General features: G+C 73.4%; 94 protein-coding genes and 4 pseudogenes (1 of these 98 running past the window's edge). 35 read left to right on the forward strand and 63 right to left on the reverse strand.

Annotated features, from left to right (window positions below):
- The 9 genes from O7618_RS17595 to O7618_RS17635 all read right to left on the reverse strand — a co-directional run.
- Positions 1 to 1,016, reverse strand: the 5' portion of a protein-coding gene (locus O7618_RS17595; protein ID WP_278107184.1) for a phosphatidate cytidylyltransferase. It extends 247 nt beyond the left edge of the window; the window shows 1,016 of its 1,263 coding nt (coding positions 1–1,016); the start codon lies at positions 1,014 to 1,016; the stop codon falls past the left edge of the window.
- A 259-nt stretch (positions 1,017 to 1,275) separates the two neighbouring features.
- Positions 1,276 to 1,833: a ribosome recycling factor gene (gene frr, locus O7618_RS17600; protein WP_278107185.1), complete on the reverse strand. Its 558-nt coding sequence runs from the start codon at positions 1,831 to 1,833 to the stop codon at positions 1,276 to 1,278.
- Positions 1,834 to 1,918: 85 nt separating this feature from the next.
- Positions 1,919 to 2,686: a UMP kinase gene (gene pyrH / locus O7618_RS17605; RefSeq protein ID WP_091064271.1), complete on the reverse strand. Its 768-nt coding sequence runs from the start codon at positions 2,684 to 2,686 to the stop codon at positions 1,919 to 1,921.
- A gap of 153 nt (positions 2,687 to 2,839) precedes the next feature.
- The gene (gene tsf, locus O7618_RS17610) at positions 2,840 to 3,667 is read right to left on the reverse strand and encodes a translation elongation factor Ts (RefSeq protein ID WP_278107186.1); all 828 of its coding nucleotides are present in this window, start codon (positions 3,665 to 3,667) and stop codon (positions 2,840 to 2,842) included.
- 126 nt (positions 3,668 to 3,793) lie between these two features.
- Positions 3,794 to 4,663 carry a 30S ribosomal protein S2 gene (gene rpsB / locus O7618_RS17615; protein ID WP_278107188.1) on the reverse strand — a complete coding sequence of 290 codons (870 nt, stop codon included), beginning with the start codon at positions 4,661 to 4,663 and terminating at the stop codon, positions 3,794 to 3,796.
- Between the two features lie 366 nt (positions 4,664 to 5,029).
- Positions 5,030 to 6,040, reverse strand: a complete 1,011-nt coding sequence (locus tag O7618_RS17620) for a hypothetical protein (RefSeq protein WP_347405380.1) — start codon at positions 6,038 to 6,040, stop codon at positions 5,030 to 5,032.
- 1,901 nt (positions 6,041 to 7,941) lie between these two features.
- Positions 7,942 to 8,520, reverse strand: a complete 579-nt coding sequence (locus tag O7618_RS17625) for a hypothetical protein (protein ID WP_278107190.1) — start codon at positions 8,518 to 8,520, stop codon at positions 7,942 to 7,944.
- A gap of 32 nt (positions 8,521 to 8,552) precedes the next feature.
- Positions 8,553 to 15,644 carry an RHS repeat-associated core domain-containing protein gene (locus tag O7618_RS17630; RefSeq protein WP_278107191.1) on the reverse strand — a complete coding sequence of 2,364 codons (7,092 nt, stop codon included), beginning with the start codon at positions 15,642 to 15,644 and terminating at the stop codon, positions 8,553 to 8,555.
- Between the two features lie 136 nt (positions 15,645 to 15,780).
- Positions 15,781 to 19,146, reverse strand: coding sequence for a LamG domain-containing protein (locus O7618_RS17635; RefSeq protein WP_278107192.1), 3,366 nt, complete (start codon positions 19,144 to 19,146; stop codon positions 15,781 to 15,783).
- Positions 19,147 to 19,835: 689 nt separating this feature from the next.
- Here O7618_RS17635 and O7618_RS17640 point away from each other — a divergent pair.
- From O7618_RS17640 to O7618_RS17650, 3 genes are read left to right on the forward strand one after another with little or no spacing between them, the layout of a single operon-like run.
- Entirely contained in the window at positions 19,836 to 20,195 is a 360-nt protein-coding gene (locus tag O7618_RS17640; RefSeq protein WP_278107193.1) for a YraN family protein, read from the forward strand.
- Position 20,196: 1 nt separating this feature from the next.
- Positions 20,197 to 21,717, forward strand: a complete 1,521-nt coding sequence (locus O7618_RS17645; protein WP_278107194.1) for a YifB family Mg chelatase-like AAA ATPase — start codon at positions 20,197 to 20,199, stop codon at positions 21,715 to 21,717.
- A complete protein-coding gene (locus tag O7618_RS17650) occupies positions 21,714 to 22,889 on the forward strand; it encodes a DNA-processing protein DprA (RefSeq protein WP_278107195.1) in 1,176 nt (391 codons plus the stop codon). The genes O7618_RS17645 and O7618_RS17650 overlap by 4 nt, the downstream gene beginning before the upstream one ends.
- Positions 22,890 to 22,927: 38 nt before the next feature.
- Here the strand turns inward: O7618_RS17650 and O7618_RS17655 are convergent, their stop codons facing one another.
- Complete coding sequence (locus tag O7618_RS17655) at positions 22,928 to 23,269, reverse strand: hypothetical protein (RefSeq protein ID WP_278107196.1); 342 nt, start codon at positions 23,267 to 23,269, stop codon at positions 22,928 to 22,930.
- Positions 23,270 to 23,725: 456 nt separating this feature from the next.
- On the opposite strand from O7618_RS17655, the gene O7618_RS17660 reads away from it, so the two are divergent.
- Together O7618_RS17660 and O7618_RS17665 are read left to right on the forward strand one after the other, a co-directional pair.
- On the forward strand, positions 23,726 to 24,679 hold the full coding sequence (locus O7618_RS17660) for a tyrosine recombinase XerC (RefSeq protein ID WP_278110055.1): 954 nt from the start codon (positions 23,726 to 23,728) through the stop codon (positions 24,677 to 24,679).
- Between the two features lie 44 nt (positions 24,680 to 24,723).
- A complete protein-coding gene (locus O7618_RS17665; protein WP_278107197.1) occupies positions 24,724 to 25,905 on the forward strand; it encodes an aminotransferase class V-fold PLP-dependent enzyme in 1,182 nt (393 codons plus the stop codon).
- 95 nt (positions 25,906 to 26,000) lie between these two features.
- Here the strand turns inward: O7618_RS17665 and O7618_RS17670 are convergent, their stop codons facing one another.
- Positions 26,001 to 26,627 (reverse strand): M23 family metallopeptidase, encoded by a 627-nt coding sequence (locus O7618_RS17670; protein ID WP_278107198.1) that lies wholly within the window; start codon positions 26,625 to 26,627, stop codon positions 26,001 to 26,003.
- Positions 26,628 to 26,757: 130 nt separating this feature from the next.
- Between O7618_RS17670 and O7618_RS17675 the strand changes: the two genes are divergently transcribed.
- Positions 26,758 to 27,408, forward strand: coding sequence for a class I SAM-dependent methyltransferase (locus O7618_RS17675; RefSeq protein ID WP_278107199.1), 651 nt, complete (start codon positions 26,758 to 26,760; stop codon positions 27,406 to 27,408).
- Positions 27,405 to 28,511, forward strand: a complete 1,107-nt coding sequence (locus O7618_RS17680; protein ID WP_278107200.1) for a sulfite oxidase — start codon at positions 27,405 to 27,407, stop codon at positions 28,509 to 28,511. Before O7618_RS17675 ends, O7618_RS17680 begins: the two co-directional genes overlap by 4 nt.
- 32 nt (positions 28,512 to 28,543) lie before the next feature.
- Here the strand turns inward: O7618_RS17680 and O7618_RS17685 are convergent, their stop codons facing one another.
- From O7618_RS17685 to O7618_RS17735, 11 genes are all read right to left on the reverse strand, one after another.
- The gene (locus O7618_RS17685) at positions 28,544 to 28,867 is read right to left on the reverse strand and encodes a DUF2469 domain-containing protein (RefSeq protein WP_007075222.1); all 324 of its coding nucleotides are present in this window, start codon (positions 28,865 to 28,867) and stop codon (positions 28,544 to 28,546) included.
- Positions 28,864 to 29,700 carry a ribonuclease HII gene (locus tag O7618_RS17690; RefSeq protein ID WP_278107201.1) on the reverse strand — a complete coding sequence of 279 codons (837 nt, stop codon included), beginning with the start codon at positions 29,698 to 29,700 and terminating at the stop codon, positions 28,864 to 28,866. Before O7618_RS17690 ends, O7618_RS17685 begins: the two co-directional genes overlap by 4 nt.
- Positions 29,694 to 30,161 (reverse strand): NUDIX hydrolase, encoded by a 468-nt coding sequence (locus O7618_RS17695; RefSeq protein ID WP_278107202.1) that lies wholly within the window; start codon positions 30,159 to 30,161, stop codon positions 29,694 to 29,696. Before O7618_RS17695 ends, O7618_RS17690 begins: the two co-directional genes overlap by 7 nt.
- 53 nt (positions 30,162 to 30,214) lie before the next feature.
- Positions 30,215 to 30,847, reverse strand: a complete 633-nt coding sequence (gene lepB, locus O7618_RS17700) for a signal peptidase I (RefSeq protein WP_278107203.1) — start codon at positions 30,845 to 30,847, stop codon at positions 30,215 to 30,217.
- Entirely contained in the window at positions 30,844 to 31,725 is an 882-nt protein-coding gene (gene lepB / locus O7618_RS17705; protein WP_278107204.1) for a signal peptidase I, read from the reverse strand. Before lepB (O7618_RS17705) ends, lepB (O7618_RS17700) begins: the two co-directional genes overlap by 4 nt.
- A 170-nt stretch (positions 31,726 to 31,895) precedes the next feature.
- Entirely contained in the window at positions 31,896 to 32,255 is a 360-nt protein-coding gene (gene rplS / locus O7618_RS17710) for a 50S ribosomal protein L19 (protein WP_278107205.1), read from the reverse strand.
- Between the two features lie 143 nt (positions 32,256 to 32,398).
- Entirely contained in the window at positions 32,399 to 33,187 is a 789-nt protein-coding gene (gene trmD / locus O7618_RS17715) for a tRNA (guanosine(37)-N1)-methyltransferase TrmD (RefSeq protein ID WP_278107206.1), read from the reverse strand.
- Between the two features lie 10 nt (positions 33,188 to 33,197).
- Positions 33,198 to 33,737 carry a ribosome maturation factor RimM gene (gene rimM / locus O7618_RS17720; RefSeq protein ID WP_278107207.1) on the reverse strand — a complete coding sequence of 180 codons (540 nt, stop codon included), beginning with the start codon at positions 33,735 to 33,737 and terminating at the stop codon, positions 33,198 to 33,200.
- A complete protein-coding gene (locus O7618_RS17725) occupies positions 33,737 to 33,970 on the reverse strand; it encodes an RNA-binding protein (RefSeq protein WP_013732101.1) in 234 nt (77 codons plus the stop codon). The genes rimM and O7618_RS17725 overlap by 1 nt, the downstream gene beginning before the upstream one ends.
- A gap of 1 nt (position 33,971) precedes the next feature.
- Positions 33,972 to 34,448: a 30S ribosomal protein S16 gene (rpsP, locus tag O7618_RS17730; protein WP_278107208.1), complete on the reverse strand. Its 477-nt coding sequence runs from the start codon at positions 34,446 to 34,448 to the stop codon at positions 33,972 to 33,974.
- Positions 34,449 to 34,688: 240 nt separating this feature from the next.
- Positions 34,689 to 35,336 carry a DUF402 domain-containing protein gene (locus O7618_RS17735; RefSeq protein WP_278107209.1) on the reverse strand — a complete coding sequence of 216 codons (648 nt, stop codon included), beginning with the start codon at positions 35,334 to 35,336 and terminating at the stop codon, positions 34,689 to 34,691.
- Between the two features lie 161 nt (positions 35,337 to 35,497).
- On the opposite strand from O7618_RS17735, the gene O7618_RS17740 reads away from it, so the two are divergent.
- From O7618_RS17740 to fxsT, 6 genes are all read left to right on the forward strand, one after another.
- Positions 35,498 to 35,845 carry a CU044_2847 family protein gene (locus O7618_RS17740; RefSeq protein ID WP_278107210.1) on the forward strand — a complete coding sequence of 116 codons (348 nt, stop codon included), beginning with the start codon at positions 35,498 to 35,500 and terminating at the stop codon, positions 35,843 to 35,845.
- A gap of 13 nt (positions 35,846 to 35,858) precedes the next feature.
- Positions 35,859 to 37,781 carry a trypsin-like peptidase domain-containing protein gene (locus O7618_RS17745; RefSeq protein WP_278107211.1) on the forward strand — a complete coding sequence of 641 codons (1,923 nt, stop codon included), beginning with the start codon at positions 35,859 to 35,861 and terminating at the stop codon, positions 37,779 to 37,781.
- Positions 37,782 to 37,810: 29 nt separating this feature from the next.
- On the forward strand, positions 37,811 to 38,821 hold the full coding sequence (locus O7618_RS17750) for a MoxR family ATPase (RefSeq protein WP_278107212.1): 1,011 nt from the start codon (positions 37,811 to 37,813) through the stop codon (positions 38,819 to 38,821).
- Positions 38,821 to 42,198 (forward strand): tetratricopeptide repeat protein, encoded by a 3,378-nt coding sequence (locus O7618_RS17755; RefSeq protein ID WP_278107213.1) that lies wholly within the window; start codon positions 38,821 to 38,823, stop codon positions 42,196 to 42,198. Before O7618_RS17750 ends, O7618_RS17755 begins: the two co-directional genes overlap by 1 nt.
- Positions 42,199 to 42,345: 147 nt before the next feature.
- On the forward strand, positions 42,346 to 43,734 hold the full coding sequence (locus O7618_RS17760; RefSeq protein WP_278107214.1) for an FxsB family cyclophane-forming radical SAM/SPASM peptide maturase: 1,389 nt from the start codon (positions 42,346 to 42,348) through the stop codon (positions 43,732 to 43,734).
- 152 nt (positions 43,735 to 43,886) lie between these two features.
- Positions 43,887 to 46,877 (forward strand): FxSxx-COOH system tetratricopeptide repeat protein, encoded by a 2,991-nt coding sequence (gene fxsT / locus O7618_RS17765; protein ID WP_278107215.1) that lies wholly within the window; start codon positions 43,887 to 43,889, stop codon positions 46,875 to 46,877.
- A 16-nt stretch (positions 46,878 to 46,893) separates the two neighbouring features.
- Here fxsT and O7618_RS17770 read toward each other — a convergent pair whose 3' ends face one another.
- Together O7618_RS17770 and proS are read right to left on the reverse strand one after the other, a co-directional pair.
- A complete protein-coding gene (locus O7618_RS17770; protein WP_278107216.1) occupies positions 46,894 to 48,609 on the reverse strand; it encodes a chloride channel protein in 1,716 nt (571 codons plus the stop codon).
- 211 nt (positions 48,610 to 48,820) lie between these two features.
- Positions 48,821 to 50,227 (reverse strand): proline--tRNA ligase, encoded by a 1,407-nt coding sequence (gene proS, locus O7618_RS17775; RefSeq protein WP_278107217.1) that lies wholly within the window; start codon positions 50,225 to 50,227, stop codon positions 48,821 to 48,823.
- Between the two features lie 92 nt (positions 50,228 to 50,319).
- Between proS and O7618_RS17780 the strand changes: the two genes are divergently transcribed.
- The gene (locus O7618_RS17780; RefSeq protein WP_278107218.1) at positions 50,320 to 50,895 is read left to right on the forward strand and encodes a TetR family transcriptional regulator; all 576 of its coding nucleotides are present in this window, start codon (positions 50,320 to 50,322) and stop codon (positions 50,893 to 50,895) included.
- Between the two features lie 31 nt (positions 50,896 to 50,926).
- On the opposite strand, the gene O7618_RS17785 is transcribed toward O7618_RS17780, so the two are convergent.
- The 12 genes from O7618_RS17785 to ftsY form a co-directional block, all read right to left on the reverse strand.
- Complete coding sequence (locus O7618_RS17785; RefSeq protein ID WP_278107219.1) at positions 50,927 to 52,006, reverse strand: amidohydrolase family protein; 1,080 nt, start codon at positions 52,004 to 52,006, stop codon at positions 50,927 to 50,929.
- An 18-nt stretch (positions 52,007 to 52,024) separates the two neighbouring features.
- Complete coding sequence (locus tag O7618_RS17790; RefSeq protein ID WP_278107220.1) at positions 52,025 to 52,606, reverse strand: Uma2 family endonuclease; 582 nt, start codon at positions 52,604 to 52,606, stop codon at positions 52,025 to 52,027.
- A gap of 69 nt (positions 52,607 to 52,675) precedes the next feature.
- Positions 52,676 to 54,229 (reverse strand): signal recognition particle protein, encoded by a 1,554-nt coding sequence (ffh, locus tag O7618_RS17795; protein ID WP_278107221.1) that lies wholly within the window; start codon positions 54,227 to 54,229, stop codon positions 52,676 to 52,678.
- Positions 54,230 to 54,338: 109 nt separating this feature from the next.
- Positions 54,339 to 54,995, reverse strand: coding sequence for a response regulator transcription factor (locus O7618_RS17800; protein WP_278107222.1), 657 nt, complete (start codon positions 54,993 to 54,995; stop codon positions 54,339 to 54,341).
- Positions 54,992 to 56,119, reverse strand: coding sequence for a sensor histidine kinase (locus O7618_RS17805; protein ID WP_278107223.1), 1,128 nt, complete (start codon positions 56,117 to 56,119; stop codon positions 54,992 to 54,994). Before O7618_RS17805 ends, O7618_RS17800 begins: the two co-directional genes overlap by 4 nt.
- A 20-nt stretch (positions 56,120 to 56,139) precedes the next feature.
- Positions 56,140 to 56,961, reverse strand: a complete 822-nt coding sequence (locus O7618_RS17810; RefSeq protein WP_278107224.1) for an ABC transporter permease subunit — start codon at positions 56,959 to 56,961, stop codon at positions 56,140 to 56,142.
- The gene (locus tag O7618_RS17815) at positions 56,951 to 57,853 is read right to left on the reverse strand and encodes an ABC transporter ATP-binding protein (protein ID WP_278107225.1); all 903 of its coding nucleotides are present in this window, start codon (positions 57,851 to 57,853) and stop codon (positions 56,951 to 56,953) included. Before O7618_RS17815 ends, O7618_RS17810 begins: the two co-directional genes overlap by 11 nt.
- A gap of 135 nt (positions 57,854 to 57,988) precedes the next feature.
- Entirely contained in the window at positions 57,989 to 60,253 is a 2,265-nt protein-coding gene (locus tag O7618_RS17820) for a [protein-PII] uridylyltransferase (RefSeq protein WP_278107226.1), read from the reverse strand.
- A gap of 17 nt (positions 60,254 to 60,270) precedes the next feature.
- Positions 60,271 to 60,609: a P-II family nitrogen regulator gene (locus O7618_RS17825; RefSeq protein WP_347405425.1), complete on the reverse strand. Its 339-nt coding sequence runs from the start codon at positions 60,607 to 60,609 to the stop codon at positions 60,271 to 60,273.
- A 25-nt stretch (positions 60,610 to 60,634) separates the two neighbouring features.
- The gene (locus tag O7618_RS17830) at positions 60,635 to 62,041 is read right to left on the reverse strand and encodes an ammonium transporter (RefSeq protein WP_278107228.1); all 1,407 of its coding nucleotides are present in this window, start codon (positions 62,039 to 62,041) and stop codon (positions 60,635 to 60,637) included.
- A gap of 165 nt (positions 62,042 to 62,206) precedes the next feature.
- A complete protein-coding gene (locus O7618_RS17835) occupies positions 62,207 to 63,070 on the reverse strand; it encodes an aminoglycoside phosphotransferase family protein (RefSeq protein WP_278107229.1) in 864 nt (287 codons plus the stop codon).
- Between the two features lie 8 nt (positions 63,071 to 63,078).
- The gene (gene ftsY / locus O7618_RS17840; protein ID WP_278107230.1) at positions 63,079 to 64,260 is read right to left on the reverse strand and encodes a signal recognition particle-docking protein FtsY; all 1,182 of its coding nucleotides are present in this window, start codon (positions 64,258 to 64,260) and stop codon (positions 63,079 to 63,081) included.
- A gap of 148 nt (positions 64,261 to 64,408) precedes the next feature.
- Here ftsY and O7618_RS17845 point away from each other — a divergent pair, with 148 nt between their 5' ends.
- The 9 genes and pseudogenes from O7618_RS17845 (at position 64,409) to O7618_RS17890 (ending at position 75,004) form a co-directional block, all read left to right on the forward strand.
- The gene (locus tag O7618_RS17845; RefSeq protein ID WP_278107231.1) at positions 64,409 to 66,112 is read left to right on the forward strand and encodes an alkaline phosphatase D family protein; all 1,704 of its coding nucleotides are present in this window, start codon (positions 64,409 to 64,411) and stop codon (positions 66,110 to 66,112) included.
- Between the two features lie 13 nt (positions 66,113 to 66,125).
- On the forward strand, positions 66,126 to 66,551 hold the full coding sequence (locus tag O7618_RS17850) for a MarR family transcriptional regulator (protein WP_278107232.1): 426 nt from the start codon (positions 66,126 to 66,128) through the stop codon (positions 66,549 to 66,551).
- 93 nt (positions 66,552 to 66,644) lie between these two features.
- Entirely contained in the window at positions 66,645 to 68,267 is a 1,623-nt protein-coding gene (locus O7618_RS17855) for an MDR family MFS transporter (RefSeq protein WP_278107233.1), read from the forward strand.
- A 131-nt stretch (positions 68,268 to 68,398) separates the two neighbouring features.
- The gene (locus tag O7618_RS17860) at positions 68,399 to 68,929 is read left to right on the forward strand and encodes a DinB family protein (RefSeq protein ID WP_278107234.1); all 531 of its coding nucleotides are present in this window, start codon (positions 68,399 to 68,401) and stop codon (positions 68,927 to 68,929) included.
- Positions 68,930 to 69,131: 202 nt separating this feature from the next.
- Positions 69,132 to 70,613 (forward strand): N,N-dimethylformamidase beta subunit family domain-containing protein, encoded by a 1,482-nt coding sequence (locus O7618_RS17865; protein ID WP_278107235.1) that lies wholly within the window; start codon positions 69,132 to 69,134, stop codon positions 70,611 to 70,613.
- Between the two features lie 68 nt (positions 70,614 to 70,681).
- Positions 70,682 to 71,065 (forward strand): hypothetical protein, encoded by a 384-nt coding sequence (locus O7618_RS17870; RefSeq protein WP_278107236.1) that lies wholly within the window; start codon positions 70,682 to 70,684, stop codon positions 71,063 to 71,065.
- Between the two features lie 58 nt (positions 71,066 to 71,123).
- A pseudogene (locus O7618_RS17875) lies at positions 71,124 to 72,185 on the forward strand (caspase family protein); the annotation flags it as partial.
- 54 nt (positions 72,186 to 72,239) lie between these two features.
- Positions 72,240 to 73,649: a vWA domain-containing protein gene (locus O7618_RS32260; protein ID WP_347405381.1), complete on the forward strand. Its 1,410-nt coding sequence runs from the start codon at positions 72,240 to 72,242 to the stop codon at positions 73,647 to 73,649.
- A gap of 29 nt (positions 73,650 to 73,678) precedes the next feature.
- Positions 73,679 to 75,004 carry an extracellular solute-binding protein gene (locus O7618_RS17890; RefSeq protein WP_278107237.1) on the forward strand — a complete coding sequence of 442 codons (1,326 nt, stop codon included), beginning with the start codon at positions 73,679 to 73,681 and terminating at the stop codon, positions 75,002 to 75,004.
- A 15-nt stretch (positions 75,005 to 75,019) separates the two neighbouring features.
- Here O7618_RS17890 and O7618_RS17895 read toward each other — a convergent pair whose 3' ends face one another.
- From O7618_RS17895 to O7618_RS17905, 3 genes and pseudogenes are all read right to left on the reverse strand, one after another.
- Positions 75,020 to 75,640: an HAD-IA family hydrolase gene (locus O7618_RS17895; RefSeq protein ID WP_278107238.1), complete on the reverse strand. Its 621-nt coding sequence runs from the start codon at positions 75,638 to 75,640 to the stop codon at positions 75,020 to 75,022.
- Positions 75,637 to 79,237: pseudogene (smc, locus tag O7618_RS17900) on the reverse strand (chromosome segregation protein SMC). Before smc ends, O7618_RS17895 begins: the two are co-directional and overlap by 4 nt.
- Before the next feature lie 311 nt (positions 79,238 to 79,548).
- A complete protein-coding gene (locus O7618_RS17905) occupies positions 79,549 to 79,743 on the reverse strand; it encodes a hypothetical protein (protein ID WP_278110057.1) in 195 nt (64 codons plus the stop codon).
- 377 nt (positions 79,744 to 80,120) lie between these two features.
- Here O7618_RS17905 and O7618_RS17910 point away from each other — a divergent pair, with 377 nt between their 5' ends.
- Positions 80,121 to 81,443 carry a CAP domain-containing protein gene (locus O7618_RS17910; RefSeq protein WP_278107239.1) on the forward strand — a complete coding sequence of 441 codons (1,323 nt, stop codon included), beginning with the start codon at positions 80,121 to 80,123 and terminating at the stop codon, positions 81,441 to 81,443.
- Between the two features lie 78 nt (positions 81,444 to 81,521).
- A complete protein-coding gene (locus O7618_RS17915) occupies positions 81,522 to 82,394 on the forward strand; it encodes an endo alpha-1,4 polygalactosaminidase (RefSeq protein ID WP_278107240.1) in 873 nt (290 codons plus the stop codon).
- A 47-nt stretch (positions 82,395 to 82,441) separates the two neighbouring features.
- On the opposite strand, the gene O7618_RS17920 is transcribed toward O7618_RS17915, so the two are convergent.
- The 13 genes and pseudogenes from O7618_RS17920 to O7618_RS17980 all read right to left on the reverse strand — a co-directional run bounded on the left by O7618_RS17920 (position 82,442) and on the right by O7618_RS17980 (position 96,206).
- Positions 82,442 to 83,245: an MFS transporter gene (locus O7618_RS17920; RefSeq protein WP_278107241.1), complete on the reverse strand. Its 804-nt coding sequence runs from the start codon at positions 83,243 to 83,245 to the stop codon at positions 82,442 to 82,444.
- A 91-nt stretch (positions 83,246 to 83,336) separates the two neighbouring features.
- A pseudogene (locus O7618_RS17925) lies at positions 83,337 to 83,948 on the reverse strand (MFS transporter); the annotation flags it as partial.
- Positions 83,949 to 84,385: 437 nt separating this feature from the next.
- Complete coding sequence (locus O7618_RS17930; protein ID WP_278107242.1) at positions 84,386 to 86,611, reverse strand: MMPL family transporter; 2,226 nt, start codon at positions 86,609 to 86,611, stop codon at positions 84,386 to 84,388.
- 236 nt (positions 86,612 to 86,847) lie between these two features.
- On the reverse strand, positions 86,848 to 87,705 hold the full coding sequence (gene mutM, locus O7618_RS17935) for a bifunctional DNA-formamidopyrimidine glycosylase/DNA-(apurinic or apyrimidinic site) lyase (RefSeq protein WP_278107243.1): 858 nt from the start codon (positions 87,703 to 87,705) through the stop codon (positions 86,848 to 86,850).
- Positions 87,698 to 88,495: a ribonuclease III gene (gene rnc, locus O7618_RS17940; RefSeq protein WP_278107244.1), complete on the reverse strand. Its 798-nt coding sequence runs from the start codon at positions 88,493 to 88,495 to the stop codon at positions 87,698 to 87,700. The genes mutM and rnc overlap by 8 nt, the downstream gene beginning before the upstream one ends.
- Positions 88,492 to 89,529 (reverse strand): phosphate acyltransferase PlsX, encoded by a 1,038-nt coding sequence (locus O7618_RS17945; protein WP_278110058.1) that lies wholly within the window; start codon positions 89,527 to 89,529, stop codon positions 88,492 to 88,494. The genes rnc and O7618_RS17945 overlap by 4 nt, the downstream gene beginning before the upstream one ends.
- A gap of 54 nt (positions 89,530 to 89,583) precedes the next feature.
- Entirely contained in the window at positions 89,584 to 89,757 is a 174-nt protein-coding gene (rpmF, locus tag O7618_RS17950) for a 50S ribosomal protein L32 (protein WP_089156974.1), read from the reverse strand.
- Positions 89,758 to 89,762: 5 nt separating this feature from the next.
- The gene (locus O7618_RS17955; RefSeq protein ID WP_278107245.1) at positions 89,763 to 90,326 is read right to left on the reverse strand and encodes a YceD family protein; all 564 of its coding nucleotides are present in this window, start codon (positions 90,324 to 90,326) and stop codon (positions 89,763 to 89,765) included.
- Between the two features lie 127 nt (positions 90,327 to 90,453).
- Positions 90,454 to 90,951 (reverse strand): hypothetical protein, encoded by a 498-nt coding sequence (locus O7618_RS17960; RefSeq protein WP_091064048.1) that lies wholly within the window; start codon positions 90,949 to 90,951, stop codon positions 90,454 to 90,456.
- A gap of 210 nt (positions 90,952 to 91,161) precedes the next feature.
- Positions 91,162 to 91,638, reverse strand: a complete 477-nt coding sequence (gene coaD / locus O7618_RS17965; RefSeq protein ID WP_278107246.1) for a pantetheine-phosphate adenylyltransferase — start codon at positions 91,636 to 91,638, stop codon at positions 91,162 to 91,164.
- Positions 91,635 to 92,198, reverse strand: coding sequence for a 16S rRNA (guanine(966)-N(2))-methyltransferase RsmD (rsmD, locus tag O7618_RS17970; RefSeq protein ID WP_278107247.1), 564 nt, complete (start codon positions 92,196 to 92,198; stop codon positions 91,635 to 91,637). The genes coaD and rsmD overlap by 4 nt, the downstream gene beginning before the upstream one ends.
- A 199-nt stretch (positions 92,199 to 92,397) precedes the next feature.
- The gene (gene recG / locus O7618_RS17975) at positions 92,398 to 94,599 is read right to left on the reverse strand and encodes an ATP-dependent DNA helicase RecG (protein ID WP_278107248.1); all 2,202 of its coding nucleotides are present in this window, start codon (positions 94,597 to 94,599) and stop codon (positions 92,398 to 92,400) included.
- On the reverse strand, positions 94,596 to 96,206 hold the full coding sequence (locus O7618_RS17980; RefSeq protein WP_278107249.1) for a DAK2 domain-containing protein: 1,611 nt from the start codon (positions 96,204 to 96,206) through the stop codon (positions 94,596 to 94,598). The genes recG and O7618_RS17980 overlap by 4 nt, the downstream gene beginning before the upstream one ends.
- A 218-nt stretch (positions 96,207 to 96,424) precedes the next feature.
- Here O7618_RS17980 and rpmB point away from each other — a divergent pair, with 218 nt between their 5' ends.
- Both rpmB and O7618_RS17990 read left to right on the forward strand, forming a co-directional pair.
- A complete protein-coding gene (gene rpmB, locus O7618_RS17985; protein ID WP_091064024.1) occupies positions 96,425 to 96,616 on the forward strand; it encodes a 50S ribosomal protein L28 in 192 nt (63 codons plus the stop codon).
- Positions 96,617 to 96,799: 183 nt separating this feature from the next.
- A complete protein-coding gene (locus O7618_RS17990; RefSeq protein WP_278107250.1) occupies positions 96,800 to 98,056 on the forward strand; it encodes an ATP-grasp domain-containing protein in 1,257 nt (418 codons plus the stop codon).
- A gap of 3 nt (positions 98,057 to 98,059) precedes the next feature.
- Here O7618_RS17990 and O7618_RS17995 read toward each other — a convergent pair whose 3' ends face one another.
- Positions 98,060 to 98,527, reverse strand: coding sequence for a GNAT family N-acetyltransferase (locus tag O7618_RS17995; protein WP_278107251.1), 468 nt, complete (start codon positions 98,525 to 98,527; stop codon positions 98,060 to 98,062).
- Positions 98,528 to 98,603: 76 nt separating this feature from the next.
- Positions 98,604 to 99,542 (reverse strand): thiamine-phosphate kinase, encoded by a 939-nt coding sequence (locus O7618_RS18000; protein ID WP_278107252.1) that lies wholly within the window; start codon positions 99,540 to 99,542, stop codon positions 98,604 to 98,606.
- A 165-nt stretch (positions 99,543 to 99,707) separates the two neighbouring features.
- Here O7618_RS18000 and O7618_RS18005 point away from each other — a divergent pair, with 165 nt between their 5' ends.
- The gene (locus tag O7618_RS18005) at positions 99,708 to 99,941 is read left to right on the forward strand and encodes an Lrp/AsnC ligand binding domain-containing protein (RefSeq protein WP_013284547.1); all 234 of its coding nucleotides are present in this window, start codon (positions 99,708 to 99,710) and stop codon (positions 99,939 to 99,941) included.
- A complete protein-coding gene (locus tag O7618_RS18010) occupies positions 99,942 to 100,529 on the forward strand; it encodes a DUF3515 family protein (RefSeq protein ID WP_278107254.1) in 588 nt (195 codons plus the stop codon).
- A gap of 16 nt (positions 100,530 to 100,545) precedes the next feature.
- On the opposite strand, the gene O7618_RS18015 is transcribed toward O7618_RS18010, so the two are convergent.
- Together O7618_RS18015 and O7618_RS18020 are read right to left on the reverse strand one after the other, a co-directional pair.
- Entirely contained in the window at positions 100,546 to 101,649 is a 1,104-nt protein-coding gene (locus tag O7618_RS18015; protein WP_278107256.1) for a D-alanine--D-alanine ligase family protein, read from the reverse strand.
- 242 nt (positions 101,650 to 101,891) lie between these two features.
- Positions 101,892 to 102,116: a hypothetical protein gene (locus O7618_RS18020; protein WP_278107257.1), complete on the reverse strand. Its 225-nt coding sequence runs from the start codon at positions 102,114 to 102,116 to the stop codon at positions 101,892 to 101,894.
- A gap of 277 nt (positions 102,117 to 102,393) precedes the next feature.
- Between O7618_RS18020 and O7618_RS18025 the strand changes: the two genes are divergently transcribed.
- Positions 102,394 to 103,239 (forward strand): helix-turn-helix transcriptional regulator, encoded by an 846-nt coding sequence (locus O7618_RS18025; RefSeq protein WP_278107258.1) that lies wholly within the window; start codon positions 102,394 to 102,396, stop codon positions 103,237 to 103,239.
- A gap of 4 nt (positions 103,240 to 103,243) precedes the next feature.
- Positions 103,244 to 103,444, forward strand: coding sequence for a DUF397 domain-containing protein (locus O7618_RS18030; RefSeq protein WP_278107259.1), 201 nt, complete (start codon positions 103,244 to 103,246; stop codon positions 103,442 to 103,444).
- A gap of 43 nt (positions 103,445 to 103,487) precedes the next feature.
- Here O7618_RS18030 and O7618_RS18035 read toward each other — a convergent pair whose 3' ends face one another.
- The 5 genes from O7618_RS18035 to O7618_RS18055 form a co-directional block, all read right to left on the reverse strand.
- The gene (locus O7618_RS18035) at positions 103,488 to 104,522 is read right to left on the reverse strand and encodes an ROK family protein (protein WP_278107260.1); all 1,035 of its coding nucleotides are present in this window, start codon (positions 104,520 to 104,522) and stop codon (positions 103,488 to 103,490) included.
- A 68-nt stretch (positions 104,523 to 104,590) separates the two neighbouring features.
- Entirely contained in the window at positions 104,591 to 105,382 is a 792-nt protein-coding gene (locus O7618_RS18040) for a putative protein N(5)-glutamine methyltransferase (RefSeq protein ID WP_278107261.1), read from the reverse strand.
- A 172-nt stretch (positions 105,383 to 105,554) separates the two neighbouring features.
- A complete protein-coding gene (locus O7618_RS18045) occupies positions 105,555 to 106,673 on the reverse strand; it encodes a cystathionine gamma-lyase (RefSeq protein WP_278107262.1) in 1,119 nt (372 codons plus the stop codon).
- Positions 106,670 to 107,677 carry an NAD(P)H-dependent glycerol-3-phosphate dehydrogenase gene (locus O7618_RS18050; RefSeq protein ID WP_278107263.1) on the reverse strand — a complete coding sequence of 336 codons (1,008 nt, stop codon included), beginning with the start codon at positions 107,675 to 107,677 and terminating at the stop codon, positions 106,670 to 106,672. Before O7618_RS18050 ends, O7618_RS18045 begins: the two co-directional genes overlap by 4 nt.
- Positions 107,674 to 108,399 carry a lysophospholipid acyltransferase family protein gene (locus tag O7618_RS18055; protein ID WP_278107264.1) on the reverse strand — a complete coding sequence of 242 codons (726 nt, stop codon included), beginning with the start codon at positions 108,397 to 108,399 and terminating at the stop codon, positions 107,674 to 107,676. The genes O7618_RS18050 and O7618_RS18055 overlap by 4 nt, the downstream gene beginning before the upstream one ends.
- A 94-nt stretch (positions 108,400 to 108,493) precedes the next feature.
- Here O7618_RS18055 and cofC point away from each other — a divergent pair.
- From cofC to O7618_RS18075, 4 genes and pseudogenes are all read left to right on the forward strand, one after another.
- A pseudogene (gene cofC / locus O7618_RS18060) lies at positions 108,494 to 109,093 on the forward strand (2-phospho-L-lactate guanylyltransferase); the annotation flags it as partial.
- Positions 109,094 to 109,141: 48 nt separating this feature from the next.
- The gene (locus O7618_RS18065) at positions 109,142 to 109,339 is read left to right on the forward strand and encodes a cold-shock protein (protein ID WP_278110059.1); all 198 of its coding nucleotides are present in this window, start codon (positions 109,142 to 109,144) and stop codon (positions 109,337 to 109,339) included.
- A gap of 216 nt (positions 109,340 to 109,555) precedes the next feature.
- Positions 109,556 to 111,700, forward strand: coding sequence for an RNA degradosome polyphosphate kinase (locus O7618_RS18070; protein WP_278110060.1), 2,145 nt, complete (start codon positions 109,556 to 109,558; stop codon positions 111,698 to 111,700).
- Between the two features lie 40 nt (positions 111,701 to 111,740).
- Positions 111,741 to 112,622: an NUDIX hydrolase gene (locus O7618_RS18075; protein WP_278107265.1), complete on the forward strand. Its 882-nt coding sequence runs from the start codon at positions 111,741 to 111,743 to the stop codon at positions 112,620 to 112,622.
- Between the two features lie 44 nt (positions 112,623 to 112,666).
- On the opposite strand, the gene O7618_RS18080 is transcribed toward O7618_RS18075, so the two are convergent.
- Both O7618_RS18080 and O7618_RS18085 read right to left on the reverse strand, forming a co-directional pair.
- On the reverse strand, positions 112,667 to 114,553 hold the full coding sequence (locus O7618_RS18080; RefSeq protein ID WP_278107266.1) for an endonuclease/exonuclease/phosphatase family protein: 1,887 nt from the start codon (positions 114,551 to 114,553) through the stop codon (positions 112,667 to 112,669).
- Between the two features lie 133 nt (positions 114,554 to 114,686).
- Positions 114,687 to 115,331, reverse strand: a complete 645-nt coding sequence (locus O7618_RS18085) for an HU family DNA-binding protein (RefSeq protein WP_347405382.1) — start codon at positions 115,329 to 115,331, stop codon at positions 114,687 to 114,689.
- Between the last annotated feature and the right edge of the window lie 12 nt (positions 115,332 to 115,343).

Consider the following 115,343-nt stretch of genomic DNA (forward strand, 5'->3'; position numbering starts at 1 on the left):
CTGCCCGCCGCGGCGGCGGCGACCGAGCCGGCGAAGCCCTCCCAGGACTTCTTCGGACTGATCTTCGGGGCCATCGGCCGCTTCCCGAAGGCCACCCCGGCGGCGTATCCGCCGGTGTCGGAGAGCACCACGGCCACCAGCGTGACCAGCACCCGCAGGTGACCGTCGTCGGGCGCGGCCGCCAGCAGGGCCGCGAATCCGGCGAGGAAGGGCACGTAGACCACGATCAGCGTGGCCGCGGTGAGGTCGCGCTGGTAGTTGCCGGGGCCGTCGCCCAGCCGCCAGATCATCGTGCCTAGCACGGTCACCAGCAGCCCGAGGCAGAGCGCGTCCGGGCCGGCGAACCAGGCCAGCCCGACCATGATCACCCCGCCGGCGACCAGCGGCACCAGCGGCGGGTGAGCGCCGCTGCGGCGGACCGCCCGGGCCATCTCCCAGCTGCCGATCGCCACGGCGGCGGCGAGCACGGCGAGGAACGCCGGCAGGAAGAAGAACAGCGGCACCACGATCGCCGCGCCGAGACCCGCGCCGACGCCGATCGCCGCCGGCAGGTTGCGCCCCGCCTTCGACGCCCGGGGCGCGGTGGTCGGCGGGCGTTCGGCGCTCGCCCGGCGGCGCCCCTTCGACCGGCGACCGGACGGCGGTTCGGGCGCCGGCTCGTCGCGTACCGCCGGGAGGTGGCCGGTCGGCTCGTCCCGCACCGGCGCGATCTGCGCGGTGGGGAACTCGTCCTCGGGCCGGTCGCAGCCGTCGGGGTGGTCGTCGTCGCGACCGCCCGGCGGCGGTCCGTCGTAGGACCGCGGTCCGCCGGGGTGCGGGTCCGCTACCGGGCGGGCGTACGCCCGCCGGTCGGCGGGCCGGGCGTACGCTCCGGCGTCGGCGGGCCAGGCGTCCGGGCCGGGGGCGGGCCGCTGCCACGCGCCGGGCTCCAGGTCGGTCTCCGGCCAGGGCAGGGCCGGGGCCGGACGGTCCCAGCCGCGCGGCTCGGTGCTGCCGTAGGGGTCGGGGTGGGACATCACGCACCGGCAGACGGTACGAAAGCCACCACATGACGCAAGACCAAGACCATCCCCTACCGGCTGAGACTTCCTGTTGACCGACCGACGGCCGGGCGACTCCCGCCGTTAACCCGGTGGTGGTCGCCGAATCGTGCCGAGCCTACTGCACCCGCCGGGCAGGCGAGGGTGGACGCCGGCCGGGCACGACGACGGCACCGGGCCGCCGCCCGGAGGCCGGGCGGCGGCGGCGCGGTGCCGTGCGGAGCACGCGGGCTGCTCAGACCTCGAGCAGCTCGGACTCCTTGTGCTTGATCATCTCGTCCACCGTGGTGACGAAGCGCTGGGTCAGGTCGTCCAGGTCCTTCTCCGCGCGCCGGCCCTCGTCCTCGCCGACCTCGCCGTCCTTGACCAGGCGGTCCAGCTCTTCCTTGGCCTTGCGCCGGATGTTGCGGACGGCGACCTTGGACTCCTCGCCCTTCTGCCGGGCGACCTTGATCATCTCCCGCCGCCGCTCCTCGGTCATCTGCGGCAGCACGATGCGCAACTGGTTGCCCTCGTTGTTCGGGTTGACCCCGAGGTCCGAGTCGCGGATCGCCTTCTCCATCGCATTGGTCTGCGAGTTGTCGTACGGCTTGATGATCACCATGCGCGGCTCGGGCACCGCGATGGACGCCATCTGCGGCAGCGGGGTCGGGCTGCCGTAGTAGTCGATGAGGATCCGGGAGAACATCGCGGCGTTGGCGCGACCGGTGCGGATCCCGCCGAATTCCTCCCTGGCGTGCTCGATGGCACGCTCCATCTTCTCCTCCGCCTCGAGGAGGGTGTCGTCGATCACCGGTCTCCTCGCCTCCTTCTGTCGCTCGTCGTGGGCTGTGCTCTCAGGCTGTGGCAGAGGACCGCTGCCGGTCCGGCGGAACCGGTCAGGCGGTGATCAGCGTGCCGATCTTCTCACCGCCGACGGCCCGGACGATGGTGTCGTCGCCCTGGGCGCCGAAGACCAGCATCGGCAGGCCGTTCTCCATGCAGAGGCTGAACGCGGCGGCGTCGGCCACCCGCAGGTTGCGGCGCAGCACCTCGGAGAAGGTGATCGAGTCGAGCTTGCTCGCCGTCGGGTCGATGCGGGGGTCGGCGGTGTAGACCGCGTCCACGCCGTTCTTGCTCATCAGCACCACGTCCGCGCGGATCTCCAGCGCCCGCTGGGCGGCCACCGTGTCGGTGGAGAAGTAGGGCATCCCGGCGCCCGCGCCGAAGATCACCACACGGCCCTTCTCCAGGTGCCGGATCGCGCGCAGCGGGATGTAGGGCTCGGCGACCTGGGCCATGGTGATGGCGCTCTGTACCCGGGTCTCGATGCCCTCCTTCTCCAGGAAGTCCTGCAACGCCAGGCAGTTCATCACCGTGCCCAGCATGCCCATGTAGTCGGCGCGGGCCCGGTCCATGCCCCGCTTCTGCAGCTCGGCGCCGCGGAAGAAGTTGCCGCCGCCGACCACCACCGAGACCTGCACGCCACGGCGGACCACGGTGGCGATCTGCCGGGCGATGCCCTGCACGACGTCCGGGTCGACGCCGATCGCGCCGCCGCCGAAGACCTCACCGGAGAGCTTCAGCACCACCCGGCGGGACCGACCGGGCGGCGGGGCGGTCGGGTCGTCCTCCGCCAGGCTCCGGTCACTCACAACCTGCGTCATCCGCCCCGCCCCTTCTCCCCGCGCAGCGCGCGGGCATCGCGTAACTGCCCCTGCCGACCCTATGTGACGAGGAGGCCGCGGTGCCTGTCGCGTACACCGGCGGCCTCCTCGTCGACGTTCCCCTGCGCCCGGGCCGGCGGCCCGGACGGCGGCTCAGGCCTGACCGACCTCGAACCGCACGAAGCGGGTCACCTCGATGCCGGCCTCGGCCAGCACCTGCTTGACGGTCTTCTTGTTGTCGGCGACCGCGGCCTGCTCCAGCAGGACGAAGTCCTTGAAGAAGGCGTTGACCCGACCCTCGACGATCTTCGGCAGCGCCGCCTCGGGCTTGTTCTCCTCGCGGGCGGTCTGCTCGGCGATGCGCCGCTCGGACTCGACCGTCTCGGCGGGCACCTCGTCACGGGTGAGGTACTTCGGCCGCATGGCGGCGATCTGCATCGCCACCCCACGCGCGTCCGCGTCGCCGGCCTCGTCGGTCTTGCCGGAGAACTGCACCAGCACGCCGACCGCCGGAGGCAGGTCCTGGCTCTTGCGGTGCAGGTAGACCGCGGTGGTGCCGTCGAGCTTGGCGAAGCGGTTGAGCACCAGCTTCTCGCCGATCTTGGCGGACTGCTCCTGGATCAGGTCGGCCACGCTCTTGCCGTCGATGCTGCTGGCGAGCAGCTCCTCGGCGTTGGTGGCGCCGCTGGTCACGCCGTGCTCGACGAGCTGCTGGGCGAGCGCGATGAAGGCGTCGTTCTTGGCGACGAAGTCGGTCTCGCAGTTGAGCTCGAGCAGCGCCTGGCCGGAGTGGGCGACGAGGCCGTTGGCCGCGGTGCGGCCGGCCCGCTTGCCGACATCCTTGGCACCCTTGACGCGCAGGATCTCCACGGCCTTGTCGAAGTCGCCCTCGGCCTCGGTCAGCGCCTTCTTGGAGTCCATCATGCCGGCGCCGGTGAGGTCCCGGAGCTTCTTGACGTCCGCGGCGGTGAAGTTGGACATGACTCTCTCTTCGGTGTCAGTGAGGTGGTCTGGGGTGCTGGTTACCCGGTTCCGGGCCGGTGCTGCCCGGCGTACCCGTCGCGCCCCACCGCCGGGAACCCGGACGGTGGGGACGCGACGGCGAGATCACTCGGCGGCGGCGGTCGCCGGCTGCTCGGCGGCGGCCGGGGCCGGCTGCTCGGCGGCGGCGGGCTGCTCGTCGGCCTTCTTCGGCTCCTCGAGCAGCTCGCGCTCCCACTCGGCCAGCGGCTCGTCGGCGCCGACCTGACCCGCCTCGGGCTTCTCGTCGCCGCCCCGGTTACGGCCGGAGCGGGCGATCAGACCGTCGGCGACGGCGGCGGCGACGACCTTGGTCAGCAGCTCGGCCGACCGGATGGCGTCGTCGTTGCCCGGGATCGGGAAGTCGACCTCGTCCGGGTCGCAGTTGGTGTCGAGCACGGCGATCACCGGGATGCCCAGCTTGCGGGCCTCGTCGACGGCGATGTGCTCCTTCTTGGTGTCGACGATCCAGACCGCGGCGGGCAGCTTCTGCATGTCCCGCAGGCCGCCCAGGGTGCGGGTCAGCTTGATCTTCTCGCGGGAGAGCTGGAGGGTCTCCTTCTTGGTGTAACCGGCGGCGGTGCCGCTCAGGTCACCCAGGGCCTCGAGCTCCTTCATCCGCTGGAGCCGCTTGTACACGGTCTGGAAGTTGGTCAGCATGCCGCCGAGCCAGCGGTGGTTGACGTACGGCTGGCCGACCCGGGTCGCCTGCTCGGCGATGGCCTCCTGGGCCTGCTTCTTGGTGCCGACGAACAGGATGCTGCCGCCGCCCGCGACGGTGGTGCGGATGAACTCGTACGCCTTCTCGATGTAGTCGAGGGTCTGGCGCAGGTCGATGATGTAGATACCGTTGCGCTCGGTGAAGATGAAGCGCTTCATCTTCGGGTTCCAGCGCCGGGTCTGGTGCCCGAAGTGCACACCGCTCTCCAGCAGCTGACGCATGGTCACGACGGCCATGGTGGGTACTCCTACTTTGTCCCTGGTTGTCCGTCCGGCCGGCGGCCGGACGCCTGGCGCCCGGTCGCCGGCCAGGGTGGGCCCGGGTGAGAGAACCGGGACCAGGGAGGCCGTCGCTCCACGGGAAGACCGTGAAGAGGACACGCGAGGTCGACCGCGCAAGGCGGTCGCCAGTTGACAAGTGTACGCGCCGTCTCCGCACCCCGGCCCTGGGGTGCGCGGTCCCCCTTGATCCACTCCAGGCCCGCCTGGGGGGCGGCTTGATCCACACCAGCTCGGGGAGGTGGCGGCATCACGGCGGCGGGGATGCCGCCACCTCGGCGTACCGGTGTGGATCAAGCGGGCCCGGGCGACCGCCCCGCGCGGTCAGCGGGCCGCGAGCGCGGCGGCGACGAAGAGCACCAGACCGACGGTCAGGTAGGCGGTCGGCGGGCGCAGCCAGCCGCGACTGCCGTCCGCGAGCGCCAACCCGCCGGTGCGCAGCCCGTACAGCCCGGCACCGAAGATCGGCAGCCCGACCACCAGGAACGTGCCCACCACGACGTGCGACGCCGACACCGGATCCCCGACCAGCCCGTGCAGCAACACCCGTAACGCCGGCACCTCCAGCACCACCACCAACGCCGCCAGCAGCACCGCGAGCGCCGGACGCCGGGTGCGGTACACGCCGTCACCGGGCGGCGTCCCCTCCGAGCGGGGCACCACCGCCGGCATCGGGCCGGTCGGCATCTCCAGCGGGTTCACCGGCGCCACCGGGTCCGCCCCGGCGGTCGGCCGCTCCCCCACCGTCAACGGGGTGGCCGCGCCCGGGCCCGTCCGACCGCCGAGGGAGATCTGCGTCCCCCCGGTCGTGGCGGGCTCGGCCGACCGGCCGGTGTCCACGATCGGGTAACCGCCAAGCGGGCCGGGACGAGCCGGATCGGGACTCCCGGCGAGAGCGTCGGCACCCCGCGCCCCCAGCCCGTACGGGTCGGTGCCACCACGGGCGCCCGCGAGCGGATCGGCCACGCCGGCCGACGGGTTCGCCGCCCCGCGCGACGCCGTGCCGAGCGCGTCGACGCCACTGCGGGAAGCCACGTCCTCACCACCGGCCGCCTCGCGGGCCGCCCGGCGGCCGGCGCGGCCCGGCAACTCCCCCGAGACCTCCGGGTCGTCCGGGCGCTGCGACCGCCAACCGCTGGTGTCGTCGACGAGCGGGTCGGCGGCGGAGTACGCGCCGTAGCGGCTCTCACCGGCGCGCTGCTCCGGGGCGCGGTAGTCGTCGTCGCGGTAGCGCGGCTCGCTGGTGGCGCGCCAGTCCGACTCGTAGCCGCGGTCGCCCCACCGCGGTTCCCGCTGATCCTCGGGGTAGCTGCGTCGTCCGTCCACGACCGGCACGTTATGCGACCGCCACCAGCGACGCCATTCGGGCCGGCCGAGCTGTCAACCCAGCTCACGGCAGACCTCGCACATCGCATCTGGTGATGGGTCGAGTGCAGGACGACAAGATGGATCGACACCCGTGTCCGCGCCGCATCAGGAGCCGGCGACGAATCCGGGCTCGGCTCTGACGCAGCTGCCCCGTTCGCAGGGTGAGAAGCGACCGCCCCGGCTGACAATCCAGCCGGGGCGGTCGCCGCAGGCGTGCAAAAGTTGCCGCTCACGCCGAGAGCATTCACGCGAGGGTTGGAGGTCTCACCGCCACCCCTCGGGCGCGGTCATATCAGCCTTGGCCATCGAGGCTGGCCCTCCCGGGAACCGATACAGACAAGGTCGGACGGTGCACGCACAGCCATATCAAGGCCCCGCTCCAGCGTGTCGCCCAGCAACCAGATCAAACCGGAGGAGAAGGCGACCATCCGCCCCGATCCCGATGCAAACACGTAGGAATAGCTTAGCCACCACGCCACAGGAAACACCTCCTCACCTATGACCGACTCGACTTCAGCCGCCTCGGATCGATGGTTTCGCCCCACCCCACCTGGATCGATAGTTAGCGGCTCCGCATTGGTGAAGTTTGGCCCCTCGCTATTAATTGGAGGTATGCGGAGACCGTGCAATGCTTCCAAGAATCCGATGGCCGGTGGATTGATCCGATAGCCCTCCCCGGCCAAGCCCGTGACAACCTCGATTATATCGACCTTTCGACCCCAGAACCAGCCGGATGCCTCAAGGGCGGCGATAACTGCGGACGGAAGTGAGGCGAAGTCAAGCGCCTTACCTTCAATTGACACTGATCACAAGCCCTCTCATCACTCGGGCACAGGCTCCGCATGGACGAGCAAGGTCGCCATGAGCCCCCTTCGCAGTGTCGCTGACGTGCACCACTGTCATTTGGCCTCCACGTACAGCCCCCGGCCCCTCTGCCGCATACGCTTTGGCCAGACATTGCATTTCGGCGCAGCCGAGGTGAGGGTGGTCAAAGCCTGAAAGCTCATCGCGCATTCCATCCGGAACACTGGTTTGAGACTTATTATGCGCACGATACGTAGCTCCACTCGGCGACACATATTCTGCAGCGAAGTCCGCTCCCTTGATCTCTGCTTTATCTGCCTCTTCCAGGAGCCCCTGTGACGGGGTGCAGTTGTGGACGAGCACCGGCGTGCCGCCGGAAACCACATAGTACGTGTGGGATTTTCACCCGGTCACGCAGTGTGACTTACGCGTTCATGGCGTTTCAACTGGCCTTTCGCGTGTGGCGCCTACTCGCCGCATCGACATCTATCAGGCCGACCGCGGCAACTTCGCCCAAGAGCCCGAACTCCTCCGCAGGCCCAGCAACGACGACCGGGCCCCGCAGCCCGCCAAGCGCCCACGCGGCAGCCGCAACCGCGCAGCCAAGCAGTGAGCCAGCCGGATCAAGGCCCTCGACCAAGATCCGACTGGCTCAAAACTGCTCTACAGGATCAAGGCGGCCCGGCGTCCGCCGGGCCGCGCGCACGCGCTACGGCCTACGGCCCCGCACGCCCGAACGAACGCCAAGATCCCCATCCGCGAGCTCAACGTCCAGCCAGAGCCGCGACGATCGCTTCACTGGTCGGCCATCAAGCCGGTTCCGGCGATCGACGCCACGCCGCTACGCGGGCGCAGCACCGAAGCGAGCAACAGCCATCGTCGAGGGGCCGCCGGGCAGCCCGACGCAAAACCCTGCATCCATACCGAAGATATCGATGTGAGCGGATACAACACCCGCACCCGACGGCAACCTTGACGGCAACACAGAGGGTCCACAGCGCCCTGCGATGCACATCGAGGTTCGATCACTACGTTCCGTGACGAGTTCGACTGAAAGCCTTCCGTCACAACTGCCCCTCAATCCCGAGCCAAGCGCGGACTTCCCGACGAATTTTTGGATCCGTCAAGTGATCGGCAATCCATGGCAGCGCGGACAAAATCTTCTCAACCCCCCTTAGCGCCGACGCTTGAGCATCAGGCTCCTGGCTTCCGGACTCGTAAGAAGCCCCGATAGGAGCGAAGAAAGATTCATCGGCGGCTAAGTACTGCCTTCTCCTAGCCTGAGCCGCTACCACTGCCTCGTCTCGCGGCAAGGGAACATGCTCCAGCGCCCAGGCCGCAGACCCGTCAGGCGTTAGCACGACCGGCAACTCACTAACCGGCACGTTGAGACGGACCGCTGCCGCCGCAAGCCTGAGCAACCAGTACGCCCCCAACGATGCATCAATATCGTGGCGTTCGACAGCCAGAATTGCAGCCATAGCACCGAGCTTCAGGTCGGATAAACGTTGAGAGTGATCAACGTTCCTTAGCGGACTCACGGCCGATTCGACCGACTCGAACAGCGCCTGCCACCACTGGGGCGATACCCGTCGGGGGAACCGAGCACGCAGCCACTCACCGAGTGAGTCGAGCGGGATCACCCGAAGTTCCTGCAACTCTGATTGCGTTTCCACTACGGAGCCCTTCCGCCGTAATCTCTAATAGCTCTTAGTGGAATTCGCACACCTGCCGCACCAAAGGCGTCCACGCCCCGCTGAATGAACGCGCCGGCACAGCTAGGACACGGGGTATAGTGCCCCGTCATGTTGTCGAACGATGTCACTGCACCATTCCGGAACGAGATTTGCCCTGCCGCCATAACAGGAGCACCACCCGAGGCCACCGTGTGATGGATGCCGCGCCCCGCAGCAACCATATTCAGATTTCCTCCCTCCCCCACTGTCCAGAGAAAGTCCCCACTTCCCGAGGCCGCGCGCGAGAAGCCAGAAGTACCCGCTGCAACAGGTGAAATACCCGCAAGATCTGCTTCCATCAGCTCCAGCGACAGATCCCCGGGTCGATTGTTTGAAACTGGCCCGCAGTTGTGTACGAGCACTGGCGTGGTGCCGGCCACCACATAGTACGTGTGGATGACGGAGACCGTGAGGTCCCGCATGACCTCGCTGCCGCTGAAGTTGCGAACCTCGACGACGCTCACCGTCGACGCGCTCGCCGACAGCAGCCGCTCGTCGGTCTCCAGCTCACCCGCGCCGACCCACTGCTTCCGGGTGACGCTCCAGAACGGGTGGTGCTGCGTCGTGTCGATCGTGGACTCGACACCCGAGCTGTCCCGCACCACCAGGTCGGTCAGGGCTTCATCCTGGTTGACGTGCAGCTTCTCGACCGTCTGGGCGCTGGTGCCGCCGTGCTCCGGATCGTGGGCGAGAACCTGGTCGCCCTCCCGAACGTCGGCGATCGGCTCGGTCGAGCCGTCGGCCATGAGCACCGGGGTGTCCGGCGCGAAACTGTGTGTCGGGCAGCCACCCTTGGCGGTGGGCGCATCGCTGTTCCCGCCTCCGGTCTTGCCCTTGGCCGGCGGATCGGGCTTCTTCACAGGTGGTGGCGGGGTCTTCGGCGCCGGGGGCTTCGCGCTTTCCCGGATCTCCTTCTTCAGCGCCGCCATCTCCGCGGCCTCGGCCGCCGGGTTGATCGATGGCGCCTTGCCCCACCGAATCCGGGCGACGAGAGCCGTGACCTTGCCCGCCCCCCAGTCGATGGCCCTCTTGCAGAAGCTCCTGATCTTGCAGGCCCAGTCGACTCCGGGAACGCTCGACACACCGGAGAGCGCAGCCTGCCGCCAGTTGCCTTCGGTGGCGTACACGACGGCGTTGACACCGTCGCACCCCGCGCCCAGACCGACGAGGAAGAGGCCGCAGCCTTCGAGGAACTCGTGCGTCTTCTCCCGGCCCGACTTCTTCTTGGGTCCGCCGCTGCCGTCGTACCGGGTGTCACCCTGGCCCTGACCGCTCGTGCCCTCGATGTAGTTCTGGCAGGCGTAGCCGCCGAGGCCCCTGGTGGAACATGACTCCAGCGCCGGATCGGTCTTCGGGTGGAGATACTCGGGGATGATCTCGCCGCTCGGGTCACTGAAGGTGACCGGGTTGTTCGCGCCGTAGGTGTAGGCGGGAAGCTGCTGCGGGTTCCCCGGGTCGTTGATCGGGTCGGGCGAGATGAACCGACCGATGGTCGGGTCGTACTCGCGGGCGCCGAGATGCGTCAGGTCGGTGGGGTCCTGATAGCCGCCGACGAATCCTTGTTTGTTGGGCCAGGTGACCGCAGCGCCGCGGGGGGTGCCGTAGGGAGTCTGGCGGCGTTGGGTGATGGTCTGGTTGGTGTCGTTGGCGATGCTGACCTGCGACGTGCCCTGGTGGTCGCTCGCCAGCCAGGTGATGCCGGTGACGGTGCGCTGGGCCACCGTCTCGCCGTTGAACGAGTAGTAGCGGGTGGCGTTGACCTGCCCGTTGCTCGCGTTCTTGCGGATCTCCTGGTCACCAAGGAACAGGGTGCTCCCGGTGGGGTCGGTCGCGATCAGCCGGTTGCCGCTCGCGTCGTAGATGTAGGAGTTGGTGCCGGTGCTGTCGGTCACCGACGCCAGGTGTCCCTCGACGTCCCAGGTGAGCGACTGTTGTCCCGACTTGCCAGGACGGGTCTTCATGTTGCCGGCCTCGTCGTACGTGTACGAGCCGGTGGTCGTGCCGGTGTTGTCGATCCGGCTCCAGCCGTCCAGCCGGTGCGGCTGTGCCGCGCGGGCCGCCGGGTAGGAGTAGGAGGTGGTGACCGTGCCGGTCGGGGTGCCCCGCTCGGTCTGGGTCAGGCGGTTGCCGACGCGCCCCTGCGGGTGGTCCGGCGCGCCAAACGACCACTGCTGCCAGTAGGGTGCCGGGCCACCCAGCTCCGACTCCGCCTGGGGCTTGGCGGCGCAGTCGAACGAGGCCGGTGTCCACGCGTCGGTGAGCCGGCGCTGGTGGTCGTAGGCGAAGCACTGGGTGTCCCGTGGGCGGGCGCCCGTGTTGTCGTCGATCTTGATGATGTTGCCGCTGGCGTCGTAGTCGTAGAACGTGTTGGCCACGTAGGCCGGCGCGGTCGACCGGGTGACGGAACTGCTGGCGACCCGGCCGGTGCTGTCGTCGTAGGAGTTCTTGCTCTGGACGGACTTCGCGCCCGTCAACGCGGTCGAGCGCGTGATCGTGCTCAGCTCGTGCAGGTTCGTGTAGCCCGAGTCGACGACGTAGTAGGTGGCGTCCAGGTAGTCCGTGGCGAGCCGGTCCAACATCGCGTACGTCGTGTCGTACTTGTAGTTCAGCACCTCCTGGTCGAGGCCGCCCGCGGCCGGGATGGTGAGCGTGTTGGGCGAGCCGTCGGTCAGGAAGCTCGCCTTGGACGTGAAGCTGCAGGTGACCGCGCCGATCCCGCAGAACCCCGCCTGCGACGACGGCAGCGTCAGCTTGCTCTGCGTCGTGTTGTACATCTTGTCGACGGAGACGACCTCCGACCGGTACTCCTCCGAGCCGATCCAGCGCGACGCCGACTTGGTGATGCCCTTGACCGGCGAGTCGTACGTGAGCTCGGTCCGCATCGGCCCGGTCAGGCTCGTCTCGCGGGTGGTGAGCGGTCGCCCGATCTTGTCGTAGGTGAACCAGATGTCGGGGGTGTCCGGCCGGGAGTCGGTGGTCTTCTCCAACTGACCCAGGGTGTTGTACTGCTTGGTCGACGTCCCGGTGTCAGGGTCGCTCGTCGACGTCAGTCGGCCCTGGATGTCGTAGGTGTAGGACCAGGCGTTGCCGGCCGGATCCTGCACCGTGGCCAACTGGCCGGCCGGGTGGTAGGTGTACTTCGTCTCGTCGTAGCCGCCGGTGGCCGTCCGGCCGTGATACTGCCAGAGCTTCTCGGTCCGGCCCTCCGAGTCGGTCCACACCGTGGTGGCCGCCTGCCCCAACGGGGGCTCCACGGTGACATGGTCGCCGTGGTAGGTGGTCGACGTCCTGGTCTTCTCGACCTGAACGCTCGACACCGTGCCGAGGAGCAACGAGTGGATCTGACGGCCTGCGGTGTCGTAGAGCGTCTTCGTCTGACTCGGCACATCCTGGTCCAGCCGGGACTTGATGACCGAGGTGTCGATCGCACCGGAGTCGTAGTAGGCCGAGTTGGCCTTGTAGATCCGGCCGGCCGCGTCGTAGAACGTCTCGGTCATGATCCGGCCGGTGCCGTTGGCCGGCTCCTGCGTCTGCCGCTGCCGACCGAGGGCGTCATAGATCACGTACGACGTGTCGTTGCCGCCGTTGGCGTTGACCGCAGTGGTGGTGACGTACGACGGCGCCGTCTTCGACAACGAGTAGCCGTAGGTGGTCGACGGCGCGGTGGGGTAGGTCACCCGCGCCCGGTTGGGCAGCCACACCTGCGTGGCGCGACCCATCGCGTCGTAGGCGTACTCGGTGACGTAGTTGTTGGTGTCCGTGCTCTTGACCACCAGTCCGGTGGTCGGGTCGAGGTCGACGGTGCTGGTCCACAGCAGCGGGTTCGTGGTCGTCTGCTGGGTCACCGGGCCGCCGGTGGCCGGGACGTAGGCCGTCGTCGACTTCTCCCCGGCGACGTCGGTGGATTCGGTCATCCGACCCCTGGCGTCGTACTTCGCGGTGCCGACCTGCTGGTAGGTGCGGTTACCACCGGTGAAGGACGTGATCCGCTCGGTCCTGGTGAGCAGGCCCTTGCCCGGTGCGGCCCCGTACGCCAGCGAGTCGTAGCTGAACCGGACGTCACCGAGGACCTGCTTGTCGTCGGCGGGACCGGACGAACACTTCCCGACCCACCCGTTGATCCGCTTGACCGGGGTCAGCAGCCAGTCCGCGGTGTTGCGGACGTACTCCGTCTTGGTGCACCGCTCGTTGCCGGCGGTGGAGGTGTCCCTGCTGTCCTCCTGGGTGGTCGGCATGCCGTACTCGTCGAAGTCGGTGGTCGTCGTGCTGCGCCGCCAGCCCGTGTCCGTGGCGATACGCGTCTTCGACGTGCGCACCCGCACGTAGCGGGACTCGGCGACCGGGCTTCCCGCCCGGGTGGCGGTCGGCGGGTCCGATCGCCACATGTCGTGCACGGTGGCGGACAGCACGGTCCCGCCCAACCAGGTGACCGTCTCACGCGCGGAACCGCTGAACTGCTCGTAGTCGTTGACGGCACCGCCCTCCAGGCCCTGGACCTGGGTGGTGCGCGTGCCACCGGCGGCGAGCTTGTCCCCGTACATGCCTCGGTAGTAGAGGGTCTCGGTCTTGGTTCGGGCCGCGCCCTCACCGACGTAGGTCACCACCTTGGGGTAACCACGCCACTGGGACCAGCTACGACGATCGTCCGGGGTGAGCCCGGTGTCGTCGTCGTAGTGCCACAGCGCCTCGTTGTCGTCGTTGAGATAGTCGTAGGCGGTGCGCAGCGGACGTGCCCCACCGGTGGGATCGATCTGCTGGACCTCCTTGACCACGTACTTGTGGAAGAAGTCGGTCACCTTGTCGGTCTCGCCGGGTGGTGTCCACTTGACCGGATAGCAGAGCAGCTTGTTGCTGTCCAACGCACTCGTCGAGGGCATCACGCTGCCCTTGACGCACTGCGCGTCGCTGTACGTAACGAAGATCTGGCCGCCGGTCTCCTGCGTGATCAGGTTGACCCGGTGCCAGTTCAAGGCGAGGGCCCAGTCACTTCCGGCGGCGTCCACCCGGTTCGGCTTCTGGATGCCGGAGAACGTCACCTCCGGCGCGGTGACGGTGCCGCCGTTGAGGCCCCTGTGGGTGATCCCGTCGAGCCACAGGCCGGCGCGGGTGCCGTCACCGGGGTCGAGGAACGCCTGCCGGAACGTCCACGAGTCGGCGTTCTGGTAGGCCGAGGCGGCCGCCTTCCACGCCTTGGTGGTGATCAGCGTGGTGCGCTTGGCGGACCAGAACGTCGGGGAACCGTTGTTGCAGGGCTTCGTGGTCGCGGTGCAGTTCTGGTCCCACGGCGTGTCCGGCCAGGTCGTGGCGTTCTTCGTGGTGCAGTTCGTCAGGCAGCGGTCGACGTTCGTGAACTCGACGCGTCCCGGGGTGTTCTCGACGTACGGCGACGCGGCGGCGTACTCGTTGTTGTCCCGGTTGTCGCTGCCGTAGTCGATGCGGGTCAGGTAGCCGGCCCGGTCGTAGACGACAGGTGTCGAGGCCACCAGGTTCTTGGCGTAGTAGTTGGTCTCCTTGGCCCACCAGTAGGACATGGTGTTGCCGTGGATGTCCTGGACGTAGTCCAGGTTCCACCGCCAGGCCTGCGACTTGCCGTTGCAGTCGGAGGCGGCGAAGGTCGCTGCGTTGCACGGCTCACCGGGGTTGTTGCCGAAGACGGGCACGGTGAGGACCGAGTTGGTCGTCGGCCGACCGGTCGACCAGCCCGGGAGCCGATGACGACCGAACCAGTACTGGGTGCCGTCGGTGGTGGTGACCTTCCAGTACTCGTTGTCGTCGTCGCCGTTCGCGTACGCCGAGGACGTGAGCAGCTCGATCTTGGCGCCATTCTCACTGCGCGGGTGCCACGTGCCGTCGCTGCCCTTCAACAGCTCGACGGTGCTGCCGTTGAGCGACATCACGGCGTTCTCCGGGCCCCAGCACAGGTCCCCGGTCTTGACCGAGTTGTTGGCGTTGCCGCCCATGTCCTCGGCGCACGCCTTGTACCGGCGCTCGATGAAGCCTGGGGAATAGTCGAAGCCCTCCCCGAACAGACCGGGCTGGTTGTTGGTCGCCGCGTGCCGGCCGTCAACGGACTGCGAGGAGTAGCCGAGACCGATGCCCGGCTCCGGTCCCCCGGGACCGGGCGGGGTCCGCATCGGGTAGGACCACTGGAAGCCACCCGTGGCACCGCCGTGGCTCCACGACGACGTGGAAGCGAGGCTGGAAGCGGCGAAGTTGCCGGCCCCGCCGGAGGGACCACTGGTCAGCGCGAAGAGCGTCCCTCCCGCCGCCGCTCCGGCAGCCGTCCGCGCGCCCGGAGCCGCCGGGTCGGCTGCGGACACCGCAACCGCCGCTGACACGGTACGGGTGCGGACGTTGTTGCGAGACGCCAACGACTCCGGCCGGCAGGCCGCGGCCGCCGGGGTGCTCAGGGCGCAGTCGGGCAGCCGCACCAACCGCAGTCGCGAGGCCCAGTCGGCGCCGTACGCGGTCGCGAAGGCGGCGTAGTCGACGCCCACCTCGACCGTACCGGCAGACCGGACCCCGTCGGTCCGGCCGACCCGCACCAGCAGGCCATTGACGCCGGCCGCCTCGGCCGTGGCCTTGGCCAGCACCTCGACGAGGACCTTGCCCGGGCCGGACGCCGCCGTGCGGCCGGACCGCGAAGCGGGAACCGGTCGTACCGTCACGGGCAACGGGCCGGCGCGGCCGGAGGTCACCGCCGTGGTCGCCGCGCCCAGCGTCACCTCGGCGGAGCCCGCCGCCGGCCAGACCGGTGCCGGCCGCCGCACCTTGGCCGCCGCCGCATCGGTGTCGGGGATCCGCTTGCTGGAGGCGGCCTTGTGCAACGGGGTGGACGAGTAGCGCTGCGGGTCGAGGTGTGGAGCCGGCGTCGACCGTTCCGCCCGGGCGGGCAGTTGGCCGCCGATCGTGGCCGCGAGCACCGCGGCCAGCCCGATGGTGAGGCCGCGGCGGGTGATGCGGTTCAGCTTTTCAAATCGCCACCCTCGTCGATAGCGTCTGCTCGATTTGAGGATTCGGACGTTTTCCATCGATCTCCCTCACAGGTAAAGAGCCGAGTTTGACGTTTAGTAGAAAGTGGCAGCTGATGACACTTCGGGCGCGGGCGGTGACGACGCCGAGTCCGACACGGATGGATTGCGGTTCATGCGGAGCACAGGCCAGCCATCAGTCCGTGATCGCAGACACAGCTTGGACCTCGGCGGCGTTCAAAGCCCCCTGCCATACCTGAACTCGATCAATGTCCCCGCTGAAGTAATCGGCCGGTCCTCCCCACTTTCCTCGTCCGACCGCCAGCACGCCGACCCCATGCCACGGCACGAAGGAGAAGGCGCTCTGCTTCACCAGGACTCCATTCACGTACAAACTCATCGCCTTCGTGGTGACGTCCTGCACGGCCACGAGATGTGTCCACTGATTTACCAGACAGTCAGTGCCGATGACATAGAACGCAGAGGAGGAGGTCGCATCTGCGGACCGAGTCATGACCGACCACTTCGACCCCGACGCGTCGGTACGACAGCTGAGGAATGAACTTGAGACGTTCAGCCCGTCCTGCGCGATGACCGTTCGCGCACCGTTACCTCCCGCGAAGCGCACCCATGCCGACACCGTGTATGACTGGTCTGTGCGCAGCACCGGAACGCTCGTCTGCGCGTTGCCCGAGATACCGTCGAAACGCAGGGCCGTTGACCCGTTGAAACTGTCCGGAACCCAGTCCGAAGCCGGCGCGGGCTTAAGGTTCAGCGCATTTCGGTAGTCGGAGGAGTCTCCCGCCTCGCGGGGTTCGTCCTGGTCATCGCCGTCCATCTCCCATTGGCCGACGCGCACTGGCGCGACGATCTCGGCGAGGTCTGTCTCCGGGTCGATGACCCGGTCCCACACTCGAACCTCACTGATCGCCCCGTTGACCCATCCGACGGGCGTGCCGTTGCGCCCCACCCCGATCGACAAGGGCCCCGTCGACGCCCACGCAGGAGCGCTGGTCGAACCGGAGCCTTTACGCACCCCGTTCACGTACAGCGCGAGCTGGCTAGTGGACCCGGCGTCGTAGACACCCGTCAGGTGAACCCACACTCCCACCTGCACAGGATCTGTAGCGCACGCGGGAGACGGCGTGGAAGCCGCGTTGGCCGAATCTGAGACGTAGCTGACGAAGCACCAACGCTGCTTGGTTGGGTAGTACTGGAGCTCGAACGGGCTCTTGTTGGCACCGACCTGCGCCATGACCACGCCACCGACGGCGTCGGCGCGAACCCATGCCGCGAAGGAGAAGCTACGGCTGGTGTTAATGACGGGGCCGGCCGTCACGGCCTGGTCGTTGCCGTCGAACTTGACCGCCCAGTCCTTACCGCTCCTGCGGCTCGTACCCAGGACTCGGGAGTCCGTCCAGGCCGGGGACGGACTCATGGTGGCCACCGCACCACCGGCCACCTTGTTGGTCAGAGTGAGGCCCGAGCCGTCGTCGACCGCCCAGTGCGCGACCGGCGCGGACGGGTCGCTGGCCAAGAACGTGTAGTCGTAGGGAGCGGACGAGTTGCCGGCCTGGTCCCGGCTGCGCACGGTCAGCACGTTCTCCAACCGCGTCGTCGGAGTCACCCAGGCGGTGGCGGGACCTCCGAGCCCGGTGGCACGCACGACCACCTCCGGGCCGCCGTTCACCTGGTAGACGTAGTCGTACACGTCAGAGGCGCCGTTGGCGGCGAAGGTGAAGCTGCCGGAGTAGCCGACCGCACCGTGCGGATCCTGGTTGGCGCCCAGCGGCGGGGACTCCAGATAGAGCCCGTCCGCGGCCGTGACGGTCGGGGTAGAGGCCGGCGCGGAGTAGTCGATGGAGAACTCGCACCACGGTGACGCGGTCACCGACGCCCCACCGAGGGTGTCCTTGGTCTGCACCTGCCACCGGTAGAGCTCGCCGTTGACCGTCTTCGTGGTCAACTGCAACTCCGCCTTGGCCCCGGGCGCGACCCCGGAGTCGGTCCTCGGCCACCCGGACACGTTCGTCCAGGTGCTGCCGGCCAGCTTCTGGAGCGTGAAGACGCCGGAGAGGCTGCCGCCGCCGCTGCCGTCCGGGTCGCTCACCGTCGCCTTCAGCCACGGGAAGTCCGAACGCACCGCGGGTCGGGACGCACCTGTCACGCAGGGCTGAGCCGGCGCGGTGTAGCCGGCGTGGGTCGACAGCTGCGCCGCGGTCGGGGTGTTCGGGTTGGTGTTGTACTCGATCGTCAGCTTGGTCTGCACCGGGTCGAACTTCTTCCACCAGTTGCTCGTCGACTCCGAGGATCCGTCGGACTGCCGGGTCGACAGCGCCAGCGTGTAGATGTCCTGGCCGCGGTTGGCGCTGATGTCGGTGATGACGTTCTGGCTGGAGAACTCCATCGGCTTGTCCGGCTGCGGGTCGTCGGAGCAGCCCGCGCCCCCCGACGGCTTGTGCGCGTGCGCCGACCGTTCCTCCAGCCACTTCGAGAAGCTCGGCCCGGACCAGGTCTGCTTGCCGGTGGTCGCCATGTCGGCCGTACGCCAAAGGTTCACCGGCGTGTTGCCGCAGTCCCACGAGTGCGTCATCTCGGTCAGGAACTTGGCGTCGCGGATCGTCTTGCCGGACAACGAGGTCAGCTTGAACGAGAAGTAGGACCGGTAGGTACCGGATCCCTCAGGGTCCTTCCCGACCCGGGCCACACCGTCGTTGCGGGTCGCGTCGTTGGTGCTCGAGTAGCCCCACCGGGTCTTCTCGATCGTGCTCCACGGGTCGATGACCACCGGGTACACGGTGCTCTTGCCACGCAGCAGCGATCGGTCCGGGCGGATCACCAGATCCTCATCCTGGACCCCGGTCGGGATCTCCGCCTTGCGCGCCCGGTCCGGCACCACCCGCAGTGCCGCACGCCGGTCCTGCACCGCGAAGGCGTTCGCCGCCCGGCCCGTGGCGCCCTTGGCGGGCGCGGCCACCCCGGCCGAGTCCCACATCAGCGCACCCCCGGCGGACAGCACGGACCGTCCGCTGCGGTCGGCGACCTCGAACCCGCCGCCGACACGGGACCGCTTGGTGAGGGAGCCGGTGGTACGCAGCGCGAACCGCAGCTCGTCCAACGCCGGGTTCGCCGCCGCCTGCGCAGACTTCACCACCAGCGCCCAGGTGAACCCGTCACGCAGCGCCCGCAGTCGCAGGTCCACCTCCGGCAGCAACGAGGCGTACACGGCGGTGTCGCCGTCGAGCGTCGGAGCCGGCAGCTCTCCCGGCCAGGACAGCGACACCTGCCCCTCAGCCAGCGGCATCCGGATCGTCGGGCCGCTCCCACCGGAGGTGAACGTCACGTCCGTCAGCGTCGCTACCGGCGCCACCGACCCATCGGCGCGTCGTTCGAGCCGGGTGTCGATCTTCCGCCAGGGGCCGCCGTCGCGACCCCTGGTCCACTGCGGCTCCGCGTACGACTCCAGCACCAGGGTGCCCCGCGGGGTCGCCAACACGCGTGAGTCCTCGGTCTTGAGGCTGGTCACCTCCACCGGTGCCTTGAGCTTTCCGGCCTGCGCCAAGGCATCGACCTCGTTGAGCGCCGGCGCCTCCGGGGCGGCCGTCGGCGGGGCGGCCGCCGGTTCCGCCTCGGCCGGCGACGGCATCGCAGTCGGACCGGCGACGGCCACCAGAGCCAGCGCGACGGCCGACGCGGCGAGGCCGCGACGGCGCCGCTCGGGGACGATTCCAGGTCTTGTCACCAGAGCACTCCTCATTGCGCGTGTGTGTGCACACCGAAAAACCCCGCGGTGCGCGGAGAAAAGTGAGTGAGGATCAATCAGGTACGGCAGGGGCGGAGACGCCCGACACCGAGCCGACGGTCAGGTCTTGTCGACATGCGTGGATCACCACGGCGGAGAGGTGATCAGCAGTCGCACCGCGGGTTCGTCGATGAGGGTGCGGCCGTCGTCGTTCCGGCACCGCACCAATGCGTCGCTAACGCCCTGCGCAGGTTCACCCGAGCCCCCGTTCAGTACCTGTCGGCGACGTGACAGTAAAGAACGTCAACTTCCGGTGTAAAGAGGCGTCACAACTGGTAGCCACAAACCGCCCATGTGGTCCCGAGAGCGGCGGTGCCGTCACCGTCCGCCATCGCACTGGGCGTAGCACATCGGCAGCATGATCGTGTTTCCGTCCACAATCGGCCCTCATCCACAGGCCGATCCCACAGGCCACCCACGATCGCCCCGTGGCTCGCATCCTGACCGGCATGACGAACCGGAACCAGGCCGTCGGCGCGTACGGCGAGCGGTGCGCGCTGCGGCACCTGATCGAGACCGGGCTACGCCCCGTCGCCCGCAACTGGCGCTGTCCCGACGGGGAGATCGACATCATCGCCTGGGAGGGGCCGGTGCTCGCCTTCTGTGAGGTGAAGACCCGGCGCACCGACCGGTACGGCTCCCCCGCCGAGGCCGTGGTCCGGTCGAAGGCCCGCCGGCTGCGCGGCCTGGCCGCCCGGTGGCTCGCCGAGACCGGCACCACCGCCGACGAGGTCCGCTTCGACGTGCTCTCGGTCCGGCTGCCGGCCACCGGCCACGCCCGCGTCGAGCACCTCCGGGGCGCGTTCTGACATGGGATACGCCAAGGTCCTGAGCGTCGGCCTGGCCGGGGTGGCCGGGCACGTGGTCGAGGTCGAGGCCGACCTCGCCCCCGGCCTGCCCGCCGTGGTCATCTCCGGCCTGCCCGACACCGCGCTGCACGAGGCCCGCGACCGGGTCCGCGCGGCCATCGTCAACTCCGGGCAGAAGTGGCCCAACCGGCGGATCACCCTCAACCTGCTTCCGGCCACCCTGCCCAAGTACGGCTCCGCGTTCGACCTCGCCATCGCCGTGGCCGTGCTCGCCGGCTCGGGCGAACTGCCACCGGTGGCCCTCGACGCCACGGTCATCCTGGGCGAACTCGGCCTCGACGGCACCGTCCGGCCGGTCCGCGGCACCCTGCCCATGGTGGCCGCCGCCGCCCGGGCCGGATACCCGCGGGTGGTGGTGCCCGCCGGCAACGCCGCCGAGGCCGCGGTCATCCCCGGCGTACGGGTCCGCGCCGTCGACACCCTGCACCGGCTCGTCGCCCACGTCCGCGACGGCGTACCCCTGCTCGTCCCGCCCGCGCCGTCCCCGGCCGGCGCCCCTACCGGCCCCGACCTCAGCGACGTCGCCGGGCAGCCACTCGGCCGCCGAGCCCTGGAGATCGCCGCCGCCGGTGGCCACCACCTCGCGCTGCTCGGCCCGCCCGGCGCCGGCAAGACGATGCTCGCCGAGCGCCTGCCGTCGATCCTGCCCGAGCTGGACGACGAGGCGGCCCTGGAGGTGACCGCGCTGCACTCGATCGCCGGCCTGCTGCCGCCCGACGGCGGCCTGTTGCGCCGGCCGCCGTTCCAGGCGCCGCACCACACCGCGACGGTGCCGGCGCTGGTCGGTGGCGGTTCCGGGCTGGCCCGCCCCGGCGCGGTGTCGCTGGCCCACCGGGGCGTGCTCTTCCTCGACGAGACGCCCGAGTTCGGCAAGGGCGCGCTGGAGGCGTTGCGCCAGCCGCTGGAGAGCGGCCGGGTCCGGGTCGCCCGGACCCGGGGCGCCACCGAATACCCGGCGCGCAGCCAACTGGTGCTGGCCGCCAACCCGTGCCCCTGCGCGAAGCCGTCCGGCGACGTCGACTGCGAGTGCACCCCGCAGGCCCGGCGGCGCTACCTGGGGCGGCTGTCGGGTCCCCTGCTCGACCGGGTCGACGTGCAGGTGGGTCTGATGCCGGTGCGCGCGGCCGAACTGTTGCAGACGGGCACGCCGCACGAGTCCTCGGCCGCCGTGGCCGCCCGGGTCGTCGAGGCGCGCCGCGCCGCGGCCGACCGCTGGGCCGCCGTCGGGCACCGGGTGAACGCCGACGTCCCCGGCCCGCACCTGCGGCGGCCGCCGTGGCACCTGCCGGCGGGGGTCACCCAGCAGCTACGCCGCCGCCTGGACACCGGGTCGCTGTCGGCGCGGGGATACGACCGGGTCCTCCGGCTCTCCTGGACCATCGCGGACCTGGACGGGCGGGATCGGCCCGACCACGACGACATCGACGAGGCGATCCAGCTCAGGACGGGAGTGGGCACGTGAGCGCCGACGAGAGACTGGCCCGGGTCGCGCTGACCTGGCTCGCCGAGCCGGGCACCCGGTCGGTTCACGAGCTGGTCCGCCGGCTCGGCCCGGTGGCCGCCCTCGACCTGCTCCTGGCCGGGGGCGCACCGGAGCGAACGCTCCGGGCGGCGGTCACCGCCCGCACGGCCGTCGGCGACGCCCGCGCGGTGGCGGCGGAGGCGTTGGCACGGGGGGATAGACTCGGCGCGCGGCTGGTCGTGCCGGGGGACGACGAGTGGCCGCCGCAGGTCGCCCAGCTCCGCAATCTGATGCTGCCCGACGCCGCCCGGCGGGTCGACGTGGAGACCGACCCGCCGCTCTGCTTCTGGGTACGCGGCCCCTGGCCGCTGGGCGAGACACTGGACCGCTCGGTGGCCGTGGTCGGCTCACGGGCGGCCACCCCCTACGGCTCGCACGTCGCCACCGAGCTGGGCTACGGCCTGGCCGACCGGGAGTGGACGGTGGTCTCCGGCGGGGCGTTCGGCATCGACTCGGCGGCGCACCGCGGGGCGTTGACCGCGGGCGGGCGCACCGTCGCGGTGCTGGCGTGTGGCCTGGACCGCCCCTACCCGATGGGCAACGCCGCGCTGTTCGACCGGATCGCGGAGACCGGCCTGCTGGTGAGCGAGTGGATGCCCGGCGCCGAGCCGCTGCGGCCACGGTTCCTGATCCGCAACCGGGTCATCGCCGCGGCGACCAGGGGCACGGTGCTGGTCGAGGCGGCCGCCCGCAGCGGCGCCACCCAGACCCTCAACCGGGCGCTCGGCCTGGCCCGGCCGGCGATGGTGGTGCCCGGCCCGGTGACCTCGGCCATGTCGGTGGGCGGGCACGAGGTGCTCCGGGAGAGGCCGCGCTCCCGGTTGGTCGCCGGCGTCGCGCACGTGCTGGAGGAGGTCGGCCGGATCGGCGCCGACCTGGCGCCGCTCGCGCGGGCGCCGGAGCACCCGCGGGACGGGCTCGACGACGACGCCACCCAGGTGTTGGAGGCGTTGCCCCGCCGCCGACCGATCGACCTGGAGAGCGTCGCGGCACGGGCCGGGCTGGACCTGCGCACCGCGATGCGGAAATTGTCTCTGCTGGAGGAGTTGGCCATGGTGGTGCGCCGGGACGGCGGCTACGCGCTCGCGCCGCCCGCGGGGGGCGACGGATGAGCGCCTCCGGCCGGCAGGTCGGGGCCGACCGGGCCGCGTCAGTCGCCCTCGAACCGCAGCTCCACGTCCCGCCCCTCCCGGCAGCGGTGGGCGAGCCGGGCCAGGCGGCGAATGTGGTCGACCTCCTGCGGCGCCCGGGCCACGTCCAGCAGGCACCGCAGCTCGGTGAGCAGGTGCGGCACCTGTTCGGTGTGCACGGTCAGCTCGCCGAGGGGTGCGACGCGGTCCAGCATCGGCGTGCGTCCGCCGCCCCGCACCCGCGCGAGCAGGTCGAGCAGCACGTCGTGCCGGTCGGCCACGACCTCGATCGACACGTATGACAGCCGGCGACGGTCCGCACCGGCGCGCACCCGCCGGTAGAGGACGGCATCCACTCCCACGCCCGGTCCCTCCTCGCACCGGCGTCACCGTCTCGGCGACTCCGCACCGGGCGAGGCGTCGCCGAGGCCGACGCTCACCTCTTTGCGACACGAGTTTCCCCTGTCCAGGGTGCTTCCTGCCACCCCGCCCGGCGTGCCGGGCGTCGCGGGGACGGCTGCCGGCTCGGGGGCGCCCGTCGGCGTCCGGACGGCGACAGACGCCCTCCGACGCCGGGAAGCCGCCAACGCGTTCCCGAGTCGGCCGCCCACGGTCCGGACGCGGACGGCGGGCGCGGCCGGACGCGGCCACGGTCCGGCAGTGCCCGTCCGACTCGCTCCGCCCGTAGTCTGGATCGGTGTCCGACACCAGTTCCCGCCTCCGTCGACGGCGCCACACGCACCTGACTCGGGCGGAGAAGTCCGGTGGCTGAACGGCGACGTGGCACCCGGGCCGTCCACGAGGAACTGCCGGCGGCGATGCGCGAGGCGGTGGACGACTTCGCCGACCACCTGTCCCGGGTGCGCAACCGCTCCGCGCACACCGTCCGGGCCTACGTCACGGATCTCGTCTCCCTGCTGGACCACGCGGTGCGGATGGGCTGCGCCGATTTGGCCGGGCTGGATCTCGCGGTGTTGCGCAGCTGGTTGGCGAAGCAGCGGACGACGGGGACCGCCCGGACGACCATGGCCCGCCGGGCCGCCGCCGCCCGCACGTTCAGCGCCTGGGCGCACCGGGCCGGGCGGCTCCCCGCCGACGTCGCCGCGCCGCTGGTCAGCCCGCGGGCCCGCCGGGAACTGCCCACGGTCCTGCGCGCCGACCAGGCCGCCACGCTGATGGACGCCCCGGCCCGGCCCACGCCCGACACCGACCGGGCCACGGACGACGACCCGACGACGACACTTCCGGTCGGTGACGAACCGCCCGACGCGGTGCTGCTGCGGGACCGGCTGCTGCTCGAACTGCTCTACGGCACCGGGGTGCGGATCAGCGAGGCGTGTGGGCTGGACGTCGCGGACGTCGACCAGGCCCGTCGGGTGGTACGCGTGCTGGGCAAGGGTGGTCGGGAGCGCGCGGTGCCCTACGGCGTGCCGGCGCAACGGGCGCTCGACGCGTGGCTCGACACCGGCCGGCCGGCCCTGACGGCGCCGGGCTCGGGCCGCGCGCTGCTGCTCGGGGCCCGTGGCGGGCGGCTCAACCCGACCACCGCCCGACGGATCGTGGCCGCCTGGACCGGTGCGGCCGGGGTTCCTCGGGTGACCCCGCACGGGTTGCGCCACTCGGCCGCCACCCACCTGCTCGAAGGTGGGGCGGATTTGCGCGCCGTCCAGGAGCTGCTCGGGCACTCGTCGCTGGCCAGCACCCAGATCTACACGCACGTCTCGGTCGAGCGGCTGCGGGCGGCCTACCGGCAGGCGCATCCACGGGCCTGACCGATGCGTCCAGGTGATGATCCACGACGGGCTAGGATCGATGGATGACGGTCCCGCAGCCGCCCGAGCCGATCCCCGGGGCTCGGCTGCTCTTCTCCCTCGACCCGTCCGTCAGCCACCTCAACCACGGCTCGTTCGGCGCCGCGCCGATCGCCGTGCAGCGCGCCCAGCAGCGCCTGCGCGAGGAGATGGAGTCGAACCCGCTGCGCTTCTTCACCCGGGGCCTGGTCGACCGGATCACCCATGCCCGGCGGCACCTGGCCACCTTCCTCGGCGCCGACCCGGCCGGCACCGCCCTCGTCGGCAACGTCACCGCCGGCGCGGCCGTGGTGCTGCGGTCGCTCGCGCTCCAGCCCGGCGACGAGGTGCTCACCACCGACCACGGTTACGGCGCGGTCGCGCTGTCGGTGGCCCGGGAGTGCGCGCGCACCGGGGCGGTCGCCCGCACCGTGGCCGTGCCGTTGACGGCCACCGACGAGGAGGTGGTCGAGATCGTGCGGGCGGGGCTGCGCCCCGGCAAGACCCGGCTGCTGATCGTCGACCAGCTCACCTCGCCGACCGCTCGGCTGTTTCCGGTGGCGGCGCTGGTGGCGGTGGCCCGGGAGCGGGGGGTGCCGGCTCTGGTGGACGCTGCGCACGCACCGGGCATGCTGCCGGCCTCGGTGGCCTCGGTGGGCGCCGACTTCTGGGTCGGCAACCTGCACAAGTGGGCGTACGCGCCGCGCGGCACGGCCGCGCTGGTGGTGGCGGAGCCGTGGCGGGAGCGGATCCAGCCGCTCGTCGTCTCGTGGGAGCAGGACAGCGGCTTCCCCACCCGGGTCGAGTGGCAGGCCACCCTCGACTACACCGGCTGGCTGGCCGCCCCGGTCGGCCCGTTCACCCTGCGCAGCCTCGGCGTCGACCGGGTCCGCGCGCACAACGCGGCGCTTGCCGCGTACGGCCAACGGGTCGTCGGGGACGCGTTGGGGGTGGCGCCGGAGCGGCTGCCGGAGCCCGGCGGGCCGGCGGTCGCCATGCGGCTCGTGCCGCTGCCGCCCGGGGTCGCGACGACGCTGGAGGCCGCCCGGGCGTTGCGGGCCGAGATCGCGGACCGGCTCGCCGCGGAGGTGTCGGTCGCCGCCTGGAACGGGCGCGGTTACCTGCGGTTGTGCGGCCAGGTCTACAACACCTCCGAGGAGTACGACCGGTTGGCCGTGCGGCTGCCCGCGCTGCTCGGCCGGCGCTGAGCGGCGGCCCGCCGCGCGCCGGTGCACGGACCGGCGAGGACGCGTCGAGGCGCCGGCTCACGGACCGGGCGACGGCGCCGGAGGGACATGACGGCTCACGGACCGGCCGGCGGGGGCGGATCGAGCGGGAGCAGGCGGACCCGGCCCAGCCCGAGCAGGGCGAGAGGGTCCAGGTAGACGTCGCCGCGGCGGAGTCCCCAGTGCAGGCAGGCCGGAGCGGCGCAGCCGGGGTGCCCGGCGAGCAGGTCGCCGACCGGAGTGCCGGCGTCGACGGGGTCACCGACCGCGAGCCGGGGCCGGACCGGTTCGTAGGTGGTGCGCAGTCCGTCGCCGTGGCCGACGGTGACCACCGGCCGGCCGGCCACCGGACCGGCGAAGAGGACGGTTCCGGCGCCCGCGGCACGGATCTCGGCACCCGGCTCCGCCACCAGGTCGACGCCCCGGTGCCCGGCCAGCCAGGGCTCGGGCGGCGGGGCGAACCGCCGGGCGAGCCGGGGCGGGCCCGGCAGCGGCCACCGGAAGCGCGGCGCCGCTGATGTCGGGGACGGCGACGTCGCACCGGCGATCGGACCCACGGACGACGGCGGCACCGCCGACGGCGACGGGGGCGCCGGCCGGACCGCGACGCGCGGCGTGCCGACGGGCGGCGCGACCGGGCCGACGGGCGCGCCTGGCACGAGGAGCAGGGTGAGCAACATGGTCGGGCCGGTCGGGAACCTCATGCGCGCACTCTGCCGGCCCGGTCCGCCCTGGCGCACACCCGGAAGCGCGGCACTGTGGACAGCGGCCGGTTGTGGACGGCCCTCGGAATCGGGACGGCTCTGCTAGGGCCGCGCCGCCTATGCTGGCCGCGTGACGAAAGACTGGCTCGACTGGCACCGCGACTACGACCAGCCCGACTCCGCGCTGTCCCGGCGGCTCGTCGAGGTGCGGCGGCGGATCGCCGAGGCGCTGGACGCGGCGCCGCCCGGCCCGCTGCGCGCGATCAGCCTCTGCGCGGGTCAGGGTCGCGACCTGATCCCCGTGCTCGCCGCTCATCCGCGCGGCGGCGAGGTGACCGCCCGCCTGGTCGAGCTGGATCCGCGCAACACCGAGCTGGCCCGCCGCGCGGTCGCGGAGGCGGGGCTGACCGGCGTGGAGGTGGTGACCGGCGACGCGGCGGTGACCGACCGGTACGCCGACCTGGCGCCGGCGGACCTGGTGCTGGTGTGCGGCGTCTTCGGCAACATCGGCGACGACGACATCCGGTCGACGGTGCGGCACTGCGCGTCGCTCTGCGCCACCGGCGGCACGGTGCTGTGGACCCGGCACCGTCGCCAGCCGGACCTGGTGCCCACCATCTGCGACTGGTTCGCCGAGGAGGGCTTCGTGCCGGTCGCGGTGAGCAGCCCGGCCGACGGGGTGGGAGTCGGCGCGCACCGGTTCACCGGCCCGCCCCGACCGTTGGAGCCGGGCGCGTGGATGTTCGCGTTCATCGGCTACGACGTGCTGGAGCAGCGATGACCACGGTGGACGACGTCAGCCGGCCCTCCCGGGTGGCCGGGCCGGACGAGGCGATCAGCGCCGAGGAGCTCCAACTCGCCGCGCGCAACCACGGCATCCCGTTGGAGGCGTTGCGCTACGACGTGACCCCGGCGGGCCTGCACTACCTGCTCATCCACTACGACATCCCGGACGTCGACCCGGGCGCGCACACGCTCACCGTGTCCGGGGCCGTCACCCGACCGCTCCGGCTGGACCTGCCGGCGTTGCGGGCACGGCCCCGGGTCACCCGTCAGGTCACGTTGGAGTGTGCCGGCAACGGCCGGGCGCTTCTGCACCCGCGCCCGGTCAGCCAGCCCTGGCTGGTGGAGGCGGTGGGCAACGCCGAGTGGACGGGCACTCCGCTGGCCCCGCTGCTGCGCGAGGCCGGGCTGGCCGACGACGCGGTGGACGTCGTCTTCACCGGCGCGGACCACGGGGTGGAGCGCGGTGTCGAGCAGGACTACCAGCGGGCGCTGCCGGTGGCCGACGCGCTGCGCGAGGAGGTGCTGCTGGCGTACGAGATGAACGGCGCTCCGCTGCTGCCGCAGCACGGCGCCCCGCTGCGGCTGATCGTGCCGGGCTGGTACGGCATGGCGCACGTCAAGTGGTTGCGGGACGTGCACGTGACGGCCGAGCCGTTCGACGGCTACCAGAACGCGGTGGCCTACCGGCTGCGGCGCGACGCCGACGATCCGGGTGTGCCGGTGACCCGGATCGAGCCGCGCGCCCTGGTGCGGCCGCCGGGTTTCCCGGACTTCATGTCCCGCTCCCGGGTGCTGCGGCCCGGGCCGGGCACGGTGGACGGTCGGGCCTGGTCCGGCTATGGGCCGGTGACGTCGGTCGAGGTGACCTTCGACGGCGGCGACTCGTGGGTGCCGGCGAGACTGGACGAACCCACCGGGGACGGGTGGGGCTGGCGCCGCTGGTCGGTGACGTGGACGGCGGAGCCGGGGCGGTGGGTGCTGGGGGCCCGGGCGACTGACGCCTCGGGGCGGACCCAGCCGGTCGAGCAGCCGTGGAACCGGGGCGGGTTCGCGAACAACCTGGTGCAGCGCGTCGCGGTGGTGGTGCCGGCGGAGTGATCCGCCGTCGGCGGGCCCGCGGCCCGTCGCGCTCAGCCGCCGAAGCCGGAATCTGCGGGAAGCGAGATGTCGGGCTTTTCGAGCTCTTCCACATTGACGTCCTTGAACGTCATTACTCGGACGTTCTTGACGAAACGGGCGGGACGGTACATGTCCCACACCCAGGCGTCATGCATCTCGACCTCGAAGTAGACTTCGCCGTCCGAGTTGCGAACGTGCAGGTCCACCTGGTTGGCCAGGTAGAACCGGCGCTCGGTCTCCACCACGTAGGAGAACTGGCGGACAATGTCGCGGTACTCCCGGTAGAGCTGCAGCTCCATCTCGGTCTCGTACTTCTCGAGATCTTCCGCGCTCATCGCACTCCGCCTTCCATGACCACATCTTCCCCCACCGACGCCGGAGGTCGCGGCTGCTCGCCCAACGCCACGCCGACGGTACCCCCTGGCGCGGCGGAGTGCTCCATCGGCTCGTCCGGACGCCCGAAGAGCACCGCCTGCGCCTCCCCCGCGGCCGGACGGCGGGCGCGCGGCGGCCGCCCGTCGCGCCCGGAGACGGCGGCCACGTTCACGTACGAGAAGCGGTGTTCCCGGCAGGGCCCCAGCTCGCGCAGCGCGGCGCTGTGCTCGGCGGTGACGTAACCCTTGTGCTCGGCGAAGCCGTAGCCAGGGAACCGCTGGTCCAGGTCCACCATGATGCGGTCCCGGGTGACCTTGGCGAGCACGCTCGCGGCCGCGACGCAGGCGGCCACCCGGTCGCCCTTCCAGACCGCCAGCCCCGGCACGTCGAGCCCGTCCACGCCGAAGCCGTCGGTCAGCACGTAGTCGGGACGGGTGGCGAGCGAGGCGAGCGCCCGGCGCATCGCGGCGAGGTTGCACACGTGCAGCCCGCGCGCGTCGACCTCTTCGGCCGGAATGATCACCACGGCGTACGCCAAGGCGCGGGCCACCACCTCGTCGTGGACCCGCTCCCGGGCCGCCGGGGTGAGCAGCTTGGAGTCGGCCAACTCGGCGATCTCGCCGCGCCGCCCCTCGGGGAGCACCGCGGCGGCGGCCACCAGCGGCCCCGCACACGCCCCCCGGCCGGCCTCGTCGGCGCCCGCCACCTGGCGGAAGCCCCGCCGTTGCAGGGCCCGCTCCAGGGCGTAGAGGCCGCCGTCGCGGCGCACCACGGTGCGCGGCGGGGTCAGCACCCGTCGCTCCCGACCAGCACCCGACCGAGCCGGGCGGGCAGGTCCGGCGGGTAGTACCGCTCGGTGGTCGCCGCCAGGTCACCCACCGTCCACCAGCGGTGCCCGTGCACGCTGGCCCGCTCGACCTGGTCGAAGCCCGCGGTGTCGACCTCCCACGCGGGCACCCGGACCAGGAAGAACTCCTGCTCCTGGCGGTACCAGACGCCGTCGAACGGGAACTCGACGGTCTCGGACCAGATCGGCTCGCCCAGCTCCGCCGGGGTCAGTCGCAGGCCGGTCTCCTCGGTCAGCTCCCGCGCGGCGCCCTCGGCCGGGGTCTCGCCCGGATCGAGCCCGCCGCCCGGGGTGAACCAGTAACGGTGCCCCGGCCGGGCCGGATCACTGCCGTGGAACAGCAGCACCCGGTCGGTCGCGTCGACCAGCAGCACCCGGGCCGCGCGTCGAGGGGTGTAGACGGTCACCGCACCAGCCTGCCAGACGTCACCGACGGACGGCCACGGCGTCCCCGACCCGCTCAGGGATTCGGGATGCCGTCGAACTGCTTGGGCACGGTGAGCCAGGTGGCCCGGTTGAACGGCCAGAAGATGGTGAAGGCCCGGCCGACGACCTCGCCCTCCGGGATGGTCGCCTCGTTGATGTCCTCGCCGGACTGCTGCCAGTGCTCGAGCGAGTCGCCGGACGCCTCCCGGTGGTCGCCCATCACCCACAGCCGACCCTCCGGCACGGTGACGTCGAAGTCCTGGTCGGCCGGCTTGTTGCCGGGGAAGACGAACGGCTCGTCGATCGGCTTGCCGTTGATGATCAGCCGTTCCTGGCCGCCCGCCCGGTCGCAACAGACCACGTGGTCGCCGCCGACGCCGATCACCCGCTTGATGAAGTCCTCGCCGTTGGGGTTCCCGCTCCACTCGGTCGGCGCCTTGAAGACGATCACCTCGCCCCGGTGCGGCGAGCGGAAGTCGTAGACCAGCTTGTTGACCAGCACCCGATCGTCGATCTTGAGGGTGTTCTCCATGGACGGCGACGGGATGAAGAAGGTCTGCAGCACGAAGGCACGAACCAGTACTGCGACCAGGATCGCCACACCCAGGAGGATGGGCAGTTCCTTCCAGAAGGAGCTGCGCGGCTTTTCGGTCTGCTCGTCAATCACGGGAGGAGCCTACGTCCCCGGGTGCGGCGCGGTCGCCCCGAACCCGCGAGAACGGTCAGCGTCGCCGCGACCGGGAGAATCAGGACGACTCCGCCCACCGGGTCGGGGTCGACCGGGGCCGGTCCGGCCGGTGCGGCGTCCGGACGGGGCAGGTCGGTGAAGGTCTTCGGTACCGGGAGGCTGGTCCACCGCTGCGACGGCCAGACGATCATGAAGGCGCGGCCGATGACGTTGTCGATCGGCACCGGCCCCTGGCACCGGGCGTCCTGCGACACCAACCGGTGGTCGCCCATCACGAAGATCTGCCCCGGTGGCACCACCACCTCGGTGAACTGCCGGGACCGGCACTCCTTGGGGTTGGGTGGCAGCTCGACCGGCGAGTCCTCGGAGACGTACGCCTGCTCCTCCAGCGGCGTGCCGTTGACCACGACCCGGCCCTTGTCGCAGCACCAGACCTTGTCGCCGGGCACCCCGATGACCCGCTTGATGAAGTCCTTCTCGCCGGGGCGGCTGACCCCGACCAGGTCACCGAGGGTGCGGCCGACCTTGCCGGCGAGGTTGGTCGGCGGGGCCGGCGCCTCCTGGGCGACCCAGCGATCGGTGCCCCGGAACACCACGACCTCGCCACGGACCGGGTCGCGCATGTCGTAGACGACCTTGTTGACCAGCACCCGGTCGCCGACGAGCAGCGTGTTCTCCATCGACCCGGAGGGGATGAAGAACGCCTGGAGCAGGAACGTGCGGATCAGCACGGCCAGGCAGAACGCCACCACGAGCAGCAGCGGCAACTCCTGCCAGAGCGGCATCTGCCGCCGGGTGCGCCGGGTGCGCCGGCGCCAGGGATCGGCGGTGCCGTCCTCGTCAAGCATCTGCACCATGCCACTCTCCGGTTCGCGGAAACGACACTACCGCCCGGGAGTCTCCTCGCGGAGGCCCCACGGGCGGCAGTGGACCGCTTCGCGCCGTCCGGCTGCGCCCGTACCGGCCAGGGTAATGCGATCCGGTCGATACGACATCCGCGCAGCCCGGGCGGCGTGGCGAACGAAGGTCAGTTGGCCGGCTGCTTCTCCCGCAGCTCCTTGATCTTGGCCTTCTTGCCGCGCAGCTCGCGCAGGTAGTAGAGCTTGGCGCGCCGCACGTCACCGCGGGTCACGATCTCGATCCGGTCGATCGCCGGGCTGTTCAGCGGGTAGGTCCGCTCGACACCGACACCGAAGCTGATCTTGCGGACGGAGAAGGTCTCGCGCAGACCGTCACCCTGGCGACGGATCACGACGCCCTGGAAGATCTGGACCCGGGACCGGTTGCCCTCGACGACCCGCGCGTGCACCTTGACGGTGTCACCGGCGCGGAAGTCGGGCAGGTCGGAGCGCTTCGACTGGGCGTCAAGGGCGTCCAGGATGTTCATCGCGGTGTCCTCGTGAGGCTCACGGCGCACCGTCAGTCGATGCGCGAACGGGTGATTCTGACCCCCGGGTGGAGGCCGGCGACGCCGGCCCCGGTCGAGGGTCCTCGCGGCCACCCACGGCGTGGACGGACGCGGCAACCCCTCTACTTTGCCACACGCTCCGGCGGCGAGGAAAATCCGCCCCGGTCCAGGGCCGCCCGGTCCCGCGCGTCCAGGCTCTCCGGGGGCAGCACGCCGACCAGGTCGGGGCGGCGGGAGGCGGTCCGCAGCAGCGCCTCGTCACGCCGCCAGCGGGCGATCCGGCCGTGGTCGCCGGAGCGCAGCACCTCGGGCACGTCGAACCCGCGCCAGGTCGCCGGCTTGGTGTAGAGCGGAGCCTCCAGCAGCCCGTGCGCGTGCGACTCCTCGTCCAGCGAGCCCGCGTTGCCGAGCACGCCGGGCAGTAGCCGGGTGACCGCCTCCAGGATGACCAGCACGGCCACCTCGCCGCCGAAGAGCACGTAGTCGCCGAGAGAGACCTCGGTCACCGGCATCCGCGTCGCCGCGTGCTCCAGCACCCGCTGGTCGATGCCCTCGTACCGGCCGCAGGCGAAGAGCAGGTGCGACTCGGCGGCCAGCTCGTGCGCCAACGCCTGGGTGAACGGGACACCGGCCGGCGACGGCACGAGCAACCGGGGCAGCGTGTGCCCGTCCGGGCTCAGCTCGTCGGGAGCCAGCGCGTCCAGCGCCTCGCCCCACGGCTCCGGCCGCATGACCATGCCCGGACCGCCCCCGTAGGGCGTGTCGTCGACAGTGCGGTGCACGTCGTGGGTCCAGGTCCGCAGATCGTGTACGGCCAGCCGCAGCAGCCCGTTCGCGTGGGCCTTGCCGATCAGCGACAGGTCCAGCGGGGCGAAGTATTCCGGAAAGATCGACACGATGTCGACGCGCATGCGGTGGCTCCTAGAGGTCGAGCAAACCGCTGGGCGGGTCGACGACGACGCGACCGCCGGCGAGATCCACCTCGGGCACGATCGCCTTGACGAACGGGATGAGCGCGGTGCGCCCCTCGGGACGCCGTACCACCAGCAGGTCGGAGGCGGGAGCGTGCTCGATGCGATCCACCTCGCCCAGCCGCTCCCCGCCGGGGGTGACCACGGCGAGCCCGACCAACTGGTGGTCGTGGAACTCCTCCGGGTCCTCGGGCGCGTCGACGTCGGCGCTGTCCACGCCGACGAGCGTGTTGCGCAGCGCCTCGGCGACGTCGCGACCCGGCACGCCGGCGAACGCGACCAGCAGCCGGCCCTGGTGCCAACGCGCCGACTCCACGGTCAGCGCCGGCGGCACCCGCCAGGCGCCGGGCTCGGTCGGGACCACCCCCGGTTCGGTGACCAGCACCGAACCGGGGGCGAACCGTGCTTCGGGCTCATCGGTGCGCACCTCCACGGTGACCTCACCGCGGATGCCGTGCGGCTTGCCGATCCGGCCGACGACGAGAAGCATCAGTACGAGTCGACGATGTCGACGCGTACCCCACGTCCGCCGATGGAGCCGATCACCTGGCGCAGCGCCTTGGCGGTCCGGCCGGACCGCCCGATCACCGTGCCGAGGTCCTCCGGGTGCACGCGGACCTCGAGCCGCTTGCCCCGGCGGGAATCGACCATCCGCACCCGGACGTCGTCCGGGTGGTCGACGATTCCCTTGACCAGGTGCTCCAGGGCGGGACGCAGCGCCATGTCAGGCCTGCTCACCGGACTCGGCGCCGGTCTGCGCCTCGGCCTTGGGCTCCTCCGCCTTCGGCGCCTCGGCCTCGGCCTTCGGGGCCTCCGCCTTGGCGGCCTTCTTGGCCGGCTTGGCGGGAGTGTCCGCCACGCCCGCGGCGGCCTTCGCCTCGGCCTCGTAGGCCGCCTTGCGGTCGGCCCGCTCCGGGGCGACCTTCAGCGGCGGCGGGGCGGGGAGGCCCTTGAACTTCTGCCAGTCACCGGTCAACTCGAGCAGACGCTGCACGGCCTCGCTCGGCTGCGCGCCGACGGACAGCCAGTACTGGACCCGCTCCGACTTGACCTCGATCACCGAAGGGTCTTCCTTCGGCTGGTACACACCGACGAACTCGATCGCGCGACCGTCACGCTTGGTGCGCGAGTCGGCGATGACGATGCGGTACTGCGGGTTGCGGATCTTGCCCATCCGCAGGAGCCGGATCTTTACGGCCACAGTTGTTTCGCTCCTGTTGCGATCTCACCGGCCCGTCCGGGCGGTGTGGCGGGTGAGCGCCGACCGGCACAGTGGGGTTGGGCCGGAGACTGCTCGGTGAACTGGCGACGCGCCCGGGTTAGAGGGCGCCGGGCGCGTGCCGGATACCAGCGGTCCATTCTGCCAGATCGGGACCGGAACTCCGACACCGGACCCGCACCGCACCCCGCGGTCCGCCCGGAAGGTGACGGACGACACCGGTCACCGGACCGGTGGCCGGTCCCACCCCTGCGGCAATTCGTCCGGTACATCCCATTCCGGCGGCGGGGTGAAGTCCCGCCACGTCCCGTCGAACGGGAACGCGCCCGCCTCGGCGAGCCGGATCACCCGCTCCCCCTCGGCGCGTACCGCCCTGGAGTCGGTCACCCAGTAGTGCTCCGGGAAGGCGAGCCGCTCGGCGAACTCGTCCTCGTCCTTCCACTCCCAGGTCAGGTCCGGGTGGACCACCACGTCGAGATCCTGGTCGACGATGTCGACCCCGGCCACCGCGCCGTCGTCCCACCGGACGCCGGGCTCCTCCAGGTTCACGTACCAGTTCTGGAACCGGCCCTCCTCGTCGGAGAACCACCACACGGAGTGGGCGGCGCCGGTGGGGAGGAACTTCAGCACCGGCGGCCCGTTCCAGGTGCCGCGCCTCACCGCGTACGACGAGGTGATCCACTCGGCGAACGGCACCGCCCGCATGCCGAGCCCGGCGGCGTTCACCTCGTGTCCCACCGGCGCGTTCCGGGCCACCCAGAGCAGCAGCCCGCGCTCGTCGTCGCAGACCACACGGGCCGACCGGACCCACCCGATGCGCCCGTGCCGCACGTTGCGATGCAGGACCAGCCGGCCCGGCTCGAAGGTCATGACCGTCGACCCTAACCGGCCGCCCGCGCGGCCCGGCACCGGCCGCCCCCGGGCACCGGTAGCGCCGTTGTTCCGACACCCGGCGTTTCCGGGCTGTCGATTCCCATCACTGAATCGCTACCGTGTGATGGACGCCCGGCGTCGAGGGAGAGGACGAGAGCGTGCCGCAGGATGTGAGGGTCGAGCTACCGACCGGAGAGCGGATCTGGGTCCGGCTCTCCGAGACCACCGGTCCCGCCGACGTCGGCTGGCAGGACGACCAGGTCCACCGACTGGAGGGCCTGCTGGAGACGGTACGCGGAGTGGCCCGCAGCGTCCGGGCCGGGCTGCACGAGGCCCGACCCGACACGGTGACCGTGGAGTTCGGCGTCACCATGTCGGCGAAGACCGGTCGGGTGCTGAGCGTGCTGGCCGAGGCCGGCGCGGAGGCCAACCTCAAGGTCACGCTGAGCTGGCAGGGGAGCTCGGCCGGCGACGGGCTGTCCGCACCTCCCGCCGCGGCCGGATGAGGAGCGGTTCGCCATGGTGGCGACGCTGATCGCCGACGGGTTCGAAGGACTCGGCGCGGCGCTGCGGGCCACTCTCCTGGAGGTGCCCCGGGGTCCTGGCATCAGGGGTGGGACCGCGTTCTTCGTCGCCCCCGGATACGCGTTGACCTGCGCCCACGTGGTCAACGGACGGGAGGGCGCCGAGCTGCCGGTGCGCTGGGACGGCCGGGAGTTGACCGCCCGGGTCGTGCTCGCCAGGCCGCGGGCGCCCGACGGGCAGTCGATCTGGCCGCTGCCGGACCTCGCGGTGCTGCACGTGCCCGACGCGGCGGCCGACCACCCGTGCGTCTGGCTCGGCGAGCGCCTGCCGGCCGCCGACGCGCCGCTGCAGACGTTCGGCTTCGCCGGCGCGTACGGCACCCCGGCGCTGACCTCGGCCCGGCTGAGCTGCGCCGGACCGCAGGGCCTGGGGAGCGAGACCGCGCTGCGGGTCGTCGGGGACGAGCTGCCCGAGGGCCTCTCCGGCAGCCCCATCCTGGACCTCGCCGTCGGGGAGGTGTGCGCGGTGGTGAAGACCGCGCGCAGCCCCGGGCAACCGCACGGCGGGCTGGCGGTGCCGTTGCGGGAGCTGCGTCGGCTCTCCGTCCCGCTGCTCCGTGAGCTGTGGCGCGGGCACGACCGCTATCACGGGGTGGACCGCGCCTGGGCGCACGCGGCCGACCGGCTGCGGGACCGGAGCGCGGTGGCGGTCGCGGCGGAGGCGGCCGCGCTGCTCGATCCCACCGCCACCCTGCCGGTGCTGCGCGCCGTCGAGGAGGCGAAGCTGCGCGCCGTCCTGGCCGTGCTGCCCGCGGCCGACGACGCACACGTGCTGTACGAGCAGGCGTGCGGAGGGCCGATGTCGGCGCCCCAGCCGGCCGAACCGCTGCTGGACCGCCGAGACGTCATCCGGGCCCTCGACGACGTCACCCGGGCCCGGCGCGGCGAGTTGCACCCGTTGCTGGTCTTCGCCCGCGCGCTGGTCCCCCACTGTCCCCCCGACGAGCAGAGCCGGCTCCAGGACTGGATCACCGATCTGGCGCTGCGGCTGGGTCAGCGCGCCCAACTCGCCCAGGTGCCCGTCCAACGCGCTGTTCGACCCGACTCGTCGGTCCTGGTGGAGGTCACCCCCGCGGGCCACGACCACCAGCGCTTCCTGCTCGCGGTCTGGCTGTTCCGCAGCCGGAACGACGTGCGCTGCATCGCCCGGCACGACACCCCGATGGCGCTGCCCGAGCTGGAGTCGACGCTTCGGACCGAACTACGGGCCGGGCTGCACGAGCTGGGCTGGGGCCGGTCGATTCTGGTCGAGTTGGCGCTGCCGCCGGAGCTGCTCGACCTGCCGGTGGACGAGTGGGTCCTCGCTCCGTACGATGTCGCACCGCTCGGGCTGGTCCGGCCGGTGCTGGTCCGCCTCGCCGACGACAGCGGCTTCGAGGCCGGGGAGCCGGAGGCCGAGGAGCGGTGGCGGGAGCTGCACGCGTCGCCGTCGGGGGTGTCGTTCGCGACGGTCGACTGTGGGGCGCAGATCGGGCCGGCATGGTTCTTCGCCCGTATCACCAGACTCAACCCGGGCGGTGTGCTGCTGCCGGGCCCCCTGACCGACCCGGCCCGGCGCGGGCTGCTGGAGGCCGGGGCGCGGGCCGGCGCACCGGTGGCGCTGTGGAGCCGGGTCCACTGCCCGCGGCACGACGACGACCGCGCCGACGCGGACTGTCGTGGCCGGGCGTTCCTGACCGACCTGGAGGCCCAGTTGCGCCACCGGCCCCTCGGATCGCTGCCGACTGATGTCCGGCGGCTCCGCGCGGCGGCGCTGGAGGCCGACGACGAGCGCCACTGCGGGCACCGGCTGGTCCTGCTCTGGGACAACCCGTTCCGGCGCTTCAGGGACTTCGCGGCACTCGACGCGCAGTGGTGAGAGCAGCCGGCCGACAGGAGGAGAGGACCGTGCAGGACTGGTGGATCTATCGGGGCACCGGGCATCCCCACTCCGGGATACTCCGCCTTCCCGCTCCCCCGCCCTGGCGGGCGTTCGACGGCGCTCCGCTGGTGCCACCCCCGTCGAGCCCGGACTCCGCCGCCGGCCGGCGCCTGGGTGAACTGCACCGGGCGGTGACCTACCAGCCGCGCCAGGACGAGGTGGATCTCGTCAACGCGGCGCTCTATCTGCGTCGGCCACTGCTGATCACCGGCAAGCCCGGGGTGGGCAAGTCCACCCTCGCCTACGCGGTGGCACACGAACTGGCCCTCGGCCCGGTGCTGCGCTGGTCGATCACCAGCCGGGCCGCGCTCGCCACCGGCCTCTACAGCTACGACGCGATCGGCCGGTTGCAGGAGGCCAGCCTGCATCACCAACTGGGCACCTCACCGGATTCGCGCATCGGCCGCTACCTGCGGCTGGGGCCGTTGGGCACCGCTCTCCTGCCCTACGAGCACCCGCGTGTGTTGTTGATCGATGAGATCGACAAGAGCGACGTGGACCTGCCGGACGACCTGCTCAACGTGTTCGAGGAGGGTGAGTACGCCATCCCCGAGCTGCAACGGATCGCGGCCGGGCAGCCGTCGGTCGACGTGCCGATCGAGGGCAGCGACGAGCTGGTCACGGTGCACCGGGGCGTCGTGCGCTGCCACGCGTTCCCGTTGGTGGTCATGACGAGCAACGGCGAACGCGAGTTCTCCCCGGCGTTCCACCGTCGCTGCCTCCGACTGGATCTGGGCCAGCCGAGCGCCGAGCAGCTCAGCGCCATCGTCGCCGCGCACTTCGGCACCGAGCCCACGACGGAGACGGCCGACCTGATCGAGTTGTTCCTCGGCCGGCGGGAGCGGGGCACCCTCGCCACCGACCAGCTTCTCAACGCCGTCTATCTCACGGTCCAGACGGCCGACGGGGAGCGGCCGGAGCGGGACCGCCTCGCGGACCTGGTGCTGCGGCAGCTCGACGCGGGTCCGGACTCCTGATGACCACGGCTCGGCTGGTGACGGCCCTCCGCGACCTCGGCCTCGACCCGACGCCGCGGCAGATCGCCGAGGCGCTGTGGCTCGCCCGGTTCCTGCCGGGCACGCCCCGGACGGCCCCGGACCGCAGGCCGCCAGCGGCCGAGCCGATCGAGCCCCCGCCGGCGGCCGAGTCGTCGACGACCGCGCCGGCCGACCCGGAGCCGGCCGTGCGACCCGGGCCGGAGGTGGCGCTCCACGTGCCGCAGGCACGACGGACCGGCACCGCCGGCGCCCTCCGGATCCGGGTCCCGGCGCCACCGGCACTGGACTTCCGCGCGTTGGTCCGGAGTCTGCGACCGCTGCGCCGACGGGTGCCCGACCCCCGGACGCTCATCGTGGACGAGGAGGCGACCGCTCGCCGGGTGGTCGAGCAGGATCTCTGGGTGCCGGTCCTGCGGCCGGTGCCGCAGCCCTGGTTCGACCTGACCCTCGCCGTGGACTCCGGCGCGTCGATGGCGCTCTGGGCCCCTCAGATCAGCGAGCTGGAACGGGTGTTGACCCGACTGCGGGCGTTCCGCCGGATCGAGCGGGTGCGATTGCCCGCCACCGGTGTGGAGCCGCCCGGGGCGGTTTGGCCCGGCGTCGCGGGCCGCTCGACCCGCGAACTGCTCGACCCGCGTGGACGCCGGCTCATCCTCGTGGTCAGCGACTGCGCCGGGCCGGGCTGGCACGACGGTTCGCTGTTCCGCACGCTCCAGACGTGGGCCCGGCACGAGACGGTGGCGATCCTGCAACCACTGCCGCAGCGGATGTGGCGGCGCAGCGGGTTGGTGCCGGTGCGCGGCCGGTTGTCGGCGGCCGCCGGCGTCAGCACCAACAGCCGGTTGCGATTCACCCCCCGGCAGTGGCGGCCCGACCTGCTCCGGGTGGTGCCGGTGCCGGTGCTGCAACTGCAGCCCGACTGGATGGCCGGCTGGGCACGCCTGACCGGCACCGGCACCGGCACGATCGACGCGGTGATCACTCTTCCGCCGCGACCGGCTCCACCGCCCGCCGAACGCGCCGGCGCCGCCCGGCCCGACGACGCGGTCCGGCGGCTGAGCCGGTTCCGGGCGACCGCGAGTCCGGAGGCGCTCCGGTTGGCCACCCAGTTGGCCGACCTGCCGATCACACTGCCGATCATGCGCCTGGTGCAGCGCGCCTCGGCCCTGCCGCCCCACCCGGCCTACCTGGCCGAGGTGCTGCTCGGTGGCCTGCTCGTGGCCGACCCGGACCGGACGGGCGAGCTGCGGTTCGACTTCCAGCCGGGCGTCCGGCCGCTGCTCCGGGACCTGCTGCTGCGCACCGATCTGCTCCGGCTCCGGCACGAGATCGCCCGCTTCCTGGCCGGGCAGATGGGCATCGGCATGCGGGAGTTCGTGGCGGCCCTGAGCGCCCCGGCGGGGATGGCCGGGGACGCCGCTCTCGGCGCCTCCTTCGGCCGTCTCCCGACCACCGTGCTGGCCCGGCTCGGTGGACGCCACCGCGAGTTGGTCGGCTTCGTCGAGCGGCGCGAGCCCCCGGTCGAGCAGGCGGACCGGGTCAACGGCAACCGCCTGGATTCCGCGGCCACGACGGGCGACCTGTTGCCGGAGGTGGAGCAGGACCAGCGGCTCCTGGCCGGGGCGATCCGTTCGCTGCGCCACGCGACGGCCACCGGTCGTGACCGGCGCGCCCTGGTCGCGCTCGCCCGTGCGCTGCGTACCCGGTTCGCACTCGGCGGGGACGTGACCGACCTGGTCGAGTCGGCGTCCATCCTGGACGACCTGCGCCGGGCAGGCGGCAAGGCCGACGCGGAGCTGACCGCCGACCTCGCCGAGGTGCGGCTGGCCCTGTTCACCGCCCGCGGCACCACGGGTGATCTCAACGATGCGGTCCTGCTGTTCCGGGCGGTCGCGGCCACCGAACCCGCGACGGGACGTGGCCGGGTGGGGCTCGCCCGGGCGCTGGTGGTCCGCGCGGAGCGGCTCGGGGTGGCGGCCGACCTCGACGAGGCGATCACCCTCTACCTGGCGGCGGCCGCCGTCGTCGCCGACGACGACGAGGAGCGCACCGGTCTGCGGCTGCGGGCCGTCGACGCGCTGCTGCAACGGTACGCGCTCACCGGCGACCCGGTCGCGCTGCGCCGAGCGGACGTGGAGAGCGACGAGGTGGCGGACACGCCGGGACGGCGCAGCCGGCGGATCCGGCTGGCCGGCCTGTTGCGCGAGGCGGCCCGGCGCGGCGGCGGCGACCTGGCCCTGCTCCGCCGCGCGGCCGACCTGTACGCCGAGGCGGCCGGCCCGCCCGGTGAACCGGGCGTGCCGCAGGGTTCGCCGCCGGACGCGGACGAGGAGCCGGACGGGCCGCACCGCGTCCGGGTGTTGCGCGGCCTGGCCGAGGTGCGCGCCGACCTGTTCCAGGTCACCGGTGATCCGCGGGAGTTGGACGCAGCCGTCGCGACGGCACGCGACGCGGTGACGGCCAGCGTCCGGGACGACGTGACACACGCGCAGTGCCTGGTCATCCTCGTCCGGGTGCTGCGGCTGCGCCTGCGGCGGGCACCGGACGCCGGCACCCTCGACGAACTGGTCGACACCACCCGCCGGCTGCTCGACGCGGTCCCGGGTTCCCATCCGGACCGGCACCAGCACCTCGCCCTCCTCGGTGACGCCCTGCGAGCCCGGTACGCCGCCGAGGGCGAGGCGGGCGACATCCAGGAGGCATGCGCCCGCTACGAGGAGGCGGTGCGGGTCTGCCCGGCCACCGCACCCCAGCTCGGCGACCACCTCGCCGAGCTCGGCGAGGCGCTGCGCGCGCGGGCCGAGCGCTTCGAGTCGCGCAGCGACCTCGACGCCGCCCGGGAGGCGCTGGAGCGATCGGTGGCCGCCACCGCCGGCGACGATCCCCGACACGCCGATCGGCTGATCCTGCTGGCCGGCGTCCTCGGCGCCCTCGGGGAGCCCGCGCGGGCGGTGCCGCGGTACCGGCAGGCGGTGGAGCTGCGGGGCCGCCGGTACGGCCCGGACGGCGACCCGACGATCGAGGCACGGGTCGCACTGGGCCGGGCGCTGGTCGGGTTGGGCCGTTTCGCCGAGGCCCGACAGGAGCTTCGGGCAGTGGTCGACGTGCTGGCCCAACGGCTCGGTCCCGACCATCGACGCACCCGGACCGCCCGGTATCTGGCCGCCGTCGCGCTGGTCGGCCTGGGCGATCCCGGGCGGGCCGCCGGGGAGCTGCGCGCGATGCTGGCCGGCCCGGGCGACCCGGGCGGGGCCGGCGCGGAGCTGCGCGAGGTGCTGGCCGCCCAGGCCCGCGCCGGAGACCCGGGCGCGGCGGCGACCCGTGAGTTGCTCAGGGAGTTGGCGGCGGAGGAGTGACCGCCGGGGCGGAGCCCGACGCGGCGGCGGGCGAGGCCCCCGCCGACGTGCGCCCGCACGCTATTCTCGGCTGGGGATCGACGCATGTAGCTGGGTCGCTCGTCGCAGCGCGGCCTGCCTCACGTGGCGGGAAGGATGGCCGAGCGGATGAGGGATGCCCAGGTCGGTTGCGCGCCAACGCCCCTGCCGGACGACGTGCTCGACGAGTTGGCCCGCAACGGCACGGACGTGCTCCGACACGCGATCCGCCGGGTACGGAACGAGCAGGCCGCCGCCGCGCCCCGTCTCGCCCGGTTCAACAACCAGGCCGGCGGTGTGCCCACCCTCCGGCAGGTCACCGGTCGGGGAGGGCGGGCCGGATCGGCGCCCCCCGTCGACGGGGCCCGCACGGCGCCGCCCGCCGGGGTGGTGCCGTTCCGGGAGTTCGTGCTCAAGGTGCACAGCCGGTGCAACCTGGCCTGCGACTACTGCTACGTCTACCGGATGGCCGACCAGAGCTGGCGTCGGCGACCACGGGTGATGAGCGCCGACGTGGTGCGGCGCACCGGCGAACGGATCGTCGAGCACCTGCGGTCCCACGGGATCACCGAGGCCGACGTGGTCCTGCACGGTGGCGAGCCGTTGCTCGCCGGAGGTGACCGGTTGGCGAGCCTGGTGACGGAGCTGACCCGGCTGGCCGGCCCGGGGATCACGCTGTCCTTCGCGGTGCAGACCAACGGGACGCTGCTCGACCGGGACATGCTCGAGATGTTCCGACGGCACGACATCCGGGTCGGGGTGAGCGTCGACGGGGACCGGGCGGCCACCGACCGGCACCGTCGCCGGCCGGACGGCGGCAGCAGCCACCCGGCCGCCGTGCGCGCGCTGGACCTGCTCTCCGGGCCGCGCTACCGACCGCTCTTCGCCGGCCTGCTGGCCACGGTGGACCTCGCCACCGACCCGGTGCGCGCCTACGAGACCCTGCTGACGTTCGCCCCACCGATGGTGGACTTCCTGCTACCGCACGGGACCTGGACCGACCCGCCGCCGGGCCGCACCCCGGACACCGCGACCCCGTACGCGGACTGGCTGATCGCGGTCTTCGAGCGCTGGTATGCCGCGCCGCGCCGGGAGACCCGGGTACGGATGCTGGAGGAGATCCTGGTGCTGCTGCTCGGTGGGGAGAGCGGGGCGGAGTCCGTGGGGCTCTCCCCGACGGCCTTCGTGGTCGTGGAGACCGACGGCGAGATCGAGTTGGCGGACACGCTCAAGGCGACCTATGCCGGGGCGGGGGCGACCGGGCTGAGCGTGTGCTCCGACCCGTTCGACGCGGCCCTGGCGCACCCGGTCGCGCGGGCCGCTCAACGGGGCGCCGACCGGCTGTCCGCGCTCTGCCGCCGATGTCCGGTGGGGCGGGTCTGCGGCGGCGGCCTTCATCCGCACCGGTTCCGCGCCGGGCACGGCTTCGACAACCCGTCGGTCTACTGCCCGGACCTCTTCCGGTTGATCGATCACGTGGCCGGGCGGACGGCCGGCTCGGCGGCGACCACGGCGTGACGGCCGGCGTAGCCCGTGAGAGCCCACCCTGTCAGGTTCCCGATAGGACGGACGGCGGGTGACATGATGACCACCGTAACTATGCTCGAAGCGCGGCCGAACCGCGCCACCCGGGCCTGCGCACCCCCGGCCGCGAGCACTTGGGAGGCTCGATGAGCGCTCAGCGCGGCACCGCCGGCGGCCGGCCGCATGTGGTCCTGGCTCACGTGGGCGCCGACCGCCTGTGGGTGGAGTGGCTCGCCGAGCAGCTCGACGACGGCGGCGCCCGTCCCGAGCCGCTGCTGCTGGCCCCGGAGTCCACCGACGACCTCGCCACGCGGCTGCGCGACGCCGCCGGGCCGGCCGGCAACCTGCTGCTGGTGTTCTCCGAGGCGCTGCTGCGCGCCGGGGGACGGTCGGCACCCGCGTGGGCGGAGCCGGTCGTCGCGCTCCGGGCGGAGCTGCCGGGCCGGCTGCGGATGGTCTCCGTCGGCGCCCGCCGCCCGGCGTTTCTCGGCGCCGACGAGTGTCCGGTCCTCGGCGACCTCGACGAGAGCGACGCCCGCGCCGAGGTGCTCGCGCTGTACGGGTTGACCGCGCCCGCCGCCCGGGGGACGGCCCGCACCCCCTGGCCGTTGCGCGAGCCCCGCTACTGGCGGCAGCCCTTTCCGTCCCGCAACCGGCACTTCACCGGTCGGGAGGACGCGCTGGGCGAGCTTCGGGAGCGGCTGTCCGCGGACGTGGCACCGCTGGTGCCCACCGCCGTGCTGGGCACCGCCGGGGTGGGCAAGACCCAACTCGTGATCGAGTATGCCTACCGCTTCGCCGCCTGCTACGACCTGGTGTGGTATGTGCGTAGCCAGCAGCTCGCCACCGCCCGGGCCGACCTGGCCGGGTTGGCCGCCGCGATCGGCCTGCGGATCAGCGATGACCTCGGGGTGACCGCGGACGCGGTGCTCGACGCGTTGCGCCGCGGTGAGCCGGCCCGCAACTGGCTGTTGATCTTCGACAACGCACCCTCGCCTGGGGACCTGGCCCGTCTGCTCCCCAGTGGCCGGGCCCCGCGCGGGCTGTGCCACGTGTTGGTCACCTCGCGCGACGAGGGCTGGCGGGCCAGCGCGGAGGTGCTGGAGCTGGACGTCTACCGGCGGGCGGAGAGCGTCGACTTCCTGCGCCGACGGGCGCCCCGGCTGACCGAACACGATGCCGTCGAGGTGGCCGATCGCTTCGGCGACCTGCCACTCGCCCTCGACGCCACCGCCGGCTACCTGTCGATGTCGCATCTGCCGGTGCGGGACTATCTGGCCGAGAGCGAGCAGCGGATGACCGGGCTGCTCAGCCAGGCCGAGGTGTCCGCCTACGGGCAGCAGGTCGTGATGGCCTGGGTCCTGCCGATGAACCAACTGCGGGAGCGCCGTCGCTCGGCGGCCCAGTTGCTGCGGTTGTGCGCGTTCCTCGGCCCGGAGCCGATCCCGATGTCCCTGCTGCTCGGCCCGCCCGGGGGCGCCCGACCGGCAGTGCCGCTGCCCGAGCCGCTGAGCACCGAGATCACCGACACCGTGTCCCGGGCCCGCATCTTCTCCGAGATCGGCGCGTACGGGCTGGCCAAGGTGGGCGAGCGCGACGGTCGGGAGTCGGTGCAACTGCACCGGGTCTTCCAGCAGTTCCTGCGCGAGCAGCTCACCGACGCCGAGCGGACGACCTGGGTGGAGACGGCCCGTCGTCTGCTCGCCGCCGCCGACCCCGGTCAGCCGGATCAGATCGCCCATCGCGACCGGTACGCGGATCTGCTGGTGCACGCCGAGGCAGCCGACGCGGCGAGCGCCGCCGACGACGCGGCGGTCCGCTCCCTGGTGATCAACCTGTGTCGCTATCTCTTCTCCCGGGGCGAGTACACCGCCGGCCGGCGCCTCGGTCAGCGGGCCCGGACGGCGTGGCACGGGCTGCTGGGCCCGAGCCATCCGGACGTGGTGGCGTTGAGCGTCACCCTGGCCAACACGCTGCGCAGCTCCGGCGACTACCACCAGGCCCGCGTGTTGGACGAGGAGAACCTGGCCCGCGCCCGCGCGGACCTGGGGCCGGCGCACCCCGAGACGCTCGGGGCGGCGAACGGCCTGGCCGCGGACCTGCGCCGGCTCGGCGACTGGCGGGCGGCCTACGAGCTGGACAGGGAGGCCCACGGGCTCGCGCTGGAGGCGCTCGGGCCGGACCACCCGCGCACCCTGCTCACCGGGCACAACCTGGCGGTGTCCCACCGGATGCTCGGTGAGTTCCCGGCCGCGCTCGACCTCGACGAGGAGATCCTGCGTCGCTACCGCGTCCGGTTCGGCGGCCAGGAGAACCGGTCGACCCTGTTCTCCGCCAACAACGTGACCCGGGATCTGCGCGAGTGTGGCGAGTACGCCCGCGCCTGCGAGATGCAGGAGGAGGTCTACCAGCGTTACGTGGTGTTCCTCGGCGCCGATCATCCGGACTCGCTGCGGGCGATGAAGAACCTGGCGGTGAGCCGCCGCAAGGCCGGTCGCTACCTGGATGCCTACCAGCTCGCCAGGGACTGCCTGGCCCGGCACCGGCGCCGGTTCGGCCCGGACTATCCCGAGACCCTCGCCGCGGCCACCAACCTGGCCAACGACCTGCGCTGTCTGGAAGAGACGCCGGGTGCCCGGGCGCGCGCCGAGGAAGCCGTCGCCCGGCTGCGGGCCACCGTCGGCGAGCAGCACCCGTACACCCTGTGCGCGTCGGTCAACCTGGCGGTCTGCCTGCGGCTGACCGGTGAGCCGGAGGAGGCCCGCCGGCTCGGCGAGCGGACCAGGGCGGGCCTGTCGACGACGCTCGGCCCGGAGCATCCGTACACCCTGGCCGGCGCCACCAACCTGGCGAGTGACCTGCGGGCGCTGGGCGAGGTGCGGGCGGCCCGCGAGCTCGGTGAGGAGGTGTGGCGGGCCTCCCGGGCGACACGCGGGGCGACGCATCCCTACACGCTCGCCGGTGCGGTCAACCTCGCTGACGATCGGCGGGCCGACGGCGACCACGAGGGTGCCCGCGAGCTGCTCCTAGAGAGCATCGACGGCTATCGGCAGCGGCTCGGGCCGGACCACCCGGAAACCGAGGCCGCGGCGGCCGGCACCCGGATGGACTGCGACGTCGAGCCCCCGCCGACCTGAGCCGAGCCCGGGCCGGTCACTGCTGCCGGCCGGCGAGCTCCCCGACGTCACCGGTGGGTTTCTTCTGCCGGTCCGGGGGGTCGCCGACCCGGCCACGGGATCCCTCCGTGCCGGCGGCGGGCTCGCCCGCCCGGCCGGCCGGCGCCCCGGCCCCGCCGGTGATCTTCCCCGTCCGGCCGGCGGGTGGGTACAACTGGGCGGTCCAGCGGCGGGGCACCGGGGCCGCCGCGCGCTGGCCGGGACGGATCGAACGGCCCGTCCGACGGCTCCGCTCGCGGGACCGTCCCGGGCGGCCGGGCCGGTCGGCGGGCGGTCCGGAGGCGGGCAGCCGCGGGCCGACCACCGACGGCCCGCTGAGCCCCTCGCCCCGCGCCGGTGACGCCCCGGGCCGCGGCTCGTCCGGATCCGCCGCACGGTCCCGTAGTTGGCTGCGGTAGAGGGTGCGGTCGCCGACCACGAGACAGGCGATGCCGGTGGCCAGCATGGTCGGAAAGAGCAGGCTCAGATTGCCGGTGGTCTCGGCGGACATGACGATCAGCGCGAGGGGTGCGTGGGCGATCGAGCCGAGGCAGGCAGCCATGCCGATGATCACGTAGGGGGCCGGGGAGTCCGGGGCGATGCCGAGCGGCTCCAGCAGCCGCCACACGGCCGCTCCGGCGGTCGCGCCGATCACCAGGCCCGGACCGAAGATCCCGCCGGAGCCGCCGGAGCCCACCGAGAGCGACGTCGATGCGATCTTGACCAGCGGGATCGCCAGCAGTAGCCACACGGAGGTCGACAGCACGGCCTGCGGGTCCAGGGCGCGCTGCGCCGTGCCGTACCCGGTGCCCAGCACGCCGGGCACGACCAGGCCGATCGAACCGACCACCAACCCGGCGAGGGTGGGCCGCAGCACCCGGGGCAGCCGGCGCATCCGGGCCGAGGAGAAGAAGCCGGCCGACGCGTAGAAGACCGACGCGTACAACCGGCCCAACAGGCCGGCGAGCAGGCCGAGAAGGGGAACGACGAGCCACTGCGCCGGATGCTCCCAGCCGGTGCCGGCGACCGTCCCGAACAGCGGGTCGAAACCGTGGATCAGCCCGAAGACCAGGAAGGAGACCGCGGAGGCGAGCAGCGCGGGCACGACCACGCCGGGCGCGACGTCCGCCCGGTAGAGCAGCTCCGCGCCGAGCAGCGCGCCGCCCAACGGGGACCGGAAGATCGCACCCACCCCGGCCGCCAGGCCCATCGCCACCGTGGTCCGGGCCTGCTGGTAGGTGAGCCGGAACCGGCGGGCGACCACGGAGGCCAGTGCGGCGGTGATCTGCGCGGTGGGTCCCTCGCTGCCGCCGGAGCCGCCCGACCCGATCAGCACGGCGGAGGCGACCATCTTCACCGCGGGCACTCGGGCCCGCATCCCGGTCGGATCGAAGTGCGCGGCGTGGATCGCCGCGTCGGTGCCGTGCCCGCTGGTCTCGGGGGCGACCCGGAGCACCAGCGCGGTGGCGACGAACGCGCCGGCCGCGACCAGCAGCGGGACGACGAGCGGGTAGGGGAAACCGCTCGCCTCGCGCGGGCCGCCCTCGCCGACCACACCGGGCACGGCATGCCCGGCGACGCCGCGCAGCAGCAGCTCGTTGGCCAGATGGAGCAGTTCGGCGAACGCGGCGGCCGCTGCCCCGGCCAGGGCCCCGGTAAGCGTCGCCAGCGGAACCCAGAGCCGCAGGCCGCCCGGCCCGCCACTACCGCTCATCGGCAGCTCCATCATCAGGGATGCCCCGGGAGCGCAGCGGCACGCCCCGCCTGAGTTCGGCGACCGGACCCGCACCGAGGGTGACATCTGCCATCGACCGCCACGTGCCAGAAGATGATAGCGGCCGATGCGCTTCGGCGGGTGCCACCCGCCGCGTCGCTCGCACTGTCCAACGGCCGGACGGCGGGCGGGTGACGCGGCGGGCGACGCGTCAGTAGGCGCGGGCCAGGATGGCGACCAGGTCGGGCTCGTCCTCGGTGTCCGGCACGGAGCCGTCGGCGCGCAGCAGGCAGCGCACGGTCACGCCCTGCGCGTTCGCCTCGGCCTCGCCCGGCACGCCGACCGCCGACCACGGCACCATGGCCCAGCCGGTGGCGGACGCCTCGATCGCCTCGGCCAGCGTCGACACCTCGACGGTGCGGGACCGGCGGAACTCCAGCGCCTGGTCGTGCAGCGCCCGCTGGTCGGCGTCCAGCGCGGCCAGCACCGCGCCGACCACGTCGGTCACCGGCGTCGGGGCCTTCGAGCCGTCCGTACGCCGGACCACCACCGCGTTGCCGGCGGCCAGGTCGCGCGGGCCGACCTCGACGCGGACCGGGTAGCCGCGCAGCTCCGCGTCGACGGCGCGGCGGCCGAACGCGGTGTCGGTCCGGTCGTCGAGCGCCACCCGCACCCCGGCGTCGCGCAGCGCGTCGCGCAGCTTGGCCGCCGCCTCGCCGACACCGTCGCCGTCCTTGACGATCATCACGTACGCCTGGACCGGCGCCAGCTTCGGCGGCACCCGCAGCCCGTTGTCGTCGCCGTGGCACATGATCAGACCGCCGAGCATCCGGGTCGAGGTGCCCCAGGAGGTGGTCCAGGCGTGCTCTCGGCCGCCCTCGGCCGAGGAGTAGCTGATGTCGAACGCCTTGGCGAAGTTCTGGCCCAGCTCGTGGCTGGTGCCCATCTGCAGCGCCTTGCCGTCACCCATCATGCCCTCGCACGTGTAGGTGGCGGTGGCGCCGGCGAAGCGCTCCCGGGCGGTCTTCAGGCCGACCACCACCGGGATGCCCAGCACGTTGACCATCAGGTCCTCGTACGCCTCGTGCAGGATCCGTCGGGCGTAGGCGCGGGCGTCGTCCCGGGTGGCGTGCGCGGTGTGCCCCTCCTGCCAGAGGAACTCGCTGGTGCGCAGGAAGATCCGCGGGCGCAGCTCCCAGCGGACCACGTTCGCCCACTGGTTGAGCAGCAGCGGCAGATCCCGGTAGGAGTCGATCCACTTGGCCATGAACTCGCCGATCACCGTCTCGCTGGTGGGGCGGACCACCACCGGCTCGGCGAGCTGCTTGCCACCGCCGTGGGTGACCACGGCCAGCTCCGGCGAGAAGCCCTCCACGTGCTCGGCCTCGCGCTTGAGGTAGCTCTCCGGGATGAACAGCGGGAAGTACGCGTTCTCCGCGCCGGCCGCCTTGATCCGGGCGTCCATCTCGGCCTGCATCCGCTCCCAGATGGCGTAGCCGGCCGGTCGGATGACCATGGTGCCGCGAACCGGGCCGTTGTCGGCCAGCTTCGCCTTGGCGATCAGGTCCTGGTACCAGCGGGGAAAGTCCTCCGCACGGGGAGTGAGCACGCGTGCCATGACCGCACATCCTATGCGCCGCGTGGGCCGCCGCTGCGCCGGGGAGCCGGCCCGCGCCGTGTCGCCCCGGTCGGCCGTAGACTTCGACGGCGATGGGTGAGGCACGGGACGCGATAGTCGAGGCCGCCCGGGCGCAGACGGTGGCCGGTGGTTGGGACGGCGTCCGGATGGGCGCGGTGGCCGAGGCCGCCGGGGTCAGCCGGCAGACGCTCTACAACGAGTTCGGCACCAAGGCGGGCCTGGCCGAGGCGCTCGCCCGGCACGAGGTGGACCGGTTCGTGGGCGAGGTCCGGGCCGCGCTGGCCGAGCACGGCGCCGACGTGCGCGCGGCCGCGTACGCGGCGATCCGCCGAACGCTCGCGTCGGCCGCCGACAATCCGCTGGTCAAAGCGATCCTGACCAGCGCCCGGGGTGGCTCGGACGAACTGCTGCCCTACCTGACCACCCGCGCCGACCTGGTGCTCACCGAGTCGACGGCGGCACTGCTGGCGTGGGCGGGGCGGCACCTGCCCGGCGCCGACCCGGCGGCGCTGGCGTTCGCGGCGGACAGCATCGTCCGCCTGGTGGTGAGCCACATCGTGCTGCCCCAGGCGCCGGTGGACGAGACCGCCGACAAGCTGGCCGACCTGGCCGTGCACCTCTTCCTCGCCGCCGCCACGCCACGCTGAGTCACCGCGCGGCGCGCTCGGCCGCCCCGGGTCAGCGGACCACCCGGCCGCGCAGCACGATCCGGCTGGGCGACCGCACCACCCGCAGGTCGCGGCGCGGGTCCTCGGGATAGACCACCAGGTCGGCGAGGCCGCCCTCGACCAGGCCGGGGAAGCCGAGCCAGTCGCGGGCCCGCCAGGAGGCGGCGGCGAGCACGTCCTCGGCGGACATCCCGGCCTGCTCGTGCAGCAGCAGCATCTCCTCGGCGGCGAGCCCGTGGTCGATGCCGCCGCCGGCGTCGGTGCCGACGTAGATCGGCACGCCCGCCTCGTGGGCGGCCCGGACCACCTCGGGGAAGCGGTCGCGCAGGGCGAGCATGTGGTCGGCGTACCCAGGGAACTTCGCCCGGGCCTGCTCGGCGATGTGGCCGAAGGTCCGAATGTTGATCATGGTGGGAACCAGCGCGGTGCCCTGTCGGGCCATCAGGTCGATCAGGTCGAGGCTCAGCCCGGTGCCGTGCTCGACCGAGTCCACCCCGGCCCGCACCATGATCTCCACGGCCGACTCGGAGAACGTGTGCACCGCGGCACGCACCCCGGCGGCGTGCGCGGCGGCGACCGCCGCGGTCATGGTGTCCGCGTCCCAGGCCGGCGCCAGGTCGCCCACCCCGCGGTCGATCCAGTCGCCGACCAGCTTGACCCAGCCGTTGCCGGCGGCGGCCTGCGCGGCCACCGTCGCGGCCACCTCCGCCGCGCCGACCTCCACGCCGATGTCGCGCAGGTAGCGCTTGGGCGGCGCGACGTGCCGGCCCGCGCGGGCCAGTCGCGGCAGGTCCGGCTCGTCCTCCAGCTCCGGGTACGGGTACGGCGAGCCGGCGTCGCGGATCGCCAGCACGCCGGCGTCCCGGTCGATCCGGGCCAGCTCCCGGGCCTGGTCGAGCGAGGTGATCGGGGCGCCGCCCCGGGCGATGCCGAGGTGGCAGTGCGCGTCGGTCAGGCCGGGCAGCACGAAACCGCCGTCGGCCACCGTCTCGGCGCCCGGCACCGGGGAGAAGGTGACCCGGTCACCGACCAGCCAGACGTCCCGGACCTCGTCGTCGGGGAGGAACACGCCGCGCACATGCAGAGCCATGTGCACAGTCCTACCCGATCACCCGTCCTCGCCGGCCAGCAGGTCGTTGCGACGCGCGGTCAGCGCCGGCAGGTCGACCGAGACCTTCCACGGCCGCTCCGTGACGAACAGGTCCTCGGTGTGGGTCACCTGCTCGTACTCGCGGGTGCCGCCGCCCAGCGTGTACTCGGTGAGCGCGATCCGCTCGTGCTGCGGGTCCACCACCCAGTAGGACTGGACCCCGGCGCGGGCGTAGACCCTCGCCTTGTCGTAGAGGTCGCGGAAGTGCGACGTCGGGGAGACGACCTCCACCGCCAGCAGCGCGTCCTCGACCGGGACCGGCGAGCGGCCGGCGTGCTTGCGCCGGATCACCACCACGTCCGGGCGCGGCTCGTTGCGTCGGTCGACCCGCATGGACAGGTCGATGCTCACCAGGAACTCCGGCGGGCAGTTGGTGCGCAGGGCGAGCAGCAGCTCGACACAGATTTCCTGGTGCAGGGCAGTGGGGGACGGCACGATCAACCTTCCGTTGATCAGTTCGTACGGAAGGTCCTTGGGCAGGTCGCCCAGGTCGTCGACCGTCCACTCGTGCCGCTCCGGCAGGATCGGGGCCGCGGTCATTGACATCTCCTTCCAGGGGGCGACGTCACCCTACGAGAGAACGACGTCGCCCACCGTCACCGACACGCGTCAGCGCGGGCCCTTGTCGCCGCCCTTGCCGAGCTTGTTGAAGTCGATCTTCGGCAGCTTGAAGCCGGGCGGCAGACCCTGGCCGCCGGCCAGGTCGCCCGGGTCCAGGCCCGGCGGGAGCTGCGGCATGCCACCGGGGAAGCCGCCCGCCGCGCCGGCCCCGGTGCGCGGCCGGTTGCCACCCTTGGTGCCCTTGCGCTTGTTCTTCGGCGACTTGGTCGCCTTGCGCCGGCCGCCGCCGGGCAGGCCCATCATGCCGCCCATCTGCTTCATCATCTTCTGCGCGTCGGCGAAGCGGTTGAGCAGTTGGTTGACGTCCATCACGGTGACGCCGGAGCCGCTGGCGATGCGGGCCCGCCGAGAGCCGTTGATGATCTTCGGGGTGGTGCGCTCGGCCGGGGTCATCGACCGGATGATCGCGGTGACCCGGTCGAAGTGCTTGTCGTCCAGCTCGGCGATCTGGTCCTTCATCTGCCCCATGCCGGGCATCATCGCCAGCACGTTGGCGATCGGCCCCATCCGCCGGACCGCGATGAGCTGATCGAGGAAGTCCTCCAGCGTGAAGGTCTCCCCACCCATCAGCTTGGCGGTCATCTTCTCCTTCTGATCCGAGTCGAAGGCCGCCTCGGCCTGCTCGATCAGGGTGAGGACGTCGCCCATGCCGAGGATCCGGCTGGCCATCCGGTCGGGGTGGAAGACGTCGAAGTCCTCCAGCTTCTCGCCGGTGGAGGCGAACAGGATCGGCTGGCCGGTGACCTCCCGGACCGACAGCGCGGCGCCACCGCGCGCGTCGCCGTCGAGCTTGGAGAGGACCACGCCGGTGATGCCGACGCCGTCGCGGAACGCCTCGGCGGTGCGGACCGCGTCCTGACCGACCATCGCGTCGATGACGAAGACGACCTCGTCGGGCTGGACCGCGTCGCGGATGTCCGCGGCCTGCTGCATCATCTCGGCGTCGATGCCGAGGCGGCCGGCGGTGTCCACGATGACGATGTCGCGGGCGGCCCGCTTGGCGTGCTCGATCGAGTCGCGGGCCACCTGCACCGGGTCGCCGACGCCGTTGCCGGGCGCCGGGGCGTACACCTCGACGCCGGCGCGGCCACCGAGCACCTGGAGCTGCCCGACGGCGTTGGGGCGCTGGAGGTCGGCGGCGACCAGCAGCGGCTGGTGCCCCTGGCCCTTGAGCCAGCGGGCCAGCTTGCCGGCGAGGGTGGTCTTGCCGGAACCCTGGAGACCGGCCAGCATGATCACGGTCGGCGGGTTCTTGGCGAACTGGAGCCGCCGCCCCTCGCCGCCGAGGATGTTGATCAGCTCCTCGTTGACGATCTTGACGATCTGCTGGGCCGGGTTGAGCGCCTGGGAGACCTCGGCCCCACGGGCCCGCTCCTTGACGTTCGCGATGAAGCCCTTGACCACCGGCAGGGCGACGTCGGCCTCCAGCAGCGCCATCCGGATCTCGCGCGCGGTGGCGTCGATGTCGGCTTCGGTGAGCCGACCCTTGCCGCGGAGCTTGGTGAAGATCCCGGACAGGCGGTCACTCAAGGTGTCAAACACGCGAACATCCCGTTTGTCGTTTTCGGCGGGCACAGCGGCCGGGCCGGCTGTCCAGCCCACCGTTAGGGTAGCCCGCCGCCCGTAGCCCCGCTCCGACCCGGCCGGAGCCTCAGGAGACGACCAGGCCCGACTGGTACGCGAAGACCACCAGTTGGGCCCGGTCCCGGGCGCCCAGCTTCACCATGGCCCGGCTGACGTGGGTACGCGCGGTCGCCGGACTGACCACCAGCCGCTCGGCGATCTCGGCGTTGCTCAACCCCTCGCCGACCAGCCCCACCACCTCCCGTTCCCGGTCGGTGAGCGCGTCCAGCCGGGGGTGCGGGCGCGGCACCCGGGCCGGCCGGGTGGCGAACTCCCGGACCACCCGGCGGGTCACCGACGGGGACAGCAACGCCTCCCCCTCGGCGACCAGCCGGATCGCCCGCAGCAGCTCGACCGGTCGGGTGTCCTTGGTGAGGAAGCCGCTGGCGCCGTGCCGCAGCGCGTCGAAGACGTACTCGTCCAGCTCGAACGTGGTCAGCACCACCACCCGGGTGTCGGCCAGCGCCGGGTCGCCGACGATGCGACGGGTCGCCTCGATGCCGTCCACACCGGGCATCCGGACGTCCATCAGCACCACGTCCGGGCGTTCCCGGCGGGCCACCGCCACGGCGGCGAGCCCGTCCGCGGCCTCCCCGACGACGGTCAGATCGTCCTCGCTCTCCACCAGCGCCCGCAGCCCGATCCGGACCAGCTCCTGGTCGTCGGCGAGCAGCACCCGGATCATGCGGCCTCCCCGGTGGGCAGCGTGGCGAGCACCCGGAAACCGCCGGACGCGGCCGGGCCGGCGTCGAACGTACCGCCGAGCGCGGTCACCCGCTCGCGCATGCCGGCCAGGCCGGAGCCGGTGGACCGGTCCGCCGGGGCGGGCCGGCCCCGCCCGGTGTCGGTGACCTCCACGGTGACCTCGGCCGGCCGGTAGCCGACGCGGACCTCGGCGGTGGCCGGGCCGGCATGGCGCAGCACGTTGGTCAGCGCCTCCTGCGCCACCCGGTAGGCGGCCAGGTCCACCGCCACCGGCAGCGGGCGCGGCTCGCCGTCGGTGGCGACGGTGACCGGCACCCCGGCGCCGGCCAGCCGTTCCCGCAGGTGCCCGAGCTGCGCCAACCCCGGCACCGGCGCGCGCTCGTCGGTCATCTCCTCGCGACGCACCACGGTGAGCGTGACCCGCAGCTCGTCCAGCGCCTCCTTGCTGGTCCGGCTGATCGCGGTGAGCGCCGCCTCGGCCTGCTCGGGCCGGCGGGTCAACAGGTGCAGCGCCACCTCGGCCTGGAGGTGGATCGCGGCGAGCCCGTGGCCCACCACGTCGTGCACCTCCCGGGCCACCCGGAGCCGCTCCGCGTCGGCCAGCCGGCGTGCCTCGTCGGTCCGGCTCCGGGCGGCGGCCTCCCGGCTCAGCCGCACGGGGACCCCGACCGCGAACGGCACCACCACCCAGGCGGCGACCGGCATCAGACCGGCCACGCCGGGCGGCCGCACGCCGACGAGGACGTACCCGACCAGCGCCGCCGTCGCGACCGCGCCGGCCACCGCCGCGGTCCGCACCGGCCGGTGCGCGGCCACCGTGTAGACCGCGACGAAGAACGACAACAGGATCGGACCGTACGGCTGGCCGAGCATCAGGTACGCGGTGGTCGCCGCGACCACCACCGCCAGGGTGGGCAGCGGCCAGCGCCGGCGTACCGCCAGCGCGAGCGCCGCCACCACCACCGGCGGGTAGGCGACTCCACCGGCGTGCACGCCCTGGTTCTCCCCGGCCGGCGCGGTGCCGGCCAACCCGATCGCCAGCAGCGCGAGCGCGAGCAGGCCGTCGAGCAGCCACCGCCGCCGGTCGTCGCGCCCGCGATCCACGTCCACTCCCCCGCCCCGACTCAGCCGATGTCCCGTCGGCGCAGCAGCGCCGCGCCGACCACCGCGAAACCGACCAGGTACGCGCCCACCACCACCGCCGCCTGCCCGCCGCCGACGGTGGCCGCCACACCCGGGGTGTCCCCGGGCGCGCCCAGCGCCGCCGCCAGCGCCCCGGCGTTCGGGCCGGGCAACCCCTGCTGAGCGGTCGCCACCCAGTCGACGAGTGGGGCGGCGATCGCGGCGAGCAGGTTCTGCACCGCGAGCATCCACACCAGACCCAGACCGACCGGCAACGCCACCGCGCGCAACGCGACCGCGAGCACGGCACCGAGCATCGCCCACATCGTCGCGATGAGCCACCCCGCGCCGACGCCGACCACCAGGTCACCGACGGACGGCCAGCGCACCGACTGGGCCTCGGCGGACGCGATGAGCGTGGCCGCCACCGCGCCGACCGCGAACACGGCGAGCACCACGGCCAGCGCGGCGAGGGCGAGGGCGAGCAGCTTGCCGGCGTACACCTCGATCCGGGTCGGCCCCTGGGTGAGCACGGTCTTCCAGGTGCCCCAGCCGTACTCGCCGCCGACCGTGAGCACGCCGAGGATCAGCAGGATCGCGCCGAGGAAGACCGGCAGGCCGCCGAGCGAGTTGCCGACCAGGTGGTCGGGGAGCATGGCGGGCAGCGCCCGGTCCGTGTTCGGGCCGTCGGTGCCCCCGGCCACCCCGGCGTACGGGAAGAGGTAGGTGAAGATCAGCGACAGCGCCAGCGTGATGGCCAGCAGCAGCCAGGCGGCCGGCCGCCGGACCAGCTTGACCAGTTCGGCGCGGAAACTACGCGACATCGGCCGTACCCCTTTCCACCAGGTCGAAGAAGATCTGCTCCAGGTCCCGCTCCCGGGGCCGCAGCTCGCGCACGGCGAGCCCGGCGCCGACCAGTTCGGCGTTCAGCCAGGCCGCCCGCTCCGGCTCGACCGCCAGTTCCAGCCCGCCGTCGACGACGCGTACCCGGTCCGCGCCGACGAGTTCCCGGGCGCGGCTCGCCGCCTCGTCCAGCGGGTCGGCGAGCAGCCGCAGCCCGGCCGTGCCGCGCAGCTCGTCGACGCTGCCCTCGGCCACCAGCGCGCCGTGGGCGATCACGCCGACCCGGTCGCAGACCTGCTCGACCTCGCCGAGCAGGTGACTGGAGACCAGCACCGTCGATCCGGCCGAGCCGAGCCGCCGGATCAGGGTCCGCATGTCCGCCATGCCGGCCGGGTCGAGGCCGTTCGTGGGCTCGTCCAGGATCAGCAGGCGCGGGTCCTTCAGCAGCGCGGCGGCCACCCCGAGCCGCTGCTTCATGCCCAACGAGTAGCCGGCGTACCGGTCGCCCGCCCGGCCGGCGAGGTCGACCAGGTCCAGCACGGTGTCGACCCGGTCCGCGCCGACCCCGGCGTAGCGGGCCAGCACCCGCAGGTTGTCCCGGCCGGACAGGTAGGGGTAGAACGCCGGTCCTTCGATCAGCGCGCCGACGCCCGTGAGCCGCCCGGCGCCGGGCGTGCGGCCGAGCAGCCGTACCGTCCCGGCGCTGGGCCGGATCAGGCCGAGCAGCATGCGCAGCGTGGTGGTCTTGCCGGCGCCGTTGGGGCCGAGGAAGCCGTACACCTCGCCGGCCCGCACGGTCAGGTCGAGATTCCGTACGGCGGTCAGGCCGCCGTACCGTTTGGTGAGCCCTTCGGTCCGCACTGGCAGGTTCATGCCGTAGAGCGTCCCGCCGCCGGCCACGCCCCGCGTCGACCCGATGACGGCTCCCCGCGTACGTCAGCGGGCGTAGCCCGGGGGTGTTAAGCGGGGGCCCCGCCTATACCGGAAACGTTAAGAGGGGGCCCCGCCTTACACCGCGGCGAGCACGGCGGCCTCGACGCGGGCGCGTTGCTCCGCAGGGGGCCAGCCGCCGACGAGGTAGAACGCGTCGACCACGTCGCCGCCGAGGGTGGAGATCCGGGCAGCCCGCACCTGGGCGCCGGCCTCGTCCAGCGCGCAGGTGACCCGGTAGAGCAGGCCGGCCGCGTCGGCCGCCCGCAACTCCAGCAGCACCGCGTCGGTGGCCGCCTCCCGGTGCCAGACCACCCGGGGGGCCGCGCCCTGGCCCCGGGCCGCCAGGGCCCGGCCGCGCAGGCGCTGGATGACCGAGACGTCGCCGGCGACCGCGCGCCGCAGGTCGGCGCTGAGCGCGATCGGGTCGGGGGCCAGCCCGTAGCGCGGTTGCACCCGGCACTCGACCAGGGCCCGCCCGTCGACCGTGGCGGCGTCCGCGGAGATCACCTCCAGCCGGTGCAGGGCCAGGCAGCCGGCCACCGTGGCGAGCAGCCCCCGCCGGTCGGCGGCGGCCACCGCCACCCGGTCCGCCCCCAGGTGTACGACCGGGAGCGGCCCGGCGACGAGCGCCGGGTCGGGGGCCGGCGGGGCGGGCACCACGCCGGTGTCCAGGGTGGTGCGCACCCGGGCCACCAGTTCGGCGACCAGCCGGCCCTTCCAGCCGGACCAGGCGGCCGGGCCGGTCGCGGCGGCGTCGGCCTGGACGAGGGCGTGCAGCAGCTCCAGGGTGCCGGTGTCGCCGACCCGTTCGGCGACCCCGGCGACGGTCTTCGGGTCGGACAGGTCGCGTCGGGTGGCCACGTCGGGCAGCAGCAGGTGCAGGCGGACCAGCGTGCCGATCAGCGCCGCCTCGGCCGGGGGCAGCCCGATCCGGGCGGCCACCGCCTCGGCCAGCGGGGCCCCGACGGTCGAGTGGTCCCCGGGCAGGCCCTTGCCGATGTCGTGCAGGAACGCGCCGAGCAGCAGCAGGTCCGGTCGTTCCACGTCGCGGGTGTGCCGGCTCGCCTCGTACGCGGTCTGCACCAGGTGCCGGTCGAGGGTGAACCGGTGCACCGGGTTGTGCTGCGGCAGGCTGCGCAGCCGGGTCCACTCGGGCAGCCAGCCGTCGATCAGCCCGTACCGGTCGCAGGTCTCCCACGCCGGCACCAGGCCCGCACCGGCGCCGAGCAGGGTGGTCAGCGCGGCCCGGGCGGCCGGCGGCCAGGGCGCGGGCAGCGGCGGGCAGTAGGCGGCCAGCCACTCGCAGGTGGCCCGGGCGATGGGCAGCCGGGTGGTGGCCGCCGCGGCCGCGATCCGCAGCGACAGGCTCGGGTCGGGGCGGGCCCCGATCGCGGTGCGGGCGAGCACCAGCTCGCCGTCCTGCTCGACGACGTCGCGGGCGACCGGTCGGCGCAGCGGCCGGCCGGGCGCGGCCCGGTGCCGGCCGGAGCGGAGCCGGTCGGCGGCCCGCCAGGCGTCGTCCAGGGCGTGGCTGACGGTACGCGCGTCGCCGGCGACGAGCCGCAGCAGCGCGTCCCCCTCGTCGAGCATGAGCTGCTTGGCCACGCCGTCGCGCTCCTGGGCGAGCAGGCGGTCGACCCGGCGCCGCACCTGTTGGTGCAGGGCGTCGCGGGTGTCCAGCAGTCGTCGGTGCGCGGCGTGCACGGCCGGGCGGAGCGCGTCGGTGACGCCCGCGGTGGCGATGGCGCGCAGGATGCCGACGTCGCGCAGGCCGCCGGCGGCCTCCTTGAGGTCGCCCTCCAGCAGGAACGCCAGCTCGCCGTGGGCCTCCCAGCGAGCGGCGGTGATCTCCCGCAGGCCGGGGAGCTGGCGGATGGCGGTGCGCCGCCAGTGGTCGGTGGCGGTGCGGGCGAGCTGGCCGGTCAGGGCCGGGTCGCCGGCCACGTGCCGGGCGTCGAGCAGGCCGAGCGCGACCTTGACGTCGTCCTGGGCCACCGACAGCGCCTCGGCGACGGTGCGCACCGAGTGGTCGAGCCGCAGCCCGGCGTCCCAGATCGGATACCAGAGCGAGGCGGCCAGTTCGTCGATGCCGGCCACGCCGGCGTGCAGCAGCACCAGGTCGAGGTCGCCGTAGGGGGCGCACTGGCGGCGGCCGAGCCCGCCCACCGCGACGAGCGCGACGCCGGACCGCGCCGGGAAGATCCGACGCAGCCAGGCGTCGAACGCGTCGGCCCGGGCGGACCGGGCCGCGTCACCGACGCCACCCGGTACGCCGACGACCTCGTTGACCACGGGCGCGCCGGACCCGGTGGGGCCGGTGGCCGTGGTCAACGAGGTCACGTCGGCGGGTTCCGTCGTCAGAGGGCGTCGAGCCCGCGCTCGCCGGTACGTACCCGGACGACCTCCTCGACGCCGGTCACCCAGACCTTGCCGTCGCCGATCTTGCCGGTCCGGGCAGCGCTCACGATCGCGTCCACGATCTTGTCGACGTCGATCTCGTCGGTGAGCACCTCGACCCGGATCTTGGGCAGGAACTCGACCGTGTACTCGGCACCCCGGTAGACCTCGGTGTGCCCCTTCTGCCGGCCGTAGCCCTGCACCTCACTGACGGTCAGCCCGGCCACGCCGAGCGCGTGCAGGGCCTCCTTCACCGCGTCCAACTGGTACGGCTTGATGACCGCGGTCACCAGCTTCATGTCCAACCCCTCCATCCCTGGAACGTTAACCGGCGACCTTCTCGCTGACCGGCGCGGACTCGTCCGCCTCGTCGGCGGGCTCGGGGCTCGGCCTGGTGCCGCCGATCCCGGCCATGGCGAACGCGCTCGTGCTGCTGCCCGTGGTGGGCGACAGGTCGTACGCGCTCTCCGCGTGCTCGGCGACGTCGATGCCGTCGACCTCGGCCTCGGCCGACACCCGGAAGCCGATCGTCTTCTGGATCGCGAAGGCGAGCAGCCAGGCCACGCCACCCGACCAGACGGTGACGATCAGACCGGCCAGCGCCTGCCGGCCGAGCTGCGTCAGGCCGCCGCCGTAGAACAGGCCGTCGGAGGCGCCGACCACGTCGCCGATCGCGCTGTTGACGGAGTTGGTGGCGAACAGGCCGAGCCACAGCGAGCCGATCCAGCCGCCGACGAAGTGCACGCCGACCACGTCGAGCGAGTCGTCGTAGCCGAGCTTGTACTTCAGGCTGATGGCGAGCGCGCAGACCGCGCCGGCCACACCGCCGAGCAGGACCGCCGCCCAGGGGGTGATGAAACCGCAGGCCGGGGTGATGGCGACCAGACCGGCCACCGCGCCGGAGGAGGCGCCGACCATGGTCGGGCGACCGTCCTTGATCCGCTCGACCAGCAGCCAGCCGAGCACCGCCGCGGCGGTGGCGAGCTGGGTGTTGAGGAACGCCAGGCCGGCCACCGAGTCGACGGTCAGCTCGGAGCCGGCGTTGAAGCCGAACCAGCCGAACCAGAGCAGACCGGCGCCGAGCGCGACGAGTGGGATGTTGTGCGGCTTCATGCCCTCCCGGGGCCAGCCGACCCGCTTGCCGAGCACCAGCGCCACGCCGAGCGCCGCCGCACCGGCGTTGATGTGCACCGCGGTGCCGCCGGCGAAGTCGAGCGCGTGGAGCTTGGCGCCGATGACGCCACCGCCCCACACCCAGTGCGCGACCGGGAAGTAGACCAGGGTGGCCCAGCCGAACGCGAAGAGCAGCCAGCCGGAGAACTTGGCCCGGTCGGAGATGGCGCCGCTGATCAGCGCGACGGTGATCACCGCGAAGACCATCTGGAACGCCATGAACACGTAGAGCGGGATGCCGATGCCGCTGGGGTTGTCCGCCGTGGCGCCCCAGAGGTCGGTCTCGGCGAGGAACGTCTTGGTGCCGAGGTAGGCGCCCGGGTCGCCCCAGAGCCCGTTGACGTCGCTGCCGAACGCGACGCTGAAACCGTAGAACCACCACAGAACAGAGATGAGCCCGATGGCCGAGAAGCTCATCATCATCATGTTGAGCACGCCCTTGGACCTGTTGAGGCCGCCGTAGAACAGCGCCAGGCCGGGGGTCATGAGCAGCACGAGAGCGGTCGAAACCAGCAGCCAAACGGTGTTGCCGCCGTCGATCGTCGGTGCTTCAGGCACGCTGGCCTCCTAAAGGTGAAGTTCCCTCCTTCGCGGCTTCCGGGGCAGCGTCGCCCGTACGCCGGTTGCGCGGAAGCTTGGTCGGCCGCTGTTTCCTGCACCGACACCGCTCGATTTCCGACACGTGACGGGTTGTTTCCGGCGTGTGAAGAACGCCGATCTTGCTCAGCGCAGCGCGTACTCCAGGTGGTGCCGCTCGTAGTCGAGCAGGCGCAGGTCCCGCATCGGCCGGCGGAGGTGGCCCTTGTGCACGATCCGGACGAACGCCGGCTCGCCGGCGGCGGCCATCCGCCGGATGCCCTCGACGTGGTCGACGATGCGCTTGCGGATGGTGCGGATGAGCCGGTGCCGGTCCCGCGGGATCAGCCCGTACGCGTCGGCGAAGAGCCGCAGCCGGCGCGGCCGGTCGGGGCGCTTCCAGCCGAGCGTGACGGAGTCCCGGTCGGAGAAGATCGGCACCCAGGTCCAGGCCGCGTACGCCACGTCGTAGATCCGGGCGCCGGGCGAGGCGAGGTCGAAGTCGATCAGCCCGAGCGTGCCGTCCGGGCGCCAGATCACGTTGTGCGGCGCCGCGTCGTGGTGGCAGATGACCTCGGTGTCCGGCGGGGGCGGCCCGAACGAGCGCCAGACCGCGCCGGGCGGCGGGGTGAAGCCGTACTGGGCGTCGTGGAACATCCGCAGCATGGTGGCCACGGTGACCAGGGCCTCGTCGGTGACCCAGTGCGGGGCCAGCGGGTATTCCCCGCACTCCCCCTCCAGGTATGACAAGACCTCCCGGTTGCGCTCGTCCATGCCGAGCGCTCGGGGCGCGCCGGTGAAGCCGACGTATTCCAGGTGGCGCAGCAGCGCGTGCACCGAGGGGGTCCACGGGCCGGCGTTGCGCCGGACCGTGTCGCCCACCCGGACCACGGTGCTCACGTTCCCGCCGTGCAGCGGGATCTCCTGCGAAGTCACGTACGGTCTCCCGAGGCGTGGCGCCGGATTGCTGGGGTCGCGCCACCCCGCGTAGGCGCGATCGTCGGTCGTCACGGGAGAGGCTACGCGTCCCGGGCGAGCGGCTCGGTGCCGAGCAACGCGTCGACGAACTGCGCCGGGTCGAACGGGGCCAGGTCGTCCTTGCCCTCGCCGAGGCCGACCAGCTTGACCGGAATGCCCAGCTTGCGCTGCACGGCGATCACGATGCCGCCCTTGGCCGTGCCGTCGAGCTTGGTCAGCACCACGCCGGTCACGTTCACCGCCTCGGTGAACACCCGCGCTTGCTCCAGGCCGTTCTGGCCGGTGGTGGCGTCCAGCACGAGCAGCGTCTCGTCGATCGGGCCGTGCTTCTCCACCACCCGCTTGACCTTGCCCAGCTCGTCCATCAGGCCGACCTTGTTCTGGAGCCGGCCGGCGGTGTCGATGAGCACGGTGTCGACGCCGACGTCGATGCCGCGCTTGACCGCGTCGAACGCGACGCTGGCCGGGTCGGCGGCCTCCGGCCCACGGACCGTCTCCGCGCCCACCCGGCCGCCCCAGGTCTCCAACTGGTCGGCGGCGGCGGCCCGGAACGTGTCGGCCGCGCCGAGCAGCACGGTCCGGCCGTCCGCCACCAGCACCCGGGCGATCTTGCCGCAGGTGGTGGTCTTGCCGGCGCCGTTGACGCCGACCACCAGCACCACCGCCGGCACGCCGTCGGTGGGCGCGGTCCGCAGCGACCGGTCCAGGCCCGGGTCGAGCGCGTTGACCAGCTCGGTGGCGAGCAGCGCGCGCAGCTCGTCACCGGTGCGGGTGCCGAGCACCCGGGTCCGCTCGCGCAGCCGGTCGACGATCTCCCGGGTGGAGTCGATGCCGACGTCGGCGGTGATCAGGCTGTCCTCGATCTCCTCCCAGGTGTCCTCGTCGAGGCGGTCCCGGCTGAGCAGGCCGAGCAGGCCCTTGCCGAACGCGTTCTGGGAGCGGGACAGCCGGGAGCGCAGCCGCACCAGCCGGCCGGCGGTGGGTTCGGGCACCTCGATCGGCGGCGCGCCGACCGGCGGTGCCTCGACCACCACGCCGGTGCTCAGTTCCGCCTCGGGGGCCTCCACCGGTGGGCCGGCCAGGTCCTCCTCGGTGCGGGTGTCGACCTCGGTGGTCGGCAACGGCGGCTCCGGGCGCCGGCGCAGCCGGGGCACCACGAGGCTCAGGCCGCCGATGATCAGCACGCCGAGCAGGGCGAGGGCGACGAGGAGGTATTCCTTCATGCCCGAAATCCTGTCAGATGCCGGCGACGGCGTCCCACTCACGGCCTCGGCACGCGAACAACCTGCGGGTACGCTCGCTGCTGGAAGGCGTACCGCAACCGCCGGCCGGGTAGGGAAGCGCCAATCGATCTTGTCGGAGGTAGTCGTCGTGCCCGGTTCCCGCCTGCTCATCGGCCCACTGCTGCGCCGGGTGGTCGACACGCGGGCCACCGTCTGGGTGGAGACGAGCGCGCCCGCCGTGGTCACCGTCCGCACGGCCGACGGCGCCACCGGCAGCTCGCCGACCTTCTCCGCGTACGACCACCACTACGCGATAGTGGTCGTGACCGGGCTCACCCCGGACAGCTCCGCCGAGTACGAGGTGCTGGTCGACGACGAGGTGGCCTGGCCACTGCCGGACAGCGGGTTCCCACCCAGCGTGATCCGGACCCGGGCGGCCGACGACGGCGACCAGCCGGTACGCCTGGTCTTCGGCTCCTGCCGGGAGACCACCCAGCACTCCACCGCGCGCAAGCTGCCGCCGGACGCGCTCGACGCGTACGCCCGGCGGGTGATGGCCACGCCCGACGAGGTGACGCTCCCCGACCTGCTGGTGCTGCTCGGCGACCAGGTCTACGCCGACGAGACCTCGCCGACCGTGCGCAAGCTGCTCAAGCGCCGCCGGCGGCGGCCGAAGGACGCCCCGGCGACGCAGGTGGTCAGCTTCGACGAGTACACGAAGCTCTACCTGGAGTCCTGGCGCGACCCGGAGATCCGTTGGCTGCTCTCCACCGTGCCGAGCGTGATGATCTTCGACGACCACGAGGTCATCGACGACTGGAACACCTCGCAGTCGTGGCGGGCGGACATGCGCGAGGAGCCGTGGTGGGCCGAGCGGATCCGCAGCGGCCTCGCCTCCTACTGGGTCTACCAGCATCTGGGCAACCTCAGCCCGGACGAGATCGCCGTCGACCCGGTCTACGCCAAGGTGGTGGCCGCCGAGGACGCCACCGGCGTGCTGCACGAGTTCGGCGAGCGGGTGGACACCGAGGCCGACCTGGCGCACGACACCGAGCGTTGGCGGGCCGTGCAATATCAGTGGAGCTACTCGCTGGACCTGGGGCGGACCCGCCTGGTCATGCTGGACAACCGGTCCAGCCGGGTGCTCCTGCCGGGCCACCGGGCGATGCTGCCGCCGGGCGAGTGGTCGTGGTTCCTCGACCAGGCGCACGGCGCCTACGACCACCTGGTGGTGGGCGCCTCGCTGCCCTGGCTGCTGCCGCCGGGGATCCACCACCTGGAGGCGTGGAACGAGCGCCTCGCCGACTCCGGCCGGCCCTGGGTGGCGCGGCTGGCCGAGCAGATGCGCCGGGCCTGGGACCTGGAGCACTGGGCGGCGTTCCGGCGTTCCTTCGACGCGCTCGGCGAACTGTTCGCCCGGTTGGGCAGCGGCGCCGCGGCGCCCCCCGGCGCGCGGGTGGGGGCCGGTCCGGCGTATCCGCGCCCGGCCTCGATCAGCGTGCTCTCCGGCGACGTGCACCACTCGTACGTGGCCCGGGCCCGGTTCGCCGACCGCGGGGTGGAGACCCCGGTGCACCAGCTCACCTGCTCGCCGATCCACAACCAGGTGCCGGCCGGGATGCGGCCGCTGATGAAGCTCGGCTGGAACCCCGGGGCGACCCGGGCGCTGGCCCGCTCGGCCGGGGTGCGCCGGCCGCTGGTGCGGTGGCGGAAGCTGGCCGGTCCCTACTTCGGCAACGCGGTGGCCACGCTGACCCACCAGGGCCGGTCGGCCGCCGTGGTGATCGAGGGCACCACCAGCGACGGCGCGCTGCGGCCGGTGGCGCGCCAGCAGCTCAGCGACGAGTCGTGACTATCCTCTGACCGTGGACGAGACGCTGCGCGCCGTGGAGCACGAGTTGACCGCGTTGCTGCGCCGCGGCCGGGCGCTGTCCTGGGAGATCGCCCGCGAGGTCCATCCGAACCTGGAGCCGAACGCCTACGGGCTGCTGCTCTGGCTGCGGCGCTCGGGCCAGATCCGGCTCACCGACCTGGCTGTCAAGCTGGGCATCGGCAAGGGCACGCTGAGCCGGCAGATCGGCGGCCTGGAGGCGCTGGGCCTGGTGCGCCGCGACCCGGATCCGACCGACCGGCGGGCCGCCCAGCTCAGCCTCACCGAGGAGGGCACCCGGCGGTTCGACGCAGCCCGCGCCGCCCGACTCGGACAGATCCGACGATCGCTGGAAGGCTGGCCGAAAGAGGACGTGGCGGCCTTCGCCCGGCTGATGCACCGGTTCAACGAGACGTTCTGACCCCGCCCCCAAGGGAATAGGAGCCGCACCGCGCGAAGTTGTTGCTCAAGGCAACCAAGACGCTCTCTTCCCCCGCTTCGGAGGCACTCCACGATGACGCAGGCGACAGCGCCCACCCGGACGGCGACCGCCGTCGACATGTCCCACCGGCAGATCCTGGAGGCGCTCTCCGGCCTGCTGCTGGGCATGTTCGTCGCGATCCTCTCGTCCACTGTCGTCTCCAACGCGCTGCCGCGGATCATCACCGACCTGCACGGCACCCAGTCCGCGTACACCTGGGTGGTCACCTCGACCCTGCTCGCGACCACCGCCACCACCCCGATCTGGGGCAAGCTCGCGGACCTGACCAGCAAGAAGATCCTGGTCCAGCTCGCCCTCGCGGTCTTCGTGCTGGGCTCGGTGCTGGCCGGGCAGGCCCAGTCCACCGGCGAGCTGATCGCCTGCCGCGTGGTGCAGGGCGTCGGCGCGGGCGGTCTCACCGCCCTGGCCCAGGTGATCATGGCGACGATGATCGCCCCGCGTGAGCGCGGTCGCTACAGCGGCTACCTCGGCGCGGTGATGGCGGTCGGCACCATCGGCGGCCCGTTGATCGGCGGCGTGATCGTGGACACCGACTGGCTCGGCTGGCGCTGGTGCTTCTACGTCGGCGTGCCGTTCGCCGTGCTCGCCCTGGTCGTGCTCCAGAAGACGCTGCACCTGCCCGTGGTCAAGCGCAAGGTGACCATCGACTGGTGGGGCGCCACCCTGATCACCGCCGCCGTCTCGCTGCTGCTCGTCTGGATCACCCTGGCCGGCGACCGGTACGAGTGGATCTCCTGGACCAGCGCGGTCATGGTGGCCGGCGCGGCGCTGCTCGGAGTGCTCGCCGTCCGGGTCGAGCAGCGCGCCGCCGAGCCGATGATCCCGCCGCGGCTGTTCCGCAACCGCACCATCACGCTCGCCGTGCTCGCCAGCGTCGCGGTCGGCGTCGGCATGTTCGGCGCCTCGGTCTTCCTGGGCCAGTACTTCCAGATCAGCCGCGGCGAGAGCCCGACCATGGCCGGCCTGATGACGCTGCCGATGATCGGCGGCCTGCTGGTCGCCTCCACCGTGGTCGGCCGGATCATCACCAGCACCGGCCGGTGGAAGCGCTGGCTGGTCGCCGGCTCGACGCTGCTCACCGCCGGCTTCGCGCTGATGGGCAGCATGCGGGCGGACACCCCGTACTGGCGGCTCGCGGTCTTCATGGCGCTGATCGGCCTGGGCCTCGGCATGACCATGCAGAACCTCGTGCTGGCCGTGCAGAACACGGTCGGCACGCACGAGCTGGGCGCGGCCAGCTCGGTGGTGGCCTTCTTCCGCAGCCTCGGCGGCGCGGTCGGCGTGAGCGCGCTCGGCGCGCTGCTCGGCCACCGGGTGACCGGCTACCTCGCCGACGGGCTGAGCCGGATCGGCGTCGCGGCCCCCGCCTCCGGTGGCGGCGGCGCGCTGCCCGACGTGCACGCGCTGCCCGCCCCGATCCGCGCCGTGGTGGAGTCCGCGTACGGGCACGGCGCCGGCGACATCTTCCTGGCCGCCGCACCGTTCGGGCTGCTCGCCCTGATCGCCGTGGTGCTGATCCGGGAGGTGCCGCTGCGCCGCACCAACGGCGACCCGATCTCCGGTGAGGTCGAGCGGGAGTCGACGGTCGCGGCCGGCAACGACGCGGTGGTGATCGGGACCGGAGGGCGGGACTGACGATGAGCGCACCGGAGCGTGAGCGGTACGGCCCGCGGCCCCGGTCACTGCCGTTCGAGCGGAGGGTGTAAGGAGGGGCCCCCGCTTAACGCCTCGCGTTGTAAAGGGGCCCCCGCTTAACATCTGCGATCATGACCTGGAGAGCACCCGACGTCGACCGCCGCGACGAGCCGTTCATCGCTGACGAGCGCGCCATGCTGCGAGGCTGGCTCGACAACCACCGTGACACCCTGCGCCTCAAGTGCGCCGGCCTCACCGCCGAGCAACTGCGCACCCGCAGCGTCGAGCCCTCCGGCCTGACCCTGCTCGGCCTGGTGCGGCACATGGCCGACGTGGAGCGCTGGTGGTTCCGCCGTCACGCGGCCGGCCTGGACCTGCCCCACATGTACGACTACAGCGTCGACCCGGACGCCGACCTCAACGACATCGCCGACGCCGACCCGGCCGAGGCGTTCGCCGCCCTGAGCGCCGAGATCGAGGCGGCCGACCTGGCGGTGGCCGACCTGCCGCTGGAGCACACGTTCCCGCACACCCGGCGCGACGGCGGCACCCGCGAGATCAGCCTCCGCTGGGTGTACGTGCACATGATCGAGGAGTATGCCCGGCACAACGGCCACGCCGACCTGATCCGCGAACGCATCGACGGCGTCACCGGCTCCTGACCGGCCACCCACCCGCTCGGCCGAACGGCCGACGCCCGACCCCTGATCGTCCACAAGTGACCGTTCGCGGCAACGCCCCGCCGGCCCGGGACGTCTAGCGGCTGAACGGCCGTGGCCGGTTCCGATCACCCCGGCCCCGCCGGGCCCGCAGCCGAGGCACCGGAACCGCCGGACGCAGGCGACCAGGTGGACGGGGACGGGGATGGGGCACACTCGACGACGGGCACTGGGCATTCTCGGCGCGCTCGGGGCGACGGCGCTGGGCACCGGCCCGGGCGATCCGGGCGCGCCGGTCCGGGCGACCACGCGCCGCCCGTCCGGTGCCGGCCCGGTCGCGGTCGAGAACACCAGGCCCGGCGCGGCCGACTTCCGGCTGACCGGGCTCCGGTTCGCCCAGGACGGGCCCGGCGAGATCGCCGGCTACGTGCACGCCACGAGCGTCGCCCCCGGCGCGGAACTGCGGTTCCAGGTCTCGGTCGCCCAGCCGCAGAAGTACCGGATCACGATCTTCCGCCTCGGCCACTACCGGGGTGCGGGCGCGCGGCGGGTGGCGGTCAGCCCGTGGCTGGACGGCGTTCCCCAGGGCCCGCCGCGCGCGGATCCGGCCACCGGCGCGGTCCGCTGCGACTGGCGTCCGGGGTGGCGACCGACGGTGCCGCCGGGCCGGGGGAGCGGGCTCCACCTCGCGTTGCTCGCCAGCGCCTCCGGTCACCACCAGTGGATCCCCTTCGTGGTGCGCCCGCCGGCGCCCGGCGGCGGAGCGCTGGTGGTGCTGCCGACCAGCACCTGGCAGGCCTACAACCGGTGGCCGGAGGACGGGCGCACCGGCGCCAGCCTCTACTACGGCTTCGACACCGCCGGGCACCGCAGCGGGGAGCGCCGGGCCCGGGCGGTCAGCCACGACCGGCCGTACGCCGGCACCGGCCTGCCGGCCCTGGCCGACCACGACATCTGCTTCGTCCGCTGGGTGGAGGGCCTGGGCCTGGATCTGGGGTACGCCACGAGCGAGGACCTGCACACCGGGCGGGTGGACCCGGCCCGGTTCCGGGCGGTCGTCTTCCCCGGCCACGACGAGTACTGGTCGGCGCCGACGCGCCGGGCGGTGGTCGGCGCCCGCGACGCCGGCACCAGCCTGGTCTTCCTGGGCGCGAACAACTGCTACTGGCGGATCCGCTACGGCGCGGACGACCGGGACGACCGCCTGGTCCGGTGCGCCAAGGAGAGCCGGCCGGCGTCCGGCCCGATGCCACCCACCACGAGGTGGCGGACGGCCGGCCAGCCCGAGCAGCAGTTCGTCGGCGCCCAGTACGTCAGCACCGTCGACGGGTACGCCCCGCTCGTGGTGCGCGACGCCGGGCACTGGTTCTGGGCCGGCACCGGGGTCCGGGACGGCGACCTGATCCCCGAGGTGGTGTGGGGCGAGGCCGACCGGCGCATGGCCCGCTTCGCCGGCCCCGAGGCCACGGAGCAGGCGCTGCTGGCCGAGTCACCCTACCGGCACCAGGGCACGCCGCAGGTGCAGCAGAGCCGGCTCTACCGGGCCGCCTCCGGGGCATGGGTGTTCGCCGCCGGCTCGCTGGGCTGGACCCGGGTGCTCGCCGACCCGGCGGTGGCCGACGCCCGCCTGGCCCGGGCCACCGTCAACCTGCTGGACCGGGTGACCGCCGGCCGGGCGCGACGCTGACGGGCGCAACCACCTTTGTGTACGGAATGTTACCGACCGGTTGGCGGAGAGCTGATAGCCTTCGATCAATGGACACCGTGGTGGTTCGGATCGTCACCATCGATGACGACGACGACGCGACCGAGGAAGCCACCCACCGCCTGCACCGGGAGCTGCGCCGGCTCGACGGCGTCCGTTCGGTCCGCCCGGCGGAGTCGGCCACGGTCGCGCCGGACGGCGCCCGGGCCGGTGAACTCGCCGAACTGGGCACCCTGCTCGCCGCCCTGACCGCCCAGGCGGACCTCGTCGTCGGGGTGCTCGGGGGCGTCGGGGAGTGGCAGCGGCGGCGCGGTCGCGGTCGGGTCGAGGTGCGCATCGGCGAGCACGAGCTGGTCGTCGACCGGGCCACGGCCGACGAGCAGCGCCGGCTGATCGAGGCGTTCGTCGACCGGTTGTTCCCACCGGAACGATGAGACGAGCGCTGATCATCGCGAACGAGGCCTATGCGGATCCTCAGTTCGCCCCCTTCCCGGCACCGTGGCGGACGCGGACTCCCTCCGCGAGGTGCTGAAGAACCCGGCGATCGGCGCCTTCGACGACGTCCGCGTGCTGCGCAACCGCACGGTCCACGCCGTGGGGCGCGCCGTCGCGGTCTTCTTCCACAACACCGAGCCCGACGACCTGCTGCTGTTGCACATCTCGGCGCACGGGCTGAAGGACGCGGCCGGTGACCTGTTCTTCGCCGCCCGCGACTCCGAGCACGACAGCCACCTGATCCGGGCGACCGCGCTGTCCGCCGCCGACATCCGGCACGAGATGGCCGACAGCCGGGCGAAGCAGATCGTGGTGCTGCTCGACTGCTGCTACAGCGACGCCTTCGCGCGCGACGAGCGGGCCCGGGGCGCGCACGACGCCGACCTGACCGGCCCGTTCCGCAGTCGCGGACACGTCGTGATCACGTCCTGTGCCGGCACCGAACTCAGCTTCGAGCGCGACGGTCAGGGTGTCTTCACCCGCGCGGTGGTGGACGGTCTGCGCACCGGTGCGGCCGACCGGAACGGCGACGGCGTCGTCGACACCGACGAGCTCTACCAGTACGTCGACGAGCGGGTCCACGAGGTCAGCCCGCGGCAGCGCCCCACCCTCTCGGTCTACCGGAAGCAGGGCGTGATCCGGGTGGCCCGGGCGGGCCGGGAGGCGCCGACGCCCCCGCCCGGCCACGGCCCGGTGCACCGGTTGCGGCGCCTGGCGGTCGCGGCGACGCCGCGTCCCGTCACCTGCGGCGCGCTGCCCCGGCGCGTCGTCGTGCCGATCCTCGCGGTCTGGACGCTCCTGTGCGCCGCCGCCGGGTACGCCGGCCCGGTCGCCGCCGTCGGGGCCGGCTGCTTCCAGCCGCCGCAGGTGCGGGTGGCCACCTCGGCCACCGGGTTGGAGCCCTACCGCGAGGTGGCGGACGCGTTCGAGCGGTGGTCCGCGCGGCAGCACCGGGGCTGCGCGCTGGCCCGGCTCTACCTCTACCCCGCCGGCGCCGACGACGTCCGGGCCGGCATCGGTGCCCACTGGGACTCGTCGGGCGCGCCGGGTCACCGCTAGCTCCAGGATGTCGGGCCGCACCCGGACCTGTGGCTGCCGGAGTCGGCGGTCGACGTGAAGCGCCTGGGCACGGCCGGGGCGGGCGTGGTCGACGGGGTGACCGAGATCGCCGCGTCTCCGCTGGTGCTCGGCGTCCCGCAGGCGCAGGTCGCCGCCGGCGACGCCGTCGACGCGGCACGCCGGATGGGGCGGACGTGGCGGGAGCTGTTCCCCGACGCCTCCGGTGCGACCACCGCGCCGACGATCTCCGGCGGTGAGGGCGTGGTACGCGCGGATCCCACCGTCTCCGCCCCCGCCCGCCTGGCCACCTACGCGCTCTACGGCGACGAGCGGCGGCTGGCCTCCCCGTCGACGGCCCGGCACGACGTCGAGCGGTGGGTGGACAAGGCGCTGGACGCCGGCGCGTACCCGATCGGCGACGACCTCGCGGTGCTCTGCCGGCAGCGGACGCGTGCCATCGCCGCCCCCGGGGGCCACACGCCGGCCGTGGTGCTCACCGAGCAGGCGCTGGTGCGCTTCAACCAGGGCCGACCGCTCGGCACCGGTTGCCCGGCCCAGCACGCGCCGCCGGCGGCCGAGCGGTTGCAGGCGTTCTACCCGTCCGACTCGCCGCTGTTGTTCCGCACGGTCGCCCGACTCCGCTGGCCGGCGGCGGCGCAGAGCCCCGCGGTACGGGCCGCGGCGTCCGCCTTCGCCCGCTGGCTGGTCGACGCGGAGGAGGGCAGGCGGGCCCTGCTCGACGTCGGCCTGCGGCCGCCGGGCGTGACCGCCGCCACCCCGGTGGACCGCGCCAACGGCGCGTTGTTCGACTGGCCGTTCGGCCGCGTCCGGCCCCTGCACGAGCTGGTCGCCGGCGAGCAGGACCGGGCGCTCGGGGTCTACCTCCGCGCACACCGGCCGGGCCGCGTCCTGGTCGCGTTGGACGCGTCCGGCTCGATGCGCGAGCCGAGCGAGGATCGACGCCGGAGCCGCTTCGACGTCGCGGTGGACGGCGTCGGGCGGGCCCTGGAGCGGGTGGGCGGGCGGGACGAGTTCGGCCTCCGCACGTTTTCGACTCTGGCCGCCAACTCCCGGTCGATCGTGCCGCTCGGTCCACCGGGGGCGGCCGTCGCCGGCGGCCTGCGCGCCGCGGTCGCGCGGATCCGGCCGTCCGGCGACACCCCGCTGCACCAGGCCATCCGGCAGGGCGCGGCCCAGCTCCGGGGCGGTAGCGGCGATCCGCTGCGCGCGCTCGTGGTGGTCACCGACGGCCAGGACACCTCCGGGCGGCCGCCACCCGCCGCCGCGGAGCTGTCCGGCGTACGCCTCTACGTCCTCGCCGTGGGCGACGCGGACTGCGCGGGCTCGCCGCTCGACCGCCTCGCGCAGGACACCGGGGGCGACTGCTACGACACCCGGACCGACCGCCTCGACGCGACGCTGGACCGGCTGTTCACCGCGCTGTGGAAGGGGGCGGACCGATGACACCGACTCGCAGTACCGGGTCGCGGCCGGTGAACGGCCGGCGGGGCTGGTGGCGGGCGTTCGGGCTCGGCCTGACGAGCGGTGTGCTGGTGGCCGCGCTGGCCGCGCTCCTGCTGTGGAAGGTCGCCGGACCGGAGGGCCTGGAGCCGGGCGACCTGGTCGTCCTCACCGGTCGCGACGACAGCAAGGGGGAGCAGCGGCAGGTGCTCATCAAGCTCTGGAACGCGGCGAACCCCCGCAACCAGGCCACAATGATCAGCCTGCCCGAGACGGCGGACGGTCAGTACGCCGAGATGATCAACCGTGGGGAGCACGAACGGGACCAGGACATCGACGTGTTCAATCTCGACGTCACCTGGACGGCGGCGTTCGCGGAGAAGAACCTGCTGCGCCCGATCGACGAGCGCCGGCTCGCCGACCGACCGGACGAGTCGTTCCTGGAGAAGCCGCTGCGCACCTGCCGCTACCAGGACCGGCTCTGGGCGCTCCCGTTCAACACCGACGCCGGGCTCCTCTACTACCGCAAGGATCTCGGGCTGGCGCCTCCGTTCGACTGGCCGAAGATCGAGGCCGAGTCGAGCCGGCTGCTGACCGCGCGGACGCCCGGGCTCGCGGCCGGCTTCACCAGCCAGCTCGCCAACTACGAGGGGTTGACCGTCAACGCGTTGGAAGCGCTCTGGGCGCACGGCGGCGACCTCCGCGTCGACGACCAGGGAAACGTGTCGATCGACCCGAAGCGGCTGGCCGACGCGCTCCGGTCGCTGACCCCGCGGAGCAGCGGGCCGGCCGTGGTGTCCGGCAAGGCGCTCAACCAGAACGAGGACCAGAGCCGGGAGGCGTTCGCGGCGGGCGAGGTCGCGTTCATGCGCAACTGGCCGGTCGCCTACCGCAAGTTGACCGGCGGCGACCCGACCGCGACACCGTCGGCGGCGATGACGGCGGCGGCTGCCCGGGTCGGCGTCACCGACCTGCCCGGGCCGAGCGTGCTGGGCGGCCAGAACCTGGCGGTCGCCCGGCAGAGCCGGCAGCCCCGGGCCGCCCAGGCGTTGATCGAATATCTCACCGGTGAGGAGAGCCAGCGGACGCTCTTCGAGGAGGGCGGGTTCGCCGCGACCCGGGCCGTCGTCTACGAGGACGTCGGCATCAAGGAGAACTACCCCTACCTCCCGCTGTTGCGCACGGCGATCGACCGGGCCCGGCTCCGGCCGGTCTTCCCGCACTACGTCACGTTCAGTCGGGTGCTGCGCGGCTACGTGCGGGAGGTGATCGAGGGCCGTGCGCTACCGGACGACCTGGACGCACGGCTCACCGACGCCCTGCGCGGGAAGACACCGACCGGTCCCGCCCCGGACTGAGGCGGGGCCGCCGGCTCAGTAGGCCAGCGCGGCGCGCAGGTAGCGCAGGTCGGTGGGCCCGCTCCAGCGGTGCGCGGACAGCCCCGCCACCCGGGCGCCGGCCACCGCGCGGTCCTGGTCGTCGACGAAGAGCACCCGGGCCGGCGGGGTGTCCAGCGCCGCGCAGGCGGCCTGGAAGTATTCCTTCGCCGGCTTGTGCACCCCCACCACGGAGGAGTTCACCACCACGTCCAGCTCGTCGGTGAGCCCGAGCGCGGCCAGGTCGGCGTCGAGCAGGTCGGTGGCGTTGGTGCCCAGCCCGACCCGGATGCCGGCGGCCCGCGCCTCGCGGACGAAGGCCAGCACGTCCGGGTCGACCTCGCCCCGGTAGCGCTGCCACTCGTCGACCGCCGCCCGGGCCCGCGCCGGGTCGCCGAGCGAGGGAGTCAGCGCGTCGGCCACGCTCGCCATCCACGCGGCGTGGCTCATCTGTCCGACGAGCACCGGCTGGAGCAGCCCCCAGGACATCGCGATCTCGCCGAGCACCCCCTCGGTCAGCCCGTAGTCCCGCTCGACGCCGGCGGCCACCGCCGGGTCCCAGCGGCGCAGCACGCCGTCGAAGTCCACCAGGAGCGCCGTGGCGCGTTCCCGACTCACTCGCTTGTCTCCCGCCCGTCGTCCTCGGCCCGGTTGAGCCGCTGGCTGATCACCTGGGTCACACCGCTGCGCATGGTCACGCCGTAGAGCGCGTCGGCGATCTCCATGGTCCGCTTCTGGTGCGTGATCACGATCAGCTGGCTCTTCTCCCGCAACTGTGCCAGCAACGTGATCAGTCGGCCCAGGTTGACGTCGTCGAGCGCCGCCTCCACCTCGTCCATGATGTAGAACGGGCTGGGCCGGGCCCGGAAGATCGCCACCAGCATGGCCACCGCGGTCAGCGACCGCTCGCCGCCGGAGAGCAGCGACAGCCGCTTGATCTTCTTGCCCGGCGGCCGGGCCTCCACCTCGACGCCGGTGGTGAGCAGGTCCTCCGGGTCGGTGAGGATGAGCCGACCCTCGCCGCCGGGAAAGAGCACGGTGAAGACCTGCTCGAACTCCCGCGCCGTGTCCTCGAACGCGCTGGCGAAGACCTCCAGGATCCGCTCGTCCACGTCCTTGACCACGGTCAGCAGGTCACGCCGGGTCGCCTTCAGGTCCTCCAACTGCTCGGAGAGGAACTTGAAGCGTTCCTCCAGCGCGGCGAACTCCTCCAGCGCGAGCGGGTTCACCTTGCCGAGCAGGGCCAGTTCCCGCTCCGCCTTGGCGGCTCGCTTCTCCTGCACCGGCCGCTCGTAGCGGACCGGCTCGGGCACCGGCCGGCCGTCGGACTCGGCGAGCGCGACGTCGGCGTCGGTGGGCGGGACCGGCTGGTCCGGCCCGTACTCGGCGACGAGCGTGGACACGTCGAGCCCGAAGTCCTCGGCGGCCTTCGCCTCCAACTGCTCGATGCGCAGCCGCTGCTCGGCCCGGGCCACCTCGTCCCGGTGCACCTGGCTGGTGAGCCGCTCCAGCTCGGCGGCGAGACGCTTGGCCGCGCCGCGTACCTCGGACAGCTCGGCCTCGCGGGCGGCGCGCTCGCGGGCGACGGCGTCGCGGTGCTCCTCGGCCCGGGCGATGGAGACGGTGAGCCGGGTGAGCGCCTCGCGGGCGCCGCCGACCACGGCGCGGGCGATCTCCGCGCCCCGGGTGCGGGCCGCGCGGCGGGCGGCGGCGCGCTCCCGCGCCGCCCGCTCGGCGGTGGCCTGCCGGGCCAGCGAGTCGGCCCGGCCGGCGATCGACGCGACCCGCTCCTCGGCGGTACGCACCGCGAGCCGGACCTCCATCTCGTTCTGCCGGGCCTGCGGCACCATCGCGGCGAGCTGGTCGCGTTCCTCGGTGGACGGTTCGGCGTCGAGCGGAGTCGTCTCGGCCAGCCGCAGCCGCTCCTCCAGCTCGGCGAGCGTCGCCAGGTCGCGTTCCCGGGCCGCCTCGGCGCGGGCCCGGGACTCGCCGAGCCGGTCGGTCTCGGCCTTTGCGGAGCGGGGCCGCCGCGCCCAGCTCGGCGAGCCGGCGGGCGGCGGCGTTGCGGTGGCTCTCCGCCTCCCGCTTGGCGGCGGCGGCGTGCTGCACCGCCTCCTTGGCTGCGGCCACCTCGGCGCGCGCCTCGGTCAACCGCTCGCGCAGCTCGGCGGCGGCACGTTCGGCGGTGCCCCGGTTGGCCCGGGCCTCCTCGACGGCGGCCTGCACCTCGATGAAGCTGGGAGCCTTGGCCGACCCGCCGGCCGCCGCGTACGCCCCGACCACGTCGCCGTCCGGGGTGACCGCGCGCAGCTCCGGGTTCGCGGCGACCAGCTCGGACGCGGCGGCGAGGTCCTCGACGAGCGCCACGTCCCGCAGCGCCCGGTGCACGGCCGGGCGGATGCCGGCGGCGCACTCCACCAGGTCGGGGGCCCAGCGGGCCCCGTCCGGCAGCTTCGGGCGCAGCGCGTCGACGGGGCCGTCCATGCCGGGACCGGCGGGGCTGCCGACCAGCAGTCCGGCCCGGCCGGCGTCGGAGATCTTGAGCAGACGCATGGCCTCGACCGCCTCGTCCACGCCGCTGACCGCCACCGCGTCGGCGAGCCCGCCCAGCGCGGCGGCGAGCGCCGCCTCGTCGCCGGGGGCGACGGTGAGCAGCCCGGCGAGGCCGCCGAGCAGGCCGGGCACCTGGTCGGCGCGGGCGAGCAGCGCCCCGGCGCCGTCCTTGCGACGCAGGCCGAGCGCGAGCGCCTCCTCGCGGGCCTTCCAGGTGGCGGCGTCCTTCTCGGCGGCGCGTTCGCCGTCGGTGAGGCTGCGCACCGTGGCCTGGGCCTGCTCCTGCACGGCCACCGCCTCGGCGTGCCGGGCGTCCAGGTCGGCGTTGTCCCGGTCCGCCTCGGTGGACTGCTCGGCGACCGCGTCCAGGTCGGCCTGCGCCCTCTCGGCCCGCCCCAGCGCGTCGGTGTGCGCGACGGCGAGCCGTTCGATCTCCTCGCCGGCGCTCGTGGTGCGGGCCCGGGCGGAGTTGACCTGGCCGGTCAGCCGGGCCAGCCCCTCCCGCCGGTCGGCGATGGCCTTGGCGGCGGCCACCAGTTCCCGTTCGGCGGCGGCGAGCTGCCGTTCCAGCTCCTGCCGGTGCTCGACCGCCTCGGCCAGCCGGATCTGGTCGTCGGTGAGCGCGGCGCGCAGCTCCTCCTCCTGCTCGCGGACCCGCCGCGACTCGGCCTCCAGTTGCTCCGGGTCGCGGCCGGGGCGCTCGTCGTCGCCGCTGGCGCTCAGGTGGCGCAGCCGTTCCCGGGCGAGCTGCTCGATGGAGCGGAACCGCTCCTGGAGCGCGGAGAGCCGGTACCAGGTGTCCTGGGCCGCCGCCAGCAGCGGGGCGTCCTCGGCCAGGGCCGCCTCCAGTTCGCCGAGTCGGCCCTGCACCTCGCCGTGCTCACCCTCGATCTGCTCGCGCCGCTCGCGCAGCGCGGTCTCGTCGGCGATCTCCCGGTCCAGCGTGGTGCGCAGCGTGTGCAGGTCGTCGGCGAGCAATCGGAGCCGGGCGTCGCGCAGGTTGGCCTGGATGGCTGCGGCGCGCCGGGCCACCGCGGCCTGCCGGCCCAACGGCTTGAGCTGGCGGCGCAGCTCGGCGGTGAGGTCGGTCAGCCGGTTGAGGTTCACCTGCATCGCGTCCAGCTTCCGCAGCGCCTTCTCCTTGCGCTTGCGGTGCTTGAGGACGCCGGCCGCCTCCTCGATGAAGGACCGGCGGTCCTCCGGCTTGGCGTGCAGCATGCCGTCGAGCCGGCCCTGCCCGACGATGATGTGCATCTCGCGGCCGATGCCGGAGTCGGAGAGCAGCTCCTGGATGTCGAGCAGGCGGCAGGAGTCGCCGTTGATCTCGTACTCGCTCTCGCCGGAGCGGAACATCCGGCGGGTGATGGAGACCTCGGTGTACTCGATCGGCAGCGCGCCGTCGGTGTTGTCGATGGTGAGGGTGACCTCGGCCCGGCCCAGCGGCGCCCGGCCGGCGGTGCCGGCGAAGATGACGTCCTCCATCTTGCCGCCGCGCAGCGCCTTGGCGCCCTGCTCGCCGAGCACCCAGGCGATGGCGTCGACGACGTTGGACTTGCCGGAGCCGTTCGGGCCCACCACGCAGGTGATCCCGGGCTCCAGCTTCAACGTCGTGGCGGAGGCGAAGGACTTGAAGCCCTTCACCGTCAGGCTCTTGAGATGCACCTTCTCGATCCTCGTCCGGTGGTCGCCGTACCGTCGCCGGCTGCGCGGACCTGGTGAACCCGCAGACTAACCCGCGCCCGGGGCCGCACCGGCACGCGACCCACCCGGGTGGGGGGCGTCCGCGCGGCGCACCCGTCGTCGCGGTCGGGCGAACCCCACAAGATCACAATTTTCGGACGCAATTAGCTGAAGCCGCCGCAAGATCGAGAATTGCGAACAACGGCGAAAGGGTACGCACATGGCTGCGCGCCGGCACAAAGTGTCGGCGCGCTTTTCGGTGTGGTGCGATTCAGTTTTCCGACAACCGGAACTCAGGTCAGCGCGGGCTCGGCGAGACGGAGGAGGTCGTCGGCCTCCGCCGCTGCCGCCGCGAGCCGATCGTTGTCGGCACGCAGACGCGTGATCTCGAACTCCAGTGCCTGAACCCTGGCACGCAGTCGGGTGACCTCGTCGAGCAGCCGTCGGTCGGACGCTGCACCTACGTGGCCGTAGAGGGCCTTCGCCATGCTGAACTCCTCGATATGCGCTGCCGGAAAGGCCGGCCAACGCGCGCCCATGATGTTCGCGGCTGCCATTACCCCGGGTGTATCGGGCATGGCTGGGCGCGACTGGCGACACCTATATATTGAACCGAACCCCCTCCTTCGTCAAGTTGACGCAGGCCGTAGATCATCTCCACGTCGGCCGGGCCACTCGCCGGGGGCTGCCACAAGGGCGCGGACACGCTCTGTCCGGACGCCTTTACTGTACGCCCTGAAGAATGTGTGAACGCCTCATCCTTCCCGCCCGCTTCGCCTTAACTCTTTCTTAGCCACGTTGCCGCTGCTCGGGCCGCGCCCGTAGCGTCACCCCGGCCCGCAACCGACCCGTGGAGGGGACAGGCGTGTACCGCTGGACCGACCCGATCGACCCGGACGACGCCTCCCGGCGCCCGGAGCCGCCGACCGACCAGGGTCCGGCGTGGCTCACCGACCGGCCCCAGCCGCAGTCGTCGTACCTCTTCGGGGACCAGCCGGCACAGCCGCCCACCGGTAACCTGCCGCCCACCCTCGACGCCGGCCGCTACGGCGACGTCGACGGGCCCGGACACGGCCCGACCGGTTACGACACCGACCCCACCACGACGCACCCGGGCTACGGCCACCCCGCGCAGGCCGGCTACGGCCACGAGGGCACGTCGGCCGGCTACCCCGATGCCGGGCCGGGCTACCCCGATGCCGGGCCGGGCTACGCCGATGCCGGGCCGGGCTACGGCCACGGCGTCGCCGCGCCTGGATACGGCCACGACGCGCCGTTCGAGCCGGCCGGCGCCTACCCGGCGGACCGGGACCGGTGGAACGGCGAGGAGCTGCCGGACCGGGCCCGCTGGAACGGCGAGGAGCAGCCGGCCGGCGCCTGGGCGCAGCCCACGGCCGCCTGGCAGCCGGTGACCGACACCCCGCCCGACGACAGCCGGCACCGCCCGAAGCGGAGGTTCTCCCGCCCGCTGGTGATCGGTGGCGCGGCCGCCGCCGCGACGCTCGTGGTGAGCCTGGGCGTCGGCGCCCTGCTGCTGCCGGGTGGCGACCGCCCGGCCGAGCGGACCGCCGCCGACGCGCCGGCGGTCGTCGACCCGGACGGAACGGAGCAGACCGAGAGCGGCCCGCCAGCCGACGCGCTAGTCCCCGGCTCCGCCAGCCCGTCGGCCTCGCCGACCACCGTGAAGCCCAGCCCGACGAAGAAGGTCACGCCCCGGCCCAGCCGGACCAAGGCCCCGTCGCGCCAACTGGAGCGCAGCAGCGCGCCGAGCAACACCGGCGCCCGGACCACCTCCTCCGGAAACCTCAGCGCCGAGCTCCAGCAGGTCGTCGACCTGGTGAACCAGGAACGGGCCAAGGCCGGCTGCAAGGCGCTGACCGTCAACTCCAAGCTGACGCTCGCCGCCCAGCGGCACAGCCAGGACCAGGCCGACCACAAGAAGATGTCGCACGACGGCAGCGACGGCAGCAACGTCGGCCAGCGGCTCGACCGCGCCGGCTACGCCTGGCGGGCGTACGGCGAAAACGTCGCCTGGAACCAGCAGAGCCCGGCCGCCGTGATGGACGCCTGGATGAACTCCGAGGGACACCGGGCGAACATCCTGAACTGCTCGTTCACCCAGATCGGAGTGGGCGTGGCGCGCAGCAACGGGCCGTACTGGACGCAGGACTTCGGCACCCCGCGCTGAACCGCGCGTCGTGACCGGGTCGGCGCTCGTTGACCGGTCGGGGGCGGCGTCGGGCCGCCCGCGTCCGGGGAGCTGTCGATGCGGATCCGGCCGGCCTGTGCCGTGCCGCGCTCCCGGCCGGCCCGCGTCCGCCGACGAGGGCCGTGCCGGGGCGTGGCACTGGCGCTGACCGCGCTACTACTCACGCCGCTCCCGGCGTGCCGGGAGCAGGTCACCGTCCCGCCCGGCGCGCCGACCTCCTGGCCGGCCGCGTCGGCCCGCCGCTGGACCTGGCAGTGGCAACTCTCCGGCCCGGTGGACGTCTCCGTGGACGCGGACGTCTTCCTCCTCGACCCGGTCCGGACCACCTCCGCCGAGACCTCCGCGTTGCGCGCCCGCAACCGCCGGCTGGTCTGCCAGGTCCGGGTCGGCACGTACGCGGCCGGCGACCCGGACGCCACCCGCTTTCCCGTCGCGGTGCGCGGCGCGGCGGTGCCGGGCCGGCCGGGGAGCCGGTTCCTGGACGTTCGGAGCTGGAACGCGCTGGCGCCGGTGCTGGCCGACCGGTTCCGGCTCTGCCGGGGCAAGGGCTTCGGCGCGGTCGCGCTGGCCGACGCGGACGGCTACCGGCACCGCTCGGGCTTCCCGCTGGGCTTCGACGAGCAGTTGCTGTTCAACCGCCGGCTGGCCGGGCTGGCCCGGCGGCTCGACCTCTCCCCCGGCCTGGTGGACGACGTGGCGCAGGTGGCGGCGCTGGCTCCCGACTTCGACTTCGCGGTCAACCAGGAGTGCGTACGCCGGCGCGAGTGCGCGAAGCTGCTGCCCTTCGCCGACGCCCACAAGCCGGTCTTCCACGTGGAGTACGCGGGCGACCCGGCCGCGTCCTGCGTCACCGCGACCGGCTACGGCTTCGCCTCGATCCGCAAGGACCGGAAGCTGGACGCCTGGCGGGAGCCCTGCCCGCTGCCGTGACCCGACGCCGCCCCACCGGTGAGCGGCGGGGCGGCGTCGTCGTGCGGTCAGCCGGTGGTCGCGCCGGTGGTCGGGGTCGAGGTGCCGTCGCGCTGCGCCGGCACCTCCGCCTGCTCGGCGCTGAGCGGGGTGGCCAGGTCCTCCAGGGACTTCCCCTCGGCCTTGACGCCGAGCGCCAGCTCCACCAGACCGCCAATGATCATGATCGAGGCACCGATCGCGAACGCCAGCACGGTGTCGCCGACCTGGCCGCTGCCGACCAGCTTGGCGAAGATCAGCGGCCCGGTGATGCCACCCGCCGCGGTGCCGATCGCGTAGAAGAACGCGATGGCCATGGCCCGGGTCTCCATCGGGAAGATCTCACTGACCGTCAGGTACGCCGCGCTGGCGCCGGCCGAGGCGAAGAAGAGGACCACGCACCAGCACGCGGTCATGGTCACCGCGCTGAGCACGCCGGCGTGGAACAGCCAGGCGGTGCCGAGCAGCAGCACCCCCGAGCCGATGTACGAGCCGGCGATCATCGGCACCCGGCCGACCGTGTCGAAGAGCCGGCCCAGCAGCAACGGGCCGAACAGGTTGCCGACCGCGATGACCGCGAAGAAGTAGCCGCTGTTGCCGGGCGGGACGTCGAAGAAGGTCTGCAGGATCTGGGCGAAGCCGAAGGTGATCGCGTTGTAGAGGAACGCCTGGCCGATGAAGAGCGAGAAGCCCAGCGTCGCGCGCTTCGGATAGCGGCGGAACAGCGTCTTGGCGATCTCCAGGAAGTTCGTGCTCCTGCGCTGCCGGATCTCGATGTAGCTGTCGGCGTCGGTGAGCTCGCTGCCGGTCTCCCGTTCGACCTCGGTCTCCACCGAGTCGACGAGGTGGTTCGCCTCGTCCGCCCGCCCGCCCGTGGATGAACAGCCAGCGTGGGCTCTCCGGCACGTGCCGCCGGACCAGCAGGATCACCACGCCGAGCACCGCGCCCAGACCGAACGCCACCCGCCAGCCGAGGTTTGTCGGCAGGCCGTTGAGCAGCGGTACGGTCAGCAGCGCGCCGATCGCCGCGCCGAGCCAGAACGTGCCGTTGATGATGATGTCGATCCGGCCCCGGTGGCGGGCCGGGATCAGCTCGTCGATGGCCGAGTTGATGGCCGCGTACTCACCGCCGATGCCCATGCCGGCGAGGAACCGGAACAGGAAGAACCACCAGGTGTCGAACGAGAGCGCGGTCAGCGCGGTGGCGACCAGGTAGAGGCCGAGGGTCAGCAGGAACAGCTTCTTGCGGCCGAATCTGTCGGTGAGCCACCCGAAGAAGAGCGCCCCGGTGCAGGCACCGGCCACGTAGAGCGCGGCGGCCAGGCCGGTGACCTGGCTCTGGGTGATGTCCAGGCCGCTGCCCGGCTCGGCCAGCTTGCCGGACAGGTTACCGACGATGGTCACCTCGCGGCCGTCGAGGATCCACACCGTGCCCAGACCGATCACGATCATCCAGTGCCAACGGGACCACGGCAGCCGGTCCAGGCGGGCCGGGACGTTGGTCCGTACGGTGCCGGTCTGCACGTCGGCGCTCATGACGCGCTCCGGGAGGTCGGGAGAACCGGCGCACGACGGCGTGTCACCGACGAGAACTGTTCGTCCATGGCGGCCCCAGATGCCCCGCCGCCAGGCGCGTTAATCCTGGCCTCTGCCCGCGCTCGGCCACCCCTCGGCCACCCCTCGGCCACCCCTCGGCCACCCCTCGGCCACCCCTCGGCCACCCCTCGGCCACCCCTCGGACGGCCGGCGGCCCGGCCGTTCCCGGTCCCGGTCCCGGCGAGCACACCGCCAGCAACTACTGCGCGTAACCCGAGCCTCGAGTAGATGCCTTTAGCTCGGTATGCCTGAGAGGCATAATCATGCCTCTCAGGCATACCGCTTGGGAGCGGATGTTTCCGCGGCGGCCACGACGGACCGGCCGAAAAGTCAAGACCGGGCCGGGCCGGGCCGGGCCGGGCCGAGGCCGAGCCGGGTCAGCGGGTGCCGACCAACTCCGGCGACGGCGCGGGCGGCGGCTCGACCGGCGGGGTTGCCGGCGCGGTGGCCGGCCGGCGGCGCAGGAAGCGCGGCGCCCACCAGTTCGCGTCGCCCAGCAGGGTCATCACCGACGGCAGCACCACCGCCCGGATGATCGTGGCGTCCAGCAGGATCGCCGCCGCCAGTCCGATGCCGAGCTGCTTGAAGTCGATCATGCTGAGCGTGGCGAAGATCGAGAAAACCCCGACCATCACGATCGCCGCGCTGGTCACCACGCCGGCCGAGGACGTGATGCCGTAGGCGACCGCGTCCCGGTTCGGCATCCCCCGGTCGACCGCCTCGCGGATCCGGCTGACCACGAAGACGTGGTAGTCCATGGAGAGCCCGAACAGCACCACGAACAGGAACAGCGGCAGCCAGGTGACGATCGCGTCCATCGAGGTGAAGCCGAGCAACCCCTCCGCCCAGTGACTCTGGAAGACCAACACCAGCAGGCCGTACGCGGCGCCGGCGGAGAGCAGGTTGAGCAGGATGGCGGTGAGCGCCACCACCACCGACCGGAACGTCCAGGCCATCACCAGGAACGTCAACGCCAGCACGAACGCCGCGACCACCGGCAGCTTCGCCCAGATGTGGTCGGCGTAGTCCTCGCTGGCGGCCACCCCGCCGCCGACCGCGTACTCCACGCCGGGAATGCCGTCCAGCGCCGCCGGCACCAGGTCCCCGCGCAGCTCGTGCAGGGACCGGGACGCCCCGTCGGAGCGGCTGGCGTACGGGGTGGCCACCTCCAGCACCGACACCCGCTGGTCGGCCGACACCCTGATCTCCGGGCCGTCCCCCTCGGCCGGCGCGAAGAGCGGGTCGGTGGCGGTCCGGCCGGCCAGGCTGGTGAGCGCGGCCCGCACCCGGTCGGCCTGGTCCGCCGGCGCCCGCACGGCCACCGTGTGGCTGGTGCCGTTGCTCGGGAAGGCCGCGGTGAGCCGGTCGTACGCCTGCATGGCCGGCGTGCTGCGCGGCACGTCCTCGGCGCCGGGGAACTTGAGCTTCATGCCGAGCGCGGGCGCGGCCAGGGCGAGCAGCAGCCCGACCGAGACCAGCAGCGTGGCCACCGGCGCGCGCAGCGCGGGCCGGAGCACGGCCGGCCAGAACCGGGGTCGCGCCGGCTGCCCGCCGCGCGGGGCGGTGAGCCGCCAGAGCAGCGGCACCCGGGGCCGGTCGACCCAGCGACCCAGCTTGGCCAGCAGCGCCGGCAGCACGGTGAGCGAGCCGATCACCGCCACCGCGACCACCAGGATCGAGCCGACGGCCAGCGACGAGAAGATCGCGTCCTGGGCGAGCAGCAGGCCGGCCATCGAGATGATCACGGCGGTGCCGGAGACCACCACGGCGTGCCCGGAGGTCTCCGCCGCGATCTCCACCGCGTCGAGCCCGGACCGGCCCTTGGCCCGCTCCTCGCGTTCCCGCCGCACGTAGAACAGCGAATAGTCCACGCCCACCGCCATGCCGATCAGCAGGATGACGCTGGCCGTGGTGTCGGTCGCCGGCACCAGGTGCGAGGCGAGCGTGGAGAGACCCATCGCGGCGGCCACCGAGGAGAGCGCGAGCAGCACCGGCACACCGGCCGCGATCAGCGCCCCGAACGCGATGATCAGGATCGCCAGCGTCACCGGGAGGCTGAGCAGCTCGGCCCGCTTGAAGTCCTTGCCGAGCGTGTCGTCGAGCGCATTGTCGATCGACGGGCCGCCGACCTGCTCCACCCGCAGGTCCGGGTGCGCCTCCTGCACCCGGGCGGTGGTGTCGCGCAGCGGCTGCACCCGGTCCGCGGCGGTCTCCGGGTCGCCGGACATGGTGATCGGCAGCAGCAGCGCGGTCCCGTCCCGGGACGACACCGGCGTACCCACCGAGGCCACGCCCTCGACCTGCCGCAACCGACCCGCCGCGTCCTGCGCGACGGCGTTCGCGGCGGCCGGGTCCAGCGCCCCGGACCGTGCGGTGATCAGCACGTTCTCGGTGGCCGGATCGTGGAAGCCACCACCGTCGACGATCAGCTCGGCCCGTCCGAACTCGCCGATCGCCTGATCCGCGTCGGTGGCCTCGTTCAGTCCGGCGGCGTTGCCGCCGACGAAGCACACCGCGACGAACACCACCCACAGCGCGATGGCCCGCCAGGGATGCTCCGCACTCCACCGCGCCAGCCGCACGGTCACCGGTCGCCTGCCCATATCCGGGTTCCCCCTCCAGACGTCGGCCCCGTGCCGACGTCTCGAGACGTTAGGCAGCCGGCGCGGGCCGGGCATCGGGGAACGGCCCCGGCTCCTCCCCGATGAGGCAGGCCCTACCAGGCGGCCGGAACCGGACGCGCCGGTCGGGGGGAAAAGGGGCATTTCAGGGTACGTTGCGGCGGGCCCCGGGCCCGCTCCGGCGCAGCACACCGGCGCAACCCCGAACGAACTCCGGGTCATCCCCGAAGGCTGCCCCGAGGGCGCGGCTGGCAGCGCGGGCAACTGTAGGAGGACCGGTTCATGAACGCCTCACGCCGGATCGGCGCGCCGCAGCGCGGGCAGGGCTCGCCCTCCCGGCCGTACGCGTTGAGCGACCGGTCGAAGTAGCCGCTCTCGCCGTTGACGTTGACGTACAGCTCGTCGAAGCTGGTGCCGCCCTGCTTGATCGCCTCGCCGAGCACGTCCCGCACGTGCCCGAGCAGCCGCAGCGCCGCCGGACGGGTGAGCGCGTCGGTCGGCCGGGTGCCGTGCAGCCGCGCCCGCCACAGCGCCTCGTCGGCGTAGATGTTGCCCACTCCGGAGATCAACGTCTGGTCGAGCAACGCCCGCTTGATCTCCGTACGCTTGCGGCGCAGCGCCGCCACGAACCCGTCGTCGGAGAACTCCGGGTCCATCGGGTCCCGGGCGATGTGCGCGATCTCGGCCGGCAGCTCCGCCCCGCCCTCCGACACCGACAGCCCACCGAACGTGCGCTGGTCGACGAAGCGCAGTTCCGGCCCGTCGTCGGCGAACCGGAACCGGACCCGCAGGTGCAGCTCGTCGGCCGCGCCGGCTGGTTGCAGCAGCAACTGGCCGGACATGCCGAGGTGGCCGATCACCGCGTCCCCGCTGTCCAGCGGCAGCCACAGGTACTTGCCCCGGCGCCGGACGTCGGTGATCGTCCGGCCGGCCAGCACGTCGGCGAAGTGCGCCCCGCCCGGGACGTGCCGGCGCACCGCCCGGGGATGGCGCACCTCGACGGTGGTGATCCGCCGGCCGACCACCCACTGGGCCAGCCCCTGCCGGACCGTCTCCACCTCGGGCAGCTCAGGCACGGCCGGCGCCCGCCTCGGCGTCCTCCTGGTCGGCCGCTGCGGCGGCCCGCGCCTCGGCCTCGGCCCGCGCGGTCGCCTCCGCCTGCTCGGTGAGCATCCGCCAGGCCGACTCGGCGGCCCGCTGCTCGGCCTCCTTCTTGCTGCGCCCCTCCGCGCCGCCGTACCGGTTGCCGGCCACCACCACCCAGGCGGTGAACGTCTTCAGGTGGTCCGGCCCGGTGCCCTCGATCCGGTACTCCGGGACGCCCAGCCCCAGCGCGGCGGTCAACTCCTGGAGGCTGGTCTTCCAGTCCAGCGCCGCGCCCCGGCCAGCCGACTCCGCCATCAGCGGGTCGAACAGCCGGTGGATCACGATGGCCGCGGTGTCCAGGCCGTACTGGAGGTAGATGGCGCCGAGCAGCGCCTCCAGCGTGTCGGCGAGGATGCTCGCCTTGTCCCGGCCGCCGGTCGCCTCCTCGCCCTTGCCCAGCAGCAGGTAGGCGCCGAGCCCGTCCGGGCCGAGCCCGCGGGCCACGTCCGCCAGCGCGCGCATGTTGACCACGCTGGCCCGCAGCTTCGCGAGCTGCCCCTCCGGCAGGTCCGGGTGGTTGTGGAAGAGCGCGGTGGTGATCACCACGCCGAGCACCGAGTCGCCCAGGAACTCCAGCCGCTCGTTGGTGGGCAGGCCGCCGTTCTCGTACGCGTACGAGCGGTGGGTCAGCGCGCGCTCCAGCAGCTCCGGGTCGAGCGACACGCCGAAGGCCGCCTCCAGGTGGCTGACGGGAGCACGCCGCCGCTTCTCGTTGGTCATGGTGCTACCTCGGTGTCGTTGCGGTCAGGTGCGGGATCGTGCGGGATCTCGGCGAGCAGCGCGCGGACCGTGCCGGCGGCGTCGCGACGCCAGAGGTGGGCGGCCAGGGCGATGCCCGAGGCGACGTCGTCCGGGCCGGCGGCGCCGTGGCACACCACCACGGTGCCGCCCACCCCGAGCAGGGCCGCCGCGCGGGGTACGCCGCCGTTCGCGGGCGGCCCGCCGGCCATGGCGTACGCGCCCTCGATGGCCTTGAGCAGGACGTTGCCGGTGAACCCGTCGGTCACCACCACGTCGGCGCGGCGGCCGAGCGAGATGTCGTACCCCTCGACCAGGCCGACGTAGCGGGCGTTGCAGGGCAGCGGCACGGCGGCGACGACCGGGTCGGCGGACCGGCGCAGGCGATCGCCCTTGCCGGCCTCGTGGCCGACGGAGAGCAGCCCCACCCGGGGCGCGGCGACCCCGTGGGCGACGGCCGCGTAGGCGGCGCCGAGGACGGCGTGCCGGGCCAGCGTGGCCGGGCCGGGCTCCAGGGTGCCGCCCACGTCCAGCAGCACCACCGGCCCGTCGACCGCGGGCAGCGTGGCGACCAGCGCGGGTCGGCGTACCCCGGGCCAGCGGCCCAGGCCGAGCGCGGCGGCGGTGACGGTGGCGCCGGTCGAGCCGGCGGAGACCACGGCGTCGGCGAGGCCGTCCTGGACGGCCTGGACGGCCGTGCGGACCGTGCTCTCGCCGCGGGCGGCGGTCGGATGGTCGGCCATGCCGACGGCGGCCCGCACCGGGCGGACCGCGACCCGGGCACGGTGGGCCGGGTCGAGCGCACCGAGCAGCCCGTCGGCGACCTCGGTCGGACCGACGAGCAGCAGGCGCAGGTCAGGGTCGGTGCGCACCGCCCGCAGAGCGCCGTCAACCACGACGGCGGGAGCATCGTCCCCGCCGAGGAGGTCGACGGCGATCCGCGCGGTGCCCGGCTCCGACGGCCCGCCGGCCGGGGAACGGCCGGCGGCGGAGGGAGCCGGGGCACCGGGCTTCAGCCGTGGTGCGCGCGCCACCCGAGAAGCGGTCGGGGGCGTCACTCGGCGTCCAGGTCAGACCTCGAGGACCTGGCGGCCGTTGTACGTGCCGCAGACGGAGCAGGCGGCGTGCGGCAGCTTCGGCGACTTGCACTGCGGGCAGGCAACGGTCGCCACCACCGAGGCCTTCCAGTTCGCCCGGCGGGCGCGGGTGTTGCTGCGCGACATCTTGCGCTTGGGGACGGCCACGGTTCCTACTCCTCTGTACGGTTCAGTTGCGACAGGCCCGCCCAACGCGGGTCGATCTGCTGGTGACTGTGGTCGGCCGGCAGATCGTCCCAGTGCACCCCACACTCGGGGCACAGGCCTGGGCAGTCCTCCCGGCAGAGCGGGTTGGTCGGCAGCGCGAGCACCACCGCGTCCCGCAACGCCGGTTCCAGGTCGATCAGATCGCCCTGCATCCGGCCCACCTCGTCCTCGTCGGTCGTCTCGTCCGTGGTGCTGTCCTCGTACGCGTACAGCTCCTGGACGGTGACGACCACCGAGTCGTCGATCTCGCGCAGGCAACGGCCACACTCGCCCTTGACGGGACCGGCGACGGTCCCGGAGACGAGCACGCCCTCGGACACCGACTGCAACCTCAGGTCGAGGTCGAGGTCCGCGCCCTCCGGCACGCTGATCAACTCCACACCGAGGTCCGCCGGTGCCGTCACGACCCGCCGGAGTTCACGCAACGCGCCAGGGCGACGCGGCAGGTCCCTCGTGTCGAGGACCAGCGGCGCCCTGGGGTCGAGTTGGCGAGGCGAATGTTTGGGCATAGTCAGACTCCGGCCGTGAGAGGCCGACAAAAAAGGTTACCTGGCAGGGGGGCGGACCGTCGAACCGGGGGCGTGCCCGCCCCGGGCCCGGCGGCAGCCGGCTGTCGGCGACCGGCCCGTGCGCCGCTCAGAAGGGTAGCGGGCGCTCGGCCTCGTCCCCAGCGAAGGTGCCGATCTCGCGCAGCGCGTGCATCTTGTCCCGGCCGCGCTCTATCGAGGCCAGCGCCCGGGTCAGGAACTGCTCGAAGTTGGCCAGCGCGGTGTCGACGTAGTCGTCCACCTCCTCGCGGAGGCGCTGCGCCTCGGCGCGCGCCTCGGCGATGATCCGGGCGCCCTCGTGCTCGGCCGAGACGGTGATCTCGTTCACCGAGACCAGCCGGGCGTGTTCCGCCTCACCCTCGCTGATGATCCGGTCTGCCTCGCGCTTGCCGGCCTCCATGATCTTGTCCCGCTCCTCCAGCAGCGCGGCGGCGCGGCGCAGGTCGGCGGGGAGCTCGGCGCGCATCTCGTCGAGCGCCGCGATCATCTCGCCGCGGTCGACCATGCAGTTGTTGCGCGACATCGGGACGGAGCGGGCCTGCTCCACCATGGCGATCAGTTCGTCGATGCGATCGAGCGGGTCCACCGGCGCCTCACCCCTGTCTTCGTCGGCCGCCCTCCATGATGCGGCCTGCGCCCGGTTTCGGCGCTGCCCCCATCATGTCGCGCCCCGCCCACTCCCGCCCTACCCGCCCCCGTCCGGCGCGTCGCCCCACCTCGCCGATCCTGCACTTTCTGCCCCGACATTCCGCCCGGAACGGGCGAGCGGCGGGCCGCAACTGCAAGATCCGCGCCGTCAGGGGCGGAGGCGGGCGGTGAGCTGCTCGCGCACCAGGTCCGGGACGTGGGCGGAGATGTCGCCGCCCCACTTGGCCACGTCCTTGACCAGGCTGGAGGAGAGGAACGAGTAGAGCGGGTTGGTCGGCATGAAGAGCGTCTCCACGCCGGCCAGACCGACGTTCATCTGGGCCATCTGAAGCTCGTAGTCGAAGTCGCTGACCGCGCGCAGACCCTTGATCAACACGCTCGCCTGCTGATCCCGGCAGAAGTCGACGAGCAGGCCGCGGAACGACTCCACCCGGACGTTGTCGTACGAGGCGGTCACCTCGCGGAGCATCTTGATCCGCTCCTCGACCGTGAACAATCCCTGCTTCGACTGGTTGACCAGCACGCCGACGATCACCTCGTCGAAGAGCCGGCTCGCCCGGCCGACGATGTCGAGGTGACCGTTGGTGACCGGGTCGAACGAGCCCGGGCAGACCGCACGTCTCATGATCGGCGACCGTACCAAAGCGTGGTCTCGCCGTAGCGGCGACTGCGCTCCCCGGTGACGCCCTCCACCCAGCCGACCGGCCCGGTGCGACTGGCCCGCTCCACGATCACCAGGGCGTCCGGGGCGAGCCAGCCACCGCCGACGAGCGCACCGAGCAGCGCGGTGATCTCCGCGTCCGGCGCCGCGTAGGGCGGATCGGCGAAGACCACGTCGTACGGCCCGCCCTCCGGCCCGCCCGCCAGCACGGCGCCCACCTTCCCGGTGACCAGGCGGGCGGCCGGCGCGGCCCGCAGCGCGGCGACATTCTCCCGGATCACCCGGGCGGCCCGGGCGTCCGACTCGACCAGCAGCACGTGGGACGCGCCCCGGGACAGCGCCTCCAGACCGACCGCGCCGGAGCCCGCGTAGAGGTCGGCGAACCGCGCCCCGGTCAGGTCGAGGTCGGCCTGCACGGCGCTGAACAGCGCCTCCCGCACCCGGTCGGAGGTCGGCCGGGTGCCGGCGCCGGGCGGCGCGGCGATCCGCCGCCCGCCGAGCGTGCCGGCCACGATCCGGGTCACCGTCGTCCCCTGCGCATGCCCCGACGCTACGCGACCGGAGGAAACCCGCGGCACACCACCCGCAGCGACGGCCGGTGACCCCACGTGCATCAATGATCTCGAATTCATAACGGACCCTTTACGACCTGTAGATCGCGGTAACGCCCACACCGCGATCGTGCGAAAAGATCGACATCGCCGGAGCCTAACCGAGCGTGACTCAGCCCTTCTCCAGGTATTCCGCGCGCTCCGCGTCGACGAGCGCGGCGACCGAAGCCGCCAGCGCCGGATGGCGGGCCAGCTCCGGATCCTCCTCGACCAGGGCGATCGCCTCGGCCCGGGCGTCCCGGATCAGATCGGTGTCGCGTCTCAGCGACAACAGCCGCAGGTGCGAACGCCGGCCGGACTGGGTCGCGCCCAGCACGTCGCCCTCCCGGCGCTGCTCCAGGTCGAGCTCCGCGAGCTTGAACCCGTCGGTGGTGGAGGCCACCGCGTCCAGCCGCTCGCGGGCGGAGGACCCCTCGGCCGCCTCGGTGACCAGCAGGCAGAGGCCGGCTGCCGAACCCCGGCCCACCCGGCCGCGCAACTGGTGCAGTTGGGAGACGCCGAACCGGTCGGCGTCCAGCACGATCATCACGGTGGCGTTGGGCACGTTGACGCCCACCTCGACCACCGTGGTCGCCACCAGCACGTCCAGGTCGCCGGCGGCGTAGGCGCGCATCACCGCGTCCTTCTCGTCGGCCGGCAGCCGCCCGTGCAGCACCCCGATCCGCAGCCCGTGCAGCGGCCCCTCGGCGAGCAGCGGGGCCACCTCGGTCACCGCCAACGGCGGCCGGCGACCGTTGTCGTCCTCGCGGGGCGGTTCCTCGTCCGAGACCGGCCCCTCGCCGATCCGCGGGCAGACCACGTACGCCTGGTGGCCGTTGCCGACCTCCTCGCGCAGCCGGCGCCAGGCCCGGTCGAGGAAGGCCGGCTTCTCGGCGGCCGGGACCACGTGCGAGGCGATCGGCGACCGGCCCTGCGGCAACTGGGAGAGCGTGGACGTCTCCAGGTCGCCGTAGACGGTCATGGCGACCGTGCGCGGGATCGGGGTGGCGGTCATCACCAGCACGTGCGGCGGCTGCTCGGCCTTGGCGCGCAACGCGTCACGCTGCTCCACGCCGAACCGGTGCTGCTCGTCGACCACCACCAGGCCCAGGTCGGCGAAGTCGACGCCCTCGTAGAGCAGGGCGTGCGTGCCGAGCACGATGCCGGCACGCCCCTCGGCCACCTCGGCCAGCGCGCGCCGCCGGGCCGCCGCGCCCAGCGAGCCGGTGACCAGCGCCACCCCTGTCGCGTCGTCGGCGGCGCCCAGCTCACCGGCCCGGCCGAGCGGGCCGAGCAGGTCGAGGATGCCGCGGTGGTGCTGGGCGGCGAGCACCTCGGTCGGGGCGAGCAGCGCGGCCTGACCGCCGGCGTCCACCACCTGGAGCATGGCGCGCAGCGCCACGACCGTCTTGCCCGAACCCACCTCGCCCTGCAACAACCGGTGCATCGGATGGGCGGTGGCCAGGTCGGCGGCGATCTCCCGCCCGACCGCGTGCTGGCCGGACGTCAACTCGTAGGGCAGCCGGGAGTCGAACGCCTCCAGCAGGCCACCCGCCGTCGCCGGCCGCGCCCGTGCCGGCCACGCCGCCGCCCGGTGCTTGCGCTGCACCAGGGTGAGCTGCACCGCGAACGCCTCGTCCCACTTGAGCCGGCGACGCGCCCGGTAGAGCGCCTCCTTGCTGGTCGGCCGGTGGATCTCGCGCAGCGCGGCACCGATGTCGGCCAGGTTGCGGGTGGCCCGCACGGCGGCCGGCAACGGATCGTCGGGCGGGGTGAACGTGTCCAGCACCACCCGGACGCAGCGGGCGATCACCCAGGTCGGCACCGCGGCGGCCGCCGGGTAGACCGGAATCAGCGCGCCGGCGAACTCCTCGACCTCCTCGTTGGCCGCCGCCTCGCCGTCGCCACCCTCGCCGAGCAGGACGTATTCCGGGCCGTTGAGCTGCCGCTTGCCCCGGAACTCGGTCACCTTGCCGGCGAACAACCCCCACCGGCCCGGGCGCAGCTCCCGCTCCCGCCACGCCTGGTTGCCGAAGAAGGTGCAGGTGAGCACACCGCCCGAGCCGTCGCCGACGGTGACCTCCAGCAGGTTGCCGCGCCGCTGCCGCATCGGCCGGACCGCGGTGCGCTGCACCTGGGCCAGCACGGTGACCTGCTCCCCCACGTCCAGCGAGCGGATGTCGGTGTGCTCGCCGCGCTCGTCGTAGCGGCGCGGGAAGTGGTAGATCAGGTCGCCCGCGGTGTGCAGGTCGAGGTGGCCGGCCAACGCCTTCGCCGTCTTCTCCCCCACCAGCTTCTTGAGCGGAGTGTCCACCGTCGACGGCTCGCTCGTCATTCGACCCCCACCAGGAGCGGATAGTGCGGCTGGCCGCCCTCGTACGCCTGCACCTCGACGAACGGCCAGGACCGCTCGACGTGGGCGCGGACCCGGTCGGCCAGCCCGGTCGGGGCGTCCGCCCCGCAGAGCAGCGTGACCAGCTCGCCGCCACCGCCGAGCATCCGGTCGACGACGGCGGTGCAGGTGTCGGTGAGATCCTGCCCGATCAGGTGCACCTCGCCCTCCACCAGGGCCAGCACGTCACCCGGGCGGCACGGGCCGGCGACGGTGAGCGCCTCGCGGCCGGCGTGGCAGACCTCGGCGTAGCGACAGGCGCCGGCCGCCTCGGCCATCGCGATCACGTCGTCCTCGAAGCGTCGTTGCGGGTCGCGCACGGCCAACGCGGCGAGCGCCTGCACCGGGGAGCGGGTCGGCACCACGCTCACCTTCACCCCGAGACCGTGCGCCTCCTTCGCCGCCGCGCTCGCCACCGACTGCGTGTTCGGGTCGTTGGGCAGCACCACCACCCGGGCCGCGCCGGTGGACCGGATCGCGTCGAGCAGCTCGCCGGTGGACGGCTTGGCCGGGACCACCACCGCGCCCTCGGCGGCGAACAGCTCGGCGATGCCGGCGCCGGTCGCCACCACCACGGCCGCCCGGCCGTCGGGGCGCGCCACCCGGCCGGGCGCCGGGGCGGCCTGGTCGGCGAAGCGGGTCACCGTGATCCGCCGGGGCCGGCCGGCGGCCACGCCCGCCTCGACGGCGGCACCGACGTCGTTGACGTGCACGTGCACGTTCCAGGTGCCGGAGCCGTCACCGACGACCGCGAGCGAGTCGCCGAGCGCGGCCAGCTCGTCGCGCAGCCGCGCCACCGCCTCGTCGGTGGCGTCGAGGAGGTATTGCACCTCGTAGGCGTACGCCTCGGAGCCGGTCTCGCGGGCGGCGGTGGCCGGCCGGCGCAACGCGGGCGGCGCGGGCGCCGGCTGCGCCGGGCTCTCCCCGGTGACCACCTCGACGAGCGCGTCGAGCAGGAGGCACAGCCCGCGCCCGCCGGCGTCGACCACACCGGCGCGGGCCAACTCGGGCAGTTGCTCGGGAGTGCGGGCCAGCGCGCGGGTGGCCGCCTCGGCGGCGGCGCGGGCCACCGCGCGCAGGTCGTCGCTGTCCGCCCGCCGGGCCGCGCCGGCGGCGGCCGCGACCACGCTGAGCACCGTGCCCTCGACCGGTCGGGCGACCGCGGCGTAGGCGGCGTCGGCGGCGTCGGCCAGCGCGCCGGCGAGCTGCCGGCCCCGCACCGCGGGCGCGGCGCCGAGCGTGTCGGCGAGGCCGCGCAGGATCTGCGAGAGGATCACGCCGGAGTTGCCCCGCGCGCCGAGCAGCGCGCCCTGCGCCATCAACCGCAGCGCGTGCCCGTGCGGGGTGCGCCCGTCGTCGGGCAGGGTGCCCAGGTCCATCGCCAGGGCCTGCTGCGCCGAGGTGAGCGTGAGCACCAGGTTGGTGCCGGTGTCGCCGTCGGGCACCGGGTAGACGTTCAGGCCGTCGATCTCGCCCTGGTGCCGCTGGAGGGCGGCCAACCCGCTCGTGCACCAGCGGCGCACCGCGGCCGCGTCGAGGGTGTCCAGCACGTCGGGAAGCCTACTGGCGCGCACCGACACGCGCCGAGGTCGTCCGGGCCGCCCGGCGTGTCCGACCGACGCGGCGGTCCGGCCCGGCCGGCCGGTACGCTGGTCGGGCTCGGCGAAGGGCCGGTTGGGCGTACGGACCGGCATCGGGTAACCTGACCAGGTTGCCCGGGCTGCGCCTGGCGGCGACCTCATGAACGTTTCAATCCCAGGAGTATCCCGTGGCTAGCGTGTGCGACGTCTGTGGCAAGGGGCCGGGCTTCGGCCACAACGTGCCCTGGTCCAAGAAGAAGACCAACCGCCGCTGGAACCCGAACATCCAGTCGGTGCGTACCCCGGCCGGCGGCGGCACCACCAAGAAGCTGCAGGTCTGCACCTCGTGCATCAAGGCCGGCAAGGTCGCCCGCGCCTGACGCGGCAGCACCACCGGACATCGTCGGCAGCCGGCGGCCCCGAAGGGGTCGCCGGCTTCTGTCGTCTCCACCGACCAGCGGTGACCGCTGACCGACCGTACGGCGACCCGTCGGCGCCCGCCGGTTAGGGTGCTGCTGCGCCGCCCGTCCGGTTCCGGCGCGAGCCGTGGGGAGGAACGACCGGTGCACCTCGATCTGGGTCGCGAGCAACTGGTGGTGGTCGGCGGGTCGTTCGGCTCGCTGCGCTGGTTCGACCAGGAGCTGCCCGCCGGCAGCGTGGTGCTGGTCGAGGAGCCGGACGTGATCCACCGCCGCGGCCTGGTCCGGTTCGCCGAGGAGCTGCCGCTGATCGGCCGGCTGGTCGCGGCGGAATACCAGACCGGCCTGGACGTCGACGACCTGCTCGCCCGCGAGCCCGGCCTGGCCGGCGCGCGGCTGGTCCTGCCCGGCCTGGAGTACGCGGTGGCCGCCACCGCCCGGCTGGCCGAGCGGTTGGGCCGGCCCGGCGCCGGGGCGATGGCCGCGGACGTCTTCTCCGACAAGCACCGGATGCGCCTGCTCGCCGACGAGATCGGGCTGGCGAACCCCGCCTACGAACTGGTCGACGACCCGGACCGGGCGGTCGCGTTCGCCCGCGCGCACGACGGCCGGTGCGTGCTCAAGCCGACCCACCGCTCGGGCAGCCTCGGGGTGCAGTTGATCACCGACCCGGACGAGCTGCCGGCCCGTTGGGCGGCCAGCGCCACCCCGCCCGAGCCGGCCGAGGCCACCGAGCGCGGCCTGCCCACCGGCGTGCTGGTCGAGGAGCTGCTGGTCGGCTCCGAGCACAGCGTGGAGCTGCTGGTCGCCGACGGCGAGGTGCTCTTCGCGAACGTCACCGACAAGCGGGTCGCCGGCGGCCGCTACCCGGTCGAGACCGGGCACACCGTGCCGTCCGCGCTGCCGGCGGCCGAGCACGACGCGCTGCGGTCCGCGGCGGTCCGCCTCGCCGAGGCGGCCGGCTTCCGCAGCGGCATGCTGCACAGCGAGTGGATCCTGGTCGGCGGCGTGCCGACGCTCGTCGAGTGCGCCGCCCGGATGCCCGGCGACATGATCACCGCGCTCATCTCGATCGCCTACGAGCGGGACGTCATCGAGGCGTACCTGCGGGTGCTGTGCGGCGAACGGCCGGCGCTGCCGCAACGGCCGACCGGCGCGGCGGCGATCGAGTTCCTGGTCGCCCCGCCCGGCCGGGTCACCGCCGTGGACGGCCGGCGGGCCGCGCTGCGGGTGCCGGGGGTGCTCGACGTGCAGGTCGAGACGAAGGTCGGGCAGACCGTGCCCGAGCTGCTCTCCTCGGCGCATCGCAGCGGGCACCTGATGACCTGGGGCGCCACGCCGGACGAGGCGGCGGTCGCGGCCCGCCGCGCCGCCGGGGAGATCCGCATCACGGTCGGCTGACGGTCAGAGGGTACGGCCGAACGACAGGCAGCCCGGCTCGTCCCGGTAGTAGCCGAAGTTCGGGATCCGCTCGTAGCCGGACGACGTGTACATGGCGATCGCCTCCGGCTGCCTGTCGCCGCACTCCAGCACGATCCGCTTGCGGCCGGCGTCGCGGGCGGAGCGCTCGATCGCGGCGAGCACGGACCGGGCCACGCCGCGGCCCCGGGCTTCCGGCGCGGTGTACATCCGCTTCAACTCGGCCGCGTCGCCGTCCTCGCCGTGGCTGCGCCAGCCGCCGCAGCCCACCGGCCGCCCGTCCAGGTAGGCGACCAGGAACACGCCGGCCGGCGGGACGAACTCGGCGGCGTCGACGGGCGTCTCGTCGCCGCTGCCGCCGTACCGCGCGCCCAGGTCGGCGAGCGCCGCCCGGATCAGCGCCTGCGACTCCGGCGCGTCGAAGCGCCGCGGGAGGATCTCGATCTCGCTCACCGTGCCAGATTACGACCGCCCCCGGCGCCGGCTCCGCCCGCGCCGCCGAGGACGGACGCAGATCACGGCGGCCCGGCTAGCGGAAGTGGTCCCAGCCGCGCGGGCCGTCGTAGTCGGCGCCGTCGACGGTGACGCCGGCGCCGTCGGTCACCCGACCGACCGGCCGCCAGCCGTCCGGCAACGCCGCACCCGCCGGGAACGTCGCCGCCAGGGCGTGGTCGTCGCCGCCGGCCAGGATCCAGGAGTACGGGTCGACGCCGAGCGCCTGCGCCGCGTCGCGCATCTGCCGGGGCACCTCGAACGCGTCCCGGCCCAGGTCGATCGCCACCCCGCTGGCCGTCGCCACGTGCCCGAGGTCGGCCAGCAGCCCGTCCGACACGTCGATCATGGCGGTGGCGCCGGCCGCCGCGGCCGCCGGCCCGGCGGCGTAGGGCACCTCGGGCCGGCGGAACGCCTCGACCAGCAGGCGGGGCGTCCGGAAGCCCCGGGACAGCACGGTGAACCCGGCCGCCGCCCAGCCGGTGCGCCCGGCCAGCGCCACCACGTCGCCCGGCCGGGCCCCGGAACGGACCACCGGCGCCCGGCCGGCCAGGTCGCCGAGCGCGGTCACCGCGACGGTGAGCGTCGGGCTGGCCGACATGTCCCCACCGACCACGCTCGCGCCCACTCCGGCCGCCTCCGCGCCGAGCCCGTCGGCAAGTTCCTCCGCCCAGGCCGGGTCCAGCTCGGTCGGCATGCAGAGCGCGACCAGCAGCGCGGTCGGGGTGGCCCCCATGGCCGCGACGTCGGCCAGGTTGGCCGCCGCCGCCCGGTGACCCACGTCCCGCGCCGACGACCAGTCCCGCCGGAAGTGCCGCCCCTCGACCAGCACGTCGGTGGAGGCCACCACCCGTCGGTCCGGCGCCGCCACCAGCGCGGCGTCGTCACCGGGGCCGAGCAGGCAGCTCTCCCCGTACGACAGCCGGGCGGTCACCCGGTCGATCAGCCCGAACTCCCCGACACCCGCGACCGTCATGCCGTCCCCTCGTCCCGTTCCGTCGTCCCGCACGTCCACCCCTTCCCCGCACCGACGTGTGCTCGCTCACCGCGCCCACCTGGCGACCGATAGGGATCACCCCCGCCCGGTGCGGTAGTTTCACCCTTCGGGCCGCCCCAGGCGGCGACGGACGGAGGTCGAGTCGTGGTACAGGCGTACATCCTCATCCAGACCGAGGTCGGTCGGGCGCGTGACGTGGCCGGTCTGATCGCGGACCTTGCCGGCGTGGTTCGGGTCGACGCCGTCACCGGGCCCTACGACGTGGTCGTGCTCACCGAGGCGAACACGGTCGACGAGCTGGGCAAACTCATCGTCAGCAAGGTGCAGATGGTGCCCGGCATCACCCGCACCCTCACGTGTTCGGTGGTGCGGCTGTAAGTGGAAGAGACGGAGACCACCCCGCGTCGGGACCACGGCACCCGCCGTGCCGCGCTCTGGGCGACCCTGGTGGCCGTGCCGGTGACCGTGGCGGTGGCGGGCTTCACGTTCGCCAAGTTGGCTCCCGAGTCGCGGGAGGCCACGCCGAGCGCGTCGGCCAGCCCCCGGGCGCAGTCGAGCGCGCCGGTCGAGCTGCCCGCCCCGGCACTCGCCGAGCGCCCGGCCGTGCTCTGCCGCGCGCTGGTGTCGCAACTGCCCGACAGCGTCCGTGACCTGCGGCAGCGTCCGGTCACCGCGGGCCCGGAGCAGAACGCCGCCTACGGTGACCCGGCGCTCACCGTGGCCTGCGGCGGCACCGCGCCGCAGGTGCCGCCCACCGACGAGGTGTGGACGGTGAACAAGGTCTGCTGGCACGCCGTGCAGGAGGCCGACGCCACGGTGCTGACCACCGTCGACCGGGAGACCCGGGTCCGGGTCCGGGTGCCGAAGACGTACGAGCAACCGTTGCAGTGGGTGACCCCGATCTCGGACGCCGTCGTCAGCGCGGTGCCCTCGGCGAAGCAGGTCCCCTCGGGCTGCTCCGGCTGACGCCCGTCCCGGCCGGTCAGCGGCCGGAGCGGCGGTGCAGGGCGGTGCGGATCAGGCGGTTGACCAGCTTCGGGTATTCCAGCCCGCTGGCCGCCCACATGCGCGGGAACATCGACGTCGGGGTGAAGCCCGGCATCGTGTTGATCTCGTTGAGGTAGACGTCCAGCTCCGGGGTGACGAAGAAGTCGACCCGGGCCAGGCCGGAGCAGTCCAGCGCGGTGAAGGCGCGGGTGGCGTAGTCGCGCACCTGCCGGGTCACCGCGTCGGGCAGGCCGGCCGGGACGTCGTACTCGGTCACCTGGTCGGCGAAGATGTACTTGGCCTCGAAGTCGTACCAGTCGCGGTCGCCGATCATGCGCACCTCGGCCAGCACCGACGCCTCGGGCGCGCCGCCGGCCTCGCCCTCCAGCACGCCGCACTCGATCTCGCGCCCCACCACGGCGCCCTCGACCAGCACCTTGCTGTCGATCTCCCGCGCGGTGGCCAGGGCGGCGTCGAGCCGCGCCCAGTCGTCGACCTTGGTGATGCCGAACGAGGAGCCGGCCCGGGACGGCTTGACGAAGACGGGCAGCCCGAGGCGCTCCTTGTCCTCCTCGCTCAGCGACATGCCGGCGCGCAGCACCGCGTACGGGCCGACCGGGATGCCCTCGGCGGCGCAGAGCTTCTTGGTGAACTCCTTGTCCATGGCGGCGGCGGAGGCGAAGACGTTCGCCCCGACGTAGGGGATGTCCGCCATCTCCAGCATGCCCTGGATGGTGCCGTCCTCGCCGTAGGCGCCGTGCAGCACCGGGAAGACCACGTCGACGTCGGCGAGCGCGACCGGGCCCTGGGTCGGGTCGAGCACCATCAGGCCGCCGGCGGCCGGGTCGGCGCGCAGCACCAGTTCGGCGCCGGAGCCGGCGGTGATCTCGGGCAGCTTGCGGTCGGCGATGGCGAGCTGCGCCGGGTCGCCGCTGGCGAGCACCCACTGGCCCTGCCGGGTGATGCCGACCGGGACGACCTCGAACTCGTCGGGGTCGAGGGCGGCCAGCACGCTGCCGGCGCTGACGCAGGAGATGCCATGTTCGGGACTGCGGCCGCCGAAGACGATCGCCACACGGGTCTTGCCTGGGGTGGTCATGGTCACCTCATCGTTCGCGGCTGCGGCTGGCCGTGCTCGCCGGTGGCGCTCACCCGGTTGACCTTACTGTGCGTCGTCGGCAGCGGTGGCCGATACCCGGGGGAACGCGGAGTCGCATGGCAAACGGTCAAGGTGACTTATACGGGGAGTAATGGCGCGGGCGGCCGGCGGCGGGACCTGCCACCGGCCGCCCGACTCCCCGACCCCGGTCGCCGCGTCCACGGGGTCGGGCTCGGTGTGGCTCAGGAAACCGGGTGCCGGGGTCGGCGGCCGACCGCGATGACCTTGACCCGCTGGCGACCGGCGCGCACCATGCCCAGCGCCATGAACGCGCCGGCGATCCGGTCGGCCGCCTCCCGGCTGCTCGCGCCGACGACCTGCCGGCGGCGTTCGGGGGTGGTGCGTTCGTCGCGCTCGTGACCGTTGGCCGGTCGCACGTCGGTGAGGACCACGAGGAACCGGGTCATCTCCGGCCACCTCCGTCGCCGGGCCGGCGGGCCGTCACCGTCATCGCGTAACCCCTCCCCGTCTGGCGGACCGGCAGGGGCACGCGACGATCGGGTCGTGGGGGAGTAAAACCCGATCACCGCGCGCCCCATCCCCTCCGGTCACTCACCACCACCGTCGCCACGACAACCGGCGGTGAGGACGCTGTCACAGATTGACAGGTGGACAGGCGTGAATGCAACTCTCATCGGCGTTCTCTCATGCCCACTTTCCCGCGGGATGTGCGACCATCGATGCATGGCGCCGAAGACCGCCCGGGCCCGACGGCTCGGCATCGCCCTGCGGACCCACCGGGAGGCCGCCGGCCTCACCCTGGAGACCGCGGCCGACGAGATCAACAGCACCCGCAGCACGCTGTCCCGCTACGAGAACGCCCAGACGCTGGTCAGCCCGGCCACCGTGCACGCGTTGCTCACCCGCTACGGCGTGGGACCGGACGAGATCGCCGCGGCGGTGCAACTGGCCCGGGACGCCCGCAAGCCAGGCTGGTGGGTTTCCTACTCCTACCTGCTCGACCGCCGCACCATCGACTTCATCGCGCTGGAGGCCGAGGCCACCGGCATCGCCAACTTCGAGCCGTCGGTGGTGCCGGGCCTGCTCCAGACCGCCGACTACATCCGCGGGGTGATGCGCGGCGGCCCGCACACGCTCAGCGACGAGCAGGTCGAGCAACGCGTCCAGCTCCGGCTGGACCGTCAGCAACGCGTCTCCGGCGAGGACCCGCCGATCCTCGACGCCATCATCGACGAGGGCGCGTTGCTGCGGCCCGTCGGCGGCCACTCGGTGATGGCCGACCAGCTCCACCACCTGCTCAAGATGTCCGAACTGCCGAACATCACCGTGCAGGTGATCCCGCTGGCCGCCGGCTACCACCGGGGCACCCGGGGATCGCTGCACATCCTGGAGTTCGCCGACCCCGAGGACCCGATCATCGCCTCGGTGGAGACCGTCGCCGGTCAGATGGTCCTGGACCGGCCCGGCGACCTGCGTACCTGCACCAAGATCATGGAGCACCTGCGGACCGTGGCGCTGAGCCCGGCGTCCAGTCGGGACCAGCTCCTCCGTCTGCTGAACGAGAGGTGACCGCATGAACAGCACGAACCGGCCCCACCCCACGCCGACCGGCTGGCGCAAGAGCAGCCACAGCGGCGACGAGGGCGCGTGCGTGGAGATGGCGCCGCTGCCGGAGTCGGTCGCGGTACGCGACTCGAAGGACCCGGCCGGCCCGGTGCTGGTGTTCCCGCCGGCCGCCTGGGCCGCCTTCACCGCCGCTCCCCCGCGCGCCTGACGCGGGCGCGTGTCAAGCGGGGGCCCCTGCTCTACCGGAGGCGTTAAGCGGGGGCCCCTCCTTTCACCGCCTCCAGGGCGGCGATGGCGACGCCCCGGGCCCCGGCCATGTCGCGGTCGGGCACCAGCGCGAACGTCGCCACGGCACGCTGCTCGTCGCGGAGCACCGTGTGCGCGGCGACCGTGGCGAGGAACCAGTCGCGGAACTCCGGCGCGGCCTCCACCACGCCGCCGCCGACGAAGTACGCGTGCGGGTCGGTGAAGTTGGCCGCGATGGTGAACAGCCGCCCCAGCGCCCGGGCCTGCTGGCCGAACACCTGGCGGGCCAGCGGGTCGCCCCGTTCTCCGTGGTCGCGGAGCAGCTTCGCGGCCCGGGCCGGCTCCTCCGCCGCCAGCGGATGCTCCGGGTGCCGGGACAGCCAGTACGGCAGCAGGTTGCGCCGGATCGCGGTGAGCGAGGCGACGCTCTCCGCGTCACCGGTGAAACCGCAGGCACAGACCGGCGCCGGCTGGCCCGGCTCCAGCAACCCGTCGAGCGGGATGTGCACGTGCCCGAACTCACCGGCCATGCCGGCCGCGCCGCCCACCACCCGGCCGCTCTCCACCACGCCCCCGCCCAGGCCGGTGCCGACGATCGCGGACACCGAGGACCGGGCCGCCGCGTCCGCGCCGAAGTGCACGTGGTGGGCGTAGAGGGCGGCGGCGTTGCCGTCGTTGGCGTAGACCACCGGCAGGCCGAGCCGCTGCTCCAGCGCGCCGCGCACGTCGAAGCCGCGCCACGCCGGCTGGGCGAAGTTGGTCGAGCCGCGCGAGGAGATCACCCCGGTGGCGCTGGCCGGGCCCGGCGTGTCCAACCCGACCGCGCGCACCAGCTCGCGGGGCACCCCGGTGTGCGCCAGCACGCCGTCCAGGGCGCGCGCGAGCGCCTCGATCGCCGCCTCCGGCCCGGCCCCGACCTCGCTCGGGATCTCCAGCAGCCCGTCCACCAGGAACCGGCCGTCGACGGCCAGCACGGTGGCGTTGTTGCTCGTGCCGCCGTTGTCCAGCCCCACCACCACCGGCACCCCTGCGCTGCCCACCGCCACCGCCTCCCCGTCGAGCCTGACCTGAGGTTAGTTCGCGGCGGGCCCACCCGCCACGGGCGACGTCAACCGGGGCGGCGGGCGGTCACGGCGGTGGCCTCCCACTCCTCGTCGCGTACCACGCTCGGGTCGAGCCCGGCGGCGGTCAAGGCCGCGCAGAGCGCCGGGGCCTGCTCGGCGCTCACCTCGACCGCCAGGTGCCCGCCCGGGGCCAGCCACTCGGCCGCGCCGGCGGCGACCCGGCGCAGCACCGCCAGCCCGTCCGCGCCACCGTCCAGCGCCACCGCGGCCTCGTGCACCCGCGCCTCGACCGGCAGCGTCGCCACCGCGTCGCTCGGCACGTACGGGGCGTTCGCCACCGCCAGGTCCAGCCGGCCACGCCAGCGGGCCGGCACCGGCTCGAACAGGTCGCCCTGGTAGACCGGCACGCCCAGCGGGTCGAGGTTGCGCCGGGCGCAGGCCACCGCGACCGGGTCGACGTCGGCGGCGCCCAGCCACCGAGGCGCCAGCCGGTCGTGCAGCACCAGCGCGGCGGCGCCGGAGCCGCAGCACAGGTCGAGCACCGCCGGGGCCGGCCCGGCGACCGCCACGGCGGCGGCGACCAGCAGCGCGGTCCGCCCGCGCGGCACGAACACGCCCGGGTGGACGGCGACCCGCCGCCCGCAGAACTCGGCCCAGCCGAGCAGGTGCTCCAGCGGGAGGCCGGCGACGCGGCGGTCGGCCAGCCGGGTCAGCGCCCGCGCCGAGTCGGCGGCGGCGATGAGCAGGTCCGCCTCGTCCTCGGCGAAGACGCAGCCGGCGGCGCGCAACCGGCGGACGAGGGCGGAACGGTCGGGAGTGAACGCGGGGGAAGCCATGGCAAGCCTTTCGGGAACGCTCGTCGGCGCCCCCGGCGTCGCCTCAACTCCGGGGCGACACGGACTCGGAGGGAGCGCCGGTCCTCTGCTGGTGGATCGGACTCACCTCCTCGGTGTCGGGGCCGCACGGGCCGTGGCTGCCGACACGATAGCCCAGCGCCGCTGGACGCCGTCAGCCCGTGGCGGCGTCCAGCGCCGCGGCCACGTCGGCGACCAGGTCGGCCGGATCCTCGATGCCGCAGGAGAGCCGGACGAAGCCGGGGGCCGTGTCGTCGCCCCACTGGGCCCGCCGGTCGGCAGTGGTGTGCAGGCCGCCGAACGAGGTGGCGGCGGCCACCAGGCGGGACGCGTCGAGGAACCGGGCCACCCGGTCGGCGTCACCCAGGTCGAAGGAGAGCACGCCGGGCATCCGGCGCATCTGCGCCGACGCGACCGGGTACGCCGGATCCGCCGGCCGCCCGGGCCAGCGCAGGCCCGTGACGTCCGGCCGGTCGGCGAGCAGCCCGGCCAGCGCCTCGGCGTTCGCGGACTGCCGGGCCAGCCGCAGGTCGACGGTGGCCAGCGAGCGGTGCGCCAGCCAGCAGTCGAACGCGCCGGGCACCCCGCCGGTGGTGGTCCGCCAGCCGGCCACCGCGTCGCGCAGGGCCTCGTCGCCCGTCGCCACGTAGCCGAGCAGCAGGTCCGAGTGGCCGGTGAGCGCCTTCGTGCCGGAGGCGACCACCACGTCCGCGCCGAGGTCCAGCGGGCGCTGGCCGAGCGGCGTCGCGGTGGTGTTGTCCACCGCCAGCAGCGCGCCGGCCGCACGCGCCGAACCGGCCAGCGCCGCCACGTCGGCCACGTCGAGGCCCGGGTTCGCCGGCGTCTCCAGCAGCACCAGCCGCACGCCCTCGAACGACGGGTACGGGCCGGCGGTCGGCACGAAGCCGACGCGCACCCCGATCCGCTCCAGCGTGTCGGTGGCGAACGCGCGCACCGGGAAGTAGCCGTCGGCGGGGAGCAGCACGGTGTCGCCGGGTCGCAGCACGGTCAGCAGCAGCCCGGTGATGGCCGCCTGCCCGCTGGCGAAGACCCGGCAGTCGCCGCCCTCCAACTCGCCGATCGCCGCCTCCAGCAACCGGCGGGTGGGGTTGTCCGGCCGCCCGTACCCGTCGGGCGCCGCCGCCGGGCCGCGCCACGGGTCGAGGTGGTAGGGCGCGGCGAAGACCGGGCCGGGCAGGAACGGCCGACCGGGCACGGCGTCCGGCAGCCCGGCGTGGACGCTGCGGGTGCCGTCCCCCCAGCCCGCGCTCACTCGTAGGACTCCGGCTTGGCGGTGCGGCTCATCAGCGCGTCGACGGCCAGGCGCGGGTCCATCCCCTCGTGGCAGATCCGCTCGATCTGCTCGGTGATCGGCATCTCCACGCCGTGCGCGCGGGCCAGGTCTCGGATGGCCAGGCAGCTCTTCACGCCCTCGGCGGTCTGTCGGGTGGCCGCCTGGGCCTGCTCCAGCGTCTCCCCCCGGCCCAGGTGCTCGCCGAACGTGCGGTTGCGGGCCAGCGGTGAGGAGCAGGAGGCGACCAGGTCGCCCATGCCGGCCAGCCCGGCGAAGGTGATCGGGTCGGCGCCGAGCGCCACGCCGAGGCGGGCGGTCTCGGCGAGACCCCGGGTCATCAGCATTGCCCGGGTGTTGTCGCCGAAGCCCATCGCGGTGGCGATGCCGTACGACAACGCGATCACGTTCTTCACCGCGCCGCCCAGCTCGCAGCCGATCACGTCGTCGTTGGTGTAGGGGCGGAAGTAGGGCGTCCGGATCGACGCCTGCACCAGCGCCGTACGCCGGCTGTCGGTGCCGGCGACCACGGTGGCGGCCGGTTGCTCGGCGGCGATCTCCGGGGCCAGGTTGGGGCCGGAGACGACGACCACCCGGTCGGCCGGCACCCCGGCCGTCTCCATGATCACCTGGCTCATCCGCTTGGTGGTGCCCAGCTCGATGCCCTTCATCAGGGACACCAGCGTGGCGTCGGGGGCGAGGTGCGGGGTCCACTCGGCGAGGTTGCCGCGCAGCGTCTGCGACGGTACCGAGAGCACCACCACCTCGGCGCCCTCGATCGCCTCGGCGGCGTCGCCGGTCGCGGTGACCCGCTCGGACAGGCGCACGTCGGGCAGGTACTCCGGATTGCGCCGCAGGTCGCGGATCGCCTCGGCCACCGCGGGCCGGCGGGCCAGGACCGTCACGTCCCGGCCGGCGTCGGCGAGGATCTTGGCGAACGCGGTCCCCCACGAGCCCGCGCCCAGCACCGCGACGTGCCCGCTCACTCGGACACCTCCGGCGTGCCGGTACGGGCCGGCCGCTGCCAGAGCGGTGGTGGCGTGCCGCCGCGGATCTCCGCGACCAGGTCCCGGATCCGCAACATGATGGTGTCCGTCATCTCCTCCAGGATCGCCCGGGTCGGCGTGGCACCGGCCCACCGACCCAGGTCGACCGGCGGCCCGGCGACGACGGTCACCGGGGTGCGCGGGCGCAGCCCGATCCGGGCGGTCCGCGGGTCGAACATCCGCTCCGGGCCGATCATCGCCACCGGGATCACCGGAGCGCCGGTGGCCAGCGCCAGCCGGGCCGCGCCGGTCTTGCCCCTCATCGGCCACAGCTCCGGCTCCCGGGTGGTGGTCCCCTCCGGATAGATCACCACCGCGCCCCCCTCGGCCAGCGCGGCGATCAGCTTGTCCAGCGACTTGACCGCCTCGACGCTGCCCCGCTCGACCGGGATCTGCTTGCACCGGTGCAGGATCCAGCCGATCACCGGCACCCGGAAGACACTGGCCTTGCCGAGGAACTGCGGCCACCGGCCGGCGTCGTAGATGAAATGCGCGGAGACCAGTGGGTCGGCGTGCGAGATGTGGTTGGGCACGATGATGACGCCGCCGTCGCGCCGCAGGTGCTCCATGCCCCGCCAGGTGCGCCGGGTCCAGACGGTCAACACCGGCTTCACCAGCACCACGGCGAACCGTTGCCAGAATCCCAGCCTCCGCGGTGCCACAGTGCCTCCTCGTTCCGCCCCACGCGCCCCGGGGAAGAATCATGCCTGCTCGCCCCCGGTCCGGCCAGTGCGGGTACCGCCGGGCGCTGGCAGGATGGTCGGCGTGCCTGAGCCCAGCTGGACCGTGGTGATGCCGGTGAAGCGACTCGGGGCGGCGAAGAGCCGCCTGCGGGGCGCGCTGCCCGGCGTACCCCACGAGGAGCTGGCGCTGGCGCTGTCGGCCGACACGGTACGCGCGGTGCTGGCCTGCCCGGCGGTCGGCCGGGTGCTGGTGGTCACCGACGACCCCCGGGTCACCGCGACGGTGACCGCGGCGGGCGCCGGCGTCACCGCCGACCCGGGCGCCGGCCTCAACGCGGCCTTCCGGCACGGCGCGGCGGCGGCCGGGCCGTGCGCCGCGGTGGCCGGCGTCACCGCGGACCTGCCCGCGCTGCGCCCGGGCGAGCTGGCCGCGGCGCTGCGGGCGACCGAGGGGGTACGCGGGTTCGTGGCCGACGCCCCGGGCGGTGGCACGGTGCTGCTGGCCGCGCCGGCCGGGGTGCCGCTGGCGCCCCGCTTCGGCCCGGGCTCGGCCGGCGCGCACGCGGGCAGCGGGGCGCTGCCGCTGGCCGGCGACTGGCCCAGCCTGCGCCGGGACGTGGACACCGCGGCCGACCTGACCGCCGCCGCCCGGCTCGGGGTGGGCCCGCGCACCGGCGCGCTGCTGGCCTCAGCCGGCGACCCGGTCCGGTACGGTGCTGGCATGCAGGGCACGGTGGCCACCTACGACGCGTCGGCCCGCAGCGGGGTGCTGCTCCTCGACGACGGGACCGAGCTGGCCTTCCCGGCGCGCGCGTTCGACGCCTCCGGGCTGCGGCTGCTGCGGCTCGGGCAGCGGGTGCGCGTCGAGCGGGACGCCGCCGGCGAGGTCATTCGGGTGACGTTGCCGACGATGGCCTGACCAACCTGGCCGGAGTTCATTTTCCGTTCACCCTCGTCAGGGAATCATGAAGTGGTGAGCACCCCTCGCGAGCACTCCGACGGCCCGCCGCCCCTGACCGACCCCGGCACGCCCCGCAACGGCCGCCCGACGCGCGGCCCGGACGGGCGGTTCCGGCAGACCCGCCCGCCCGAGGAGCGCCTCGGCGCCGACCCGAATGCGGCCGGCGCCAGCGGGCTGGACGAGCCGCTCGACCCGGTCGAGGGGCCGGGCCCGGTGACCGGACCCGACCCGGACGACGAGCGGCCCGCCGCCGAGCCGCTGCCGGAGGACCGCTTCCTCAACCGGGAGCTGTCCTGGCTCGACTTCAACGCCCGGGTGCTGGCGCTCGCCGAGGACCCCCGCACGCCGCTGCTGGAGCGGGCCAAGTTCCTGGCCATCTTCGCCGGCAACCTGGACGAGTTCTACATGGTGCGGGTGGCCGGGTTGAAGCGCCGCCTCTCCGCCGGCCTGCCGGTGCGCGGCGGCGACCGGCTGCCGCTGCGCACCCAGCTCGAACTCGTCACCGAGAAGGCCGCCGACCTGGTCGCCCGGCACGCCGCCTGCTTCGTCGACGACGTGCTCCCCCGGCTCGCCGAGGAAGACGTCCGCATCCTGCGCTGGAGCGAGCTGGACGACGCCGAGCGGGAGCGGCTGCGCACCTGGTTCCGGGAGCACATCTTCCCGGTGCTCACCCCGCTCGCGGTCGACCCGGCGCACCCCTTCCCCTACATCTCCGGCCGGTCGTTGAACCTGGCCGTCTCGGTGCGCGACCCGGACGGCGGCTCGGAGCTGTTCGCCCGGGTCAAGGTGCCGAACAACGTGCCCCGGTTCGTCCGGGTCGCCCGGGACCGGCCCGGCGTCCGGTTCCTGCCGGTGGAGGACCTCATCTCGGTCCACCTCGGGCAGCTCTTCTCCGGCATGCAGGTGGTCGAGTGCCACCTGTTCCGGGTCACCCGCAACGCCGAGGTGGAGGTCGACGAGGACCGCGACGAGGACCTGCTCCAGGCGCTGGAGCGGGAGCTGGCCCGACGCCGGTTCGGCCCCCCGGTGCGACTGGAGGTGGCCGCCTCCATCTCCGACCACATGCTGGAGCTGCTGGTCCGCGAGCTGGACGTGGACGACCACGACGTGCTGCGGGTCCGGGGCCTGGTCGACCTCTCCGCACTCTGGCAGGTCTACGGCGAGGCCGACCGTCCCGACCTGAAGGACCGCCCGTTCGTGCCGGCCACCCACCCGCGCCTGGCCGAGGGCGAGGTGCCGCGCAGCGTCTTCGCCACCCTGCGCGACGGCGACGTGCTGGTGCACCACCCCTACCACTCGTTCGCGACGAGCGTGCAGCGCTTCGTCGAGCAGGCCGCCGCCGACCCGAACGTGCTCGCCATCAAGCAGACGCTCTACCGCACCAGCGGCGACTCCCCGATCGTCGACGCGCTCGTCGACGCGGCCGCCGCCGGCAAGCAGGTGGTGGTGCTCGTCGAGCTGAAGGCCCGCTTCGACGAGGTGGCCAACATCGGGTGGGCACGCACCCTGGAACGGGCCGGCTGCCACGTGGTCTACGGCCTGGTGGGCCTCAAGACGCACTGCAAGACCGCGCTGGTGGTGCGGCAGGAGGGCAACCAGATCCGGCGCTACTGCCACATCGGCACCGGCAACTACCACCCGAAGACGGCCCGGCTCTACGAGGACTTCGGCATGCTCACCGCCGACCCGGAGATCGGCGCCGATCTGACCGACCTGTTCAACGTGCTCACCGGCTACAGCCGGCAGACCGCCTTCCGGCGCCTGCTGGTCGCGCCGCAGGGCATCCGCAGCGGCCTGATCGAGCGGATCGACCGGGAGATCGAACACGTCCGGCTGGGCATGCCGGGGCTGGTGCAGTTCAAGGTGAACGCGCTCGTCGACGAGGAGATCACCGACGCGCTCTACCGCGCCTCGCGGGCCGGCGTGCACGTCGACCTGCTGATCCGAGGCATGTGCATGCTGCGCCCGGGGGTGCCCGGGCTGTCGGAGAACATCCGGGTCCGGTCGATTCTCGGCCGGTTCCTGGAACACTCCCGGATCTTCCGGTTCGGCAACAACGGCGACGCCGAGTTCTGGATGGGCTCGGCCGACCTGATGCACCGCAACCTGGACCGCCGGGTCGAGGCGCTGGTGCAGGTGAGCGACCCGGTCGCCCGGGCCGAGCTGGACCACGTGCTCAGCTCCGCGTTCGACCCCGAGGTGGACGCGTTCGAGCTGGCCGCCGACGGCACCTGGCACCGGCGCGCCGGCGACGGCGACGCGCCGCTCACCCACCTCCAGGACCTGCTGTTGCGCCGGGTCGGCGGGCGGGCGGACTGAGCGGCCGGTGCCGGGCGGCGGGCGGGCATACGGTGATCCGATGAGCGACGACGAGCCGGTGCGGATCCGGGCGGCGGGCGGGGTCGTCTGGCGCCCGGGCGAAACCGGCGTCGAGGTCTGCCTGGTGCACCGTCCCCGTTACGGCGACTGGTCGCTGCCCAAGGGCAAGCTGGACGCCGGCGAGCACCCACTGGTCGCCGCCGTCCGGGAGGTCGCCGAGGAGACCGACGTGCGGGCGGTGCCGCAGGTGCGCCTGCCCACGGTCCGCTACCGCAGCGAGGGCCGCGCCAAGGCGGTCGACTGGTGGTCGATGCGGGCCGTCGGCAGCGGCGGCTTCCAGCCCGGCACCGAGGTGGACGACGTGGCCTGGCTCCCGGTCGACGCGGCGGCCCGCCGGGTCAGCTATCCGCACGACGCCGAGGTGATCGGCGCGTTCGCGGCGCTGCCGCCGGTCACCGCGACGGTGCTGCTGGTCCGCCACGCGCACGCCGGCAAGCGGGGCACCTGGACCGGGCCGGACACCGGCCGTCCACTGGACGCCGAGGGCTGGGCCCAGGCGCGGGCGCTGATCCCGCTGGTGGCGCTGGTCCGGCCGGTGCGCCTGCTCTCCGCCTCGGCCCGGCGGTGCGTGCAGACGCTGGACCCGGCGGCGGCCCGGCTGGACCTGCCGATCGAGGTCTGCGGCGACCTGGACGAGCCGAGGCCGGGCCAGCAGGCCGACGAGTGCGTGCTCGCCGCCGCCGCGCGCCTGGCCGCACTGGCCGCCGCCGGCGATCCGGTCGCGGTGTGCAGCCAGGGCAAGGTGATCCCGGGCGCGCTGGAACGGCTCACCGGCGGCCCGGGCGACTTCACCACCGCCAAGGGCGGCGGCTGGCTGCTCGCCTTCGCCGGCGACCACCTCCTCCCCCCCGACCGGCTGTAAGGCGGGGCCCCCTGTTAACGCCTCCGGTATAGCTGGGGCCCCTTCTAACCGGCGGCCGGTCCGGGCAGCGCCACGGTGAGCGTCACCGGGAGGTGGTCGCTGGCCTCGGTGCGCGGGGCGCGTACCTCGGCGCTCACCAGCCCCGGCGAGACGAAGACGTGGTCGATCTGGGTGCGCGGGTCGTCGGCCGGGCTGGTGCGCAGCGGCCGGGCCGCGGCCAGCGCGTCCACCAGGCCGGCGCTGGTGAACTCGGCGAACGCCTGATCGTCCGGTTCGGTGTTCAGGTCGCCGCCGAGCACCAGCGGCCGGCCCGCCGCGTAACCGGCGGCGAACGTGGCCACGTCGCGGGCCTGCTCCACCGGGTCCCGTCCGGGCGGCGGTTGCAGGTGGGTCGCGACCACGGCCAGCTCCCGGCCGCCGACGTCGAGCGTGACGCCGAGGGCCTGCGCGCCGGTCGGCGCGCCGTGCGCGGCCAGCGGCCGGGTCCGCCCGGACCGCATCGGGAACCGGCTGAGCACCGCGTCGCCCCAGACCGGGTCCGCGGCCGGCGCGAAGACGTACGGCATCCGCAACCGCCCGGCCAGCAGCGCCAGCGTGTCGTGGCCGCCGTTGAGCCACCAGCCCCGGTCGACCTCGCTGAGCAGCACCACGTCCGCCCCGCGCAGGTGCCGGGCCACCGCGTCCAGGTCCAGCCGACCGTCCAGCCCGAAGCCCATCCGGATGTTGTACGCGGCCACCCGCACCGACCCCGGTGGGCTGCCCGGTCGGAGATCCGATGGCGGGACATCCAGCTGGGTCCCGAAGCCGACCAGCGCGGTCAGGCCGACCAGGATCCAGGTCCGTGCCGGATCGGGCAGTGCCGGGGCAGACCACGGAGGCCCGCTGAACGCCACGAGAGCGGCCAGGAGGGCCACGGCGACCGGTACCCAACCGTTGGGGTACCCGACGTCGTAGGCGGCGTAGTAGGCCACGGTGGCCACGGCGAAGACGAGCATCCCGACGACTGCGGCGCGACCGCGCCGCGCCGCGCCCCGGCCGTCCGGGTCGTCGTCGGCCGCGTCGTCGGCGACCGAGTCGGTGAGCGCCAGGCAACCGCCGAGGCCGGCGGCGGTGAGCAGGTACGCCGGGACCAGCCGGCCGGCCACGAACAGCGCCGCGCCGGCGACCAGCGTGATCGGCCAGAGCGCCCGGGCGAGCCGCGTCGGTATCCGGAGCAGCACGGCCGCCAGGAACAGCAGGACCGCGTAACCGCCCAGCACCGAGCCGCTGCCGGTAGGACGGACGAGACCGGGGAAGCCGGGCGAACCGGCGCCGGCGGCGGCGCTCCAGACCGCCGGGGCGAGCGCGATCTGGTTGGCCAGCAGCAGCGCCGGGCCGCAGAGCAACCACGCCCGACGCCCGGAGGACGCTGCCGGCCGTAGCACCGGTGTGGCCACGGCGGCGGCCAGGAACGCCGCCACCAGCACCGCGCTCAGGGCCCAGCCGAGCGTTCCGCCGCGCCAGACCAGGTCCTCGGTGCCCAGCAGCGCGTGCCCGACCGCGTTACCGGCGAGGCCGAGCGCCAGCCCGGGGACCGGCCGGTCGACCGACGCCGCGGTGGCCGCGAGCCAGACCAGGCCGGCGAGCAGCCCGGCGCAGGCGAGCCAGAGTTGGGTGGCACCGCCGGGCGCGGCGGTCAGCGCCAGCCGGACGGCGGCGAGCACGCCGGCCGCGGCCAGGCCGACCGGGCGGGCGCCGAGCCGGCGCACCAGCGTGGGTGCGGCGAGTGCGAGCACGAACCAGCCGAGCGCGAACGCGCCGAGCAGCTCGGCGGGCGTTTCGGCGGCCCGGCCGAAGAGGGTGATGACCGACGGCAGCCAGACGCGGAGCACGTCCAGCAGAACCGCGACGCCCAGGGCGAGCGTGAGGGTGGAGAGGTGACGGTGCCGCACGGGCGCCTCTTCTCGTGACCGACGGGGGTTTCGGCACGGCGATTCTGCGGGGCGGTGCGGCGGGCGGTCAACGCGTACCCACGGACGAGGGCGCCCACCGCGAACGGTGGGCGCCCTCGGTCGGGCTGTCCGGTCAGCGCCGGCTGGCGGCCTTCTTGGCCGGAGCCTTCTTCGCGGGCGCCTTCTTCGCCGCCGTGGTCTTCTTGGCCGTGGCGGACTTCGCCGCGGTCGTCTTCTTCGCCGCGGTGGTCTTCTTCGCCGCGGTGGTCTTCTTCGCCGCGGTGGACTTCGCCGCGGTCGTCTTCTTCGCCGCCGCGGTCGTCTTGGTCGCGGCGGCCTTCTTGGCCGGCGCGGCCTTCTTGCTCGCCGCGGCGGTCTTGGTGGCCTTCGCCGCCGTGGTCTTCTTGGCGGCTCCGGTGGTCTTCGCCGCCGTGGTCTTCTTCGCCGCCGTGGTCTTGGCGGCGCCGGCGGTCTTCTTCGCGGCGGTGGTGTCCTTCGGCACCTTGCCGCTGGCCACCATCTCCTTGAAGCCCGCACCCGCCCGGAAGGTCGGGACGGAGGTCTTCTTGACCTTCACCGCCTCGCCGGTCCGCGGGTTGCGGGCTGTTCGGGCACCACGGATGCGCTTCTCGAACGCTCCGAAACCGGTGATCGCCACCTTCTCGCCCTTGGTGACCGCCGCCTGGACCTCAGCGAGTACCGCGTCGAGCGCGGCCGTCGCCGTCTTCCGGTCCCCCAGGCGAACGGCGAGCGCCTCGATGAGCTCGGCCTTGTTCACGACTTCCTCCCG

It is taken from the genome of Micromonospora sp. WMMD980 (assembly GCF_029626035.1).
Lineage (GTDB): Bacteria > Actinomycetota > Actinomycetes > Mycobacteriales > Micromonosporaceae > Micromonospora.

Bases quoted from the DNA above. Each gene is read 5' to 3' on its own strand.
- pyrH (WP_091064271.1), bottom strand. From the start codon at position 2,686: ATGACGCAGGTTGTGAGTGACCGGAGCCTGGCGGAGGACGACCCGACC.
- tsf (WP_278107186.1), bottom strand. From the start codon at position 3,667: ATGTCCAACTTCACCGCCGCGGACGTCAAGAAGCTCCGGGACCTCACC.
- rpsB (WP_278107188.1), bottom strand. From the start codon at position 4,663: ATGGCCGTCGTGACCATGCGTCAGCTGCTGGAGAGCGGTGTGCACTTC.
- O7618_RS17630 (WP_278107191.1), bottom strand. From the start codon at position 15,644: ATGGAAAACGTCCGAATCCTCAAATCGAGCAGACGCTATCGACGAGGG.
- O7618_RS17640 (WP_278107193.1), top strand. From the start codon at position 19,836: ATGACGAACCGGAACCAGGCCGTCGGCGCGTACGGCGAGCGGTGCGCG.
- O7618_RS17645 (WP_278107194.1), top strand. From the start codon at position 20,197: ATGGGATACGCCAAGGTCCTGAGCGTCGGCCTGGCCGGGGTGGCCGGG.
- O7618_RS17660 (WP_278110055.1), top strand. From the start codon at position 23,726: ATGCGCGAGGCGGTGGACGACTTCGCCGACCACCTGTCCCGGGTGCGC.
- O7618_RS17665 (WP_278107197.1), top strand. From the start codon at position 24,724: ATGACGGTCCCGCAGCCGCCCGAGCCGATCCCCGGGGCTCGGCTGCTC.
- O7618_RS17670 (WP_278107198.1), bottom strand. From the start codon at position 26,627: ATGAGGTTCCCGACCGGCCCGACCATGTTGCTCACCCTGCTCCTCGTG.
- O7618_RS17680 (WP_278107200.1), top strand. From the start codon at position 27,405: ATGACCACGGTGGACGACGTCAGCCGGCCCTCCCGGGTGGCCGGGCCG.
- O7618_RS17685 (WP_007075222.1), bottom strand. From the start codon at position 28,867: ATGAGCGCGGAAGATCTCGAGAAGTACGAGACCGAGATGGAGCTGCAG.
- lepB (WP_278107204.1), bottom strand. From the start codon at position 31,725: ATGGTGCAGATGCTTGACGAGGACGGCACCGCCGATCCCTGGCGCCGG.
- rplS (WP_278107205.1), bottom strand. From the start codon at position 32,255: ATGAACATCCTGGACGCCCTTGACGCCCAGTCGAAGCGCTCCGACCTG.
- trmD (WP_278107206.1), bottom strand. From the start codon at position 33,187: ATGCGCGTCGACATCGTGTCGATCTTTCCGGAATACTTCGCCCCGCTG.
- rimM (WP_278107207.1), bottom strand. From the start codon at position 33,737: ATGCTTCTCGTCGTCGGCCGGATCGGCAAGCCGCACGGCATCCGCGGT.
- O7618_RS17725 (WP_013732101.1), bottom strand. From the start codon at position 33,970: ATGGCGCTGCGTCCCGCCCTGGAGCACCTGGTCAAGGGAATCGTCGAC.
- O7618_RS17735 (WP_278107209.1), bottom strand. From the start codon at position 35,336: ATGACCTTCGAGCCGGGCCGGCTGGTCCTGCATCGCAACGTGCGGCAC.
- O7618_RS17745 (WP_278107211.1), top strand. From the start codon at position 35,859: ATGGTGGCGACGCTGATCGCCGACGGGTTCGAAGGACTCGGCGCGGCG.
- O7618_RS17755 (WP_278107213.1), top strand. From the start codon at position 38,821: ATGACCACGGCTCGGCTGGTGACGGCCCTCCGCGACCTCGGCCTCGAC.
- O7618_RS17760 (WP_278107214.1), top strand. From the start codon at position 42,346: ATGAGGGATGCCCAGGTCGGTTGCGCGCCAACGCCCCTGCCGGACGAC.
- fxsT (WP_278107215.1), top strand. From the start codon at position 43,887: ATGAGCGCTCAGCGCGGCACCGCCGGCGGCCGGCCGCATGTGGTCCTG.
- O7618_RS17770 (WP_278107216.1), bottom strand. From the start codon at position 48,609: ATGAGCGGTAGTGGCGGGCCGGGCGGCCTGCGGCTCTGGGTTCCGCTG.
- proS (WP_278107217.1), bottom strand. From the start codon at position 50,227: ATGGCACGCGTGCTCACTCCCCGTGCGGAGGACTTTCCCCGCTGGTAC.
- O7618_RS17780 (WP_278107218.1), top strand. From the start codon at position 50,320: ATGGGTGAGGCACGGGACGCGATAGTCGAGGCCGCCCGGGCGCAGACG.
- O7618_RS17785 (WP_278107219.1), bottom strand. From the start codon at position 52,006: ATGGCTCTGCATGTGCGCGGCGTGTTCCTCCCCGACGACGAGGTCCGG.
- O7618_RS17790 (WP_278107220.1), bottom strand. From the start codon at position 52,606: ATGACCGCGGCCCCGATCCTGCCGGAGCGGCACGAGTGGACGGTCGAC.
- O7618_RS17800 (WP_278107222.1), bottom strand. From the start codon at position 54,995: ATGATCCGGGTGCTGCTCGCCGACGACCAGGAGCTGGTCCGGATCGGG.
- O7618_RS17810 (WP_278107224.1), bottom strand. From the start codon at position 56,961: ATGTCGCGTAGTTTCCGCGCCGAACTGGTCAAGCTGGTCCGGCGGCCG.
- O7618_RS17815 (WP_278107225.1), bottom strand. From the start codon at position 57,853: ATGAACCTGCCAGTGCGGACCGAAGGGCTCACCAAACGGTACGGCGGC.
- O7618_RS17825 (WP_347405425.1), bottom strand. From the start codon at position 60,609: ATGAAGCTGGTGACCGCGGTCATCAAGCCGTACCAGTTGGACGCGGTG.
- ftsY (WP_278107230.1), bottom strand. From the start codon at position 64,260: ATGAAGGAATACCTCCTCGTCGCCCTCGCCCTGCTCGGCGTGCTGATC.
- O7618_RS17855 (WP_278107233.1), top strand. From the start codon at position 66,645: ATGACGCAGGCGACAGCGCCCACCCGGACGGCGACCGCCGTCGACATG.
- O7618_RS17860 (WP_278107234.1), top strand. From the start codon at position 68,399: ATGACCTGGAGAGCACCCGACGTCGACCGCCGCGACGAGCCGTTCATC.
- O7618_RS17865 (WP_278107235.1), top strand. From the start codon at position 69,132: ATGGGGCACACTCGACGACGGGCACTGGGCATTCTCGGCGCGCTCGGG.
- O7618_RS17870 (WP_278107236.1), top strand. From the start codon at position 70,682: ATGGACACCGTGGTGGTTCGGATCGTCACCATCGATGACGACGACGAC.
- O7618_RS17905 (WP_278110057.1), bottom strand. From the start codon at position 79,743: ATGGCGAAGGCCCTCTACGGCCACGTAGGTGCAGCGTCCGACCGACGG.
- O7618_RS17915 (WP_278107240.1), top strand. From the start codon at position 81,522: ATGCGGATCCGGCCGGCCTGTGCCGTGCCGCGCTCCCGGCCGGCCCGC.
- O7618_RS17930 (WP_278107242.1), bottom strand. From the start codon at position 86,611: ATGGGCAGGCGACCGGTGACCGTGCGGCTGGCGCGGTGGAGTGCGGAG.
- rnc (WP_278107244.1), bottom strand. From the start codon at position 88,495: ATGACCAACGAGAAGCGGCGGCGTGCTCCCGTCAGCCACCTGGAGGCG.
- O7618_RS17955 (WP_278107245.1), bottom strand. From the start codon at position 90,326: ATGCCCAAACATTCGCCTCGCCAACTCGACCCCAGGGCGCCGCTGGTC.
- coaD (WP_278107246.1), bottom strand. From the start codon at position 91,638: ATGAGACGTGCGGTCTGCCCGGGCTCGTTCGACCCGGTCACCAACGGT.
- recG (WP_278107248.1), bottom strand. From the start codon at position 94,599: ATGACGAGCGAGCCGTCGACGGTGGACACTCCGCTCAAGAAGCTGGTG.
- O7618_RS18000 (WP_278107252.1), bottom strand. From the start codon at position 99,542: ATGACGGTCGCGGGTGTCGGGGAGTTCGGGCTGATCGACCGGGTGACC.
- O7618_RS18015 (WP_278107256.1), bottom strand. From the start codon at position 101,649: ATGACCACCCCAGGCAAGACCCGTGTGGCGATCGTCTTCGGCGGCCGC.
- O7618_RS18020 (WP_278107257.1), bottom strand. From the start codon at position 102,116: ATGACCCGGTTCCTCGTGGTCCTCACCGACGTGCGACCGGCCAACGGT.
- O7618_RS18025 (WP_278107258.1), top strand. From the start codon at position 102,394: ATGGCGCCGAAGACCGCCCGGGCCCGACGGCTCGGCATCGCCCTGCGG.
- O7618_RS18030 (WP_278107259.1), top strand. From the start codon at position 103,244: ATGAACAGCACGAACCGGCCCCACCCCACGCCGACCGGCTGGCGCAAG.
- O7618_RS18040 (WP_278107261.1), bottom strand. From the start codon at position 105,382: ATGGCTTCCCCCGCGTTCACTCCCGACCGTTCCGCCCTCGTCCGCCGG.
- O7618_RS18065 (WP_278110059.1), top strand. From the start codon at position 109,142: ATGCAGGGCACGGTGGCCACCTACGACGCGTCGGCCCGCAGCGGGGTG.
- O7618_RS18075 (WP_278107265.1), top strand. From the start codon at position 111,741: ATGAGCGACGACGAGCCGGTGCGGATCCGGGCGGCGGGCGGGGTCGTC.